Source organism: Dyadobacter sp. NIV53, assembly GCF_019711195.1.
In the GTDB taxonomy this organism is placed as follows: domain Bacteria; phylum Bacteroidota; class Bacteroidia; order Cytophagales; family Spirosomataceae; genus Dyadobacter.
Map to the genome: position 1 here is coordinate 2537547 of NZ_CP081299.1, position 115343 is coordinate 2652889.

The window sequence follows — 115343 nt, forward strand, 5'->3', positions numbered from 1 at the left end:
GGCCAGGTCCTGTGAAATACCAATAGTTTGGTTATCCCGAAACAGCGTTTTTGTATCACCTTTAATAACGGGGCAGGTGAAAACATTAAAGTAATCACTTCCGATAAACTGGCCATCTGCTTTTAAATGAGTTTCATCAAATGAAACAGTTCCTTTGTTACCAAACCAGGATGCGGGCACCACCGTTACGGCATGTTCAACTTCGGGCATTTCGGCAGCCAGGGCATTAGCCAAAAGTCCCGCAGTGTGGTTAATCGTTTTGATCCCGTTTTCACTTTTATGATTGGCCATCACCTGAAAAAGCTGATCGTCTTTTCTATTATATTTATCTACATGCAGTTCATCCTTCACCCAAAGATAAATGAGTAAAGTACAGGCCAGCCCCGTAGATAAACCAACCAGGTTGAGCAATGTAAATTGGCGCTCTTTAAGAAGATTCCGCCAGGCGATTTTGAAATAGTTACGAAACATAAGAAAAGGGTTAAGGGTGAACAGGTTAAATGGTCAGCGGGTTAATGGTTAAAAGATAACATTAAACCATCAGGCAGTTAAATGGTGTGCATTTCCCTTTAACCGTTAACCTTTTAACCCCATTCTTACTCACTGCGCAAGCTTTTCACCGGATTCATCAATGCTGCTTTGATGGCCTGGAAACTCACGGTCAGGATTGTGACGAATAAGGCACCAAGCCCCGACAGAATAAAGATCCACCACGAAATGTCAGTCCGGTAATCGTATTTCTGCAACCAGCCATTCATAAAATACCAGGAAACGGGTGCGGCAATGAAACATGAAACAATTACCAGCACTACAAATTCCTGCGAAAGCATTCCCCATAAACTGGCAATGGACGCGCCTAACACTTTGCGGATACCAATTTCTTTTGTCCTTTGCTCAGCCACAAATGAGGCCATTCCGAATAATCCCAAACAGCTGATAAAAATAGCCAGAACCGCAAAAAAGGAAGTCAGCTTACCAATCCGTTCTTCTTCACCAAATTTCCTTGCATACTGCTCATCGGTAAACTTGTACTCAAACGGTGCCGAAGGATTGAATTTTTTGAAGACCGATTCAATCCTGCCTAATGCTTCTGCTGAACCTGACTGCGGATTTATTTTAATGTTAAAAACATTCGCCCAGTTATAATCCAGGAAGAAAACAGTACGGAAAGTTGGTTTATAAGGCGATTCCATGATCATATCCTTAATGACCCCGATCACTTTGTAAGGTTTCCCGTCGGCTTTAATAGTTGCTCCAACCGGGTTTTTCAGGCCCATAAATTTCGCAGCCGTTTCATTCAGGACCACACCGGAAGAGTCCGTTGAAAAAGATCTTGAAAAATCACGGCCTTCCTTAAATTGCCAGCCTACCGTTTTACCAAAATCATGTGAAACAGCCATTGTTGCAAAGTTTCCCTGAATACCCGGATCTTTTCCGTCCCATTCATAACCGTTGTTAATGGCAGCTATATAAGTTGTAGGATTAGACGATTGTGACATTTCTGTTACAGCCCCGGTTTTCAATAATTCATTTCGGATGGCTTCGTAATGCCCGTGAATATCTGGCGTGTTCATGCTTACAACAAGCAAGTTATCCCGGTTGTATCCGATCGGGCGATTTTTGGCAAACTGTATCTGGCGAAAAACTATGATCGTACCAATAATCAGAATAATGGAAATCGTAAACTGGACTACCACCATGACCTTACGTGGAGCAGCTGCAAAAGCTCCCAGTTTAATTCGGGCCAGACCAGCACCTTTTAATACTTTAATGGGTTGAAAAGATGACAGATAAAGAGCAGGATAACTTCCCGCGATAATTCCGGTCAGCATGGTAAAACCAAGACCGGCAGCCCAGAATAAAGGCGATTGCCAGGGAAATGATATTTTTTTGTCAGCTACTTCATTAAAAACCGGAAGAGCCATAAAAACTAAAAATAAAGACAAAATAAAAGCAAGGCCTGTTACCAGCAAAGATTCACTGAAAAACTGCAAAACCAGCTGGCTGCGTAACGATCCGATGGCTTTGCGGACACCAACTTCTTTAGCACGTTTTTCACTTCGCGCCGTACTTAAATTCATAAAGTTGATACAGGCGAGCAATAATACGAAAACACCGATAATACCAAAAAGCCACACAAATTCAATATTTCCACCGGCAACCTTCCCGTTTTTAAATTCAGAATACAATTGCCATTTACTCATGGGCTGGAGAAAAATTTCCGGTTTGAATTCCGCATCCGCCCTGCTGACTTTATTTAATTTAACGTTTTTTATTTTAGCCGAAACCTTGTCCATATCCGCATGATCGGCTATCTGGGCAAAAGTCAGGAACATATTAGCGCGCCACGGATCGGTTTTTTTCTCCGGCCAGTTTTCATTATTAATATACAGATCCCAGGGGGCTATAAAAGATAAATTTTTAAAAGCCGAGTTAAAGGGCAGATCAGCATACACACCGGTTACCTTTAAATCAAACTTATTGTTGATTTTCATCAGTTTATCAATCGGGTCGGTATTTCCGAAAAGGTCTTTGGCAACTGATTCCGAAAGCATAATGGAATTCATTTCTTTCAGTCCGGAACGCGTACCTTTTATCATGTGCAAGGATAACATGTCGGTAACTCCCGGCTCAAAATAGCTGCCGTTTTTTGATATTTTCTTGTCCCCAAAGCTAAGAATATGACCATATGCCTCAGACGACATCAATACGTGTTTAAAGTCGCTTCCGAATTTATCACGAAGCTCCTGTCCCATCAGATAGGGTACGGAAGCCTGTGTTCCGATTACATTATTGAAAGTCTGATTTTGCCTGATAATGGCAATCCGGTCGTAATTCTCAAAAGATTTATTGAAGGAAAGTTCATCATATATCCAAAGCCCGATAAGCGTAGCAACACCCAAACCCGCAGCCAGCCCGGCAATATTGATAAAAGAATAAACCTTGTTTTTAACAAGATTTCTCCAGGCAATTTTAAAATAGTTACTAATCATATCATGGCTGAAAAAAATGTGTTTCCCGGTTTTGCTGTTCAAATAGCAAGCCACGAAAAATAAAACAATCAAGTATTTAATAATGAGTTAATTACAATAAAAATACCGAACAAACAGTGTTCGCTATCGGACACTGTTTGTTCGGTATAGAACGGAGAGAACAGGTTTTAAAACTTTCACCAAATGTTCCTGGGAAGGGTTTCGTATTTTTGAAAAAAATATTCCAATCTCAGTTTTAATATCAAAATAGACTATGCCTTTTATAAATTATAATACCAAGAAAATAGTACAGATCTGGGATGGCATTTCGGGTACCATTGCACATTCCGAACAGGGAACTTACTGCCGGTTCACGATAGAAAACGGCACTATTTTACCCGAACACAGCCATGTACACGAGCAATGGTGCCATGTACTGGAAGGGGAACTGGAATTTAATATCAATGGAGAAAAGCAATTACTCACGTCAGGTATGTCGGCCTTTATTCCATCCTGGGCACCACATTCTGCCAAAGCATTTACGGAATGCAAGGTTATGGATTGTTTTACGCCGGTTAGGGAAGACTTTGTTGAGTTGGAGAGGAAGCAGGTGGAATTGGAATGAGAATTCTTTTTATAGTCAATTTACCCAAGCACATACGAGTTTATGCTTAAATCCAAACTTACGAAGGAAGTTGTGTAAAAGATGAAAAATAATTAAACATGGACCTGAAATGAAAAAAATTATACTTTATAATTAAACAGACAAATTTAAAATTAAATTTTAAATTTGTCTGTTTAATTATAATAACGATGATAGAACGGTCAATTGAAAAAGAGATCATTGAAGCACTTTCGTATTTGCCATCTGTTGCAATTCTTGGGCCTCGTCAGGTTGGAAAAACAACGCTTGTGAAGCAGATTATGACAAAAATCAACAGACCAAGTATTTATCTTGATCTGGAATATTTTGCAGACAGAGATAAACTTCGAGAACCTGACTTATATTTCCAGGAACATGAAGATAAACTTGTGATTCTGGACGAAATACAAAGAGTTCCCGACCTCTTTCCATTATTGCGTTCTATGATTGATAAGAAAAGAACGCCTGGAAGATTTATTCTGTTAGGTTCAGCTTCACCTGAATTGATCAAAGCCAGTTCGGAAACGTTAGCTGGTAGAATATTGTATTTTGAGTTACAGCCTTTACATTATCGTGAAATTTCTCCAAATCATATAACCTATCAGCAGCATTGGATTCGGGGAGGGTTTCCAGATGCATTACTGGCTCCTACGGAGCGAATGTCAGAACTTTGGATGCGTGGTTTTTTGCAAACTTATATTGAAAGAGATTTGGTCAATCTCGGTATGACTGCTTCACCCGAAATGATGCGAAATCTGTTGAGGATGCTAACTAATGTACATGGCGGTTTATTAAATTATTCCGATTTGGCTAATTCGCTGGACATTACGATGCCCACATTAAAAAATCATATTAACTTTCTGGAACGGGCTTTTTTAGTTAGGAGACTTGAACCCTATTTTGTTAACATCAGTAAACGGCTGATTAAATCACCGAAAATATTTATCCGTGATTCAGGATTATTTCATTTTCTAATCGGAATTACTGATTTGGAAGGATTATCGGGGAACATTTCGTTGCGAAATTCGTGGGAAGGATATGTCATTCAACAGATAATTGCCAGTCTTGAACATAACGTTGAATCATACTTTTACCGTACCAAAGATCAGGCTGAAATGGATTTGGTATTGGTTAAAAATGGTGAAGTAAAAGTAGCCATTGAAATAAAATATTCAAATAGTCCCGGTTTCAACAGAGGAAATACCGTATCTGTTGAAGATCTGGGAGCCAAAATTAATCTCATAGTCACGCCGCAAGCAGAGGATTACTGGATAAAATCAAATGTCAGGGTTTGTAATATCAATTCTGTCTGGAAGTATTTGAACGACCAGGGAGTTATAAGAATAGATTAAAGTCAAATATCTTTAATCTTCTTATAACCCAATCCAATGTCTATTATATTAAATACTACAACTGTGGCCTCTATTCACTCCTCAAACTCTTCACCGGGTTCATCAATGCTGCACGTATACTTTGAAAACTCACTGTGGCAAAGGCTATAAAAGTCGATAGTACAGCAGCGGCAAGAAATATCCACCAATGAATTTCTGTCCGGTAAGCAAAGTTTTGCAGCCACTGATACATGCCGTAATAAGCGATTGGTGATGCAATGACAAATGATATTAAAACCAGTTTCAGAAAATCTTTGGATAAAAGTCTGACAATACTTCCAATGGAGGCGCCCATGACTTTCCGTACGCCTATTTCTTTTGTGCGTTGCATGGTACTGTAAGATGCCAGCCCCAGTAATCCCAGACAGGAAATGAAAATAGCCAGGATTGCGAAGTTGAAAAATAGCTTTTCAAACCGTTCTTCGCTGCGGTATTGGCGGTCAAAAAATTCATCCATAAAATAGTAACTGAAAGGACGGTCCGGCATGGCTGATTTCCATTTACTTTCAACGGCTGCGATGGTTTCTTTGATATTTCCGCCATCGATTTTAACTGAGACCAGATCACTTCCTCCCGGTTCAATGCGCATGGTAAGTGGTTTTATTTTTTCCTGCAAAGCACGGAAATGAAAATCTTTGATCACACCAACAATTTTTCCTTCACGTCCCCACTGTTTAAATCGCCGTCCAATCGCCTGTTCCGGAGAACTGTAACCAAAAAGCTTGACAGCCGCTTCATTAATAACCATAGCCTGGGTAGTATCGGTACCAAATTCCCGGGAAAACGCCCGACCGGCCACTATTTTAAGTTTGAACTGAGGAATATAATCAAAGTCAACGAAATACAGATCCAGATTGGCTATCTGCAAATCGCCACTTTTATTTTCTATTTCTGAATAAGCGCTTGGGTTGCCACTACCAGGAACACTGGATGATGCCGCCGTTGATTTTACTCCACTTAACCCTGCCAATGATTCTTTGAACGCATTACGCTTGGGATCACCTTCCGAATTAACGATCATCATCTGATCCTTGCTAAAACCCAGATTCCGGTTTCGCATAAAATTCATTTGTGTAAAAACAACAATGGTAGCAATGATTAACGCAATAGAAATACCAAACTGCAAGGTTACCAATCCTTTACGTAATAAAATTCCTTTTACACTCGTAGTAAACCGGCCTTTCAAAACCACCACGGGTTCAAATGAAGATAGTACCAGCGCCGGATAAAAACCAGCCAGAACGCCGATAATGATCGCTGCAACGAACATGCCTCCTACAAATGGCAGATTGCTAAAAATTCCGGTGCTGATGATTTTTCCCGACAAATTATTGAATAAGGGAATTAAAACAGCCGAAAGTACAATGGTAAAAACGAACGCAATAAGACACAACAAGATGGATTCACTGATAAATTGTCGGGCCAGGAGTGCTTTGGGTGCACCTACTACTTTGCGGATACCAACTTCCTTCGCTCTTTCAACGGAACGGGCGGTGGTCAGGTTGACAAAATTGATACAGGCGATAAGCAGGATAAAAATAGCAACAACGGAGAATACATATACGTTATTCATGCTTCCGCTATCATCCGAACCTCTTGTGGACAGCAAGTGAACGTCTCTTAACGGTTCAAGAAACAGCATGTAATGCATGTTCAATTCGCTCATTAACTTGCCAGCACGATTTTTCAAGAATGCAGGAAATTTCTTTTCGAGAGCACTTCCGGTGGTTCCGGGCTTTAAAAGAAGATAAGTTGTGGCACCGAAATTCCCCCATTGGTCATCAATTCCTTTGTTAAATCTTTGGGTAAGCGTTGACATGGAAATGAACATATCACCCTTAAACTGTGCATTTTCAGGTATATCTTTCATGACGCCCGTCACAATTGCAGGCAAACCTTCACCTGATAAAAGTAACGTCTGACCAATTGGATCTGTGTCACCAAAATATTTTTTTGCTGCCGTTTCTGTAAATACAAGGCTTAGCTGATCTTTTAACGCAGTTTTAGGATTACCCTTTATCAGCTTAAAATCAAAAACGCTGAACAAGGTTGAATCTGCAAATACTGATTTTTCTTCCTGAAATTTAAGATCGCCCTTTCTCACCAAAAAACTGCCTCCATTTATGCGGACGAATGCTTCTACTTCGGGAAAATCAGTTTTAATATTTGGAGCAAATGCCCAGGAAGTCGAGCCTGTATTCATAGTTTCAGATGGTGTTTTAATATCTGTTACCAATCTGTAAATCCGGTCTGCTTTGGTATTAAACGCGTCGTAGCTCAATTCGAAATTGACATATAAAAATATCAGGAAACAGGCCGACATTCCGACCGTCAGCCCCATGATGTTGATAAATGAAAAAACCTTGTGTTTCCAAAGGTTACGAAATGCAATTTTAAGATAGTTTTTTAACATGGCTGTTTTTAAGGCTGTCAGCAATTGGCTTTCGGCTTTCGTTATATTATGAATATGGCTTCGCCCCAAACAACAAAACTTATGCCTGCTGTTTATATGTTTGCTTTTCAAACAATTGACTATTAGTTACCTTGAAAAAGTGTTCATTTACGAACAGCAAAACACGTTGACGGACACTCAAAAATTCAGTTGATAAGTACATTAAATCCCCGCAATATTAAAACCAGGCTTTAATATTGCGGGGATTCTAATAAGCTGTTTGAGGTTACAGCTTCAATATATAATCCATCCTGGCAAAGTTCTTGTCGTTGATTACCTCTCGGTAAAATACAAAATCCTGCTTTGTAAGTACGTGGATAGAAGGATGATTTCCAGGATCTACTACGCCAATCAGTTCACTGATATTGCCCAGTTCTTTTGCGTATACAATCAATCGTTTTGTTATTTCTGAAGCATAACCTTTATTCCAGAATTCCGGAAGCAACGCATAACCGATTTCGGTCATACCATTTTCAAAAGGAACAATTTTCGCCAATCCAATGAATGCACCCGTTGCCTTTTCTGTCACCGCCAAAAAACCCATATCTTCCCGGTTTTGATCTGCATCCAGCGCTACCTGAAATCTAATTTGTGCTTCATTAACAGTTAGCCCTTTTCCGGTAATATGCTTCATCACCTCTTCCTGAGAAACCAGCCTCGTATAGTCAGGGAAGTGGCTGTTATCAAATTTGTTATAAATTAATCGGTCTGACTCGAGATACATGCTGCAAAGTTTAAAATGGTAATATAAATCATTTCGAAATAAAAAGGGAAAAATCCTGTCTGATCTTCCAACCATTTAAATTTTAGAAGTGTCTAATTTGGGAAACTAATCCCTATCGCCATGCTCAAAAAATTACGTTTTCTACTTTTTGCTCCCTTATGGCTGGCCTGCCAACCCGGCGATCCGGCTACCGAATTCAGTTCTGAGCCTGATCTTATTGCTTACAATGATGATGCTCCGCTTCTAAAAAAGACGTATTGCTATGATGGGAATTGCACCGAAATTTCTGGTGAAGAAAATTACATTTATAATGCCGCAGGTAAACTGACCAAAATGGAGCTTAAATCACGAACGGTTTCCGGAAAGCTGGAATTACAATCCTATACTGACCATTTATACAATAATAACGGAGTGCTGATAAGAAAAATAATGTACAGCAAAAATAGCCCTGCGTCTGATTGGCTTCCAGGCAATGAATCTGAATATGAGTATATAAATGGTGTTGTAAGTCTGGAAAAGACATACCTGTACGTGTACAATTCAGGGCAAAAAGTACTTACAGGACAAATAAAGTATGAGTTCAAAAATGGCAAAAAACTCGGACAAAGCTGGACTGACGGACAGAACAATCTATTATATCGTGTTGAATATGCCTATAAAAATGATGTGCTGAGTCTCGAAACCTGGTATGACGGCAAGGACAAGGTAAACCGCATTTTCGAACATAAATTTGCTGGTAACCGCCGGCAAATTGGTGAGTATCTGATCAATACAAAGGAGCAGCTTGCATTAATAGAAAAAACTTATGATGAGAAAGGCAGATTATCTACTCAAATAACCAAAGTGAGCAATCCTTTGCTTTGCTCGCTGGCTCCGGGACTAATACGATATAGTTATTGAAAAGGGTTAAAAGGTGAAAGGTTAATGGGTTAATGGGTTAAAAGGTTAATGGGTTAAATGGTTACTGGTCAACGGCGAGTTAACACCGTCAGGTCAGGAAGCAATCTTTCACCTTTTAACCTTTTAACCTTTCACCTTTTAATCTTTCACCTTTTAACCTTTCACCTTCCCGTGGCGGCCCGGCCTTTTCTCTCACTCATTCTTCAAACTCTTTACCGGATCCATCAACGCAGCCCTAACGCTCTGAAAGCTAATCGTTACCAAAGCAATGCCAACAGCAAGCAGCGCTGATATAGCATAAATCCAAATCGGAATCTCAATTCTGTATGGAAAATCCTGCAACCATTTGTCCATGAAATAATAGGCAACCGGAATAGCCAGCACGATTGATACCAAAACCAATTTGATAAAATCCCTGGAAAGCAATCCAACGATGCCCGCTATTGAAGCACCCAGAACTTTACGAATTCCGATTTCCCGTGTTCTGGTTTCGGCCGTGAACGTAACCAGTCCGAACAAACCCATGCAGGCAATGAAAATGGCAAATGCAGTAAATACCGAAAACATTTTTGACATTCTGATTTCAGTCTTGAAAGTTTCATTGAAAGCATCGTCCAGAAAATAATATTCAAAGGGCTTTTCCTGGTCATATTTCTTAAAAATCTGGCCGATCGCAGCAACCTTTTCTTTAATGTCCGTTCTCGGATCAAGCCTCACATATAGGATTGCGTTTGACGAGGATTTCAAAATATTGGTTGTATCGCCAACTACAAAAAGACCAACTCCCTTAATTTCACTCTGTAAAGATGAAAAATGGAAGTCTTTCAAAATTCCAGCCACCTCGCTATCAAGCACTTTTTGTCCAACAGGATTTCCAGTCATACCCAGCTCTTTAATCGCTGCCTGATTCAATAAAACATGATTTCTATTGCGCCAGGAATTTTCATTCGGTTTGGTTTGCCAGTTTAATCCAAGTGTCTTAATAAAATTATTATCCACAGAAAAGCCAGCAAGTGCAACATCTTTTTTAGTAGTAAAATTTTTAATAAAAAACATATTGTATCCCTTGAAAAACCCGGCATTGGTTATCGAAACGTTACTCACACCAACCTGATCCCGTATTTCATTACGAAGCGGAAAATAATTATTGGCCACGGATGATGTCAACGGAATACTTAAAACCTGTTCTTTGTAAAGCCCCAGGTTCTTGTTTTGCATATATTGAAGCTGATCCTTCACAACCAAGCTACACACAATGAGCGCAATAGAAACGGTAAATTGCAAAACCATGAAAAACTTCCGTACTCCGGCACTGCTTTGTCCGCCTGTTAATTTCCCCTTCAAAACTTCCAGCGGCGCAAACCCCGACAATACAAGTGCCGGATAACTTCCTGCTATGAATGCGCTCAAAAGAAGCAACCCCGCAACCAGACCAACAAATGATGGTGAAAATAAAAATGAAGAATCAATCCGAAGATTCAGCAGATCGTAGAATGGCTGTCGAAGCACTTGAACCAGCACAAATGACAATGCAAAGGCGACCGAACACAATAGGACCGATTCGACGTAAAACTGTTTTACCAATCCGCTTCTTCCTGCACCGACTACCTTTCGAACACCAACTTCTTTTGCACGCAAAGTTGCTCGCGCAGTAGTAAGGCTCATATAGTTGAATAGCGCAAGAAAAAGGATTACAATCGCGACAACAGCAAAAATGTAAATCAAGCCAGTATTACCAGAACTGGAAAAATTATTACCTAGATGTATCGTCGCAAAACTTTCCAGTTTGTAACTGGCCTGTGTATCAAATCCTTCACCGCGCCCACCCTCTCTTTTTATATTTTTTTCAACATTCGCTACCGATCTCTCAGAATCAAGCAAAAGGTACGTATTGAATGCACCTGCGCCTTCCCAGATATTTTTGTTTTCGGCACTTAACTGAGGGAAAGTGATTGCCGAAACTATAAAATCATAATTGAAAGTAGAATTCGAAGGCGGATTTTCAGCAACGCCGGTTATTTGCATCAGGTGTTTGCCATCTAACATCAATACCTTTCCAATTGGATCGGCGTCGCCAAAATATTTTTTAGACATCCGCTCCGAAATCACCATCGCAAACGGCTTTTCCAACATCGTTTTCGGATCTCCTTCTTTTACCTTGAAGGTGAAAATATTGAAAAACGAAGGATCGGCGAACATGAAATTTTGCTCGTAAAATATCTGTTCTGGTTTGTCAGGATTTTTCATCACTACTTTTTCAAAAGCAGTTTTTACTCTCACAAAATCTTTGACCTGTGGATTGTACCGTTTTAAAGCGGGCCCAAGCTTCGCGTTAAACGCGTTGAACTGCATGTCCTGGTCGCCAAATTTCATCTTACCTAAAATCCGATAAATCCGTTTATGATTTTCATGGAATTTGTCATAACTAAACTCATGCATGACAAACATCAGGATCAATACCGAAACTGACATTCCCATGGCTAAGCCGGTAATGTTAATAAAGGAATAGGTTTTGTTCTTTACCAGGTTCCTTAGCGCGATTTTTAGATAGTTTTTTAGCATGATGAAAAATATAAAGGGTTAAAAGGTTAAACGGGGAAAGGTTAAACGGTTAAATGATCAACGGGTCAGAACTACAAGTCAATCGGTGCTATTGAGGTAACCCGTCATAGCTGTTAACCTTTTGACCTTTTAACCTAATCTTCCTTCACTCACTTCGCAAGCTCTTCACCGGGTTCATTAGCGCCGTTTTTAAGCTTTGCAGGCAAATAGTAATCAATGTTATTGTTAGTAAAATCACAGGCGGAACGATGAAAATGGCCCACCCTAAGCTGATGTGAAACGCGTAGCTGTTAAGCCAGTCTTTTGCTGAAAAGTATATGATCGGAATTGCAATAATGGCAGCGAAACCAACCAGCTTTATAAAATCTTTTGAAACCAAAACCAAAAGGCCGCCGACGGATGCGCCAAGTACTTTTCGGACACCGATTTCTTTTGTTCTTAACTTGATTACGAAGCTGGATAACCCGAGAAGTCCCATTGATGCGACCAAAATTGCCAGTATTGCAAAAAGTCCGAAAACGTTTCCAAGACGGTTATCTGCCTGATATTGCTGATTAAAATATTCGTCAAGGAAGAAATATTCGAAAGGATTTCCCGGAAACGCTTTCTTGTAGGATTCTCCTATATCAGTTATACTTTTTGACGCATTTGAAACATTAATATTCACCGAAATATACTTCCAGTCGCTGTATGACGGGTAATAGCAAAGGATTGGATCGAATTTTTCTTTCAGGGAACGCTGATGAAAATTCTTCATGACGCCGATGATTTTACAGGGTAAATCTTCCTGACCAAGCCGGAACAGCACGTCCTGATTGATCGCTTCGTCGGCTGATTTGTAACCCAGCGATTCAATAACTTCCTCATTAACAATGATCTTGTTATTGCTTTTCAGGTTAAGGCTCGAAGAATCGGTGGCAGTAAAGTTCTTCCCGGCAATAAGCTCAATTTTATAAGCAGGAATAAAATTCTCGTCAATCTCCATCAGATAACTCGTGAAATTGTGCGACTGATCCTGATTGGCCCGCCTCACGCTATTGCGGTAGCGAATCATACTTCCCGGAATGTCAGACGTTGTTGTAGCACCGCTCACAGATGGAGTCTGCTTCAATTCAGATTTGAAGAAATTGTATTTACCACCGATCGTAGAATCCACAATAGCTGGCGATTTTACAATGAGTACCTGGTCCTTTTTGTATCCCAAATTCCCATTTCGCATGTAGTTGAACTGCCTGAAAACGATGAGCGTTGCGGAAATGAGAATGATCGAAAGTACAAATTGGAAAGAAACCAAAACGCGTCTTAGCGAAATGCCTTTGTTTGATTTGATCATCAAACCTTTGAGAACGGCGGCGGGCATAAATGACGACAGGACAAATGCCGGATAGGCGCCAACCAGCAAGGCCCCGAAAACAAAAATACCAAGGACACTCATCCAAAACACAGGCAAACTTCCCAAACCGGTGGAGAAAAATCCGGCACTTATATTCTTGCCAATGAAGTCATTGAAGAAAGGAATGAATGAAACGATAATGATCAGTGCCAGCAACAATGCAAGCACGTTGACGATAAAAGATTCAAGCAAAAACTGAACTACCAGTTGTTGTTTTTCAGCACCAACGACTTTCCTAAGACCAACTTCCTTGGCGCGTTCCATGGATTTGGCGGTTGATAAATTGATGTAATTAATCCAGGCGATGAACAGAATAAACGCGCCGATGATGGCCAGAAAGTAAATTTCCTTTTCACTTCCGTTTGCTTCTGCTTCTTTCAGAAGATTAGAATTAAGGTGAATGTCAGTAATAGGTTGTAATTCAAATGTGTTCCCAAAGCTCAACTCTTTCATTTTTGCACCCAGATATTTCTGAATAAAAGCAGGAAATTTTGCTTCGAGTTTCTTAACATCCGTTCCAGGCGCGAGCACGACGTAGTTGTAAAACTCCGGCCAGGTCCAGACATCCTTACCCCAGTTTGGCCCAACCGTTTCGAAAGAAATGAGCATGTCGAATTTGATATGCGAATTTTCCGGAACGTCCTGAAATACAGCAGTCACTTTCATCGGCATACGCCCGTTCATTTTAAGAACCTGTCCAACCGGATTTTTTGTGCCAAAATATTTTTTCGCTTCGGACGCTGAAATGGCAATCGTATTGGCTTCCGTCAGACATGTCTTTCTGTCGCCAAAAACGAGAGGATATGAAAACACATTGAAAAATGAGGCATCAGCAAGAAATATCTTACTCTCGTTGAACGTCTTTGGTTCTGCATTCAAAGCTTCATAAGACATCGTCGAAGCGTTCATAAAGAGCGAAACACTCACGACTCGAACGTAGTCGAGCACTTCCGGAAAGTCAGCCTTCATGGCCGGACCAACAGCCGGATGATTCGCAGCAGTAGTCGGAACATTGGCCATACTTCCCGAATAAGAAATAGGAATTCGGTAAATGTTGCCAGCATTTTTATTAAACCGGTCGTAACTCGATTCGAAATAAACATACTGAAAAATGAAGAAACAGGCAGCGATACCAATTGCCAGTCCAAAAATGTTAATCGCCGAGAAAGTCTTGTTTCTCCAAAGGTTCCGGCGGGCGATTTTTGCGTAATTGCGTAGCATAAAGGGTTAAAAGGTTAACGGTTAAAGGGTTAAGGGACAGCGTCGGTTTAAAGATTCGAAAGAGTAGTGGTGATAGTTATAGATTCGGTTAGTTCCGTGGTTTGGGACTACCCGTTAACCTTTCACCTTTTAACGGCACCGGCCGCCCGGCATTAACCCCATTCTTCGCCCTCCTTACTTTGATCAGATTCCCAATCATACTCGAAATTTTCCTTGCTTTTTCGATCATTTCTATTCCTGCTTTTCTTTCGATATATTTTAGTTCGATCGCCAAATAAAGTTGAGTGCGTAACTCACCATTTGATCCTTTAGCTATAAATAAATATTGAACAAACTCCTTGTCCGTCTGCCGCTCGAAACCTTCGGCGATATTTGACGGAAAAGACACCGATGCTCGCTGAATCTGATCTTTGAATCCATAATCCTTACTTTCTTTGAATAACTGATAAATCTCCACACTAAACCGCATCGCCTCTTTCCAAATCAATAAGTCCTCAAATGACTGATAACTTTTCTCTTCCATGATATACTGTTTGTTGATGATGATAGTACTTGTACAACTTCTAACCAATGGCCATCCCCTCTTTTTCATAAATCCGAATGGCTCGTTAACCTTTTAACCGTTAACCCTTTTATTCGCTTCTTAGCGATTTAACCGGGTTCATCAAAGCTGCTTTTATACTTTGAAAACTGATTGTGAACAATGCAGTCGCAACAGTCACAAAACCTGCAATAGCAAAATCAAGCCAGCTGATATCGATCCTGTATGCGAAAGTTTGCAGCCATTTATTCATGGCATAATACCCAGCCGGACTAGCTATCACGAAGGCAAGAACGACTAGCAACAGGTAATCCTTAGACAACAATGCAACAATTCCTGAAACTGATGACCCCAGAACTTTCCGAATCCCGATTTCTTTTGTCCGTAATCTGGTTGAAAATGTAATCAGACTTAGTAATCCCAAACACGAAACTAGAACTGTGAGGAACGCGAAACCATTAAATAGAACCATCATCACGTGGTCTTTGCGGTATTGTGCTTCAAATGCATTGTCCAGAAAACTGTAATCAAATGGATAATCCGGGTAATGTGCTTTCCAGGCACTTTCAATTATTGATAGATTTTCAGGCTTTGTTTTGATCATTATCCCGGCCGGAGGGAAATTGTTGTAAACCATTAACAGGGGTTCTACCTTGTTATGCAGCGACTTGTAATTGAAGTTCCTGGCCACACCAATAACTTTACCTTTATGCATAAATCCATCAACTTCCTGTCCGATAGGGTTCGCCCAACCTGACATTTTCACAAAAGCTTCATTGACAATAAATCCACCATTTTTATCAGAAATATTATCGGCAGACAAGTTACGGCCTTGTAATAACCTGATGTTTAAGGTCGGAATGAAGTTTTCGTCGATTAAAAAATAGCTGCACATCACTTCCTTTTTCTTTCCATTCACCTTAAAAATGGTAGTTCCCGTCGGAAATGCTGCATCGGCTTTGAAACTAACCAGCCCAACTGTAACATCCTCAATTTTACTTTCCTGACGGAGTATTGCTGCCAATCCATTTATCTTCGAACGTGCAACCGAATCGTCCGGAACTGAAACTGACAAAATCTGCTCTCTATCAAAACCTGGATTATGATTTTGTAAAAATGTCATTTGTTGTCTGATTACCAGAACCCCAAATATCATGGCAAAAGCGAGCGAAAATTGGAAAAGCGTAATTCCTTTTCTCAGCCAAACCGACTGACCGTTTGGCGAAAATGTCCCTTTCAAGGCTTGGATTGGTTTAAAAGAGGACAATACGAATGATGGATACAGTCCGCCTAACATGGTTATTACCAACAAACCCAGACCAGAAACCAATAAAATTCCAGTCCAATTAATCGGAATTCTGATCTGGAGTAAATTGTTTAGAGCAGGAGTTGCTATTTTGACAATCACCGCGCTTAACAATATTGATAAAAAACTAATGATGAAAGATTCAAATAAAAACTGCCATATCAGCTGCCTTCTTTTAGCTCCATTTGCTTTTCTGATACAAACTTCTTTGGAACGTTCCGTAGCACTTGCAGTTAGCAAGTTGATGTAATTAAGCACTGCAATGACCAGTACAAACAACGCCAAAAATGAAAACAAATATCCATATTGTTTGTTTCCCTTTGGCGAATCACCCATTTTACCGGCACTGTAATGAACGTCTTTTAAAGCTTCTGTTTCAAAAATGACTTTGTACTCGTTCGCACCCTGGGCTTTTAATTCAGGTTGAATATACCGCTGACTAAGAATTTGCAATTTCTTATCAAATGTGCTCAAATTTGGCTTGTTTTTGAAAAGAGCAAAGGTGTACACAGGAAAATCATCAGTCAGCCATTCCTTGGTATCGACAAATTCCCTTGACAATAATACGTTAATTTTCATGTCGGAATTCGACGGAAGATCGGCAATTACACCCGTTATTTCGTAGAGGATTTTATTGATTGAAATCGTTTCGCCTAATGCATCCTTTTTGCCAAAATATTTTTCTGAAAATGATTTTGTAACAACAGCCGAATTCGGTTTGCTGAGTGCCCCGGAGGCAGTACCATTCAGAAAAGTAAAAGAAAATACATCAAAAACAGATTGTTCTGCGAAATAAACATCACTTTCTCTTTGAAGTGTTCCTGCACTTTTTACCGTCGCATCTGTGATCTCAAATCGGGTTGTCTTTTCAATTTCAGGATAATCCTTGTTAAGATACGAGGCTAGTAAAACAGGGCTGCTTGCGATAGTCATCGGCTTGTCAGGTGTCTCAAATCTTGTCGTAATCCTCACAATCCGGTCGGCTTTTTCATGATAATCGTCATAAGTGAATTCATGTTTCACATAAAAAACAATCATCATACACACAGCCAGCCCAATTGCCAGACCACTGATGTTCAAAGCACTGTAAAACTTTCTGTTCCACAGGCTGCGAAAGGCGATTTTTAGATAATTTTTTAACATAATAAATATTTTGGGATGATGGACCGGGCCGCCGGGCGGGAGAAAGGAGGATGAAGAAAAGGGATGAAGTCAGTCAACCGGAGGCTTCCTCCTTCGCCCATTCTCCCTTCCTCCCTCTTCGGGCAACCTTCATTCCGTTTTTAATGATTTCACCGGATTCATCAGCGCTGCTTTCACACTTTGATAACTCACGGTAAGCAAGGCGATAAAAATGGCGATTGCTGCGGTTATAGCAAAAACCCACCATTCGATTTGTACCTGGTATTTGAAATTTTGCAGCCATTTCTGCATCAGGTACCAGGCTACTGGTGTGGCAATTACAATGGCGATAAGTACAAGTTTTAGAAAATCTTTTGATAGAATGGTTACCAGGACTGCTACCGAAGCTCCGAGTACTTTTCTGATGCCGATTTCTTTTGTGCGCTGTTCGGCTGTGAATGCGGCCAGAGCGAATAATCCGAGACAACCGACAAATAACGCAAGTCCGGTAAACGTGCCAAGAACCGAGACGGTTTTTGTTTCTGTTTTGTATAATCTCGTAAAAGAGGCATCCAGGAAATCGTTTTCAAACGGTACATTAGGAACCGCTTTTTTCCAAAGTGCAGAAACTTTTGCAATCACCGCCTTTTCCGTTCCCGGCCTCAGTCTCACAGCAAGTGCAGATCCCCATGTCTGGTATGTTTTGGATGATTCATGGAAAATGGCAGTGGGTTCAATAATAACTCTGATCGACGATTCATGAAAGTCCTGCATAACCCCAATGACCTGAAAGCGTTGATTTCTATTGCCTGGATAACGAAGCCATTTGCCAATAGGATTTTCCCAGCCAATTGCTTTCACGGCGGATTCATTGATAATAATACTCGTAGAATCTGCTTTGGAATCAGACGTAAAACCGCGTCCTGCAATGATTTTGATTCCTAATGTTGGTACAAAACTGGCGTCTGTCAGGAATGAACCTAGCGGTAAACTTTTAACAGTTGCACGGCTTTGATTGCCTTGTTCCGGTTCGTAAAAATCACCGAAACTTCCCTGCGAGGGCAAAAATGTACTGTAAGTTGCACTGACGACTTCGGGGAACTGCAGGAGTTTTTGCCTGAAAACTTCCTTTGCGGACGCTTCTCCCAAATGCCGGGCATTGTCAATAATCAGCACATTTTCGCGGTTTAAACCCGGCGAATGATTTTGTGCGAAATTTAATTGCTGGTATATGATAAACGAACCAAGCATGAGTGCGATGGAAACGGCAAACTGGAATACAACCAGTCCGCTTCGAATTCCGGCGTGACCACCCGAGGCAGGCGTATTTGCCATTTTGGAAATATCAACTGTCTTAAATCTGGACAGGTAAAAGGCTGGATAAAGTCCTCCCAGAAAGCCGGTAAATATGGGTAAGATAATAACGAAAGCGATTGTATCTTTCGAGAAAAGATCTGAAACAGATAAATCCAACGCGGTCAGCTTATTAAAAAAGGGCAAAATAAATATCGCCAAAACACCGGCAACGATCATCGCTGTAAAGCTGAATATCATCGATTCAGTAAGGAACTGGCTGATGAGAATACTTCGTTGTGAACCCATTGCACGACGAATCCCAACTTCCCGGCTACGTTTTACTGAACGAGCAGTGGACAAATTCATAAAATTAACGCACGCCAAAAACAGAATAAGTCCGCCAACAATGGCAAACATATTCACCTGACTTTTATCGCCAAGCGTTGTCAGCCTGGAATTGAGATTTCCCGATTGAAGGTGTATTGTTTCCAGCGGCAGTAATTTCACATCCAGCCGATCGCCATTCGCCAATTGCTTTTCCAGATCCTGTCCTATACGGGCATAAGCAGCTGGCGCGTAAGTTTTGATCATCTTAGGAAATTTGGATTCCAGACTGGCAATAATTTCCGGCGATTGTTTTTCCCGAAGACGAACCCAAGTATCCGTTTGCAGCCAAATCCAGCTCCATGCAAAATTTTCAACAACCCGATAATGCGCCATCGGCATCAAAAAATTAAACTGGACGGAACTCGTGGCTGGCAGATTTTTGACAACACCGGAAATCGTAAAGAGGTGATCATTCACAGAAAGCGACTGCCCGATTGGTGATTCATTTCCAAAATATTTTTCTGCCATTTTTTCCGTCAGAACCATTTTTTCAGGGTTATCAAGAGCAGAAGAGACATTTCCAGACGTCATAGGAAAGTCAAATAGTTCGAGGAACGAAGTATCTGCCGCCATGGCGTCTTTCTCGTTAAACTGGATTGGATCTTTACCTTGCCTATCTCGACGGACAACGACTGTTCCTAGATTGAATGTCCGGGCTGCCAGTTCTATTTCAGGATAATCAGCCATCAAACGAGACGCAACCGGTGGTGGTGTATTGGTTGTAACCACTTCCTGATCACCCGATTTTATATCAAATGCAACGGCACAAATCCTGTCAGCTAATGGTAAGAATCTGTCGTAACTATTTTCGTAATAGACATAAATACCAATCAGCCAGGAAGCCGCCAACCCCACAGCCAGCCCTATCACATTGACCAATGAAAAAAATGTCTGACGACGAAAATTCTGGACGGCGATTTTGATGTGGTTTAGGAGCATGGTTTTTTGGCTTTGATTGAATTTTTGGAGTTTTGGAGTTTTTTTGGTCTATTGAGTTTTATTGAAAAGGGTTAAAAGGTTAATGGTTAAAAGGTTAACGGGAAACAAACAAAACATCTTATGCCGCTGTTTGTGTCCTCACAAACAGCCTCTTTCTTCATCACGTAATTCGTTTGTGAGGACACACACGAAGGCGGAAAACTAGTCACGCCATTCTTCCTTTTCGTCATTTATTCTAAATTTTGCTATAAGTGGATTTCCCGAGAACAAGCCCGTTAACCTTTTAACCCTTAACCTTTAACCAAAAAATTATTCGCTTCGAAGCGATTTCACCGGATTCATCAACGCCGCTTTCACACTTTGAAAACTAACCGTTAGCAACGCGATTGAATGGGCTATTAAACCTGCAACTGCGAAAATCCACCAGCTTATTTCGATCCGGTATGCGAAATCCTGTAACCATTGATTCATAAAGTACCAGGCTATCGGCGAGGCAATTACGATCGCGATCAGGGTTAGTTTTACAAATTCTTTGGATAACAAAACAACGATGCTTGTTGCAGTTGCACCCAATACTTTACGGATTCCGATTTCTTTGGTTCTTTGTTGTGAAATGAATGCGATCAGTGCAAACAAGCCAAGACAAGATATCAGAATAGTAATCGTCGAAAATATCGTCAAAATAGAAGAAACGCGGCTTTCGGCTTTGTACATTTGGTCAAACTCCTGATCCAGGAAATGGTATTCGAACGGGCGCATTGGAAAGTTTGTTTTCCAATTGCTTTTTAAGGCATCGATCGCTTTGTCTGCATTGCCGGCAGTGGTTTTTACCATCACTTTTCCAAAATAATTGTATTCGGGAATCATCGCAATTGGCCCGATCTTTTCATGAAGAGACCGGAAATGGAAGTCTTTGGCTACTGCTTTTACTTCGCCCGTTCTGCCATTCATATTTACCTCTTTTCCAATGGCATTAGCCGGTGACCAGCCTAGTGCCTTCACGGCTGATTCATTCAAAATAAACGCAAATTTTCTTAATTCAGCTGAATCGACCGTCGCTTGCAAAATATCCGTTTCATTGAAGTTTTCGCCTGCAACAAGTTTCATTCCCAATGTTGGAACAAAATCTTTTTCAACCGGAATTGCGGTGATATTCATGTTAAATCCGGCCGGTTTGTCTTTGGCAGTAATGCTGTAACCGCCCTGCACGTCAATTGGCGAATCGTATGAAGCAGTTACTGATTCTACGACAGAATTGTTCAGCAATTCGTTTTTCATGGATGCCAGTTTATTAGCAGAAATTCCGGTACTAAGATCCAGAACGATGATTTGCGAAGGATTAAGGCCCAGGTTTTTGTTCTGGATATAGTTCAGTTGCTGCCTGGCGATGAGCGTACCGATAATGAAGAGAAGAGAAATGGAGAATTGGAAAACGACCAGAAAACTACGTAGTCCGCTGCCACCGTTCGACAATGAACTCCCTTTCAAAACTTTAATCGGCTCAAATCCCGAAAGAACGGCGGCAGGATAAGCACCGGATAAAAGTGTAACGATAATACCGAGTACCAGTAGCAGCAAACCAACTGAATATGAAGGCCAAACGCCCAGATTTAGAATTGTTCCTGTCAGATTACTTAGCCCGGAAAAACTCAATGATGCAATGATCAATCCGAGAAATACCGCTAAAACGGTGATAATTCCGCATTCAAATAAATACTGTCTGAACACCTGAAACCGCATCGCACCCATCACTTTGCGAACACCAACCTCCCTTGCGCGAACGGCCGAACGGGCAGTTACCAGATTGATAAAGTTGATGCAGGCAATGATCAAAATGAGCATCGCAACACCCGAAAGAATATAAATGTATTTGTAATTGCCGGATGCTTCCATTCCATTGGATGCTTTGGAATAGAGATGTATTTTGTTAAATGCTTCCAGTTCAAGTTTGACTTTGGAAGTTGGATCCTGCGGATTGTTCAGATTTTTGGTTACGAATCCGTCAACCTTTGCTTGTAGGGTTTTGACCTTTGCGTTTGGCTTCAACAATAGATAAGTGTAGTCATTTGCTGAATCAAAAGCTTCGGTTTTGGATCGTGGCAAAGTGCTGTAACTAGCCAGCCAGTTGAATTTGATCTGGGAATACGATGGAACGTCTGCAACTACACCGGTTACCTGTAATGTATATTTTTCTGCCATTTTCACGGACTTACCAATCGCGCTTTCGTTGCCGAAATATTTCCGGGCAGTCGTTTCATCTATAACAACGGAATTGGGTTGTGATAAGGCAGTTTTACGGTCTCCCTCAACAAATGGAAATGAGAAAATGTCAAAAAAGCTGGAATCAGCAAAAAGGACTTTTTTCTCGTTAAAAAGTTCGTCTTCATACTGAATCGGAACGGCAGCGGAACCACCCATCGCATATAATCTTATACCCTTTTCAACTTCTGCAAATTCACGAGAAAAGACTGGTGAAACAGCGGTTGGCGTAATGGCAATATAGACCGGCTCGCCATCGCCAGATTGATAAAACAGATTAACCCTGACAATCCTGTCACCTTTTTCCTGAAAACGATCGTACCGCAATTCGTGCAAAATGTACGTCGCCAGCAACAAAAAACAGCCAATGCCAATGGCAAGGCCGGTGATACTCACAAGCGAGTTAGTCTTATATTTCCAAAGACTGCGGAAGGCGATTTTTGCGTAGTTTTTTAACATGAAAGGAGAAAACGGGTTAAAGGTTAACGGTCAAAAGGTTAACGCACTTTGCTCTGGCGGTTCCGCCGCTGTTTGTGTCCTCACAAACAGCTTTTTGCGACCCCGGAAAGTTCGTTTGTGAAGACACAAACGAAGGCGATAATTCGTTTACGAGGACACAAACGAAGCGAAAGCTAACAGCTAACAGCCAATCGCTATTCGCTCCGTAAAGATTTCACCGGATTCATCAGCGCTGCCTTAATACTTTGAAAACTAACCGTAAATAGCGCAATTCCTATTGATATGACTCCGGCAAGGGCGAAAACCCACCAGTTAATTTCTGTGTGATAGGCGAAATCCTGTAACCAGTTGTGCATTCCGTACCAGGCGATTGGTGATGCGATGACGATTGCTATTAATACCAGTTTCAGGAAATCCTGCGAAAGTAGCGTGACGATACTGCCGACTGACGCCCCCAATACTTTTCTTACACCAATTTCCTTTGTGCGTAATTCTGCCATAAACATCGATAGTCCCAGCAATCCCAGACATGAAATGAAGATAGCGATTCCTGCGAAAATTCCGAAGAGCATTTGCTGGGTTTCTTCTCTTGCATAAAGTTTCCCGAAACGCTGGTCGAGAAATTCATATTGAAATGGTGTTTGTGGAAACTGGCTGTTCCAGACAGATTCGATGTGAGCAACCGCCTGTTTGATATTACCACCAGAAATATGAATCGAAACCCTTCCTAATCTTCCCGGCTGATTGAACATTGCAATTGGCGCCACTTTTTGGTGTAATGATTCGAAGTGATAATCTTTGGTAACACCGATAATTTGTCCACGAATTTCTCCATATCCGAACCTGTTTCCAATTGCATCAGCGGGATTTTTCCAGCCCAATTGTTTAACAGCAGTTTCATTCAGTACGAATCCCGAAGTTTTATCAGTCGAAAATTCTCTTGAAAAATTTCTTCCGGCAGCCATTTCAATTTGATAGGCAGGAATAAAATCTTCGTCAACAGCAAGTGACTTTATGTTAATATCGGTAGGAGCCATTGTGTCACCTTTCATCACATAAGCTTCCCATGAATCCAGTAAACGCCCCGATGGAATTCTGGATGAACGGCCTACATCTTTGATATTGCTATTCTCTTTAAACCGTTGTCTGATACTTTCAAAATTGGTAGCGGAATCATCAGGCACGCTCAGAATTACAACCTGATCTTTAGAATAACCTAATTTATAATTTTTGATATAACGCATTTGATTATAAACCACTGCGGTACTGATAATGAGCACGACTGCGATCGCAAATTGTGCCACTACAAGCGATTGCCGCAACTTTCCGTTCTTCAATGCGGAAGCAATCTTGCCTTTCAGTACACTAATCGGCTGGAAAGATGTCATAAAAAATGCCGGATAACTTCCTGCAATGACGCCGGTAAAAAGAGTAATTGAAACCAAAATGGCTATGAAAACCGGATCAAGTAATGCGTTGAATGAAAGTTGTTTTTGAGTAAAATTGTTTAGTGCCGGCAAACATAGCACGACTATTAAAATTGCCAAAAGAACCGAAACCAGAACCAGCAGGATAGATTCACTCAAAAATTGATTGATCAATTGGGAGCGAACAGCGCCAATCACTTTCCTCATCCCAACTTCTTTCGCACGCGTAGCAGATTTTGCAGTCGCAAGATTCATGTAGTTGATACAGGCAATGATCAGGATAAAAATAGCGATTGCCGAAAACAGATACACATATTGAATATCCCCATTTGCCTCAATTTCTGAATCCAGATGTGAATGCAAATGAATATCTGTCAATTTCATCAGATTAAGAACAGACCATGTGGAAGCTTTCGGATCTACATGTCGATTCTGAAAAGCAGGAAATGCTTTAACAAGTTTTTGCGGGTCGTAGTTTTTAGGTAAAAGCAAGAACGTTGAGAATGAATTATTCCCCCAATTGGTACGCAATCCTTCGGCTCCATAAACTCTCGGATCATTCAATGTTGAAAATGAAACCAGGAAACTTGGATGAAAATGTGACTGTGATGGAAGTGGCTCAAAAACGCCGGTTACGGTATAATCGAGCTGATTGTCAAGACGTACTGTCTTTCCAATTGGGTTTTCTTTTCCAAAATATTTCTCTGCCATTGGTTTGGAAAACATGATCGAGAACGGATTTTCAAGCGCCTTGTCAGGATTACCGCTTAACAGGTCAAAACTGAAAACCTTGAACAAATTCTGCTCTGCAGCAAACATATTTTCTTCATTGAAAACGCTTTCCCCGTATTTAACCAAAGCGCCCTTTTGAAGCAAACGAACCACTTGTTCCACCTCGGGGAAATCCTGTTTGATTAGCGGCCCGAACGGCGGAGCGGCATGTCCCAAACGCAACGAAGTTGTTCCATCTTTTGACAAAAAGTCTCTCGACAACCGATATATCCGATCCGCGTTTGCATTGTAGCGGTCATAACTCAATTCATCCTTAACATAAAGGGCCAACAACAAAAAACAAGCCAGCCCAATAGCCACGCCTGCAATGTTGATAAAACTGAAAGCCTTGTGTTTCAACAAGTTTCTGAATGCGATTTTTAGATAATTTCGTAGCATAAAAAAATTGGGTTAAAAGGACAACAGGTGAAAGGTTAACGGATTAGTCTGCGGCAGTTCTTAGCCCTTTTCTCTTCTCACTTTAATTAAATTTTGAATCATACTTGATATTTTCCTTGCTCTTTCAATCATTTCTATTCCAATCTTTTTATCAATGTATTTTAATTCGATGGCTAGATACAGTTGAGTTCTTAATTCTCCGTTTGACCCTTTTGCAATAAATAAAAACTGAACAAATTCTTTATCCGTCTGTCGCTCAAATCCCTCGGCAATATTTGAGGGTACAGAGACCGAAGCACGCTGAATCTGATCTATAAATCCAAAATCCCTGCTATCCTTGAATAACTGATAAATCTCTACACTAAACCGCATCGATTCTTTCCATATCATTAAATCCTCAAATGACTGGTAAACTCTATCCTCCATAAAAAATTATTTTGTTGATGATTTCTAACCTTACAACGATATGGCTAACCTTTAACATTTCAGCCACAAACCCTTGACCTTTAACCCTTAACCCGAAATTATTCGCTGCGTAACGATTTCACCGGGTTCATCAGTGCTGCTTTGATGCTTTCAAAACTTACTGTAACAAATGCGATGATTAATGCGATGATGCCGGCCAGAATAAAAGTTGTCCAGCTGATGTCGATCCTGTAAGCAAATTCCTGTAACCAGTTATGCATGGCAAACCAGGTAATTGGAGTTGCAATAAGCAAAGCAATGCCCACCATGATCAGAAATTCTTTGGATAAAAGAAACACAACCTGCTGAACACTCGCTCCTAATACTTTCCGAACACCGATCTCTTTTGTTCTTTGTTTGGTCGTGTAAGCTGATAATCCAAATAAACCGAGTGCGGCAATAATGATCGAAATGGAAGCAAATAAGGTAAATACCTGTCCGGTTCTTTTTTCACTGGCATATACACTACCAAACTTCTCATCTAAAAATGAATAACTGAACGGGCCATCAGCATTGTACGATTTCCATTGGTTTCTTGTATTGGCAAGAAAAGATTCAATTTCTGTCGTCTTTACTTTTACCATCATCCCACCCGAATTTTTGTCAAGCATCATAACCAACGGGGCAATTTTTTGCTTGATAGAAGCATAATGAAAATCTTTAACGACGCCAATAATCGTAAACTGGTGCTGACCGGATGTTACAATGGTTTTTCCGACAGGATCAGTAGTATGTAATCCAAAATCCCGGACAGCAGTTTCATTTAAAACAACGGCCGATGAATCTGTCGAAAAAGTTGTGGAAAAGTCCCTTCCTTTTACGATTTTCATTCCCAGCGTTTTTATATAATCATAATCCACGTGGTACCGTGTAACATGAATTTCTGCATTATTTTCCTTTGCAATTTTTTCTTTCAAATGTGCCTGTGTTCCATCCAAACCACCCGAAATCACGGGAACGTCCCTGGAAATTGTCACACTTACAACCTTATTGTCCTGTAATAATTGCTGTTTAAATGCTACCTCGCTTTTCCTCAATAAATGCGTGTCGTTTATAATCAAAGTTTGTGTTTTATCAAAACCCAATTCTTTATTCTGCATGTAATTCAGTTGATTATGAACAACGATGGTACAAATAATCAAAGCAATTGAAACTGCGAACTGAAAGACGATGAGGCTGCCTCGAAGATTCCGTGAATTGTGCGGCTGTGTGGGAGAGCTGCTTTTTAAAACACTGATAATATTAAATGAAGAAAGGAAAAACGCAGGATAAATTCCAGCCAGTACGCCTGCAATAAAAACAGCTGCCAGGGAAATAACTAAAGGCTGATATCCTGCAAAAAACTTATAACTAATTTGCTTTCCTGAAAGCTGGTTAAAGAAGGGAAGTAAAATATAAACCAGACCCAAGGCAAACAGAAAAGCCAAACATGCCAGCATGACTGATTCAGTCAAAAACTGTGCGACCAGCGGACTCTTATTTGAACCCATTACCTTACGGATTCCCACTTCCTTCGACCGCTTTACAAATCCCGCCGTAGATAAATTAGTGAAATTTACACAAGCCAGAAGTAAAATAAATATGGCCAGTGCAGCGAATGTGTACACATATTTGATACTTCCATTCACACCCAGCTCATCCTTATTATCAGAGTATAAATGAATAGTAGAAACTGGTTTCAAATAAAATTTGAACGTATTGACCGATTTTTGAGCTTCTGCCAGACTAACGCCCATATCGCGCTGAACTTCGGGCACCACGTGTTCAGCTACCAGTTGCGGTAATTTTGCTTCCAGCTTTTTTACATCAGCATTCGGGGACAATTGCAAATAAGTATAGGTTCCTACATTACTCCATGTACGCCCTTTGGCATATTCGGGCATGCTTAGGAAAATATTAAAATTAAAATGCAGGTTTCCAGGCATTTCACCCAAAATTCCAGTCACTTTGTATGGGACATTTCCACTGTTGTTTACCAGTAAAAACCTGCCCAGTGCATTTTCATTTCCAAAATATCTGATCGCTGCGGACTTTGAAAGCACTATACTGTTTGGTGATTTTAATGCTGTATGTATGTCACCCTGCGAAAGAGGGATTTCAAACATTGACAGGAAATTGGAATCGGCGAGTGCAAGCGATGGTTCTTTGAATTGCCTGTCATTATTCTTTACAAAAACATTCGCCCATTTCATAATCCGGGTTGAAGCCAGCACTTCCGGAAAAGCATTGTTAATTCCTTCTCCCACAGCCACATCTACGTTGGAATAAAAATCCCGGTTTTCTACATTTAACTCAACACGGTAAATATCCTTTGAGTATGTTGGATATTTATCGAAACTTAACTCGTCAACTAAAAATGCACTGATCAGCAAACAACAGGTAAACCCAACCGCCAGTCCAAAAATATTGATGGCAGAAAAAGCTTTATTGCGAACGATATTCCGCCAGGCGATCTTGAAATAGTTACGAAACATAAGAAAAGGGTTAAGGGTGAACAGGTTAAATGGTCAACGGGTTAATGGTTAAAAGATAACATTAAACCATCAGGCAGTTAAATGGTGCGCATTTCCCTTTAACCGTTAACCTTTTAACCCCATTGTTACTCACTGCGCAAGCTTTTCACCGGATTCATCAGTGCTGCGCTGATGCTTTGGAAACCAATTGTTAATATGGCGATGACAATTGCCAGTACACCTCCCACGGCAAAAATCCACCAGGAAATTGTTATTTTGTTTTCAAAATCTTTTAGCCAGTCTGTCATGAAATACCAGGCAAGCGGGCTTGCAATGACAATGGCTGCAAAAACAAGTTTCAGAAAATCAAGGGATAATAAACTTACAATGCTGCCAACAGAAGCACCTAATACTTTTCTGATCCCAATTTCTTTAGTCCGGGTTTCCACAGTAAATGTTGCCAGTCCGAACAGCCCCATGCAGGCTATAAAAATAGCCCAGACAGATGCAGTTGTAAATATTTCACTGTATTGTTTTTCAGAAGTATACTGCTTGTTAAAGTTTTCGTCAACGAAGAAATATTCGAATGGGTTACCCGCGAAGAAGTTTTTATACATTCCTTCAAGCTTCTCCATTTTATTTTGGATCTGGTCGGGAGTCAGTTTGATGGTAATGTATGAAGTGCTGTTTTGCGGATAAAATATCATAGGGTCAATGGCACTTTGCAGGCCCAAATGATGATAATCTTTCACAACGCCGATTACATCCAGGTACCGTTCATCCCACTTAATTTTGGTTTGAATAGCTTCATCGGCAGATTTGAAGCCTAACTTAGCTATTGCCTTTTCGTTGAGCAGAACTTTGCTGTTTGCATTCCACTCCACATTGGTTTCTTCCTGTGTAAAATTCCGGCCGGCTTTTAACTGAATTCCATAAGTCTTTAAATACTTATCTCCAATGATGGCAAACGCGTAGGTTTCTAATTCGGCTCCTTGTTTCGAAGAGGGTTGTGTAAACCCGGAAGTTTTGAAGTTGTAAAAACTTCCTGGCACTGTTCCCGACAAACTGTAATCTTTTACAAAACTCTGCTGCCCCAACTCATTCCAAAAGGCCGCTTTCCTGTTTTTGTAGGAACTGTCCTTTCCAACTTCAGGCCCGCGTACCACCAGCATCTGATCTGTATTGATACTCAGGTTCTGAGTTTGCATGAATTTTAACTGAGAGTAGATCACAATGGTGACCAGGATCAAAACCACCGAAATAGTAAATTGTGAAACGACAAGGGATTTTCTTAGGAATATACCGTTTGATGTTTTGGTAAAATTTCCTTTCAGGATTTTGACCGGATTGTATCTTGATAAAGCAAAAGCCGTGTAAATTCCGGATATGAGCGAGCCAAACAATAATACACTCAGCCCGACAATCCAGATCGAAGAATTTCCAAGTGATTTCAGCGAAAGTTCTTTCCCTATTAATTGATTAAAAAGAGGCTGAAGCAAATAAATCAACACAATGGCTAATGAAAAACTAAGCGCATTGGTCAGCATTGATTCACCTAAAAATTGCAGGATCAGGTTTCCCGGCGTTGCCCCGATCACCTTACGGACGCCTACTTCGTTAGCCCTTTTCAAAGCTTGTGCGGTAGAGAGGTTGATGTAATTAAACCAGGCAATAACCAGTATCATTACGGCAATGATCAGAAGCATGTATACATATTTCAGGTTGCCGGTTGTCTGATAATTGTCACCCAGTTTTTCAGACAAATGCATGTTTTCGAAAGCCTGTAACCTGAACTGGACACCATCTTTATCCGTTTTGAACTGGTTTCGTAATTTGTTTAGCTTTTTTTCCAGGGTTTTAACATCAGTACCTTTATTCAGCAGAAAAAAAGTGCTGAGATACTGTGAATCCAGGTTATTAAGGGCTGCCCAACTATTGCCGTTCAGATTTGCAGGGCTGGCCAGCGTTTCAAGCGAAAATACCATATCAAACCGGATGTCGGAATTGGAAGGAATCTCGTACGTTCCCTCGATGGCATACGAGGTTACGCCAAACTGATTTGAAAGCGTAAGTGTTTTACCCAGAGCATCTTCTGTTCCAAAATATTTTGCGGCAGTCTTTTTCGATATAAAAACTACATTAGACTTTTTAAGTGCCTGTGGATTTCCTGAAACAACGGGAAAGCTAAAAAAACCGAAAAAATTTCCTTCGACATAACCAATTTCACTTTCCCGGAACGATTCCATATTCGCACCTTCTCTTTTTACAATGCCTTTGGCAGTTCCCTCTGCATAACGACAGAATTCTTTTATTTCCGGAAAATTTTGTTTTGCTCCAAGCGCCCAACCCGGTTCCATTTCCGGCCATGTTTGTCCCTTCTTATCCAGATTTAACATCCGGTACATTTGTGGCAGATTGGCATGAAACTGGTTCACACTTTTTTCAAAACTCACATATTCAAGAATCAGTAAAAAAGCTGCAATGCCCATTGCCAGCCCGGCTATGTTGATAAAGCTGTAAACCTTATTACGGAACAAGTTTCGCCAGGCAATTTTGAGATAATTTTGGATCATAACGTTGCTGGTAATAAGGTGATTTAAAAATGTCAGGTTGGATAGCTGCTTTAATTACCAATTTTATGCCAGAAAATATAATGAACTGAAATACAAGTATGTAGATAAAATAATACGAAGATTTTTGTCCGAAATCGAACAGTGTATTCAGTGAGCGGACGGCCTGAAATAAATGAAAGAGAAGTACAATAATACCACTTTGTGCCATAGGCACTTACTGTTTGTAGATAATAAAATTTAAAATAAGCGCTTTCAGATGCCTCGTCGGAGGTTACCTGAACATTGTGTACCTACGGCTCGCGATAAATCAAAAACATTTTTTTGCAACAAACAGCTTCCTCCTGATGAACAATTTTATCTGTACGTTTTTATAAAAAAATCCTCCAACAAACCGTAAAACCAGGTTTATTGGAGGACTATATTATTTAAAATTCATGGCTAAACTTTTACTCTTTTCTTAACCTTTGCGGTTATTGTATCTGCTGTTGTTAGCAAATCTTCCGCGATCGTCAAATTTGTCGGTGCGTTGGTACGCAATTAGTTTCTGGCGTTGGTTTGGAGTCAGTACTTTCAGAATATCAGTCTGTTTTTGTTCCTCCAGACGTTTCAGGCTTTGCAATGTCTGAACGTTTCTGCTGCCGGATGCTACCCTGTCATAGTAGTTTTCGATTTTTTTAATCTCATTTTCCTGTTTGCGCGAAAGCTTCACAATATTGTCGAGCTTGCCGATATTATATTCCTCAACCGAATTGTCGGTTCGGGCATTGGATATGGCCGGTACATTGTGCCCTTTTGACTGATAACCTTTTTGTGCAAAGGTGTTTCCAACTGTTAATATTGCCAAAGCTGCGATTGCGAAAATTGCCTTTTTCATGATTGCTAATGTTTAAATTTGTTCGTTAATGATAGTTAGAGAGGCTTTTTACCCTATCGTTTAACGGTATAAAAAAGCAATCTGCGAGTTGGCACTTATACCAGATGAGATGCTGTAATTCACCGATGAAAGTTATTCCGGCGATCCTTCCGGAAGAATTACGAGAGCTCGAAAAAGTGTTCGTTAATAAAATACAAAAGTGTTCGCTGCTAATGAACACTTTCATGAACCAGTTTATTTTTCCCCTTTCCGAACCAGATAATAGTAAACCAAAAACCCCGCCGAAACAAAAATACATTCTACTCCAAAAGGCAACGGTGATTCATCAGACGTAAAAGGCAGAAACTCAATGACCACAAGTCCTAACCCGCCGAAGAAAAACAACAGCCCCCATTTAAGCACACTGTCGCCGGTAGAAGAAACACTTTTGAGAAAATCCAGAGCATTCGAATCAATTGGACCAGATTCAACAACACGTTTTTTTAACAAATAATTGAAGAAAGCAACCAGCACCACGGCTGTTGAAATGAAAATAATACCAGGTACCATCACACTAACGATTACACGATCATCCATCATGACTAATTTTTAAAGTTTGAATTTGCTCAGTAGATAGTATGTGTTTTCAAAATGTTGCAGTTTCTGATAAAAAATGCAACATTTATTTCTTACCCGTTGTCTACTGGGCATGTTCGACGAAAAGGAATTGGTTGCCAAAATTATTAACGGAGATTTACGGGCTTTTGAGTTGTTGGTAAAACAATATCAAAAACTTGTCTTTCATGTTGTTAACAGGATTATCGACAACCAGGAAGACGCAGAGGATATTTGTCAGGAGGTATTTATCCTGGTGCATAAAACGATTGGAAAATTTCGTTTTGAATCAAAATTATCGACCTGGATTGCACGAATAGCCTATGTTACTGCAATTAATTACCTAAGGAAATACAGAAAAAATAAAACGACCGATTCTCGCATTGACCAATTCCATTTCACGGAAGAGAATCCTCAAAATTTGTTATCAAAAAAGGAAGAGTCGAATTATGTAAATATGCTGATTAACCAGATGCCGGAGCAGTACAAAACGGTTTTGACGCTTTATCACCTGAATGAATTTTCGTACCAGGAAATTGAAGAAATAACCCAAATGCCGGAAGGAACAATAAAAAGTTACCTTTTCCGTGCACGCAAACTGTTAAAAGAAAAACTTAGCGTTTATCTAAAAAAAGAATTGTTATGAAAGAATCAGATGACGACGAAATACAAAAAATGCTAGAAAAAGATCTGAATCCGGAAAGTCAATTCGAATCTGATCCGGAAGACCTGAAAATATATAGCCGCTTGTTCAAGGAGTTGAACAAAGAACCGGAAGTAAAATTGTCTTACAGTTTCTCAGCGAATGTAATTCGAAAAATAAAATACAAACAGCAGCGTAGAAGCGATATCAGACTGGCAATATTGGTTGCGGGTCTAATTATAACGGGACTTGTAGTTTTTACAAATTCCAGTTATTTTAAAGACGCTCTTCCAGCTATATCCGGTGGTAAGTGGCTTGTCTTCGCTGGTTTGCTATTTTTGACAGTTATTCAATTCCTGGATCAAAAGCTTATTATTGAACGCAGGCTTCCCAAATGATCCGTATTCCCAGAAAAAAGGTCGTCCAAAGAGCACTGGCACTCTGGACGACCTTTTCATTAAAAATCATAACAAAATTGCTTCTTTTATTAACCTCTACGGTTAAATCTGCCACGGATATCAAACTTGCCGGCATGTTCGTAAGCCATCAGTTTCTGACGTTGGTTTGGAGTAAGAACGGAAAAAATTTCACGTTGTTTTTGTTCTTCCAAACGTTTCTGTCCCTGCCACGACTGGGTTCCTCTTCCTCTATCCGCCATTTTATCGTATGCGTTTTCTATTTTCCTGATCTTGTTTTCCTGCTTACGAGTCAGGCCAACCATTTTATCTAGTTTGTTGATATTATATTCTTCAATTCTGTTGTCATACCGTGCAGAAACGGCCGGGCCATTATGTTCTTTTGGCGGGAATCCTTTTTGTGCGAAGCTGTTTCCAACTGTTAATATTGCCAAAGTTGCGATTGCGAAGATTGCCTTTTTCATGATTGCTAATGTTTAAATTTGTTCGTTAATGATAGTTAGAGGAGCTTTTATCACTATCGTTTAATTGCATGAAAAGGCAATCTGCGAGTTGCTCTCCACAATAGACAGGATGGTGTTATTGATCGACAGAAGTCGTGCAATTAAGTTAAAAAAGAATTACATCTTATGGGCAATTATTTCGAAACCGAAAGGCGTTACTTGCTGGTTTGCCCGGCTTTACCTGCTCCTAATGACGACAGCATATTAATAATTGTTGGCACAACCGCTGCCAAAGCACTTAACGTGGTGATAAGTTTAGTACTGGTTTCGTGCTGCGACGAAAGAAGAAAAGCTAAAATCGTTAATAAAATCAGGGCCATTGGTGCCTTTATTTTATTCCAGTTGCTGTTATCATTGATTTTTTGTTTAATAATTTCTTCTTCGGCCCTGCCTATTCCTTTTAAGATGAAATTACGAAAACCCTGGTTAAACAATTTGAGTGTACCATTAATCCGAATGATCACCCCTTTATTGATTAGTAAACTAACTGTATACTGATCATATGCATTGACCATACCGTCTTCTGCCATATCATAGAGCACAAATTTTTCTTCCTTGGTCAACGACTGCCAGATATAAAAATAGTAATAATGGGAAGCAGCCTGCAGTTTAAAGACGAGTCCTTCTTCGTACTTATTCTGTTTGTCCATTGAAACCGGAGGAGCGGCTTTCAGTGTGGGTTCGCTCATATCATTTAAAAATCGGGTATACTCAGTTTCCTTCCGTATCAATGGATAAGTTGATGCAGTCATTATTTTTCTGCCTGCTAATCTGGACAGCTGACGTATAATAATGCGAAAACGACCTAATAAAACTTCCCAACGTTCTATACTTTGCTTATACAATTCATTTCCTATAGTTTTGTTTAAACATTCAAGCATGGTCTCAGGATGTATTGTAGAGAGAATAATTACTTTGTCGCTTTTCCCATTAAATACCACTTTTTCAAGGAATTGCAGTTTGGTATAACTTGTACCAGGATTTTGGAAGTCATATTCAAAATGCTTGATGATGATCAGCTTGTACGAATATTCACCTGCTTTATTTACCAATCTGTTCCATTTCAGTAGTGCACTTGCCGAACTTCCTTTGCCCGGAATTTCAAGCATATCTACGATCAGCACATCATTTTCAATGAAATTATTATTTTTATCCAGTAATTCTTTACTGCAATAAGTATCATTTTTAATCATTGCTTTTAAAAATTCCAATTTTCCCGAACCGGGTAAACCTATCATAAACAGCAGCTTATTGGTGCTGTCACTTTTCAATATCTCTTTATCCAGCTCACTCCAGTATTTGGTATCAGGAAGGTTAATTGCAAAAAGCTTTTTAACAACATAGTATATAAGCAGGAAAAGAAATACGAGAATGGCAGCTAAAAAAGACCAGAATAAGCTGCCCGGCCATTCAAAAAATGATGGAAGTACATAGTTCAGATTGGCAGAACCCAATGCTATAAATCCGGCACCTTCTCTCTTGCGTAAATAAGTATAAGTTTTGCCAGTACCTGAGGAAGTTTCTTTCACCAGATTATTAAAGAGAAAAGAGGTGTCCCTGGCATGTGAAATATAAAAATTGCGCCTTCTGACCGTATTATCATTTTGATAAACGCGAAACTGATTAAGAATTTTTATGGACGCATTGTTTTCCCTTGTACTGTTTTCCACAATAAATTTGGTAGACGAATCAGGAGAATTCTTTAATTCCCGGATCCAGCAGGAATCACGATAAAAAAGCCTGTTCAGCGATTTGTAGGTAGGATCATTGTTTTGATAAGCCTTTTGAAGCAATTTATTCCCAAGTTCGTATTGTTTCAGCCGGGCAATGAGATGCTGGTCATAATTGTAGGAGGCCATGTAAAAAATCAGAACAGACAATCCGTTGGCCACCAACAGCCAGCTGAACAAAAAGAATGTAAAGCTTTGATAATAAGTGAATTTATTAAAGACAGAAACTGCTCTTTGGTGAAAATTAGCCTGCCGTTTTGACAAAAACAAAATTAACAATGCCGGTAACAAGCAAATAAACTCAAAGAGCAAAAAGTGAAATATGGATTGATCAAGTGTTTTATAAGCAAAAAAATTAACCGCCACAGGAATCAGCATTCCCCATACAACAGCCTTTAATTTATATCTGCTGTGGGATTTTTTTCCTTTAAACCAATAACTCTGAAAAAACAGTAGATGGAGAAAAACAGGAATGACGGAAACAGCAAATACGAGATAAAAAAACCTGGTAATGAAGGATTCGTAGGAGAAAAACCATAGAATAAGTATGATCCAGAGGTTAAACAGGGAAGCCAGAGTATATTGGCGGTGCGATGATTCCCGCGGACCAATCCAACTGGTATCAAACAATTGAATACGGAATACGGATCGTCTGGCGGAGGCAAAAAATATGATCAGCACCTGAATGAGCAGCATAAAAAAAAGTAAAAGCTGCATGGATATAGTAAATGTGTAAACCTCTATATCCCGGGTTTCTTTAAAATCCATGTCGTCAAGAATAACCAAATGATACGGCAAGCCGCTTAATGACTGGATCAGGACTTCGTATTCATGGCCTCCATATTTGGAATGAAAAGAATTGGAAGTCCCGGACTGAAGGCAGGTCGCAAGATCGTCGCGTTCAGAGAACTCTTCCAGCAGATTTTCATTTAAATTTTTTGTTTTATTGGAATGATACAAAACCTTCCCGGCCCTGTCAATGACCGCAAAACTATATCCCGGGGGCATCAGTACCTGGTCGAAACATTTGAGATTGACAGACATAGCAGCCACATTTCCCTCATTATTTATTTTATTATACTGCGAAGGAATGGCAATGGCTGTTAGAAAAAGCCCGCTTGTCCATGACATCACCTGTTCGATGTAAAATGCCGGTAATGTGTCCTTTTTTAAATAATAAGCCTGCCTGTCCTGTATCTTTTTAAAATATTCCCTTTCAGCAAAATTCCCACGCGAAATTGCACGCTGGGGTTTTACATTCCATGTTTTGATGTCCGTCCCTTTGGAATCGAGCCAGAATATGCGGCTGATGTCGATACCGGTAATCAATGAATTGATCCGGAATTCAGGAGAAATACTATTCTGTGTTGTATCGTTTCTGGTGTTTCGGGGTATATTTTTTATCGTATAAAAATCCTTTTGAAATGCCGGGTCGCCTGCCATTAAGCTGTCAAGTCTGGCTAGTGCCTTTGCAGTTCTGACAATTTCTGTGATGAAAGCCGATGAAAGGGAATTAACCAGAACTTGTTTGGGATTTCTGGCTCCATTTCTGAAAGGAACATTATACTTGAAAAATAAAAAAAACAGCAGGGAAATAAGCAGCATAAATACCATAATGGACGATATTCCATCCGAAATAGTAAGCCTGTCCTCTTTCCCCATCTGGTGCAGTTTAATGATAGGAAGGGTAACGAAAATGACAAGAAATACTGTTACGAGCAACAGAATAATACGTGGCGGAAGTTTGTTTCTCTCTTTCTGAAAATGATCACTGGAAAGCAGGCCTACAACGATCCATTTCGTATCGCTGCTATAAACCACCGGTTGCAAAAATAATTTGTAATTAACCCCACTGATTTGCTTTTCCTTGATTGCCGAACCTTCACCCTTTGAAACAAATAAAGTATCAGCATGGCTGGAATAGTTCAGTCCCGAAGCGAAGGTTTCATAAACGATTTGATTGTTACCAAAAACGATGTATTCGTCAAAAACATCATCTTGTGGCAATAGCGGCTTAATAAATTTATCGAAATCGTAAGTCAGCGATATTTGATAATCTCCGTTCTGACTTCTTTTTGCCCGGCTTAAAATTAACTGCTGGCTGATGCTGGCGATCGTTGCCGGCCTGAAAACCGAATCCTTATCCAGCGGACGAATCAGGCTGATCGTGAACTGACTTTTCACAAGATTTCTTTGAACATCCTGCTTCCTGATCATATCATTCTGATCACGGATCGAGTCAGGTGCAGTAACAAGTAAATTATTGAGTAGAGAAAAACTGTTTTTTATTTTTTCCTGTATGTTTCTGTCGATATTCTGCAAGGTCCGGAATCTCCATTCCTTGATACCACTTTCGTTATTGGGCAAATAAATGTAGTAGTAACCTGCGCCAAGCAAAATTATAATGGCAAGCGTTGCAAGAACAGGTATTTGTTCCCGGGAAGGAAGAAAAGATTTCATTAGTGACAACCATTAAAAGCAATAAAACTGACAAATAAATCATATCGTTTTTAGGGTTATTACAGGTTCCGGACGGTCAATAATATGGAATTGGCAATGTTATTCCAATTCCTTAAAACACCGGCCAATCATATTTAATCGAGAAATAATATGCTGATTAACAGATATTTGAAATTATAAAATTTACCAGCAATATTAGCTAAGGTGCAGGCAGTATTGATTAAACGGTTTTTTGGAAGCAATTAGCTTTCAGTTATTAAGCTATTGGCTTTCATTTGACAGATGGCGCTTAGTTCTTTCAAAACGTATACTATTAAATTGAAAAATCAGTTCTAATTGCAAAGTCTCCTAATTAATCGTGATTTATGCAAAAAAAGCTACCTTTTGTCATTATTAAATTCAAAATCCGGATTGTTATTTTTATCCTTTTGGCATTTCAATCCTGTCATTCCCCCGACACAGAACCAGTAAACCCATACGATTATTTCCCATTAGAAGTTGGCAGTTTTCAAGTTTACAGTGTAACGGAAGAAGTTTATTCTGCGGGTCAGAAAGCTCCAACAGTCAAAATGTGGTATGAGAAGAATGAAATTATTCGAATGAACAAAGATTCTGACGTGGGATCAACATTTACAGTTTCGCATTCAGTAAGAAATAACCCGTCAGATTATTGGCAAAAGATTAAGGAATACAGCGTCCAGTCTTCTCCTGACAAAATCATCCAGAATCAAGACAATGAGATTTTCACTTCTTTGGTTTTTCCGTATAGCCCGACGGTTCAATGGGATGGTTATCAATATTTTAATATGGATAAAAATGATCCACGCAAGGGTTATTTATTTCATTACGAAGATCTGAACCAGCCTGTAACAATCGATTCAATCAAATTTGACAGGACACTAAAAGTTTCTGAACGGAGCGACACTACATTTAAAAGTGACTCTTCATCCAGAGAGTTTTATAGATTAGGATTCAAACAGTATGCGATTGGCGTTGGTATGATTGCCGACGTACAGGCAGATTTTGAGTACCTGCAGGAAAATGGAGAATTTATCGGATACCGGATTATCGGCTCCGGAACCAGAAGAATCAAGAAAATAATTGCATTTGGGAGGTAGGAGCTCGGAATAAAATTCGGTTAAAAGGCGAAAAGGTTAACGCCGAGCAACAGATATTCGTAAGAAGTTTACGGATTTACTCCCGTTTACCTTTTATCCTTTTCGCCTTTAACCCTCTTTTCACTCACTCCTCAACGCTTTCACCGGATTCATCAAAGCTGCTCTGATGCTTTGGAAACTGATCGTGATTAACGCAATAGCGATTACCGCAAAACCAGTCAAAGCGAATACCCACCAGTTGATGTCGACCTTGTAAGTAAAATCTTTAAGCCATTCCTGCATTCCGTACCAGGCAACAGGTGAAGCGATTACAAGTGCTATTACAACCAACTTTACGAAATCGACTGAAAATAGCCCGAATATGTTGAACGCTGTTGCACCAATGGCTTTGCGGATTCCCATTTCTTTGGTGCGAGATTCTACCATGAAAGCCACCACGCCGTACAAACCCAGACAACCAATGAAAATGGCAATTCCCGCCAGGATCCTGAACAGTGAAAACAGCTTTTCTTCTTTGGCGTAAAAGTTATTCAATGTCTCGTCGTAAAATGTGTATTTGAATAGATAATCAGGATAAGTGGACGACCATGCTTTCTCAATTCTTTCAAGTTGTTTGCTGTCCGCATTTTTTGAAAGTTTGATTCCCAGATTATAATAATTACTTTTTTCAGTGGTCAGTACGCAGGGAATGATCTCGCGGTGAAGACTGTATGTATTAAAATTCCTGATAACACCCACAATCGGCAGCTTGTAGTCGGAGCCACCAATTGCCATTCGTTTGCCAATAATCTCTTCCGGGTTTTTCATTCCCATGGCTTTTACAAATGCTTCATTAACAACATATTCCCGCATCGTATCAGCCGGAAGATACATTCTGCCGGCAACCATTTCCATACCGTAAGTTTTCACATAAGCTGTATCTGCCGGTCGCATTACTACTTCAAATTTCAGGAATTCAGTATCATTTTCAAACTTAAAGCCCGTTTGCCAGTTGCTTTGAGACATCGGTGTAAAAGAACTTAATGTCATTGATTTTATACCCGATTCCGACGCAAGTTTTGCTTTAAGCGCTTCCATTTTGTCAAAGCCTGGCTCAGGAATTGCGACGTTTACGATCTCATCTTTTTCAAAACCTACATCCATGGTTTTGAAATATTTCATCTGATTGTAAGCAATCACAGTGCCGATCAGCACTACCTGCGAGATTGTAAACTGAAGTACAATAAGTCCGCGACGCAGATTAGCCTGATTATTTCCACCTGACTTCATTTTACCTTTTAAAGCCAGTATTGGCTGGAAACCTGAAACTACCATCGCCGGATAAAAACCCGCTAAAATTGTGGTAAGAACGGTGAGGAAAGCAAGAAATGTCAAAACGATAGGATCCGTAAAAAACATTACACCTTTCGAATTGATATTCAGCACGTTTGATACATAGGGCAATACGAGTTGGGATACAACTAACGCCAGAACGACCGACAAAAATGTAATGATCCCGGTTTCCGAAAAATACTGACGGAGCAATTGTCCACGAGTGCTTCCAAGCACCTTACGGACACCAACTTCCCGCGAACGTCTGAGCGCTTGTGCGGTGGCCAGATTTACAAAGTTGACGCATGCCGTTATCAATATAAAAATTCCAACGAGGATCATCGTCCAGATCATTCCTTTACTGATAGAACGCCCGGCATAATTGTTCATTTTTGTATCAAAATGAATGTCATTTACCGGCTGCAGTAGAAAATCCATTTCTGCAACATCCTTGGGTTCTTTGTATTTTTTATTAAATGCCTAGTAGTTGCTTTTCAAACTTCTGCTGAGTTATGGATTGAGGTAATTTCAAATACACTTGTCCGCCCCCATAAGTAGAAGCCCAGTCGTCCCAGTTGGTAAATGCGCCATATTCTTTCAATGACGAAAAAGACAACATCGTTTGGAACGGGAAATTTGTAGTGAGCGGTGGATCAGCTAACAAGCCGGTTACAACGAAATTCATATGATTGTTTACCCGGATGGTTTTCCCCATTGGCTCGTCGTTTCCAAAGTATTTTTTTGCCTGTGTTTCAGTCAAAACCACAGAGCCCGGGCTTGTCAGTGAAGTGGAAGGGGAACCTTTTAACCACTTGTAATCAAGCATATTGAAAAATTCAGGAGCAATGAATGAAATAGCATAAAAAGGATCAGAGATCTTCTTTTTATTGCCTTTTTTATCAATTGTGATCAGCGTTTCCTTTATTGCATACGTGCACGCAACCTGATTTTTAATCTCCGGAAAATCATTTTTAAGTGCAGCCAGGACCGGAAGCGGCATTCCCGGATTAAAACCTTTTTCACCCCGTTTCTTGAAGTGCTGAACCAGGCGATATAACTGGTCAACATTTTTTTGATGTGCATCAAAACTTAACTCGTATCGCACGGTAAAAAAGATCAGCAGACAGCATGCTAATCCAAGTGTAAGTCCTGTGACATTGATCACCGTAAAATTCCAGTTACGGCGGAGATTGCGAAAAGAAGTAATCAGATAGTTTTTAATCATGGCTGGTAGATGCAAACGGAGTAAATCGTTATTCAATCCGTAACATCTTTAAAACTATACCACCTTTATATACACCTGATTGTCAGAATTTTAACAAAATAAAATTTAAACTTTATGTCCGGTTCCGAACACTCAAGTTCAGGTTTGGACAGGAAAATTCATGAATTATACATCTATTGAGGCAGCTCCGCTTTCTCGTGCAGATCAATTTTATCAAGCATCAGGTGGGTATAGGTTTCGTCGTCAGATCTTGCATACATAGGAAGAAAACGGGCTCCATAAATCATCTCATCCTGGATGTACGAAGTTCGTTGCTGAACAGTGTTTGAGAAATGATCGTCAAATGCTTTAATGGTAATCATTAGTTCAATTCGGGAGTCGATAAAATCCTGTTCGGAATAGTCGCTTAGCGGACTTTTCTCATCAATTGGATGCACAAGTGTCCAGCTCAAAGCAAGTGAATTAATACGACTGATATCAAGCGTTAAAGGAAAGAATTTAGTCACCGTTTTGTCATTTTCCTGAACGTGAACCGCCATGGTTACAAGCGCTTCTGCATCCGTCAAATGATTATTCTTATATGTTGCTACGCGAAACATCAAGGCTCTTCCGCCTTTGAACGGAGCGATCAGGAAATGCGAACTGAATAGAATATATGCCTTTGGCCGCGAGAATCTGGCATAAAACATTCCCGTAACCAATGCAAAAGACATAATTCCCATGAACGATTCAAGAGAAGCGACAACGTTTGTAATAAATCCAACCGGACTGATATGCCCGTAGCCGACTGTTGTTAAGGTTTGGGAACTGAAAAAGAATGCCTGCAGAAAATCTTCAATAAAGCTTCCGACAGGTGTAGTTCCTGCAAGCTTGTCGACGCCTATCGTATAATATAATGCAGCGAAAAATAAGTTGATAGTCGTATAAATAGCAAAAACAGTCGCCGTAAACGTCAACTGACTCATGCGTAGTAAGGAGTGATAAACGCTGATCCTTTCGTAAAAAGGAATACCAGTTTTCCGCAGATTGATCCGGCCATCCTTGTTAGTCAGCCTGCCACCTTCAGCGCTGCTGTTCGGGCTGAAACCGGTATTGTCAATGGAATTGTGCTTTGTTTGTGATGATTGTTTGGCCATGTAAGTTGTTCTTACCTTTTGAAATCTCGTAAAGGTAATGCCTGCTCATTGAAGCCGTTCAATCCGGCCGTCAAAATATTCTGCAACCGGCGTACCATCTTGCAGATAATAAACCAATGGCTGGCCAATCGAAAAAAGATAATCCTTCGCGCGTTGATAAGATTTATGTTTCCAATCTTTAAGTTCCAAAGCAGTCATTTTGCCTGGACTCTTTACCATTATGCCTTTCCTGATGATTATCTCCTCCATGAATCTGGAAATGGATTAACCTGATTTTTAATACATTTTTTAAATAAAGTGCCCACCGAGATCTTCCGTATCTCTATAAACATCCCGAACAGGCAATGTCAGGTTCACACTGCGTATTTCTATATGTTTATCCATAGAATAAGCCTCTGATGAAAGCACCCAGGAGCCCTCGTCATTTTTCAAAAAAACCTCCATACCAAGTTTACGGGAATTAATCAGTACGTATTCTTTTAATGAAGGAATATCTCTGTAGAGTTGAAACTTCTCTCCTCTGTCATATGCCTCAGTACTTTCAGACAACACTTCTATGATTACGTGGGGATTTAGCAGCGTGTCCTTTTGACTACTCAAAAATTCATTCTTTCCACAAACAATAATGAAATCAGGATAGGTATAGAGGCTATTTGAGGGTATGTGTGTTCGCATGTCACTGGAAAAAGTATTGCATGACTTACCCATAAAAAAATTATACGCTATGCCTGAAAGGTTTTGTGTAATTCTGTTATGATTATATTTTGCACCTGCCATTGCAAATACCTCACCCTTATAATATTCGCTTTTGAATTCGGCAAGGCGTTCTCTTTCCAAATATTCAGTTTCACTAAGATATTTTTGCGCTACTACAGCCATAAGCGATGTTGTTTTAACAAAAATAGCGATTTTTAAAGATTGAGAAAAGAAGAGTATTTCGTTACAAGCATTAATTCCTTTCTTTCGTCAATCTCAAAAATTTCATCGCTCCTTTTTCACTCGCTCTTCAAACTCTTCACCGGATTCATCAAAGCAGCCTTAATACTCTGAAAGCTCACCGTAGCAACAGCCACAAAAATCGCCGCCAAACCTACTCCGACAAATATCAAAGGATTTATTTCAATGCGATACGGATAATTATCAAGCCATTTTTGCATAAAAAACCAGGCCAGCGGCGTGGCAATTACAATGGCCACTAATACCATTTTTACAAAATCCTGCGACAGTACGAACACCAGATTTGAAATACTTGCGCCCAGTACTTTTCGAACCCCTATTTCTTTGGTTCTCTGTTCAATAACTATAAGCGCCACCGCAAATAAACCAAGGCATGAAAGTAAAATTGCTATCCCCGAAGCCAGACTAAATACCTGTGAAAGCCTTTCCTCTTCCTTATACCAGTTGTCGGTATTCTCGTCCATAAACGAACCCTTAAACTCCGATTCTGGCGCTACTTCTTTCCAGACAGCTTTGAGTTTATCCATTGACACTTTCAGACTTTGCGGTGTAACACGGATAAATATATAGCTTGGTGAATGTGACAGGTGAATTGTAATAGGCATCTTGTCACTTTTAGTAGAGTACAAATTAAAATCAGGAATGACACCAATGATCTGTATTTTCGCGCCTGCCGTATCAGTTTGAAAATATTTGCCAACGGGTTCCGGCTCTCCTATCATTTTAGCCATACTTTCCGTAACAACAACCCTATCCAGCGAGTCGGCAGGATAAGCCGGATCAAATTCACGGCCGCCAAGCAATTTGATATTCAGCGTTTTTAGATATTCATAATCTACTCCAAGCCAGTCCGTTAATACTTCTTTTTCTTTGTATGTAAATCCGATAACACTCCTGGACGTACTGCCATCGGTTCCTACACCAAGGTTAACTGCTGAGCCGGTTATACCCAGAATTGAAGGATCAGAAGCAAGTTTGTTTCTTACTCTTTGCATAGCTTGCTTTCCATCTATTTTGTTTCCGACTGGTATACTGATTACCTGCTCCTTTTGAAAGCCAAGTGGTTGATTACGCAAGTGATTCACCTGCTGAACAGCAATGATGGTGCAGCAAATCAATAAGCTTGACAACGTGAATTGTGTGATGATCAGAGAATTACGTAAGATACCCGGTTTTTTCAAAGTCACTTTTCCCTTCAACACTTCCACGGCATTGAACTTTGACATTTGCCAAGCAGGATAACCACCCGCCAAGGTTGTAACCAATACAAATATTCCCAGAATCAGCGCAATCTTGTCGGGCTTCAACATGTAATCAAGCGTCAGTTTCGATTTGAACGTAGCGTTGAAAGTAGGTAACAATAGCGTCGCCAAAATAACACCTACGAGAAATCCAACAAAACAAATAACCGCAGCTTCGCCCCATATCTGGACAAATAGTTGATTCTTTAATGCTCCCAGAGATTTTCTGACCCCTACTTCTCTTGCTCTGATAAAGGACCGGGCAACATTGAGATTGATAAAATTGATACACGCGATCAGTAGTATAAAGAATGCGATACCCATTAATGCATAAACCAATGCAACTGGCGTGCTTCCACCAGTTACTAATTCAGTACCAAAATGCACATTGGCCATTTTTTGTAATCTTATGGCGAATATGTCTCCGCGTTCGTCAGGTTTGGCGCCTTTCTTTTTGAGACTGGTAAAATTTTCAGCCAGGTACTTTTGTGCAAAAGGTTTAAGTTTCTTTTCAAAACTGTCCCGGTCCGTGTTCGGTGACAGTTTCAGATATACTACATGCGAACGTGAATCCCAGGCGTCCTTCTGGGACTGATAACCATTTGCGTTTTCTGATCTTACAAATGCATCAAATTGTATAGAAGAATTTTCAGGGAAATCACCTAAAACGCCGGTAACTACGTACTGTTTTTTATTCATTCCCAAGCCAAGCTGTACAGTCTTTCCCATAGGATCTTCTGTACCGAAAATAGCTTTCGCCATATTCTCGCTCATGATAATGCTGCTCAAATCCCTTAGCGCCATATCCTTATTGCCCTTAACAAGTGGAAATGAGAAAATTTTCAAAAAATCAGGATCTATAAATTTGACCTGCTTGTCAAAATATTTGCCCTTGTATTCCACCACATCACTTCCATTTACAATACGCGTTATTCCCTCAATCTCCGGAAATTCTGCTTTGAGTGCCGTAGTGAGTGGAAAGGGCATGGTGGTAGTTTTATCGGCTTTTTCAGGATCATTCGAAAAGAAATAAGGCTGATAAATACGGTCACCATCCGCGTGGAAATTATCAAAAGTGAGCTGAAAATAAGCCGTCAAAAAGAGGAAAACGCTGACGCAAAATGCAACAGAAAGTCCAACAATATTGATAAAAGCATAACCCTTACTTTTCCAGATATTACGGAACGCGATTTTGAGATAGTTTTTGAACATGGCGGATAGCAGTTAGCTATTGAATGGTAGCTTTTTATATATCCGCTTTCAGTTGAATTATCATACCAGATGATAAAAACTCTTATAATATTTTGAAAATAAGACAGTTAACAAATTAGTATAAATGACAAAATGTTCAAAACTGAACAGTTTTGTTCGTTAGCGTACTGCCGCAACTAAATGCTTATAAATAATAAAGCTTTTACTATATTTGTTTAGTGCTTAAAGTAAGAAGAACATGAGCGATTTAACCATTCATACCAAACTAGAAACATTACCTCAGGAATTAAAAAACGAGGTTAATGATTTTATTGATTTTTTAATTCAAAAATCCACTAAATCAGAAGAAAAAATTATCCCTAAGTTTGGAAGTGCAAAAGGCAAAATCAAAATGTCTGCTGATTTTGATGCGCCTCTGGATGACTTTAAGGATTACATGTAATGAATTTTTTGTTAGACACACACACTTTGCTTTGGTTTATAAATGGTGATCTGGAACTTTCGAAAGAAGCAAGAGACATTATCGAGAATCCTAATCATACCAAATTTATTAGTATTGCTACATTCTGGGAAATCGCGATCAAAATAAGCATAGGAAAATTACAACTTGATATGCCATTTCAGGAACTTGAAATTCACGCCTCCAAAAATGGTTTCCAATTATTGCCAATTACGTTTCAACATACACAACAAATAATAACGCTTCCATTACATCACAAGGATCCTTTTGACAGAATCATAATTGCTCAGGCAAGTTGCGATGGTCTTTCAATAATTGGCAAAGATCCACACTTTGTCAATTATGATGTTACCGTGAACTGGTAACCGTCGGCCTTTTCGTGATATTAAAATGATCATGAATTATTTATCCTCAATATCGCTAGTGCCAAGTATGTCTAAAACGGATCTCACGGGGCCACCTACTTTGGAGTATACTAGCCCAATGATTACCGAAATTACTGGCTCGGTATACTCCGAAACGGCCGGCCAGTTATCTCCGAAATTGACACACATTGTCCATTTTTTGTAATCTTATGCGAATATGTCTCCGCGTTCGTCAGGTTTGGCACCTTTCTTTTTTAGGCTCGCAAAACTTTCGGCAAGGTATTTCTGTGCAAAAGGTTTAAGTTTCTTTTCAAAACTGTCCCGATCTGTATTCGGTGGTAATTTCAGATACAATACGTGGGAAAGACATACCGATACAATTAACTACCTAAAAATTAGCAACTTAAATCACAATTACAAATGAAAAATGTTCAAAATCGAACAGTATTGTCCGATGACGAACAGGTTTCCCTATCGCTAAAAAAGCAGAAAAATTCAAATGAATTCTTTGAAAATATGTGGATTATGCACCTCTAAATGAATGATTCTTTCAAAATCACTGAGGTTTCTGTAAAGAAGGGTTAAATCGTATTCAAGAACCGTTGCGGCGATTATCGCATCAGGAAGTTTAATTTTATAAGTTTTACGAATTAAAATAGTCCGATTTACAATCTGTTCGTCTAAATTAATTACAATTGCATTTTCTACCAACCAGATAATTTCAACCGGAACAGAAGAAAATGATAACAATTCAATTTTGTTGACAACAGAAATAACAGGCTCATTGTCAATAATTTGAGCAATTTGTTTGTGTGATTCAGGTGGAAGCAAAAAAGCACAAAAATCAATGATGGTGTTTGTATCTAAAAGATATCTCTTTCCCATTCATTTCTCATGTTTTCCAACTCTTGATTCATTTTAGCTGCTTTTTCCTTATCAAAACTACCTGCAATTAATGACGATAGTCCTTCTCCCGGTGAATTTTTTGCTTTGAAAGATAGTATCCTTTTTTTAGCTCTTCTCTTTTTGCAAGATCAACAACAGGCTTTTCAATCGTTTCGACTGATATATTAAGTTTTTTAGCAAAAGCAATCACCTTGGCGGCTTTGTCTGCACTGTCTGTTTTGAGAATGAGATCCATAATAAAAATGTAAAATCAGAACATTAATTTAAATAAAATATTTCAGCAACCTGAGTATTCCAGTAACTACACAATCTGAATGGGAAACAAATGCTCCGTTGTGAGCTTTATTCTCGTTTTGACTAATATCCTACTTTTTGCAAAAGCTACTCCGATTTCAAAGACTTCACTGGATTTGTAACCGCCGCCTTAATTGCTTGCGAACTTACCGTAATCATCGCAATCACAACTGCAAGTGCTCCCGCCAAAACAAACATCCACCACTGAATGCTGATTTTATAAGCAAAATCCTGCAACCATTTGTTCATTACATACCAGGTAAGAGGCGTTGCGATGATGATGGAAACGATAACAAGTTTGATAAAATCACCTGAAAGTAATCCAACGATACTTCCGATTGAAGCACCCAAAACTTTTCGAACGCCTATCTCTTTAATTCTCTGCTGCGCTGCAAATGTGGCCAGTCCAAACAATCCCAAACAAGAAATCAGAATGGAAATGATTGTGAATGAATTTACTATACGTGCCGTTCTTGCATCGGCGGTATAATTTCTTTGAAAATCTTCATTCAAAAAGCTGTAAGAAAATGGCTCATCAGGCACCATTGATTTCCATTTGGTTTCCAGAAACGGCAGCACTTTCCCAACTTCTGCGGTATTCACATGGGCAATGATGTAATTAAAATCGTTGTTAAACTGTGGGAATAACGCATAGGGTTCAATGGCCTGATGCAAATCTGCAAAGTGGAAATCTTTTACAACACCCACAATCTCAATTCCCTGCGATTTACCCTCATCCTGATTAAAATTAAGTTTTGAACCAACAGCTTTGTCAAGCGGAATGCCAAATTTTCGGATCGTGGCTTCATTAACCACCATTTTAAAATTTGTATCACCCGGAAACTCTGCTGAAAGCATTCTGCCCGCAGCCATTTCGAATCCCATCGTTTTCATAAAGTCCGGCGCAACCCAGTTTGTTTTAACAATCGAGCCTTCGTTCATACTCTGATCCGAACGATATACTGACATATCACTTGGATTTTTGATTCCAGGATAATACGAAGTGCCCGACGCGGACGCAATCTGGTTGTTCTGCAGAATTTCATTTTGGAGAGACGAATAAGCTTTTTTTGCCTGCTCGCTACGCAATGGAATTACAATTTGCTGGTCTTTTGTAAAACCCAATGGTTGATCTCGCATGAAACTGATTTGTCCCTGGATCACCATTGTCGCAACCACAAGTCCGATTGAAATTACGAACTGAAATACAACAAGTCCGCGTCTTAACGCCGTTGCAGAAACCGAGTTGACAAACTTTCCTTTTATAACATCAAGCGGATTAAAAACCGATAAATAAAAAGCCGGATAACTTCCTGATAACAGTCCGGTCAATATGGCCAATACGATGAATGCAACAACTATTTCGGGTTTGAAAAGATCCGAAACAAGCAAAGTTTTATCCGAAAGCTGATTGAATAACGGTAAAAACAAAACCACTGATACTACAGCAAAAATCAAAGCCAGAAACGTAAGCACCATGGATTCGCCCAAAAACTGGCCGATTAACCCTCCTTTTCCAGCTCCCATCACTTTTCGGATACCAACTTCCGCCGCCCGTTTCGCCGACCGCGCCGTGGCAAGATTCATGAAATTAATACAAGCGATCAGCAACGTAAAAATGGCAATTGAAGCCAATACATACAGATATGTTGAGCTGGTAGTCGGAGTAATGATGTCTGTGATCTTGTTAAACAAGTGAATATCCGTCACCGCAAGTAAACTCATATGCTTTGTGTAACCCGCAGCTTTTGTATCTTTTCCGGCATATTTATCCACAAATGCAGGAAGCTTTTTATTGAATTTATCAGGATCAGTTCCTGGTTTTACCCTGATGTAGGTGTAAAACATGTTGTTGTTAGAAAAGTCGTGGTTTCCTTCCCGCATATAATTTCCCACCCAGCCCGACATCATTGGCATAAAGTAGCGCGCATCGAAATGTGATCGTGCACTTTCATCTTTGTACACACCTGTCACTTTGAAGTTTTCCGCATTACCGTCTGTTCCACCGACATTAATCGTTTTGTTCAAAGCTGATTCATTGCCAAAAAGTTTGCTGGCAACATCTTCTGACAATACCACCGAATGAGGATCATTCAAAGCTGTTTTAGGATCGCCTTCCACAAACTGATAAGAAAACATATCGAAAAACGTGGAGTCAACATGGGCTCCCTTTGTTTCAAAAACAGATTTCACCGTTTTTCCCGAATCCATAACTTTTAGCAAAGTCTTGTTTTCCAGGAAGTTCATCCATGCCCGGGTTACCTGTACAACTTCGGGAAACTCTTGTTTTAATGCACCTGCATAAGGCGCCGGAGCACGGGGATTATCCATTTTTTCTCCGCTAAACCGTACGTTTTCGCTGCGAACCAGATACAATTCACCAGCATGTTCCTGATGTTTGTCAAAGGAAACTTCACTCAAAATATAGAGCAGTAACAACATACAGCAGGTCATCCCAACGGACAAACCGAAGACATTGATAAAGGAAAACAGCTTACTCTTCAGCAAGTTTCTCCAGGCGATTTTAAGATAGTTTTTTATCATTTTTAGCTGTGAGCTTTTAGCTATTGGCTATTAGCTCCTTTTAACCTAGAATTTGTTTTAACCAACACATATGCATATATGAACCCCATGCACGGAAACATCTTTCGAAGGCGTTCCCTAGCTAAAAGCTCATAGCCAGCAGCTAATTGCTACTAAATTTTGCAAAATCTCCTTCCGAACCATTTCCTACCCAGAAACCGACTTTGTTTCCCTTTTGACTGCTTAATGCTTTCACAGTCAGACTTGGATTGGAATTGTTATTAACGAACACACTTACTTCTTCATTTTTCACAACCAGACGACAATGAATCCATTCTTCTGGTTCAGGAGCTGGATTTATCGGTTGTTCGTATTTGTTCGGGAATTCAGCTCTTAATTTTGGCCAGTCGTATTTGGGAAGAGAAATGTATTGAACCGAATGATTTCTTCTTTCTTCCTCTGGCGATTTGAAGTTGAACGGCCGGAAATAAACGGCATCGTAAGTGCTGTCATTCGAGCCGCGAAAGGCAATTCCTACAAAGCTTTTCTGCAAAATATTTTTTCCCTTTACATCAAATTCGATAGTACCATCCGTAAACTGAATGCCTTCAAGCCAGGCAATACCCGCTCCTTCTTTTTCATTCAAATGTATATACGATCCTTTCGATCCCGAAGAAATGATACTTACCTCACGGTTATAAGCCTTGACCGTTTTATCAATCACCAGCTTGGACAAATCAACCTCCACCTTTTGCGCAAAACCGGTAATAGACCATATACTGGCTATTACCGGCAGAATTAATTTCCTCAAAAGAAATGCGAGATTCATCATTAATAATTGTATTTTATGTTTTCATTCTTAGCGGACCGAAGCTAATAGTAATATGTAGTAGTAGATAATTGTACCAGCAAACACACGGTCATTTTAACTAATTGATTATAAATAAATTACATCTTATTATAAACAACAAAAGTGTCCGGTTCTGGACACTTTTGTTCGGTATTGGACTGAAAATATTTTGATTAATACAGGTAATCAGGTGTTTGATAATAATCTTTCTTTGATTCTAAAGCACCATCCAGATTTATGCCATTGAGTAAGAATTCCCAGCGTTTGTATAGCCTGATCGTAGTAAATGCTTTGACAAGAATCGAAACTAAAAATACCAATCCGTCTGTTTTTCAGGAATTTTTCATTCACAGACCAACCCATTTGTTTTCAGTAAATACTATATACACTTCAATAATATATTTCATTTCGGTGGGAATTGTTTATAAACATCGCCACGGGTCATTAATCTTAGCAAAATGATATCCGGATGGATATATTCGCAACCAACCCGCCAGTCCCCGATCCTGATTCGATAATAACTTTCACCTTTTTTTGACCTTCCATTGGTTTTACATCAAGTCCGGACTTTTCCAGTTTTTCAGACTTTTCCAATGCATTGATCATTTCCAATACTCGCCTTTGAATATCTCCAGGAGCCGATTTGAAATCTTTTTTGAACCTCTTGACGATTTCAACTACCATTATTTGGTTAACTCGGATACTGGATATCTTTTCTCATCTTTCTGCTCCCTCATAAGTTCAAGTAAAAAATAATCTTCCAACTTTTCGTTCTCTATGATGGCCAGTATTTTGCTCATTTCAACCTCGTTCCAGTTACCTCTTTGCTTTTTCATACTGAATGTAGGAGCAGGTATGCCAATTTGCTCAGCCAGGTAAGCATTTTTATATCCTGACTTGTTAATCAACATCCCCAAATTTTTCTTTAACTCAATATAGCTTTCGATTATATTCAGCATAACAAATTAAATTAATTCACAAAATAATTAACTTTTCAACCCAAATAATGTAATAATAATTCAATTTTCATAATACAAAAATATTTTTTTTTGAGAGCCCACATTGTAAGAGTAAACCTAAATCCGACAGCCAAGCTGAAAGTCTACTCATTCCTCAAACTCTTTACCGGATCCATCAAAGCCGTTCTGATACTCTGAATACTCACCGTCAAAACAGTAAGAATCAGTGCTGCGAATCCGACAAGTGCGAAAATATGCCATTCAACGGTAATATGATATTCGAAACTTGACAGGTAATTAATCATAAAACTGTACCCAACCGGAACACCGATCACAATCGAAATCAATACCAATACAATAAAATCTCTCGACAATAAAATGGCGATTCCCGAAACACTGGCACCCAATACTTTACGAATACCAACCTCTTTCGTACGCTGATTTCCTGTCAGGGTAATAAGCCCAAAAATCCCGGCCAATGCGATAATTACCGAAAGCGTCGTTACGAAATTGAGCATTTTCCAGATGCCATCCAGATGATTGTACTGGCGGCTGATTTCATCGGACAGGTAAAAATATTTGAATGGCTTTTTGGAAGGAATCTTTTTCATTTTCGCTTCCAGATCAGCCAATACACTTTGTGCCTGATTGATATTATTAAACTTCATTGTGAGATAACTGTTCAGTCCGGCCGTTCCTTCGTACCAATGCAGAAGCGGTTCAATTTTCTCTTTAAGATCCTGGTAATGAAAGTCCTTCATTACACCTACAATGGTATAAACTTCGGGGTTATTTTTCTGCCTGAGACGTTTTCCAACAGCCGTTTTCCATCCTAACGCCTTCATGGCAGACTCGTTAATCACCACATGTTTGTATGTATGATTTTTATCCAATTCATCTGAAAAATCACGTCCTTCCAGCATTTTGATTCCAAATGTTTCTGCATATTTCGAACCTGTACCCACATGTTTGAACCTGACTTCTTTATCCGTTTCGCCTTCGGCCATGTAGGCATTGTAATTACTCCAGTATTTGGTTGGAACAACACCCGAAGTAGCAATGCTTTTGATTTTGGAATTCTGATTCAACTCATCCAGAATCGGCTTAAACTGGCTCATTGCTGACTCTTCATCTTTGTATTGCCTATCAGCCTGAACCACAACGACACCCGTTTTATCAAAACCAAGATTTGCTTCCCGCATAAAACTGATCTGTTTTCGAACGGTAATGGCACCAATTACAAGACCAAAGGAAATGACAAACTGTATCACAATCAACGTTCCCCGCCTCCATCCGCCGGATTGTGGTTTGTTGGTTAATTTCCCTTTTATCGTGTCCCTAATATCAAGCTTGTTCAGATAAAGAGCCGGGTAAGTTCCTGCAATAATGGCTATTAAAGTGATGACTCCAACGAGCGTCAGAATCGTGACATAATCCTGTTCCCAACTGATTACCAGCTGCATTCTTTCTTTACGAAATTCATTGAAACGTGGAACCAGATAGGAAGCGCCAAACACAACCGAAACGAAAAGTGATGCAACCAAAACGATCCCCGATTCAGTCCAGAATTGTATCAGAATTTGTTTTAGAGTTGATCCTGTAACCTTGCGAACTGCCACTTCTTTTGCCCTCGTGAAGGAAATAGCCGTATTCAAATTGATCAAATTAATACTGATAATCAATATTATAAAACTGGCGATAGCAATTGATCCGTAAATCAGCCATTTGAAACCCGGATTTTCGTAATGGATATATTCTGTTAATGGCGCTATCCGGATTTGCCTGTCTTTCACCTCATCGCTGAAATGTGTTTTTGCAAAAGCGGGAAATTTCGCTTCCAGTTTTGGAACATCCGCGTCCTTTTTCAATTTGAGATAAACCCGTGCAAATGTGTTATACCAATCCGCATTTTCAGCAAAATTCTTGTTTGCCTCCAGATTGGCAATTGGCACCAAGACTTCAAACTGAATAGAGGAATTCTGTGGAACCGCATCCAAAACGCCCGTAACTGTGAAACTGATCGTATCATTAATGGTAACCGTTTCACCGACCGGGTTTTCAGTCCCAAAAAGTGCTTTCGCAATATCCTGATTCAACAGTATTGATTCCCGCTTCTTTAAAGCAGTTTTGGCATCACCATATTTTAATTTGAAAGAAAAAACATCAAAAAAAGTAGTGTCCACATACTTCGTATCTCCCTGAATATCTTTGCCTTTATAATTAATCCAGACGTTATTCCAACCCTGCACATGGGTTCCTGTTTCAATTTCAGGAAAAGTTTTTACAAGCTGGTCTAAAATCGGATACACCGTCTGGTTATAACGTCCGTCTTTCCCTTCCGTCTGGACAAAATATATCTGATCATTGTCCTTATGAAAGGAATCAAACGTAATTCCGCGCTGTGTAAAAAGGATCAAAACGCCTGCACTCGCCAATCCCAGCGAAAGTCCAAGCAAATTGATAGCCGTAAACATCCGGTTTTTCCAGAGGCTACGAAAGGCGATTTTTAGGTAGTTCCGAAACATAAAGGTTAAAAGGTTAAAGGGTTAAAGGTCAACGCTGGGCAGCCGGTGCCGTTAAAAGGTTAACGTCGGAAATTACCGTCAGTTCTACATGATTAACTGTCTCGAAGCTAACGCTCGTTAACCTTTTAACCTTTAACCTTTTAACTCCATTTTTTTTCACTCGCTTCGCAACGTTTTCACCGGATTCATCAGCGCGGCTTTTATGCTTTGGTAACTGATTGTAAATAAGGCAACAAAGACGGCACAAATTCCGGCGATGGCGAAAATGATCCAGTTTAATTCGATTTTATATTCAAAACCTTTCAGCCATTCGCTCATAAAATAATAGCCGATTGGTGAGGCTACGACAATTGAAATTACCACCAAAGTGATGAAATCAGTGGAAAGTAGGGTCACAATTGCTCCCACCGACGCGCCTAATACTTTGCGGATCCCGATTTCTTTGATCCGTCTTTCAGCTGTGAAAGTTGCCAGTCCGAATAATCCAAGACAGGAAATCAGGACAGCAATGATTGTGAAAGTGTTAAATAAGGAAGCTGTGCGTTCTTCACTTTTATAAAGTCTGTTGTAGGTGTCGTCCAGGAATTTATAATCCAGCGCATAATTCGGGATCATTTCGTTCCAAACTTTTTCTACCGCCTTTATTGCCTCTGCTTCTTTTCCAGGCTGCGCTTTCACGTACAATCCCCCGCTCCACGACAAATCATTGAATAACACTAGCGGCTGGATTTTTTCTCTAAGACTTTTGAAATGAAAATCTTTAACGATACCAATTACAACACCTTTATGACCTTGAAAATCAAATCTTTGTCCAACAACTGGTTTAGGCAAATTAAGTTTTTTGACAGCCGCTTCATTTAATATCACATTACTCCGGTCCGCGATACTGTTGGCTTTAAACCACCTGCCCTCTTTTATTTTCAGATTAAACATTTTCTGAAAATTATCTTCAACTGCAATTTGGGAAACCGTCGGATTAAAATCTTTTGGACGACCATTCCAATCGTAAGAGCCTGTGGTACTACTGTTAACCTGAACAATGCTTTGGCTCGCAATAGTTACATCAGCAATACTTGACTCATTCAATAACCTACCTTTCAATGTAGCTGCTTCGACTTTCGGTTTCAATGTCCATGGAACATGGAAAGTAAACGTATGCGCACGATCATAACCCAGCTCTTTTTCCCTAATAAATTTCATCTGCCGATACACAACCAAAGTAGATATCAGAAAAACCACTGTAACTGTAAACTGAACCACAACCAGTCCTTTGCGGAAACCTCCATTCGTAGATCCGAGAATATTGTTTCCTCTCAAAATATCAAACGGTTTGAAGGAAGAAAGTAGCAGCGACGGATAAACACCGGTCAGCAAAATGGCCGTAACAGTGGTTCCAATTAAAACATACCACAAGGACAGGTTTGCCAGTGAAAATGTGAAAGCCTTGCCAGTAAGGGAGTTAAAGGCCGGAATTAACAGGTAGATCGAACACAATGCGAGAACAAAAGCCGTAAGACAAGTCAACACGGATTCAGTCATGAACTGTCCGAAAAGATGAGAACTTTTCGCGCCTAACAGCTTTTTCACACCCACTTCTTTTGATCTGACACTTGCCCGTGCTGTTGTCAGATTTACATAATTGATACAGGCTACCAACAATATAACCAAAGCCAGTCCGAAGAATACATAGACTGTACGCTTGTCTCCCTTATCCTGACTTGCTCCCTGAATTGCATTATTAAAATGAATATTGGTCAATGGTTCTGCCTCCAAAACGGTGTCCGTCGAAGGTTTGTCATCATCACCTTTTTTGAAGTTCGAGATGATGGACGTCAGCTTTTTACCTACTTTTTTTCGATCGGCATCTTGTCTTAAAACAACAAACGTTTCGTAATTGAACTGATTCCAGCTATTGTCATTTTCAAACGTTTTAGGATTTGCCCAAAAAGCTGCCAACGGAATAATGAAGTCGTATTGAAAACTGGAATTCGGAGGATTGTTTTTGTAAACGGCCGAAACTGTATAGTCCAAAGTATCGATTCTGATAATTTGTCCTACAACATTTGACTTATTAAAGAGCTGCATTGCCTTCGATTCCGTCATGGCAATATTCCGCACACCGGACGCAAATTCGGCAGCAGATCCATCTACAAATTGATAATCAAATATCTGAAACCAATTTGAATCGGCATAAATCGCATTCTCTCCGTTTATTTTACGGTCACCAATTTTTAAAGACAAACTGCCCACATTGTTCTCACGCGTCACCGCCTCCACTTCGGGAAGTTTTTTCAACTCCGCCGCCAGCAATAACGGCGTACTTGCCCAATGCCATGTTTCTTCCTTGCTTACCTGCAAATGCGTAATAATGCGGCTAATGCGCTCTGATTTAGAATGATAAGCATCGAAACTAATCTCATTTTGAACCCACAACAAAATAAACACAGCCGCCACCATGCCACCGGTAAGGCCAACGATATTCAATGCCGTGAATAATCTGGAACTCAAAAGATTCCGAAAGGCGATTTTGATGTGGTTTTTTAGCATGAAGAAAATTGGGTTAACGGTTAAAAGGTCAAAAGGTTAACGGCTAATTCACTTACAATTAACTGGTTCGAGCAAGAACATCGACTCATAAGCTCGTTAACCTTTTGACCGTTAACCGTTAACCCAAAAATTATTCGCTTCGCAAGCTCTTCACCGGATCCAACATTGCTGTTTTAACACTTTGATAGCCAACGGTTATTAAAGCTACTGAAATCGCGAGGATTGCGGAAACGGCGAAGTACCACCAGGATATTTCTATCCGGTACGGGAAATCCTGTAACCAGATATTTACAGCATAATAAGATATCGGTAAGGCGATTATAATGGCGATTAGTACCAATTTTACAAAATCTGTTGACAACAAAGCCGCGATACTTGCTACCGAAGCACCCAATACTTTTCGAATGCCAATTTCCTTCACCCGCGTTTCTGCGTTGAAAGTTGCCAGTCCGAACAGGCCAATACAGGAAACAAAAATGGAAAGCATAGCGGCAAGCGTGATCATCTGCTTCCATTTGGCTTCGGATTCGTATCGTTTTAAATTCGATTCATCTTCAAATTTGTATTCAAAGGGAAGGAACGGTATATGTTTGCGAAAGACACTTTCCACCGTTTTTACCGTTTGCGGAATGTTGGCTACATTTAGTTTTAGATAAATGGCGCCTAATCCGTATTTGGGATCTTCGGTAAGAAGAAGTGGCTTGATCTCTTCTTTTAGCGAGGCATAATGATAATCTCTGATGACACCGATCACCGTCATTTTCTTTTGTTTCCAGAAAAAATCGATCTCTTTCCCAATCGGATCTTTCCAGCCCGCTTCCTTTACAAATGCTTCGTTTACAACAACAGAATTCTCGGGGTCAGATGGAAAATCCTTCGAAAAATTTCTGCCTTTAACGACCGGAATTTCCATCGTATTCAGGAAATTATCGTCAACTCCGATGTATCCGAAACTGATTTCTTTTTCCCCAATTTTGGCACCCGTTCCATTGTAATTCCCATTAAAAGAAGCTACTTTTTCAATTCCTGCAATACCTTTCAAGTCCTGAATAATGCTTTCCCTGGCCTTTTCGCCAGATCCGCCGCGCCCCATAGAAAACATCATTAGCCGCTTATCATTGTAACCTAAGTCCTTGTTTGTCAAATATTTGAATTGCGAGTAAATCACAATGGTACCAATTACAAGACAAACTGACAATGCAAATTGAAATACTACAAGACCTTTGGTAAGGTAATTTTTCTGGGTGAGTTTAGTCCGGTTGTAAAGCGTTTGTGCCGGACTGAATCCTGATAAAACCATTGCAGGGTAAAAACCTGCTATCAGACCTGTAAGAAAAAACAAAACAATATAGCCGGCCACCAGATTGAAATCCAGAAGATAGGAAAGAGCTAATTGTTTATTCGCCAGATCATTGAAAGTGGGTAAAACAAATAGCGTTAATACAATAGCAAATGTGAAGGCAATGAATGAAAGCAAAAACGATTCTCCCAGGAATTGGATAGTAAGCTGTTTCCGCTGACTTCCAACCACTTTACGGATACCAATTTCTTTGGCACGTTTCAAAGACCGCGCAACGGTCAGATTTACGAAATTAATGCATGCAATGAGCAGGATAAAAATAGCGATTCCAGAAAGAATGTAAGAATAAATCGGGCTGCTGGCGTGTGCTAAGCCATTTCTCAAATCGCCATTCTCATCATCAAGATGTATGTCCAGAAACGGTTTGAGATGAAAGGTGATTTTTTGGTTAAAGTCTTTGATTTTACTGATTTCCTCTGCTGATTGAGCCGCAAAAACCTTATTCATTTTTGGTACAACCGCCTGATAATTCGCCTTATCATGGAGTAAAACGAAAGTATTCATGTAAAATCCAAGCCATTCCTTGTCGGTCCATCCTCTGGCTTCCTGGAACGCAAAGGGTACAACGGCTTCAAATTGAACGGACGAATTCTGCGGACAGTTTTTCGCTACGCCTGACACCACAAACGGCTCAAAGTTATCGCCGATTTTGAGCTCTAACATTTTCCCAACTGCTTCCTTAGTACCAAAATACTTCTCAGCCATTTTTTCAGAAAGCACAATGGATTGCACATCGGACAATACCGTTTCAGGATTACCGGATAGCAAAGGCATTGAAAAAACAGTGAAGAAATTGTTGTCCGCAAAAAGTACATTCTCATTGATCAAATCGTTGCCTTTTTTTACCACGAACGAGTTACTCTGCGCACGAACAACTTCCTTGATTTCCGGAATTCCCTGCTTAAAAGAAGGTCCGTGAATGGCATTGGTACTACCGATAGTCCGGCTGCCTTCGTGATCCTTCATCGTCACATCGATCCGGTAAAGATCATGTTTATGCTCCTGAAACTGGTCAAAACTGACTTCGTCTTTGGTATATAACACAATGAGCATGCAGCAAGTAAGACCTAGCGACAACCCGGCAATATTAATAACCGAGAAAACCTTGTTTCTGGTCAGGTTACGGACGGCGATTTTTAGGTAGTTTTTTAACATGGCGATTTAAGGGAAAAGGGTTAAAAGGTGAAGGGTCAAAAGGTTAACGGACTAATACTAAAGCTCAGCTCTAATTATTATGCATTTTGCGGTTTCAAAGTTTCCCACCGCTGTTTGTATCCTCACAATCAGCTATATTCTTCGCCGAAAAATCGCTTGAAGAACCATATCTTACTACATCACTCATAAATCCCCGCCGCTGTTAGTGCCCTCACAAATAGCTTTTGCCTCATCCAAAATTCGTTTATGACGAATCAAGACGAAGGCGTTATTCTCACGTTACACCCCTTAACCTTTTCGCCGTTAACCTTTAACCCTCTTCACTCACTCCGCAACGACCTAACAGGATTCATCAAAGCTGCTTTTATAGATTGAAAACTGACAGTAAAAAGTGCAATTCCCACAGCCAGAATACCAGACAAACCAAAAACCCATAAAGAAATATCAATCCTGTAAGCATAATCCTGTAACCACTTATCCATCACAAACCAGGCTATTGGTGCTGCTATTAAAAAAGCCACCAGTACCAGTTTAATAAAATCTTTGGACAACAAATGTACTATTTCCGATATGCTGGCACCCAACACTTTGCGAACACCAATTTCTTTAACACGCTGTTCTACAGAGAATGACGCAAGGCCAAATAAACCCAGACAGGAAATAAAAATGGCAAGGCCAGCTAAAGCACCCACAATTTCGCTTACTGTATTATCAGCACGATATAATTCTGCAAAATGATCATCCAGGAATTCATATTCAAAATCTTCATTAGGAGCAATACTTTTCCACGTCGACTGAATATTTGCAATCGCTTGTTTTGCCTTTGAACTATTAATCCTGACAGACATTTCATTATAACTCCAATCCTTTTGATTAAGAATACACAGAGTTTCAATTTTATGGTGAAGGGAATTAAAATTGAAGTCCTTGGAAATACCCACAATTACACCCGCGGAATCCATTCCTCCGAAACCGAAGTTCTTTCCAATTAAAAAATCAAATGATTTTCCCGGCGTTTCTTTCAGCAATTCTTTGGCCAGGGTTTCATTAACAATATAAGCCTTTCCGTTATCAGCATCTCCCTCTTTTACAAAATCCCTTCCTGCTACAAGAGGTATTTTGTAAAGGCTGAGATAATCAGGATCAACGACAATCTGAGATGAGGTCATTTCCCTTACCGGCCCATCGCCATGAAATCTTACACCAGTCTGATGTAAATTATTTCCCAGCTTTTGCCGTGAGCCAGTTACTGCTTTAACAGGTGATTTACTTAATAATTCAGCTTTAATAGCCTGGTAATTTTTTTGTGATTCCACACTCAAAGGAATTGTAATGACTTGTTCCTTATCAAATCCAATATTTGCCTTCTGCATATATTTAAGCTGTCGCACAGTTAATACCGTTGCGATTATCAGAAAAATGGCTGCTGAAAACTGGCCAACAACCAGTATATTCCGGAATGACAATTTTCTCTTTCCATTTTTCATTGCCCCTTTTAATACCACCGATGCATTAAATGAAGAAAGATATGCAGCAGGATAAAGGCCTGAAATAATACCAACCAGAAGCGTTCCGGCAAGTAGCGACAGCAGTAATACAGGATTTGTGAAAACTGAAAATTCCAGTTCGCGCTGGCTCAGTTCATTCACATAGGATAGTAACAATTTCACGAACAGAATAGCCAGGACCAGTGAAAAGAAACAGAGCATAACTGATTCACCCAAAAACTGCATTCCCAACTGAAACCGGCCGGAACCGCTTGCTTTTCTTATACCGATCTCTTTTGCCCTGCCTGCCGAACGCGCGGTAGATAGATTCATAAAATTGACACAGGCAATAAGCAATACAATCAGCGCAACGATTGAAAAAGTATAAGTGTAACTTTTGTCAAACTTTTGAAAATTCTGGTAGTCATGCGTAATATTCATAGAATTAGCATGCACCTCTTTTAAAGGCTGAAGGAATAATTCATAGAATTTCCAGTTACCGTTTTTCATATTTCGTTTAAGAAACGCAGGAAACTGTTTCTCAAGTGAGACTAAATTGGCATTTTTAGATAATTCCAGATAAGTTATCAACCAGTTCCCTCCCCAGTTATTCATCAGATCAGGCTTAGCGAAAGTATTTAAGGAGAATAAACCATCAAATTGCAAATGTGAGGTTTTGGGAGTGTTTGCCAGGATGCCGGTCACCGTAAAATGGGTAGTATCCCCACCATAAATCGTAATAATTCTTCCCAGCGCTTCCGCACTTCCAAATATTTTTTGAGCATTTTCCTCCGTAAGAACTACGCTGTTAGGCTTTTGCAAAACGAGATTCCGGTCGCCTTTCAATAACTCGTAATCAAAGAGCTGTAAGAAGGTAGAGTCCACATAGAAAGCATTCTGCAGGGTTAATTTCTTTTCATTATGCCAGACTTTAACCTTACCCATTGTACTGATCCGGGTAAAGTTTAAAATTTCAGGATAATCTTTTTTCAAAGTAGGACCCATTGGATACATGGATAAAGCTACGTTTTGCGGCTTAACCATACCTTCATACTTTTGAACTTCATTGAGCCGGAAAATATTCCTGCTATGAATATTATCAAAGCTTTTTTCATAATAAACAAAAAGCATAATAACAATACAGGCTGCCATCCCGGTAGCTAAACCCAGTATATTCAGAAGAGAATATCCCTTGTGCTTCCACAAGTTCCGCCAGGCGATTTTTAGATAGTTTCGTAGCATGATTTTTGGATTTGGGTCAAAAGGTCAAGGCCGGGCGGCCGGTGCCGTCAAAAGGTTAATTGACAATCACCCGGGATTACTACTGAACCTGCTTTTCATTTTCAATACCTTTGCAAGTTTGAAATGCCTTAACCTTTTAACCTTTTAACCTTTTAACCTTTTAACCTTTTAACCTTTTAACCTTTTAACCTTTTAACCCCCTTACTCCGTTTTTAAACTCGTCACCGGATTCATCAGCGCAGCTTTCACCGCTTTAAAACTGATAGTAAACAATGCAATACCGATTGTGATGCTTGCGGAAAGGGCGAAGATCCACCAGTGCATGGGCGTTCGGTATGAAAAGTTTTGCAGCCAGTTATTCATCGTAAAATAACCTAATGGCATGGCAATGCAGGTCGCGAGCAGAACCGGTTTTAGGAGTTCTTTTGAAAGCAAAACCACAATATTTTGCGTAGAAGAACCAAGAACTTTTCTCACGCCAATTTCCTTTGTCCGCTTTGTGGCTGTAAAAGACGCAAGGCCGAATAAACCTAAGCACGCGATGAAAATGGCTAATCCCGCAAATATGCTCAATGTGGTTTGCTGGCGAATGTCTGTTTTGTAGAGTTCGTCAAACTTTTGATCTAAAAAGCTGTATTCAAATGGATAGGAAGGAGCAACTTTGCTATACACGCCTTTTATTGCTTCCACGGCAGACTGAATATTGCCCGACTTTAATTTCACAACAACCACGCGGTTATCTTCTCCCGGCGAAATCACCAGCGCATCCATTTTTTCTTTTAAAGACAAAAAGTTAAAATCTTCTACAACACCGACAATCTTTCTCTTTTTGGAATCCTGAACCGTATTTTGAACCCACTTTCCTATGGCCTGTTCGGGAGTAAATCCAAGTGATTTGGCGGCTGTGCGGTTCACAATGGCCGCCTCGGTTGTGTCTGTCGAAAATTGGGATGAAAAATCCCGTCCGGCAATGAATTTTAGTCCAAGCGTTTTGGCATATTCAAAATCTGAAAACGCAACCCTGGTTTTCCAGACTCTATCGTTCTGGCCTTCTGCTTTTAATGTATGCATATCAAAAAAGCCACCCGGCTCACCAGACATCAATGAAACAGAAGCCACGCTATTCAATCTCTCCAATTCTTTTTTGAAGGTGTTTTTAGCATTGTAAATATCATTATTGATCGGTATCACAAGTGTATGTTCCTGATCATAGCCGAGTTCCATGTTTTTCACAAAATTCATCTGGCTCATGATAATGATCGTACCAATGATCAAAAAAACTGAAATACTAAACTGAACGACCACTAAGGATTGCCTGAAAAATGATCCTCCTTTTCCCAGTTTCAGTTTACCTTTTAATGCTTGAATGGGTGTAAAACCAGAAAGAAAAAGCGCCGGATAACTACCTGCCAGAAACCCTACGAGAATAACAACGCCCAGGAGAAAACCATATAATGCTGGTGAATTCCATGAAACGGTCAGGCTGTATCCAAGCAACTGGTTGTATAGAGGCATCAAAAATTGAAGTAGTGCCAAAGAAAGTGCACAAGCGATGAGTGTCAGCAACAGAGATTCACCGATGAATTGCCAAACCAGGTGATTCCGCAACGCCCCCATTACTTTGCGCAATCCCACTTCTTTTGATCGTTCAACTGCACGTATTGTACTCAGATTCATGAAGTTGATACAGGCAATGAGCAGAATAAGCGCTGCGATAGAAAGGAAAATATAAACCACTTTCTTATCGCCGTGTTTGACATTATCGAACGCCGAATGCTCTTCGAAATATACGTTGGACAAAGGAGTCAGCGAAAGGCCGACTTTCATCCCAAAACGAGCCATATCCTTACCCATGTATTTATCCATGAATTGCGGAAAACTCTTTTCCAGCTTCGCCTCGTTTGCATGTCCATCGAGCAAAACATACGTAAAAAAGTTATTGTTGATCCAAACTTTTATCCAGTCTTCCTGTTCGTAATGGGTGATCGGGATTAGCAGATCAAAGTCAAGGTGTGAATTGGAAGGAATGTCTTTTGAAATTCCGGTAACGGTGAGTTTTCTGTTTTTATCAAGCTCAATAATTTTCCCGATCGGATCCTGATCTCCAAAATACTTTTTAGCCGTCGTTTCTGAAAGTACCACACTTTCAGGGTCTTTCAATACCGTGGCGGCATTACCACGAATGAGCGGGAATGAAAACAAAGTAAAAAAATCTGTATCCGTTACGTACAATTTCTTTTCATTGAATGAATTATTCCCCAAAGTAACCAGTCCATTTGTCGCCATTACACGAACAGCCTGCTTCACCGTACCGGCATAGTCGTTCAACAAAGCCGGAGCATAAGGTCCTGAAAGATACGGCACAGACAATTTTGTCCCATTCATATCAAAATCGCGCATGACACGATAGATATCTTTTCTCTTTCCATGAAAATTGTCCACACTGAACTCATTCATGATAAATAGAAAAATCATCATACAACAGGTAATCCCGATCGTAAGACCAAGAATGTTTATGGATGAAAAAACCTTGTCCTTAACAAGATTCCGCCAGGCGATTTTAAAGTAATTTTTTAGCATTTTTTAGTTGTTGACTATTGGCTTTTAGCAATCAGCCGACACGGCAGACCAGTTCCAGCCTGATGAGAAGAAGCACAAATAATTTACGGATTGTCAATATCTATTGAATAGAATTTGCGGGAAGAGCTATTTCCCTTTCAAAATCCTTTATGATATTGTCACGTTGTTTTGCTGATTTTTGACTGACATCAACAGTTTTCTCGAAGATAAACTCTTCACCATTTTTTGTAAACTGATAACGCATAAACAGTTCACCGGTCTCCGAATTATACAGGATCTCTTTGGCTAATGGTTTGTTATGATCAGCAGTATTAATATGTTCGCTTTCATCTTCCCAAACCATATTCGGTGCATTATTCTCAGTTCTACCGGCAGAAAAATGAACCGGAGGTTTCGGAGCCTGAGGCGCCTGCGGAGGACGTGGCGGGGATGGCGTATTAATTTTTTCCAGGCCAAGAGAATCAAGGACACGATCGGTAAGATCGTTCCGTTCTTCTTTGTTCAGATCAGCGACTGAAAATGTATGATCGTAGTCGATTCTTTTGCCATCCACAGTTCCATGAACGCTGATCGAAAGTGTCTTTCCATCATCGTCAATACTTCTGCTTAGGTCCATTTTTTTCTGAGCAAAAGCCAGTGCAGATACACCGGCTAATAAAACGGTTAATACTTTTTTCATGGCTGGTATATTTAGCTTCTGGCTAATAGCTGATAGCCAGGGTAGAATTTGACTATAACTTTGCTTTTTAATTTCACTTTTTTTAAGTCATTAAATAAAATGAAATCTACGCAACAGTTTAGCTAACAGCTAACAGCCATTAGCTAAAAGTTACTACACGTGTATTTTTTCAGTTACGATTTTGCCATCAAACAAATTCACAATTCGGTGAGCAAAACCAGCATCGTATGGTGAGTGGGTTACCATTAAAATCGTAGTTCCAGCATTATTTAGCTGGCTCAGCAAACTCATTACTTCTTCTCCATTTTTAGAGTCAAGATTACCAGTAGGCTCATCCGCCAGTATTGTTTTCGGATTGGCAACAACGGCTCTTGCAATGGCGGTACGCTGCTGCTGTCCACCCGATAACTGCTGGGGAAAGTGATTGCGGCGGTGCATCATATTCATGCGGTCAAGGGCTGCTTCTACTTTTTGCTTACGTTCGGCAGGTGGGGTTTTAAGATAAAGCAAAGGAAGTTCCACGTTTTCATAAACCGTAAGTTCATCGATCAGGTTGAAGCTTTGGAATACAAATCCAATGTTTCCTTTCCGAATCTGAGCACGCTGGCGTTCCGACATTTTAGCCACTTCTGTACCATAGAATTCGTAAGAACCTTCACTTGGATTATCCAGTAATCCCAGGATATTCAGGAGTGTGGATTTACCACAACCGGAAGGCCCCATGATGGCTACAAATTCACCGTCCTTGATATCCATATCAATTCCGTTCAGGGCAGTAGTCTCAACTTCCTCCGTAGAGAAAACCTTATGCATGTTACTAATTTTGATCATTTGGGTAGTATATTATTTCTTTTGGCTGTTTAAAATATCTTAACCGCAATGGGCGCTATGAGTTTCGCAATGGACATAAGGGCAATCTGCTTAATAAGTTCTTGCGCCTATTGCGTTAAACTTTGCGTCTATTGCGGTTAATGTTAAAACTCTAAAACTTCATTATCCCCAAAGTTCTCATAAGAACTTGTAATCACCTTTTCGCCTGGTTTCAATCCTTCCAACACTTCGAAATATTCAGGATTTTTGCGGCCCAGGGTGATGTTGCGTTTTGATGCGCGTTTTCCGTCTTCTCCTAGTACATATACCCAGTTTCCACCAGTTTCAGAGAAGAATCCTCCCACAGGAAGTAATGTCGCTTGCGATGGTTGTCCAAGTTGCAGACGTATCGGAGCAGACTGTCCTCTTTTGATCAATTCTGGTGCACCTTTGTCGAACGACATATCTACTTCAAATCTACCGCTCAATACTTCCGGATAGATTTTGATAATTTTCAAAGCATATTCTTTCCCGTTGAAATCCATTGAACCAACCAGTCCTGCGAAGATTCTTGATATATAATGTTCATCCACGCTTACCCGCATTTTGAAACCGTTCAAATCATCAATCTGGCCAATATTTTGGCCCTGGTTAATGTTTGATCCAACTTCTACATTCATGGATGAAAGAAGACCAGATACAGGCGCTTTAACCGAAAGGTTTTCAAGTGTTTGTCTCCATAGATTTACGTTCTTCTGAGTACTTGCCAGCGTTCCTTCCAGTTGTGCAATCTGCATTTTGGAGTTTTCCTCCTGGTATTTTTGCGATTCTACCTCAATATCACGTTGCTTGGAAAGGCGCTCGAATTCGCGTTTAGTTTTAAGATAATCTGCATCCGGAATTACTTTATCCTTATACAATTTCGTATTCCGATCATGCGCATCTTTCGCCTGATCTATCTGGAAATCCAGTTCACTTAATGTCTTTTGAAGATTAAATCGTGCAATACGTAAACTCTGGCGTGTATTTTGAAGATCGTTAACCAATCGGCTCGCTTCCGTTTCAGATTGGAGAAAGCTTAATTTCAGGTTCTGGTTTTCAAGTTTCAAAAGCACATCGCCTTGTTTCACCATATTACCGCCTTCAATCAGTTTTTCAGTTACATAACCTCCTACTATCGCATCCAGCTGGATCGTTTTCAATGGCTGAACAACGCCAGTAACAACTATAAATTCGTCGAATTTTCCTTGTGAAACAGTTGAAACAGTTAATTTATCCTGCTCAACATTTAGCTTACTTCTTTTGTCAGCGAAGAAAAATTGATATACTAAAAAACCAACCAACAACAAACTTCCGGCGATGATACCGATGCGTTGGGTAGTCCAGAATTTCTTGGGTTTAATTTTATCCATAGTTGATGACCCACCGGTAAATCCGTTACTGTTGCTGGTCGGGTTAGGTGTTTTAACTTCCATTATATTGATGTAGTAATTGATATCTGTTTCAAATTCTACTACTTGTATCAAATCACTATGCCACAATTTTCAGACAGACATAATCAATTGTAAATCAATGCATTTATAAATTATGGATTTTGTCAATTTGTTCATTATCGAACATTTCTGTACGTGTACGGACATTGTACAAAATGGGTTATTTTAGGCGTGCCTGCCAGTTAAAATAAATCATAACCCTCTACTTAAAACAAAAAAACAGAACAGGCTATTCAAGCCGGTCAGAGTTGGAATAGCGTTATACAAGTTATCTTTTCCTTATGAAATCCGGTAAAACAAATAAAATCAGCAAATCACTATGACCCTGAAATGACTTAATAGAATTCTTCAATAATAACTTAATTAAACCAAATCCCCCTGGGTACGCACACAAATTCTTTATCAGGTTGTTTTTATCAAAAAAGAAGGTCAACCTGTTTTATACATTGAAAACCTTCCTCAATTATTCAAATACATTTTATGGAACATTAAAAATAAAAATTGCCATCTTTATCGCATCAACTCAGAAGGGCTTTTAGCGGTCATGTATTCGGTTGAAGCGCTGGATAATTTGATAGAATATGTTAAAAATCAGGTAGAGCACCGCAAAAAGATTACTTTTAGGGATGATTTCATAGCCATGTTAAAAGAACATAAAATTATGTTCGATAAAAATATTTAATTTAAAAAAATGCAACTTTCAGAAGCCAAAATCCTCATTATCGACGACGACGTTGATGTGCTCAGCGCAGCAAAATTATTACTGAAACGCCATGCCAAATTGGTTGACATTGAGAAAAATCCACAGAAACTGCCCTTTCTGGTAACCAATGGCGATTATAATCTGATACTACTGGATATGAACTTTACCCGCGACGTAAATAGCGGCCGGGAAGGTTTTCACTGGCTTGATCGCATTCTGGATATTAACCCGAAGACAAAGGTGATCATGATCACCGCTTATGGCGATATTGAAATGGCGATCAGAGCGATAAAATCGGGTGCGACCGACTTTGTACTGAAACCCTGGGAAAACGATAAGTTATTAGCTACAATTCAGGCTGCACTTGAGAGCAACGGCGCTTCTGCAAGTGCACTTGCAAATGCAGCCGAAGAAAAAAGTAAGGATGATGGTAAAAAAGGTAAATCAGCGTCTGACACCATTGTTGCTTCGAGCGAGTCGATGCAGCAGGTTTTGCATACGGCTGAACGCGTGGCAGCTACGGATGCAAATGTGTTGGTATTGGGAGAAAATGGTACGGGAAAAACACAATTAGCAAAACATATCCATCATCATTCCAAGCGCGCAGACAAACCATTTGTAACCGTGGATTTAGGCGCATTAAGCGAAAGTTTGTTTGAAAGTGAGCTTTTTGGGCACGTAAAAGGTGCTTTTACTGATGCAAAGGAAGACCGTGCCGGGCGTTTTGAAGAAGCAAAGGGAGGAACTATTTTTCTGGATGAAATCGGGAACATGACCTTAGGGCTGCAAGCGAAATTACTAACCGTCATTCAGGAAAGAAAGGTAACTAGAGTTGGATCAAACAAGTCAATTCCTTTGGATGTCCGTTTAATTTGTGCCACAAATATGAATATCGAAAAGATGGTCGCAGAAAAAGTTTTTCGCCAGGACCTGCTTTACAGGATCAATACGATTGAACTGGATTTGCCACCGCTGCGTGAACGTCACGAAGATATTGCTGCTTTGGCCGATTTTTACCTGAAACAATTCAGCAAAAAATATAACCGTCCGGTTAACGAGATCAGCAGTGCTTTGATTAAAAAAATGCAACAATATAACTGGCCGGGAAATATTCGTGAACTGCAGCACGCTATCGAACGTGCCGTGATTTTATCCCAGGAAAAAACTTTACAGCCTGACGATCTTTTTCTGAAAAGCTCGGGTGGACAACCAACCACAGCAACAGGTTTTGATCTGGAAGACATGGAAAAAACGTTGATTGTAAAAGCTATGAAACGCTTTAATGGAAATATTACAGACGCGGCGAGAGAATTGGGTTTGAGCCGTGCGGCGCTTTACAGAAGGATGGAGAAATATGGGTTGTAAGATATTTGAGGAAGGGTTTAGTCGTCTGACTTTATGGTCTTGTTTGCACTTGGCGTTCAGCTCAACTTCATTGTTCAGACCGGGTTTATAATCTGGTAATAACTGAAAACATGAAACCTTGGTTTGCCCTGATTGGATACACCGGAACCAATACAAAGGTATTACCGGGATCGAAAGTTGAATATTGAATTGGTTTGTTGAATTGGTAAATTAATTCAACTGAAAATCTTTTCGCTAGTGGTATTCCAAAACCTGCGAAATAAATCAAACCACGCTCGATTCCTTTGTTTGCCGGAATATCAAAATCTGCATTTAATTTTCCGGAATCAGTTATACCGGTACTCCTTGTATTACTTGTTTTAAATACTATTTTTCCATTGATAATCAAGGATGGCATGATACCATTAATGATATAAACATTGCTTTTTTCAGGAAACGGGCAAAAATGCAATGCTAACGGTATTTGAAGACGTTGAAAAGAATTCCTAAAATTTGTAGTAAAAATAAATGGGCCCAAACCATCAACGAGACCAGTAACCTCAGAAACACGCGTTCTTCTATCCCGAATGCGCTGCCATTCACCGTCCAGGTTAACTGACAAATATTTAGAAATACGATAGTTTACCCGTATTCCTGCGCTAAGGTTTACACTATGTCTATATTTGTTTGATGTTTCGTTGTCTTCTTGTATTGTACTGTTTATTCCACCCAATCCAATTCCCGGTTTGACACCAATCGTCCACGTTGAAGACTGCCCGTTTGAACTCGTAATTGAGAACAAAATAAGTGCGAAGGCTAAATATTTTACCATTTTTTTTATCAGGTTTATATTTAATAGATTAAGGACACGTTTTGATTCTTAATGGTTGTAAACTCTTTGAATAAATTTATAGAGTTTACCGTTCAGCCTAACTTCGTTGTTCAGACCGGATTTATGGCATAATTCTTTGGCATTCAAATAAGGTTATGTAAACCTTATTTCCACAATAATTTTTTAAAATGATAAAATCCCTTTCGTTTATATTTCTTCTGATAAGTTCTCAAATACTCTTTGCACAAGACAACCGGATTATCCCTGTCCCTCTCAAAAACGTAAAAACACATCAGGGTTTTTGGCATTCCAGATTGGCAACCGCCCGTACAGTTACAATACCACATGTTTTAAATGAAACAGAGAAATCCGGCCGTATAGATAATTTTGCGGTGGCGGGCGGGTTAAAAAAGGGTGTATTTCAAGGTGCACGCTTTGACGATTCGGATGTATTCAAAATTTTTGAAGGCGCCGCCTATTCTCTCCAAAATCATTACGATGTAAAACTGGATCATTATCTGGATAGTCTGATCACACTTTTTGCGGCTGCTCAGGAACCCGACGGATATTTGTATACACTCAGGACAATTAATAAGGATACAACCGGATCTTATGACTGGATTGCAGGACCTTATCGCTATTCATTTGAAAATGGCAGCCATGAGCTCTACAATGTGGGGCATCTTTATGAAGCAGCTGTTGCTCATTACGAAGCAACGGGAAAGAAAACATTATTGAATGTTGCGATCAAAAATGCAGATCACCTTGTTAAAACTTTTGGACCTAATCCGGGTCAGCTTGTGGTTGTACCCGGGCATGAAGAAACGGAGATTGCTTTAGTAAAACTTTATCGTACTACCGGCAAAAAAGAATATCTGGACCTTGCCAAATTCTTTGTAGATATGCGCGGCCGGTCTGACAAACGGCCATTATTCCTTGACGGACATAAACTAGGGCCATCCTATTTCCAGGATCAGGTACCTTTCGTTCGCCAGACGGAAGCAGTCGGACATGCAGTTCGTGCGCAATATTTGTATACGGCCGTTGCCGATCTGCTGACAATCCAGGATGATCCGAAAAACAGTGCCGCCGTTCATAAGATTTGGGATGATGCCACAGAACACAAGCAATATATTACCGGTGGAGTTGGTGCGCGGGAAGACGGAGAAGCATTTGATGCTCCGTACATTTTGCCCAACGACAATGCCTATGCAGAGACTTGTGCGGCAATTGCAAATATGCTATGGAATCATAAAATGTTTCTTTACACGGGAGAAGCAAAATATATGGACGTTTTTGAGCGCGTTCTTTACAATGGTTTTCTTGGCGGAATGTCGGTTAAAGGGAATGAGTTTTTCTATGTGAATCCGATGGCTTCCAATGGAGTTAATGATTTTGGCAGGGGAAGCGGAGCAACGAGGCACGAATGGTTTGGCACTGCTTGCTGCCCAACCAATGTAGCACGGTTTTTACCTGCTATGCCTGGTTACATTTATGCCACAAAAAACAATGAACTATTTGTTAACTTATTTGCCGATAATGAAGCGAAAATGCTGATCAATAATACTTCTGTTACGGTAAATCAACAAACGAATTATCCGTGGGAAGGTAATGTAAAAATTACTGTCTCTCCCGAAAAACCGCTCAATTTCCCGATTTCAGTGCGGATTCCGGGCTGGGCAAATGGCGAGGCAATTCCAGGGAATTTATATACATACCAGGATAAACAATCCAAACCAGTTGAAATAAAGGTTAATGGAAAAATAATTCCTGCAACCGTCGGGAAAGGTTATCTGACACTTACCAGAACATGGAAAAAAGGTGATGTCGTTTTAATTTCACTTGATATGCCGGTCAGAAAAGTTATTTCAAATACCAAAGTGGTAACAAACAAAGGCAAGGTTGCTATTGAACGCGGCCCCGTTTTGTATTGTGCAGAAGGCCATGATAATAATGGTAAAGCACTTTCAATTCCTGTTTCTTCTGCTCAGACATTTTCACCAAATTACCAGCCGGATCTATTGGGAGGAGTTAATGTTTTAAAATCCACAGAAGGAAATGTAACGCTGATCCCCTATTACGCATGGGCCAATCGCGGAGCCAACGAAATGACAATTTGGTTTAATTTGAAGTAGGGTTTCTGGAGTGTAGCTATCACTCTTTCCAAAAAATCACAGCAAATAATAATTAAACACAAAAAAAGTGCTGATCATCATCAAAGCTGGTCAGCACTTTCTATATTTAATATCAAAATTTAAATTCAGGCAAGATTCAATTTCCCATGTTCACCTTCATCTGGTGTTGTACCTGTAACTACGGCTTTTAACATTGAGAAAAACACGACCATTCGGGATGAATTACTATCCCAGTATGCTGCCTCGTCGGTTGTCACTTTCAGTATAACCAGATTTGGATCATCTTTCCCTTCCGGAAACCAGGCTTTGGACATTGGATTCCACAACTCTTCCTTTTTTTGCTGATCTTCAATGATAGATGCGTTTCCTGACACACTTACGTATGTATGATTTTTCGGATCAGCATATATTAATGTAACAGATTCATTCCAATCCGTTTCCGATCCGATTTCTGTTTGTTTGCTTGTAAAAAACCAAACATTACCATCCTCGTCAATATCCAGTGTAGTCATTGGCCTTGATTCAATTTTACCGTCCTTATAAGTCGTGTACATACAAAAACGAATATCTTCCGCCAGTGAATTTAGTTTTTTTATTGCTTCAACATTCTGAAAGTCCTTTTCCATGATTATTTTAATTTCATCTTTTAGAATAATTTCTTAAAGATCCAATTACAATAATTGTTCCAAACAGGGAAAAGAATATATTTTGAACAAAAGTTATCTTCCTTCTCTTATCAGTTTTTCATATTCCTGCTCCACCAATTTCTTTTCCCCTGCATTATCATAAGCAGACAAATAATGTGATGCAAGACCAATTCCCCAACCTAACATTGGCCAGATTGGCCAGGGGAATAAGTGTCGCCCTCCGCTTTGCCCGATAGTGATGAAATATATGATCCACAAAACTCCGTTTACCATAAAATATGTACGCAGATGAATTTTGAATCCAGCCCGTTTTTTAGCTTTTCTCCAAAGAAGTTCGTTGCGAGGCGTTTCCATTTTTTTAGCGTTTAGGTTTTATCAATTTACAAACAACTTAAAATTTACAGATTCTTATTTGTTTCAAATTTATATTTGAAAAATATTATAAACCAGGCAATTACGACAGACCTCAGCAGAAGCCGGATGAAATTCAGAAAGAAAGGGATGAGGCCTATTATTGGTAATCTGATGTGAACAGTTGTAATAATATTTAATTCATCTTAGAATTTTTACTTCCGTATTTTCCATTTTTAATTCTAATCTCTTCACTCTAAACACCCCATTCTTCCAACGAGTAAGCGCTGTCCCAAAATATATATTCAAGCCTGGTAGCCATTACATAAGCCTCAGACATTTTTTTTCGTGTACTTTCCGATGCGTTTTCAGCCAGATCATCGCAAATTCGCAATGCTTTTTCAACAGACAACCCGAATTCTTCACCAGCATAAGCATCAATCCAGTTTTGGTACAGGTTGGGTCTTACCTGATTTTTATAAATATAATCTCCAACTTTTTTGTAAATCCAAAAGCAAGGAAGTAATGCAGCCACTGCTACTTCGTACGACTCAAAAGTGCTTATTGCCAAGAGGTAATTGGTGTAGGCAAAACAGCCAGGTGCTTTTCCCGAATTAGAATTGATGTCGTATTCCTTAAAATACCCAATGTGTAAAGCCCGCTCAACCAGGATCGCATTTTGTGCAAATTGCAGAAAGTCAAGCAATTCCTGACTAGTTCCTGAGCGTGTTCCGGCAGTAGCAAGTGCCCTTGCAAATTCGGCCAGATAAAGGGAATCCTGGTAGATGTAAAACTTAAATTTTTCAACAGGCAGCGTGCCGTTTTTCATTTCCTGATTGAAAGGGTGATCCTGAATTTTAGTATAAATTGGCAAAGCTTCGTTCCAAAGCTGATCAGTAAATCTCATGATTGGATGTGCATTTTTAGAGGAGAAAATGAATGGTTGAGCGGCCCTGGTCCTTTTCCTGTTTTAACATTTTTTCCGGCCTCAATCGCTTCTGTAATGTAACTTTTAGATAATAATATGGCCTCTGGCAATGCATTACCTCTTGCAATAAATGTGGCTATGGCAGAAGATAAAGTACATCCGGTACCGTGGATATTGTTGCTATCAATGTGAGCTGTTTCATAAATTAGCGTTTTTTCTCCTGCCCTGGCAAAAACATCGTATAAAACCGGTCCTGTCAAATGTCCACCTTTTAATAATACTCCTTTACAGCCCCGTCGAACCATATCTTCAGCAGCTTGCTTCATGGTTTCCAAAGAACTGATGGTTCTTCCAATCAGAATCTGAGCTTCATCCAGATTTGGTGTGATTAAGTCCGCTCTTGAAAATAAATCTGTCCACAAAATATCAATTGTTTCATCCCGAATCAGTTTTGCTCCGCTTGTTGAAACCATGACAGGATCAAAAACCACAAATCCGGGTTGAAACCTATCCAGAATTTCTGCAATAATTTGTGCGGTTTTAATCTCATTTACCATTCCGATTTTAACAGCATCAATAACAATATCTTCAAAAACCGCTTCCAGTTGCTCCCTTAGAAAGTCAGGAGGAACGGTATGAATCGCTCTGACGCCTTGTGTATTTTGTGCTGTGAGTGCAGTAATTGCCGAAGTGCCGTAAGCGCCTAATGCCCCAATGGTTTTCAGATCAGCCTGAATCCCGGCTCCCCCTCCACTATCAGATCCGGCTATGGTCAGTACGGTTGGATATCGTTGCATTTTTCTTTGTAATTAAAATAAAAAATCAGGAGAAGCTTGTGGTATTTTTAAATTAGAGAATGAGTCGTTAAAGATGCTAAAAGTGATTGAGCCGCTTCTCTTGGAGATTTGGCACTGCAAATAGCTGAAATAACGGCAATTCCGTTTGCTCCGTTTTGCATAGCTTCAAAAGAATTGGTGATATTCAAACCTCCGATCACTACCAAAGGATGACGGCTATTACTTTTGACCCATTTTAATCCTTCTGTTTGCCATGGTTTTTCTGTATTTGTTTTAGTAGGTGTAGCGTACAAAGGGCTTACTGCCAAATAGGAAATATCCCAGGATTCTGCCTCAAAAACGTCATCCTGTTTTTCTGCTGAAATGCCAATAATCTTTCCTTTGGGCAACAGATTATTTAATGTGTCATAATACATATCACTTTGCCCGACATGTACTCCATCCGCATCTACGGCCAGTGCAATATCCACACGGTCATTAATAATTAAGGGAACATTGTATGGCTGTAGTAAATCTTTCAGACGTTTGGCACGGTCAATGAAAGCGCGTGTCCCCAACGATTTTTCACGCAACTGAACCATGGTTACACCTCCTTTTACTGCTTCCTCAACCACCCAGAAAAAATCCCTTCCGATACAGGCCGCTTCATCCGTTACAAGATATAATTGTATCTGATCCATTATTTTGTTTTGGAATTAAGAAGTGTAACTGATCTTGGCCAATTCAGAAAGCTTTTCAGGTGTGATTTCCGACAATGTATCCAGAAAAGCAATCTGAAAAGATCCGGGTAATTGGGCTTTTTGAAAAGCTATTTCCCCGCAAATACCCATGGTAACCGCAGCAGAAATGGCAGCTTTAAAAGCATCCGATTCTATAGATGCAAATGCTCCGGCAATGGCAGAAGCTGAGCAGCCCATCCCGGTTACCCTTGTCATTAATGCTACTCCATTCTCTGCATAGGCTATTTTCTCACCGTCAACAATCACATCTATCGCTCCGCTGACACTGACTACACAGCCATAACGATTACTTAACGCTTTGGCAGCTTCCAGGCTATCGGTTGAATTGGCAGTGCTATCCACACCTTTTGTTTGAATCCGGATTCCTGCCAATGCCAGTATTTCAGAAGCATTTCCCCTGATTATAGTTGGCGGAGTAATATCCAGAAGTTCGCTTAAAACCTGATTACGGTAAGGCGTAGCACCAGCTCCGACGGGATCTAAAATAATGGGTTTCCCTAATTCTGATGCTTTTTTCATTGCCAGTTTCATACCTTCAACCCAAACCGGCGACAGCGTACCGATGTTGACAACTAGTGCTCCGGCAATAGAAACCATATCCGCTACTTCTTCTACCGCATGGGCCATGACAGGCGACGCACCAATGGCAAGCAACGCATTGGCAGTAAAATTCATAACTACAAAATTGGTAATATTATGAACCAATGGTGACTTTTGGCGTAATGTGGCCAGATTTTGTTCAGGGTTAAATTTCATATTCATTTCATTTTTGTACAAAAACAAATGAATGGACATTTAAGGAAGTGGTGCGCCAAATTATCATTTGGAAACCAAAAGAGAGAAAAGACAGCAAATCTGTCTACTAAACGCTTTTTCCTACGACAGTATAAACTGTGTCAGGTTCAAAGGGTATAAATCTCAGTCCGTATTTTGGACACCCCTAAAGCCATTCTTAATTGCGAATGTAGTAGTTTTGGACAGAAATAAAAAAGCAAACCTATATAATGATTAAAGCTGCCATATTTGACATGGACGGGTTACTGATTGACTCAGAACCTATTTGGGTAGAAGCTGCCCAACAGGTCATGCAGAAAGTTAATTTCAAGCTGACACACGCACTTAAGCTTCAGACTACCGGATTATCTATCAAATTGTTTCTTGAATACTGTTATAAAATACAACCCTGGCATACACCTACGTCTGAAGAACTGGAACGGGACATTCTGAAACAGGCTCATAAGAATATTCTTGCCAATGCCGTTGCAATGCCGGGTGCAATTGAGCTTGTTAAAAAATTAAAAAAACAGGGGCTTAAACTTGCAGTAGCTTCCGCCTCACACATGGAGCTGATCGAAGGTGTGCTTAAACGGCTTGATATCATTGAGTATTTTGATGCCTGGCATTCCGGGGAACTGGAAGAATTTACCAAACCTCATCCGGCTGTATACTTATCCGCAGCAGCCAAACTCGGTGTAACACCGGAAGAATGTGTTGCTTTCGAAGACTCTTTTACCGGATTACGTTCGGCACATGCAGCCGGGATGACTACTATCTGTGTACCTACAATGGAAGTATACGATGATCTGAAATTTGATCTGGCACATTATAAAATCACTTCCCTTGAAAAATATATTCTGGAAGAAATGAGCGGGAAGCAAATTAGTACAGAGCTTAAAGTTTAGAGTTCACAAACAGTCGGATTGGTAACGGCTATATAGTTATTGTAAATACTTCCCTTATTCATCAATGATTGGATTACGCCATTTTAGTATTGTGATTGCCATCAGGATAACGATTATTATTCTGAGTGTTTTTTTGATAATATGGCTGGCTTCCATGCAAATTAATGTAAACCTGATTTATATTTTAGGCGGTATTTTCATTACTGTACAGGGATCATTACTGTATAATTATGTGACCAACGTCAACCGGAAACTCACTTATTTTCTCGAATCTGTACGTTATTCAGATTTTACGATCAATTTCCGCCATGACAACAAAATGGGCAAAACCTTTCAGGAGCTGAACCAGCAATTCAATGAAGTGCTGCATGCTTTCAGACAGGCCAGGGCTGAAAAAGAAGCCAATCTGCAATATCTGAATACCATTGTGCAGCATATCGGAACAGGCCTGATCACATTCGACAGCACCGGCCAGGTTAACCTGATCAACAATGCGGCTCTTCGTATGCTGGGTATTTACCGCTTGCATCAGCTTAGTGAATTAAAAGATAAACATCCAAGGTTATACGAATTACTTTCTAATCTGGATTCAGGTGTCCGCGAACTGTACCGTACACCTTCCGACCAGCCGCTGGCACTTCAGGGTGCGGCTATCCAGATGCGGGGAATGTGGGTCAGGATTGTTGTTTTACAAAATATCCAAACGGAACTTCAGCAGCAGGAAGTAGAATCGTGGCAGAACCTTACCCGTGTTTTAAGGCATGAAATCATGAATTCCATGACACCGATCGTGTCTTTGGTCGGAACAATGCGGCTAATTGTAAATGAGGATATTGAGAAATCAACCACGGATCAGGAAGCAGTAAATGACTTGAAAGAAGCACTGCAAACACTGGAAAAAAGGAGTAAAGGAATGATGCAGTTTGTGAACGCCTACCGGGATTTTACAACATTACCCAAACCGGTTTTTTCCAATGTAAACATCAGCGAATTGTTGCACGAAGTTCTTCAGTTGCTGCAAACAGACCTCATGAGTTTAGGTGTATTGTGGGAGCTTTCAGTAAAACCGGAAACACTGACAGCCAAAGTAGATTCGGGCCAGCTTCAGCAGGTACTGATCAATCTGATTAAAAATGCTTCCAGAATCTTTTTCCACACAAACCAGCCGTACTATTTCTTTATCGGCTTATCAGAATGACAATCTGACGATGATAGAGGTGGCTGATAACGGCGATGGCATTGAACCGGAAGCCATTGATAATATATTCATACCTTTTTATACAACAAAAAAAACAGGGTCCGGAATTGGGTTAAGTCTTTCACGCCAGATTTTGCAACAACATGGCGGACAGCTCAATGTATCATCCGAAGCAGGAAAAGGAACCGTTTTTACGTTAGTGATTTAGATTTTTTTTCGACTTTATATTTTTGGCCTGAATTTTGCTAATTTGAGTAATCTGATAGTAAAATATGATTGACTTACAACCTTTATACAATTTTAAGGGTCATTGATAAAAAACAGATACATCATGAAAAGGATCATAATATTATGCATGGTCAGCGTTTTTTCGCTGGCTTGCCAAACAACATCAGTTGACAAAAAAAATGATGTTATAAAATATAAACAAACCGTTACATTGAATGATGTACCAAAAGCAATGCTTACTTTTTTGAAGTTTCTGACAGCAGATGCCCAAAAGGGGTACAATGTATATGGGCAGGAAATGCTACTGTGGATCTGGCCTTAGAAGGAGTTGGCACTGAGGGGAAAATTTCCCAGCATGTCAACATGTGCATCGGAGATTGCCGGACACTGTATAAATCTAATTCTTTTCGTGAAGCAGATACGTTGGACCGGGAATTTGCAGGACAAAAATACCGCCTGATACTTGATGCTGTAAACCGTCCTGATTCTGACAGCACAAAAAAGAAGGAAGACTATTCTATTTCGCTAAGAATTGAGAAGAAATAAACTTTGAACATACAAGATCTGTAAACTAAAAAGCCTGGTTAGTACGAAAATGTACTAATCAGGCTTTTTCAAATTAAACTATATGTCTTTCACAGTTAAAAATACAAAAACAGCAATTGAATGCTTAACTCCAAAACTCATAATTCTCAGCTCTCCTCCCCTGCCAGTTTACTTTTTCTGTATCCGTAGCTAAAATAAATGATCAGGCCAATAGCAAGCCAAACAACAAAAATAAGCCAGTTAGAGGCGCCCAGTTCAGTCATCAGATAAAGATTCGTAAGAATACCCATCACCGGTAAAAGTGAAAAGTTATATTTAAAACTCATTACCGACAATACTGCCCATGTAATCCAGAAAACTATTGTTAGAAATTTATGTTCAAAAATTTCACCCGCAGTTAATAAATGCCATTCGGCAAGTACATTCTGGCCATAAAATGCAATTCCTGCAACGGCTGATAATAACCCGAATCCCACCAGAAATTTCCCGTTTATATATGGAACCCTGAACTTGGATCTCTCAGAAATCCCCGTATGATCCAGGTATAATACACCTCCGCAAACCAGGATAAAGGCGAAAAAAGTACCAACACTTGTAAGGTCCACGAAGAAATCCATCCTAAAAAATAAGGCCGGAATACCTACTACCAGACCTGTTATAATGGTTGCAAAAGAAGGTGTCTGGTACTTGGGATGAATTTTCGAAAACCGTTTCCATAAAAGTCCGTCACGGCTCATTGTCATCCAGATACGTGGCTGGCCCAACTGGTATACCAGTAACGCACTTGTAATGGCAATTACAGAACTTACTGAAATAACACCAGCCATAAAATCAAGCCCGTTTTTTTGGAAAACAAAAGCCAGAGGGTCACTCACTTTCAACTCTTTATAATTGACCATTCCTGTCAGTACAAGAGTAATCAATACATATAAAACCGTACAGATTATAAGACAGTAAATCATAGCTTTGGGCATATCACGCTGCGGATCTTTACATTCCTCTGCCGTTGTAGAGATGGAATCGAAACCGATAAACGCAAAAAATACAGCCGCAACGCCACTCAAAACTCCTTTCATTCCATTTGGTGCAAAAGGACTCCAGTTCTCAGGTTTGACGTAAAATGCACCAGCAAAAATGACCAGTAACACAACCCCAACTTTAAGAACAACCATAATATTACTGGCCGTTCGCGACTCCCTGATACCTATATAAACCAATGCGGTAACCAGCAAAGTGATTAGTCCCGCAGGTAGATTTAAAATTATCGGAATATCTCCCAGCTTTGGTGCCGACTCAAAAGCAGCAGCGGCTATACGTTCATACGTAGTCAGCGAATCTATCCCGCTGGTTTGCAGTTTCTGAAAAGCTTCTGTCGCTGCCACAGGATTCATGGTGAGCCAGCCCGGCAATGTAATACCAAAGCCTTTAAGCATGCTCACAAAATATTCTGACCACGAAATGGCCACTACCATATTGGAAACGGCATATTCTAATATAAGTGCCCAACCAATGATCCAGGCGAATAACTCACCAAACGCTACGTATGCATAAGTATAAGCACTACCAGAAACCGGAACTGTACTTGCAAACTGGGCGTAAGATAAAGCGGTGAAAACGCAGGCAACAGCTGTAAATATAAATAAAAGTGATACGGCAGGCCCTCCATTGTAACTGGCCAGGCCGATGGTACTGAATATCCCTGCGCCAACAATTGCTGCAATCCCAAGTGAAACCAAATCACGGACTCCTAAAATTTTGGCCAGGCCGCCATCGCGTGAATGTGCATCTTTAAGAATCTGGTCAACTGATTTTTTACGGAAGAGAGAAGTATTTTTTTCCATGCAGGGATTGTATTGTTAGTAAATATGGGAGCGAAAATAAGGATATTCTTCAATCATCACCGCATGAGATTGCAAATTGTTTGATTTTACAGCTAGTTTCCATATATAATTTCATGAATTGAAATTATATAAATATTTAATTTTGAATAGTTGCCATTATGCCAATGTCTTCATTATTACTGGCCTATACTGGTTTTCTTAATCATATTAAAACGATATATTTACAACATCCTTACCCTTAATTTCAATAAGTGCCTTCATGAAATATATAATTTTTACGATAGCAGTATTTTTCTTTTGGAACAATGCCCTGTTGGCTCAAACCATTTCTGCCTATACAACTGCACAAGCACACTCCCATAACGATTACGAACAAAAAAGAGCATTTCAGGAAGCATACGAACAGCAATTCGGATCTATTGAAGCGGATCTGTTCCTGGTAAATGATACACTCTACACTGCGCATACGATTGATGATATTACAAAGGACCGGACTTTTGAAAAACTTTATTTAAGGCCAATTCTGGCAGCCGTAGAAAAAAACGGAGGTGGCGTATATCCGCAACAGGATGTAATACTTCAGCTTTTGATCGATTTAAAAACACCTGCTGAAGAAACACTCGGTGCATTGGTAAAACTACTGGAACCACACAAGCAACTATTTTCATCAAAAAGCTCTGTAAAAATAGTTGTAAGCGGAAATACACCCCAACCCGAAAAATTCGCACAATATCCTTCCTATATTTATTTTGACGGGCGCCCCGAAATTGCTTACACCGCTCCGCAGCTGGAAAGGATTGGTTTGATAAGCCAGTCTTTCGAAAAGTATTCTAAATGGAATGGGGAAGGCCCAATTCCTGAAAAAGATAAAAAGTCCCTCACAAAGGTTATTACGAAAACGCATGATCTTGGCAAGAAAATCCGTTTCTGGGCAACTCCTGATAATATCAATTCGTGGAAAACCATGATGGCATTAAAAGTAGATTTTTTAAACACCGACAAAGTAGTGCAAATGGGTGATTATCTGAGAACTGCGCCACATTAAAATTGTAAAATCCGTCCATTCTTTTTGACATTTTATATACAACTACAAAAGGCTCCATTGAATACCCTAAATTGAGCTTAATAGTAGTCTGTGTATATTGTGTTGTCTTTTTTATTCATTCCTAAACTCTCATTAGTATGTCTTCCGATCAAACTGCTGCGCTTAAAAAAGTTTTAAAACCCATTCATCTCTGGGCAATAGCCGTTGGTCTGGTTATCTCGGGTGAGTATTTTGGCTGGAATTATGGCTGGGGTGTTTCCGGCACTATCGGGTTTTTAGTTGCAACAGTGGTCGTAACGATTATGTATGTTACTTTCATTTTTAGTTTTACCGAATTAACAACTTCTATCCCACAGGCAGGCGGGCCGTTTGCTTACTCGCACCGCGCATTCGGCTGGTGGGGCGGCCTGATTGCAGGTTATGCAACCCTGGTTGAGTTTTTGATTACACCTCCTGCCATTGCTTTTGCCCTCGGAAGTTATACCCATTTCCTGTACCCATCCATCCCGATCCTTTACACAGCTTTTGCATGTTATGTTATTTTTATTGGAATTAACTTATTGGGAATCAAGGAATCGGCTACCTTTTCATTGGTAGTCACATTGCTTGCCGTGGTGGAACTACTGGTTTATATCGGCATCGTCGCCCCTCATTTTTCCTACGAAACCTTTGTTAAAGAACCTATGCCATTTGGCTGGCAGGGAGTATTTGCAGCACTACCATTTGCAATTTGGTTTTACCTGGCAATTGAAGGTGTCGCGATGGTCGCAGAAGAAGTGGAAAATCCAAAAAAAACCATTTCACTGGGTTACATTTATGGCATACTCACCCTGGTTATACTGGCTATGGCGGTGATGATTTTTACGGGAGGAGTGGCACACTGGAGCGTATTAAGCAGTATCGACTACCCGCTTCCTGCCGCACTGGGCATTGTGCTCGGAAGGGATTCCGGCCTTACTCACCTGTTTGCCAGCCTGGGATTGTTTGGATTAATTGCTTCCTTTCACGGAACCATTATCGGGTATTCCCGTCAAATTTTTGCGCTGGCAAGAAGCGGGTTTCTGCCTTCATTTCTGGGAAAAGTAAATCCACGCTTTCAAACACCGCACTGGGCTTTATTTGCCGGTGGCCTTATCGGGTGCATTGCATTATGCCTCGGTACTACCGACCAGGTAATTATTTTGGCTGCGCTGGGTGCAGTAGTTATGTACATTATCAGTATGGCTGCATTATTTGTGTTGCGAAAAAAAGAGCCTGAACTAGAGAGGCCGTTTACTGTTCCGCTGTTTCCTTATTTCCCGGCTATTGCATTAGTTATTTCCATTATCTGCCTGATTTCTATAGTGTATTATAATCCGGTACTCAGCCTTTGGTTTTTTGGTATTCTTCTTTTTATGTTTATCGCATTTATTGTATCGGGAAAATACAAAAATTTATAATTTTAAAATCGAATTATTTGTGTTAATTTTAAGAATAAATAATTCGATTTTACTGTAATCTAAAAAGTACATAGTTCTATTTAAATAAATGATTTAGTACGACATCCGGATAACCACTATTTTCGTATGTATCTTATGATGCAAAGGAGTATAAAGTCACAAATGTTTAATCGATATAATTATTTAACGACAAAACCCTTTTCATAAAAGACAGATTACCCATCCAAACCTAAAATGAATATATTAATAGTTGAGGACGAGCACATTATCGCTAAACATTTACAATATACTCTCAATGGCTTTGGTTACAAAGCAAACGATATAGCTACTGATTATCCTACCGCTGTTGAAATCCTGCAAAAAAAGTTTTTCACCTCGTAATTCTGGATATTAACCTGAATGGCTATCAGACAGGAATTGATGTAGCGGAATACATTAAAGACAATGTGCACATTCCATTTCTTTTTCTCACTAGCCATGAAGATATCGCAATCGTAAATGCAGCTTTAAAAACTTCACCACATGCTTTTTTGACAAAACCATTTCAAAAGATTACTGTGTATACAGCAGTTAAACTGGCATTTAAAAGTTTCCGTCAGGAGGTTATTTATGAACATCCGGAACAGACCGAGCTTCCGGTACCCGATAGCACTGTGATTAAAGACGCGTTGTTTATCAAGGAAAAGCACATGTTCATTAAAATAATGCTGGCCGACCTTCTTTATATACGTAGTGACGATAATTATCTTGAGCTGCATACTTCCAAAAAAAATATACAATACGCGAAACGCTGAAAAATATTATTAGCGAACTACCTGTCAACTCATTTTTCAGGGTACATAAATCTTTCATAATTAATTTGAATGCCATTACAGCTATCAATTATATTCATGTAATGATCGACGATATTGAGATTCCGATTACCGCAGATAATCGTAATGAGCTTTTGAAGAGAATTAAAACTTTCTCCTGATTTTACTAAGCACTAATTCTATATACCCCAAAAAGTAGCTGGCTTAACCCCTTAAAATCCTACTGACACCCCTTTCATTTTACCGGAATAATTTCCTCCATTACCTTGGATGCAAATTAAACTCATCCGTTATAAATGAAAAGATTTTATACCTCGTCTATCAGTGTTTTGTGCTTACTTATTTCATTCATTGGAATTTCTAATTCAAACGCACAGTGCTCTCTTCCGCCTCTGGCTGAAACAACTACCTGTTCGGGTATTGCTACCGATAATGCCAATTTAAACCCTGGTGACGTTAAATGTGTTTCCGGAAGCCAGATTTCCAATGTAAATCTCAATGGTGGAACCCTTATTATTTCCGGAACTGTACAGGTCAACAACATCAATATCAACTCTGGAAATATTTTGATTACAAGTACCGGTGTTGCTTCGTTGCCCGGAAGTAATTACAACGGGAATGTAAATATTATTAATTATGGCTCACTAACTTACCGGGGCGATGTAATCCTACAAAATAGTAATAATCATATTTTCAATGCGTCAACAACTTCAACAATTGACATGGGGTCATCAAGCCTGAATTTCAGCAGCAGCTCTTCTGATCTGGTGAATTTAGGATCGGTATCATTAGGACAACTTACATTGAACTCTAATAATGGAGGGATTTGCATGGGAAATGGATCTAAATTGAAAATTGTCAGCCTTATCAACAACCGCGATAATATGATTTCTGTACCCGAAGGCACTGCCTGCCTGAGCCATTCGGGTTTTGCTCAAATGAACAATAAATTAAGCAACACAGCAAGCCTTATCATATGTCCTGGTTCCGGTTCCTCATTCAGCAATCCTGGTGGTAATGGTGGTTATAACATGGCTACTGTTAATGAAGTTGGATGTACCGAATGTGCTTCTCCGGTTCCTGACAAAACAACTTCACCATTACCTGTTAACCTTGGTGCTTTCTGGGCAACTTCGGTCAATGAAGGAATAAAATTAAACTGGCGTACTTCGAGCGAAACCAATAACGATTATTTTGTTATTGAAAGGAGCATTAATGCAATAAGTTTTGAGGCCATCAGTCAGGAAATCAGCGGCCAACACAGCTCAAATGTTTCTCTGGATTATAATTTTACAGATTCCAAACCTTACAGTAAAGTAAATTACTATCGCCTTAAACAGGTTGATACAGATGGAACTGTTAATTATTCAAGAATTATTGCAGCTTCATTCAGCGATCAGCTGGCATTTATCAGTGTTTATCCGAATCCTGTAACCGACTTTGTCCAGGTCAACCTTAAAAATGCTGATCCGGAAACAACTCTGCAAATTAATATCTTAGATCAATCCGGGGCAACCATGTCTTCGCGTTCTGTAAGCGGCGATCATATTACAGATCCTATTTCATTGAAAAATCTCAATACAGGTATCTACTTCGTAAAAGTTACAAGTAATGGCCAGGGAACTGTTTTCAGGATCGTGAAAAAATAATTAAGCCAGGAATTCAATATTTTAAAGCTTGTAAACGAATTACCAATTAACCTATCCTAAAAATCGACATTTTTTGTCAATGCTAATGCAGTAAAAATCCCCGGTATTGCCGGGGATTTTTCTATTGTATGTCCTATTTTTTCGCGCCTGAAAACCAATCAAAAATATCCATCTATTATCCACACTTACTTATATAGTAAATATTTCATTCTCATTGTTTTATATTCTGACAATCCCGGCTCCCAGCTTTTGCGGATTTCATTTTCGGAAACACCGGCAATAATCTGTTTTTTTAAATTTTCAGTTCCTGACAGTTTATTGATATCTCCCATTTGTTTACTCTGGCTCATATCGAAAAACCTCTCTTTTTCAGGATATGCATTGTACAATTCAATCAGCCATTTCAGGTTGAGTTGCTTGTTCTTACGAAGACTTGAAATATCATATTTTCTCAGATCCAGTCCATAACATTCTACATTCTGGTGTAATGGCGTCTCGCTCATTCCTTTTATACTTTGGGGTGTAAATGAAAACTTATATTTGCCTTTCAATAAAGGCGCACCCAAAACTGTAAAAGGCATATAAGTCCCTCTTCCCAAACTAATAATTGTACCTTCAAATAGACAGATATCAGGATACAGCATGATTGCCTGTTGCGTATTAAGGTTTGGAGATGGCATTACTGGCAAGACATAAGTCGCATTATGATCGTAATTAGCTACCTTGATTATCTTCAATTTACACTGCATTTTATTCGGCAGCCAGCCTTCGCCATTGATCATTTGTGCAAACTCTGCAATGGTCAAACCATGAGAAATCGGGATTTTGTACATACCTATTCCTGAATGAAGATGGTCTTCCAGAATAGGACCGTCAATAAGAAAACCGTTTGGGTTCGGGCGGTCAAGAATTAACATTTCCTTATTATTTTCTGCACAAGCTTCCATTACATGCCCCAGCGTATTGATATAAGTATAAAACCGGGTGCCAACATCCTGAAGATCAAAGATCATCAGATCCAGATCAGCCATTTGTTCTTTCGTCGGTTTTTTTTGTTTGCCATATAATGAAATCGCAGAGATCCCGGTTTTCGGATCTACGCTGTCCCCTACTTTATCACCATTACTTGCTGTACCTCTGAAACCATGCTCCGGTCCGAAAATCCTGACAATATTTACACCAAGCGCTACCAGGCTGTCTACAATGGGTGTATTACCAATAATGGACGTCTGATTGATCAGGATTCCTACTTTTTTTCCTTTCAGATAGCCGAGATATTCTGTAACCTGATCGGCGCCAGTGATTAATTTTTTGTCTGCGTAGTTAGTTTTTGTTCCAATGTTCAAAGAATCAGCATAACCAACTGACGGATTTTTCCCGGAAGACGAGCTGGCACAATTGCTGTTGAGCAGGCTGAACGAAGCCAGAAGACATGATACTATGAGATATTTTTTCATTAATGCTAATAAAATGTTTTGCCACCAATACACTAATGGACACGAATGTAAAAAAATATTCGTGTTGGTTAGCGTTTTCCTGGCAACTAAAATCCTGGAATTCATGACCATTAGAACAAACTCATCTGCCCGCCTCTCATAAAAAGCGAAGTATCCAGTTCTGTTATCACTCTATCTTTAAAATATTTGCGGCATGCAAGACTATGAAGCTGTCTGATATGTTCGGCATATTTTCCCTCGCCACTCATTCGTAATCCAAAACGTGAATCATTGACCTTACCACCATGGCATTCCTTGATCTGGTTTAAAACTTTAGCAGCTTTATCAGGAAAATGATGTTCTATCCATTCTTCAAAAAGATTTGAAATTGAACCATTTAACCTTACAACGGTATAGGCAGCCCACGCTGCACCATTTTCCGAAGCTGCCTGAATAATAGCCGGTATTTCATGGTCATTCAGTCCCGGAATAATCGGTGCCGTCATTACACCCATAGGAATTCCTGCTTCATGCAAAGTTTTTAATACTTGTAAACGGCGTTTTCCCGTAACGGTCCGCGGTTCGAGTGCTCCCCGTAATTCTTCATTTAAAGATGTGATGGACACGGCTGCATGTACCAAATTCAGCTTTGCCATCTTGTCCAGGATATCAATATCTCTTAAAATCAGGGAGTTTTTAGTCAGAATACTAACAGGGTTTCTATATTTCAAACAAATTTCCAGCATCTGCCGGGTAAGCCTGTACTTTTTTTCACCGGGTTGATAACAATCTGTATTACCTGAAAAGAAAATTGTTGCCGGCTTCCAGTTTTTAGAATTAAAAAGTTTTTCCAGAAGCTGAGGTGCATTTTTCTTAACCATGATTTTAGTCTCGAAATCCAGCCCGGCCGAGAAACCCCAGTATTCATGTGAATTGCGCGCATAGCAATATACACAGCCATGCTCACAACCGCGGTAGGGATTAATGGAATTGTAATTTGGCAGGTCAGGACTATTGGAAACGCTAAGTATCGTCTTCGACTGCTCTTCAATAAATTGTGTTTTGGGATTTGTTTCAGGATCTTCCCACTGCTGCCAGTCTTCCGAGGTATATTCTATTTCCTGCTTATGGAATTTATTATGGGTGTTGATTCCCGCTCCACGTCCTCTTGCCCTTTCCATAAATTTATAAGTAAAATTTGCTATTTAATGATACCAAAAATAACAAATTTTACACATAAATTGATACTTAAAATTACATTTAAAGTTCATTAAAATACAACAAACTTTAAATCAATATTTTATAAAAAAATACTCTACTTCAAATACCTGAAATCTTCATCACCGTTTAGCGAAAGAAGCACATCATACATCAATTGAATTACATTTTTCACATCCTCTTTATGCACCATTTCAACGGTTGTATGCATGTATTTTAAAGGAAGAGAGATTAGTGCAGATGCAATTCCTTCTGTTGAATAAGCAAACGAATCCGTATCTGTACCAGTAGAACGGCTCACAGCCTGACGTTGAAAAGGAATCTTTTTCTCGTCTGCAACTCTGATCAGCAAGTCACGCAGATTATTCTGCACAGCAGGGCCATAACAGATAACCGGTCCGTTCCCGCTTTTCAGATCACCCTGTTCTTTTTTGTTGTACATCGGCGACTGCGTATCGTGTGTTACATCTGTAACAATAGCCAGATCCGGTTTTAACCTCCGGGAAATCATTTCAGCTCCGCGCAATCCGATTTCTTCCTGAACCGCATTTACTACATATAATGTAAAAGGAAGCTGAATATTATTTTCAAACAACATACGTGCTACCTCTGCAATCATAAATCCGCCCATCCGGTTATCGAGTGCCCGGCCAACATAGTAACGTTCGTTCAATTCATCAAAACCATCAGCAAATGTTGCCACGGTTCCAACATGAATTCCCATTTCCAGCACTTCATCCTTTTTGGCAGCACCTACGTCTATAAATAATTCATGGACTTTTGGGACCTGATCCTTTGCAGTATCCCGAACATGGATTGCAGGCCAGCCGAAAACACCTTTAACTACACCTTTGGAAGTATGCAAATTTACACGCATGGAAGGTGCAATAGCCGCATCAGACCCTCCATTTCGGCGAACGTGGATATATCCATCGTCTGATATGTAATTTACAAACCATGAAATTTCGTCTGAATGTGCTTCAATCACTACTTTATAATCCTGGCCCGGGCCAATAACGCCTACTGCCGTTCCATAAACATCAATGATCTGTTCTTCAATATACGGCTTAATATAGTCCAGCCATATTTGCTGTCCCGTCGACTCAAAGCCAGTAGGAGATGCATTATTTAAATATTTATAAAGAAATTCTGTGCTTTGATCTGCCATACTGTTTATTTAAAATTATTCGAAAATTACTATTACCCGGCCTTTGTGGCCTCATATGAAAACTACTTATTATTTCAACTTCTTTTCAAATCCCATATTATAAATACCTTAAAAAGGACCAAAATTTCCTCTCCCGTAAATAATCCAAATTTCCCTCATTCCGATAAGCTTCCTGTTCAAACGAAATATGAAGGTACGCCAAATAATGATTTCTGTATTGGACAAAACGAATTAAATATTCAGCAAAATACCAGATATAAAAAGGAATGACTCCCATTTCAAGCTGCTGTCTTAAATGTATACATTCATGGTTTACAAAGATAACGCCAGGCGCTTTTCTTCGTGTTAAAATAAAAGGAAATAAAGCCATTCCATCCACCCAAAGAAAAGATACATTCACTAAAAATCCTTTGAATTTCATGGCTGGGGATTAAATTCAGTAGTTAGCAACCGGCACATTTAAAATAAATTATCCCTTATTCAGAAAAGAAAAATGTTGGATTGCAGAATGATCTGATCATTCTGCAATCCAACATTGAAATGGCTTAGATAATTGAGTTATCAACCAAAACGGCTTATATCAAGTACTTCAAATTCCATCAAACCGGCAGGAACCTTAATTTCAGCAGTTTCCCCTACTTTTTTACCCAATAAGCCTTTTCCAATCGGAGATCCAATTGAAATTTTCCCCGTTTTTAAATCCGCCTCTTCTTCGGAAACCAGTGTATAAGCGACTTCCATTCCGGTTTTACGGTTTTTAATCTTTACAACAGAAAGAATGGCAACCTGGGAATTATCTATCGAAGATTCATCAATGACACGCGCCGTAGACATAATTTCTTCCAGCTTCGCTATTTTCATTTCGTGCATTCCCTGTGCATCCTTAGCCGCATCATATTCTGCATTTTCGCTCAAATCACCTTTATCACGTGCTTCTGCAATTTGTGCAGCGATAGCGGTGCGGCCCTTTGTTTTCATATCATTCAGCTCATTCTTCAGCTTATTTAATCCTTCTTCCGTATAGTATGAAATTTTAGCCATGACCTTAATTAGTTTTTAGAATCCTTAAATTTTTGAAAGTTTGAGTAAAAAAAAAGAACGGTTCTAAGACCGCTCTACAAGAGTGTGGGACAACTCGTAGTAGAAGGTTAGAAGACCATATCTTTTCGGCTCGTATGCATTTTAATCTTTATCATAATTTCTGTAAGAACGACAAAAATAACAATATTTGTAAATGGTAACAACCATTTTTATTAAAAGGAGCAACAATCCATGTCAAAAAGACTAAGAATCATTTTTATGGGAACGCCCGAATTTGCAGTCCCAAGTTTAAGAAGTCTGGTTGAAAGCAATTCTAATGTAGTTGCCGTAATTACTGTTCCGGACAAGCCATCAGGAAGAGGCCAGAAGTACACCATGTCACCCGTAAAAGCTTATGCCCAAGAGCATGGTATTCCCGTTTTGCAACCTGAAAAGCTGAAAAATCCTAAATTTCTTGAAGAGTTAAGATCCTATAAGGCCGATATTCAGGTAGTTGTTGCATTTCGGATGCTGCCCGAAGTAGTATGGAGTATGCCGACGCATGGAACATTCAACTTGCATGGTTCATTATTGCCCCAATATCGTGGTGCCGCGCCAATAAACTGGGCTGTAATCAATGGCGAAACAGAAACCGGTGTAACTACCTTTTTTATTGAAAAAGAAATAGATACAGGTAAAATAATATATAAGGAAAAAGAACCTATACATCCGGACGATGATGCCGGAAGTGTTTATGAACGGCTTATGTATAAAGGTGCAAAACTGGTAGTAAAAACTGTGGAAGCTATCGAAAACGGAGAATATCCGCAGGAAGATCAGGATGAGCCTGTTGTTGTAAGATCAGCACCAAAAATATTTCGTGAAACGTGTGAGATCGACTGGAACAAAACGGCAGAAGAAATACATAATTTCGTAAGAGGCTTGTCACCTTATCCCGCAGCCTGGACAACTTTAAACGGCCTTTCCTGCAAAATTTTCAAGACTTCGGTGATAAGTGAAGACGAAACGCTGGCCGATAACGTTTCATCAGGCGAACCGTTACAACCAGGAGAATTTAAAACCGACAACAAATCTTATTTGTATTTCCGTACATCCGATACATGGATTTCAATAGAGATTTTACAATTGGAAGGTAAAAAACGAATGGAAATCGGGGATTTTTTAAGAGGAACGAAGTTGTTACATGCCTGACGGCATTAAGTATTTCTTAAAACTGCTTAATCGTGTAGCGATGTAATATTGACGGTCCGCCGCCCGATAGTAAAAAATATTCAAATGTATTTCAATCAAAATCCCATAGGGGATGCAACGACAATACAAATTCAATAACAAAAACCCCAGTTAATTTACATCATTCTCAACTCTTCATTCTTCATTCCGATTCCCCAATGTTAGTCTCAATAATAGTAGCAGTAGCCGAAAACGGCGTAATTGGCAAAGACAACCAGTTGATCTGGCGTTTACCTGATGACCTGAAACGGTTTAAAAAATTAACAACCAGCCATCCGATCATTATGGGACGGAAAACTTTTGATTCTATTGGAAAGCCTTTACCTGGTCGTACCTCGATTGTTGTAACACGGAATCAGGACTTTAAAATGGATGGAATTGTCATTGTACATTCTTTTGAAGAGGCATTGAAAGAAGCAGGCAAACTGGATACAAATGAAGTTTTTGTTATTGGCGGAGGTGAATTATACAAAATGGCATTATCCGTTGCTGACCGGCTTTACATAACTGAAGTAAAAACAACTATAGAAGGTGATACTTTTTTTAGAATAACAGAACCTGGCCAATGGACAGAATCAGAACGTACTGCTCATGAGGCAGATGAACGTCATCCATTTACATTTAACTTCGTTGATTACGTTAGAAAACTGGATTAAAAGCGTAAATTTGCCCGCCTTAAAACCCACTCTGAATATTATAGCATGCAAGTAGAAGTCGATACATTGAAAATCGAATTAAAAACTCCTTCATCAGACAAACGTCCGATATATATTACAGGAAATTTTTGCAAATGGCTTCCTGATCTTGAAGAATTCAGGATGGAAAAAATTTCATCTGATCTTTATAGTTTTCAATTCCCGGCAAACCTGGAGTTGCCCTATCCCCTTGAATACAAATACACCCGTGGTGGCTGGGATCAGGTTGAACTGGATCGCTACGGACAACCACATGCAAACCGGGTTTCTGTGCAGACAGAAGGCGTTATTCAGGATTTTGTTACAAGGTGGCAGTCGGATAAATCTGAAAAATCTGATTTGCTTCCAATCATTGAGGTTCTTTCTGAAACTTTTGAAATTCCTCAACTGAACAAACATAGAAGGGTTCACGTACTTTTACCACACGATTATTACGAACATCCCGACCGCCAGTATCCTGTCTTATATATGACGGATGCCCAGAATCTTTTTGGTGATGGTTCGCCTTATGGAAACTGGGAAATTGATAAAAGTCTGGCAAAACTGGCTGTTGAGGATAAGGCCAATGTTATTATTGTGGCAATCGACCATGGTGGCGAGGAACGCATACAGGAATTTTCTCCTTACGATAACCCACGGCTTGGTAAAGGGATGGGTATGTTATTCTTACGATTTTTGACAGATACACTAAAACCCCATATCGACCGGCAATATCGTACCAAACCAGACAGGCTGAACACGGGCATGGGCGGAAGTTCTGTTGGTGGTTTGCTTGGTATTTATGCGGCACTTATGTTCCCGAATGTGTTTGGCCGGCTTATGATTTTTTCTCCTTCACTCTGGATTTCCAGGCGTATATATTTTGACGCCATTCACTTTTTTGAACCATTTGAAACGCGTATCTATCTTTATGCAGGTGGAAAAGAAGGTGCCAATATGATTCCTAATGTAAGTGCCTTACAGGAAACCCTTCAAAATCAGGGATTTGGATATACCCGGGTGAAAATTAAAACTTCTATTGATCCGAAAGGGCAGCACAATGAGAAACGCTGGAGTAAGGAATTTCCGGTGGCTTTGAAATGGTTGTTCTTCGAGTGAGGGAGTTAGGTTACACAGAGAACGAAAGAGAGCCTCAGAGTTTTACTTATTCTCCGTGGCTCTCTTCTTAATTTCCGTGTTTCTCTGTGTCCCTAACTAAACACTATATGATATTTCCAACACAGTATTCCATGCTTTCTACGGAAGCATTAAAAAGTTATTTGGAGGAAGCTTACGGTTTAAATAACCTGGGTTGTAAGCTGCTGATCCATAATGTGAGCGATACTTATTTGCTTGCTGGCGTTGATGATAAATACATTTTTAAGCTGTACAGGGATTCACACCGGAAGTTGGATGAAATCAAAGCAGAGGTTGAATTACTCAATATATTAAAAGAAAATGGTGCAAAAATTTCTTATCCAGTTACCGATCTGAAAGGCGGGCAAATCCAGTCTTTCAATGCAGCGGAAGGAATAAGGAACGGTGTTTTATTTAGTTTTGCTGAAGGGAAACCGACTCACGATTATTACGACAGCCGGCTGCAAACCATTGGCAGAGAAATGGCCCATATCCATAATATTACCGCAGATATTGAACTGCAAAATCCAAGAAAGGTTTATGACGTCCGGACAACTTTAATCCAGCCACTGGAATATATAAAATCAGAATTCACTGAACTACCCGAGGAATATGCCTGGCTGCAAAGTACAACAGAAAAGGTTGTTGAAAAGATTAGGCATTTCGATCTTTCAAAATTCAGTTACGGCTATTGCCATTATGATTTCCTGCCTCACAACTTCCATTTCGATGAACATGATAACATTACTTTCTTCGATTTTGACTTCGCAGGTAAAGGATTGTTGGCCAACGATATGATGACCTTTTATGTGCATTTCTTTTTTCAGGTTATGTTAAAAAAACAATCACAGGAAGAAGCAGATAAAAATTTTCAGACATTTATCAGCGCATACCGGCAAGTTCGTGCCGTATCAGAAGAGGAACTTGCAGCTATACCCTATCTGGGTTTTGCATTCTGGGTATTCTTTCTGGAATTTTACCAGCTGCACTTTGAAGACTGGTCGAATACTTTTTATAACCTTAGATTTAAGAAAGAACGAATGGGCTGGATTCGTAACTGGGTGGAGTGGTATTGTAGGTTTTAAATAAGATTTAACCGCCCGGCCGCCGGGCGGTTAAACTTTTTACAGAATGTATTGACTTAGATCCCTGTTTTTGATCAGATGCGATAGTTTTTCACTTACCAGATCAGCAGTGACAATAATATGGGAATCGGCCCCGATTTTGTCAGGAATGTCAAACATAAAATCGTTAAGTAACAAGCTCATCACTGTTTGCAAACGACGGGCACCAATATTTTCAACTTCACTATTTACTTCAAAAGCAATTCTTGCAATTTCGCGAAGGGCACCATCTTCAAATTCAAGCTCTACACCTTCCGACTGCATCATCGCTTCATACTGCTTGGTTAATGCATTTTTCGGTGTTTTCAAAATCTGATAAAAATCGGATTCCGTAAGGCTGTTCAGTTCAACACGAATCGGGAAACGTCCCTGTAATTCAGGAATAAGATCTGAGGGTTTTGCAACATGGAAAGCTCCTGCCGCAACGAAAAGAATATGATCGGTATTGATCACACCATGTTTGGTATTTACTGCGCTGCCTTCTACAATAGGAAGCAGATCGCGCTGAACACCTTCACGGCTTACATCCGGCCCGCTACCTCCACCAGAACGGCTTGAAGCTACCTTATCAATTTCATCAATAAAAATAATTCCCAGATTTTCAGCTCTTTGAATGGCCTCAGACTTCACCTCGTCCATATCAATCAGTTTGGATGCTTCTTCGTCCAGCAACATTTTTTTTGCCTCCCCTACTGTTACTTTACGTTTTTTACCACGCCTCGGCATCATGTTACCAATCATTTCCTGGATATTCATCATGGAAACATCATCCACAGCACCACCGATCATTCCTACATTTGGAGCCTGGTTCTGCTGTACTTCAATTTCTATTTTACGGCTATCCAATTCACCGCTCCTGATTTTTTCACGAAAACGCTCCCGGGTACGCTGATTCAGTTCGCCATCATCTTCCGGAACCGTGTTATCATTTACGGATACATTTTCAGAGCGTACTTTGCCGGAGCCATGTATCGGTGGAATCAGAGCATCCAGTATAATATCTTCAACAGCCTGTTCAGCTTTAATTTTTACTTCTTCTTTCTTTTGCGTCCTTACCATTCCTACTGCCTGTTCCACCAGATCACGCACCATACTCTCCACATCACGGCCTACATAACCAACTTCGGTAAATTTAGAAGCTTCCACTTTTACAAAAGGAGCATCTGCAATTTTAGCAAGACGACGGGCAATTTCGGTTTTACCCACACCCGTTGCCCCAATCATTAATATATTATTAGGAATAATTTCTTTTTGTATATCCTCAGGACTATTCATTCTCCTCCACCTGTTTCTTAATGCAATAGCGACATTGCGTTTTGCGTCATTTTGTCCGATGATGTATTGATCCAGTTCAAAAACGATTTGGCGTGGAGTTAGGCGGTTTAAGTGTTCAGTCATTGTAATTTAAGAAAATACTTGGCTATTAATTTGTTATAAATGTACCCCTTGAAAGAATATATCCTGATTTTTTTTAAACAAAGCATAAAAACCCTGCCCGGATCTTTTCCTTTTTACCAGGTACAGCTGTAAAATGAAAAAGAACTATGCCTGTACAAAATGTCAGGTTTCAACTTACCGAGTAAATCTTTCACTAACTTGCATTTTTGTTCTGTTAACTGTTCACATCAATTTTATCAATCCTGATTTTTCCTTAACTCAATTTCAAGAATACGATCAAAAACATGAAAAAAATTCTCTGTTGTCTTTTTGTCCTTATTAACGTTTCCCCGCTTTTTGCTCAATTGTCGTCCAGTGCTAATCTGGTGGATATGGTAAATCCACTCATGGGAACACAATCCAAATTCAGCCTTTCGTCGGGGAATACTTACCCTGCCATTGCTATGCCATGGGGAATGAATTTCTGGATGCCGCAAACCGGTAAAATGGGTGACGGATGGAGTTATATGTATGATGCTGAAAAAATACGCGGTTTCAAACAAACACATCAGCCAAGTCCGTGGATTAATGATTATGGCCAGTTTTCTGTTTTGCCTATCACAGGAAAACTAAAAATTGATGAGGAAAGCCGTGCAAGCTGGTTTTCACATAAAGCAGAAGTAGCCAAGCCACATTATTACAAAGTATACCTTGCCGATTACGACGTAACAACTGAAATTGCTCCCACAGAAAGAGCAGCCCAGTTTCGTTTCACTTTTCCTAAATCCGACAGTTCCTATGTTCTTCTGGATGCTTTTGATAAAGGCTCATATGTGAAAATAATCCCTTCGGAACGAAAAATCATTGGCTATACAACTAAAAACAGTGGTGGCGTTCCATCCAATTTTAAAAATTATTTCGTCCTGATTTTTGATAAAGAATTTACTTTTTCGTCTGCCTTTCATGCCAAAACACTTGCAAAAGATACATTGGAATTAAAAGCAAACCATGTAGGTGCAGTTGTTGGTTTCAAAACAAAAAAAGGTGAGCAGGTTGGTCTAAAAGTTGCGTCTTCCTTTATCAGTCCTGAACAGGCGGAACTGAACCTGACCCGTGAGTTAGGCAATGATAAGTTTGATGTTACGATGGAAAAAGGCCGTAAAATCTGGAATGACGAATTATCAAAAATACAGGTCGAAGGCGACAATATGGACCAGATCCGCACCTTTTATTCCTGCCTTTACCGGGTTCTTCTGTTTCCGCGTAAGTTTTATGAATTCGATGCAAAAAATCAGATCGTACATTACAGCCCTTATAATGGTGAAGTCCGTCCGGGATATATGTTTACAGACAACGGGTTCTGGGATACATTCCGCGCTGTTTTTCCATTCTTTACATTGATGTATCCAACCATGAATTCGCATATTATGCAGGGGTTGGCCAATGCGTATGACGAAAGCGGGTATTTACCGGAATGGGCAAGTCCGGGCCACCGCGATTGTATGATCGGTTCTAATTCTGCATCTCTGATTACCGATTCTTACATGAAGGGAATTCGCGGATACGATATTAATAAATTGTATGATGCTATTATTAAAAACACCGAAAATGCAGGCCCTGTAAGTTCAGTTGGCCGTTTTGGACATGAGTATTACAATGAACTGGGTTACGTTCCCTATGATGTAAAAGTGAATGAAAATGCAGCCAGAACACTTGAATATGCCTATGCCGATTTTTGTATTTCGCAATTGGCCAAAGAATTAAAAAAGCCGCAGACTGAGGTTGACCTATATCTGAAACGCAGCCAGAATTACAAAAATATCTTCGATCCTGAAACTAAATGGATGCGTGGTAAAAACAAGGACGGACAATTTATGAAACCTTTTAACCCGTTCAAATGGGGTGATGCATTTACCGAAGGAAACAGCATTCACTACACCTGGTCGGTTTTTCAGGATGTGAAAGGTTTGGTAGGTTTAATGGGCGGAAGAGAGGCTTTTGTTCAGAAACTTGATACTGTATTTACATTACCTCCGATTTTTGACGACAGTTATTACGGTTTTCCAATCCACGAAATCCGTGAAATGCAGATTATGAATATGGGAAATTATGCCCACGGTAACCAGCCGATACAGCATATGATATACCTGTACAATTATGCGGGTGCCCCCTCCAAAGCTCAATACTGGTCGCGTGAAGTAATGAAAAAACTATATCAGGCCACACCTGATGGCTATTGCGGAGATGAAGATAACGGACAGACTTCTGCATGGTATGTGTTTTCATCACTTGGTTTTTATCCGGTTACACCCGGCACAACGCAATATGTGATCGGTTCGCCACTTTTCAAAAAGGCCACTATTACATTGGAAAATGGCAAAAAATTCGTTGTGGAAGCACCGGCAACAAGCGACAAAAATATGTATATCCAGGGAGCAACCATGAATGGTAAAGCTTATGCCAATACTTTTCTGGAACATGGTGATATTCTTAAAGGTGGAAATATCCAGTTTAACCTGACTAGCCAGCCTTCCAAAACATGGGGAACAAAACCGGAGAATGCACCTTTTTCGCTTAGTAAATAGCCGCGCGACGAACCGTTTTTAGATACTAGCAATTGCTTTCAGTGACAAAAGAAAGCTAACATATAATCTGCTGTTATTATCATTTTCAAATTATGGGCCTGACACTCGCTTCTGAGTTTCAGGCCCATTTTAATTTAATGATGAAACTTTATAGACGCAACAATTGCCTGCTTAAATTTCCTTACATTTGTAACTATTATTCAGTCACAAATGTTATTCTGTTGGGTAAAATAGATAAATTAATTATTCGCTTCTTAAAAAAACCTAAAGACTTTACCTGGGATGAGTTAACCCTTGTTTTAGGATATTATGGCTTTACGGAAATTGCGACAGGCAAAACCGGAGGTTCAAGAAGAAAGTTTATGGATGCAAATCAGTTGATAATAAGTTTACACAAACCGCATCCCAAACCAATTGTCAAGCATTATGTATTGGAACAAGTTATAGAAACTTTAAACGAAAAAGGTAAACTTAAATGATTAATTCGCTGACATACAATGGTTATACAGCATCGATTACTTATAGTTCCGTCGATGAAGTATTTTTCGGTAAAATACTGGGTATAAATGATCTGGTTACTTTTGAGGGAACATCTGTAAACGAACTAAAAGAGTCGTTTCAGGAAGCAGTTGATGACTATCTCGATACTTGTAAATCTTTGGGAAAAGCTCCTGATAAAACTTATAAAGGTGTTTTTAATGTACGTGTTCCCTCAACTCTGCATAAGAAGGCAGCCACTCTTGCATCCCAACATGATGTTACATTAAATGATTTTGTTAAGTCTGTTTTAGAATATGCGGTAACTCATGAAGACATTACAGCAGAGGCAATAATTAAAAAACCTGTGGAATATAATTATGCAATGACGCGTAAAACCTCATAACCATATTCTATTTATTTATTTGAGCCGACTTATGGCATAATTATTGACAACCAGCTTACAAGTAACTATCTATTTAACAAAGCTAACAGCCAATATAGCTTTTAGCCGAAAGCAACAAACAAATGATTTACAGAAAAATAGGAGATTCCGATCACCCAGAACATACCGACCTTGAACTATCTGTTGTAACTTTTGGTGCCTGGGCAGCCGGAGGATGGATGTGGGGAGGAACAGAAAGAAGTGAATCGGTAAAAGCAATACAGGAATCGTACCACGCAGGTGTGACTTCTATTGATACTGCACCAGTTTACGGACAAGGATTAAGTGAAGAAATTGTTGGGGAAGCGATCAAAGATTTCCCCCGGGACAAAGTCCAGATCCTGACCAAATATGGTATGCGCTGGGATCTTGCAAAAGGCGATCTGGCTATGCATAGTAAAGATAACAATGGTAAGGACATTGACATTTATAAATACGCTGCCAAAGACAGCATTATTAAAGAATGTGAAGACAGCCTGAAACGCCTTGGTACAGATTACATTGATTTGTACCAAATTCACTGGCACGATAAAACCACACCGATTGAGGAAACCATGGAAGCAGTTTCCCAACTGATCAAACAAGGTAAAGTACGTTATGCCGGTGTTTGTAATTATGATGTGGATTTATTGCGGGAAGCGTCAAAATACATTAATCTGGTTTCAGATCAGGTTCCTTATAGCATGGTAAAACGCGATATTGAAAAGGACACAGTTCCTTATTGTCTGGAACATAACAAAGCGATCCTGGCATACAGTCCGATGGAACGCGGATTACTAACCGGCAAAATGAAGCCAGGGTACAAATTTGAAGCGGATGATCATCGTGCTTCTCTTTACTTTTATAAGGACGAAAACCTGAAAAAAGTAAATGAATTTCTGGACAAAATCAAACCGTTGGCGGACGATAAAAATGCTTCAATCGGCCAGCTTGTTTTGCGCTGGACTGTGGAACAGCCGGGAATCACCATCGCTTTAGTTGGCGCGCGTGATGCCAGACAGGCCTTACAGAATGCCGCAGCAATGGATATTAATTTAACCCAGGAGGAAATAAAAATGATCACCGGCCACTTAGATGAACTGGAATTGGTTAAATAGAATGAGGTAGCTTAGCTGCCTTTTCTTTTTTAGTACCTTTGAGTATCAGTTTAAAAATTTCAAACCAGCTTTTCCACTCACCTTAATTTCATGAAGAAAAACATTTCCTTTTTAAAAAAGAGCCTTCCTATTGCCTTGGGAGGATTAATGCTGACAGCTTCCATGGTGCTCATGAGCAATAGCGGAATAACGGACGATAAGAATTCTCCAAAAAAGTTAACCGAAGCGAACCTGAAAGTAGATACTGTTGCAACCGGTTTGAAAATGCCATGGGCTACTGCATTTTTGCCAAATGGAGATTTGCTGGTTACAGAACGCGGTGGAAAACTCCGGTTGGTAAAAAACGGGATTCTTGACCCAAAAGAAATATCAGGTATACCGGAAGTATATTACAAAGGGCAAGGCGGCTTGCTTGATGTACAATTACACCCCGATTACAAAACCAACGGCTGGATTTATATCAGTTATAGCTCCCCCAAAAAAGATGGTGAGGCAGGTGACGACAATGGTGCAAATACTGCATTAATGCGTGCCAAATTGAAAGATCATGAGCTGACAGATATTGAGCAATTATTTAAGGCAATACCAAATGTAAAAGCCAATGTTCACTTTGGAGGACGTATTGTTTTTGATAAAAAAGGATACGTTTTTCTTTCTCTTGGAGAACGTGGACAGAAGGAAAATTCCCAGAACTTAGGAAAAGATCAGGGAAAAGTAGTTCGGCTGCATGAAGACGGAAAAATTCCTACAGATAATCCTTTTGTAAAAACAGAAGGTGCAAGGCCTGAGATCTGGACGTATGGACACCGTAATCCACAAGGAATGACGATTCATCCGACGACGGGAGTAATCTGGGAACATGAGCACGGCCCACAAGGTGGTGATGAGTTGAATATTGTTGAAAAAGGTAAAAATTACGGTTGGCCGCTGATCACTTTTGGTATTGATTATGACAACAGTATCATTTCAAAAGATACAGCCCGTGCAGGACTGGAACAGCCTGTTATTTACTGGCGCCCGTCTATTGCACCGTGCGGAATGACTTTCGTAACAAGTTCTCAGTTTAAAGAGTGGAGTGGTGACCTGATCGTTGGTTCGCTTAAATTCGCTTATTTACAGCACCTGACTGTAAAAGGAAATAAAGTTACCAAGCGGGAAATTATCTTCCAGGGTATTGGCCGTGTTAGAGACGTTCGCCAGGGACCGGATGGAAATATTTATGTTGTGCTGGAAGATTCCGGTAAGATTGTAAAGATCAGTCCGAAATCGTAAGACAAGGATAGCACGAACCTCCCGGTTCGTGATTACTATTGTAAAGCCTCCGGCTTTGTTAAAAAACGGCCGGTGGCCTTACAATAGTGAACACGAACCGGGAGGTTCGCGCTATCATACTATCGATAAAAAATTCACCATGAAACTTGTACTAACATTACTCGCAGGATTTGTTTTCTGCTCAGCTATCTTACCAAACCAGGATGATGAACTGGCTAAAAGCATAGAACGCGGAAAAGGAATTTATGCTGAAAACTGTATTACCTGCCATATGGGTGCCGGTGAAGGTGTTTCCGGAACATTCCCACCTTTGGCAAAAGCAGATTATTTAATCAAAACTCCTGAAAAAGCAATTCACGCAATTAAGTTCGGACTGAAAGGGAAAATCCAGGTGAATGGCATTGAATTCAATAATGCAATGCCGAATCCCAATTTAGGAAACGATGAAATAGCAGATGTGATGAACTACATCCAAAATTCATGGGGCAATTCTTCTGGTAAAAAAATCGTGTCGGAGAAAATGGTTGAAGAAGTGAAGGAGAAGTAAGTTAATTGGACATTGAAAGCAGGATTTCGTACAGGAAGTCCTGCTTTTTCATTTTATAGAAATCAGCAAAATTTTAAAAAAATCACTCGAATAAATACTATTTATTAAATAGTAATATAACTTCAACTTACTATATATCAATATTATATAATATTATTCAAGAAACCACATATTCATTCTGTCCTAAAAAACAAGTTATTTAAAATAAATCCAAACAAACTTGTAAAGTTCATAATCAGCCCTGATATTTGCATTTAGTTTATTATTTAGTCTAGTTTTAAATAAAATGCAGAGATTTTACACTTTATTCGTTTTTTGCTTTCTTTTTGTTACTTCGGTTTTTGCACAAACCGGAAGTCTTAAAGGTATTATTACAACGTCCGATGGACAGCCAGCTGTTCACGTTTCTGTTTCCTTCAAAGGCACTCATCATGGAGCTGTAAGTAATTCAGAAGGAAATTATATTATAGAAAAAATCCTTCCCGGAAAATACAACGTTAAAGTTTCGTTAGTGGGACTTCAGACAGTTGAAAAAGAGGTAGACATCACAGACGGACAGGCAACTCTGGCCGATTTTGTACTGGATGAATCTTCAAAGCAATTACAGGAAGTTGTTGTTACAGGTGGAAACAGTTTCAAAACCGATCAGACTTCCCCAAGCCTGCGGTTAGCGACTCCTATACTGGAAACACCACAGAATATTCAGGTAATTGGTAGAAGAGTGATTGCTGATCAGCAAATATTTGACATGCTGGAAGGTGTTACGCGTAATGTAAGCGGAGCAACCAAAGTAGAACACTGGGATAATTACGCTCGTATTAATATGCGTGGAAGCCAGGTTGGTGCTTTTCGTAACGGGATGAATGTTCAGATGCCATGGGGACCACTTGCAGAGGATATGAGCATGGTTGACCGCATTGAATTTGTGAAAGGCCCTGCTGGTTTTATGCTTGCCAACGGTAATCCGAGTGGATTCTATAACGTGGTAACCAAGAAACCTACCGGACAGAACAGAGGTGAATTCGGTATGACATTAGGAAGTTATGATACTTACCGTACAACTTTGGATCTCGATGGCAAGTTGTCGAAAGACGGAAAACTGCTTTACCGGTTGAATTTAATGGGCCAGCTGAAAGGATCTCATCGCCAATATGATTATAATAACCGCTATTCAGTTGTTCCTGTTTTAAAGTACTTGATTGACGACAAAAGCTCTGTTACTTTAGAATACACGCATCAGTTTTCCCAGATGAATGCAATTGGTTCAAATTATGCATTTTCTAAAAGAGGGTATGCCGATTTGCCAAGAGATTTTACAACCTCTGAACCAAATCTTGCTCCAACAAACAATCATGACCAAAGCATTCTCGCTATTTTTGAGCATAAACTGAATGATCAATGGAAACTGACAGCTCAGGCTTCTTTCTTTAATTATACACAGGAAGGGACGTCGTTATGGCCATCAGGTTTTGACACAAAAAATGACAGCTTGCTTCAACGCGCAATTAATAACTGGGACATTCTGGGTTTAAGCAAAACCGGACAAATTTTTGTTAATGGTAACGTAAAAACGGGTGCCGTGGCACACCGGATACTTGGCGGGCTTGATATGAGCAGTAAAGAATTTTACCATGACTGGAGCCAGTGGTTCCTGTACGGCACTCCACTCAATATTTACAATCCTAAGCACGGTATTACAGCCGCTCCTGTATTCGACCGAAGCAAAAATATCAAGGAAAGAACTGTAAGATATAACAATGGTTATACTGCATTGTATGCTCAGGACGAATTAGGTTTTTGGGAAAATAAACTGCGTGTTACATTAGCGGCCAGATATACTTCTCTTACGGTTTCTAATCCTTATGACGGGAATTACTCAAGAAAGAAATTTACGCCGCGCGCTGGTGTAAGTTATACCATTAACCAAAGTACTGCGGCTTATTTTCTTTATGATCAGTCGTTTAATGAAAATTTTGGAACTGACTGGCAGGGCAAAAGTTTCGATCCGCAAACAGGCAATAACGTTGAGTTTGGTTTGAAAAGAGGCTGGCTTAATGACACCTGGAGCTCGGCTTTAAGTGTTTACAAAATCACAAAAAACAATGTTTTGACTGCTGATCCTGAACATACTGCCGGGTCGGTTTTCTTTAACAGACAGAGTGGCCAGCAAAAAGTACAGGGAATTGAATGGGACATTCGCGGCCAGATCGTAAAAAACCTGGACGTTATGATCAACTACGCTTATACCGATGCAACCATAACCAAAGATTCGGATGAATCTCTCATTGGAAATCAGGTGGCGGGTTCAAGTAAACATGTACAAAATACCTGGCTAAGTTATACGATCGGGAATGGACCAGTTAAAGGCCTTGGTTTTTCTCTTGGTTATCAATTCCAATCAGGCCGTTCACCATGGTTTGTATCGGACAATGCCCAGGATAACCTTCCTGACTATTTCAGAATGGATGGTGGTGTAACATTCAAAAAAGACAAGTTTGCAGTTAACCTGCTGATCAATAATATTTTTAATAAATATCTTTATTCAGGAGGAGTTTACGCTTATTCGGGTGGATTCAATTACTGGCAAACTGAGCCAGGAACGAATTTCCGTATGTCAGTAGCCTACAAATTCTGATTTTTATTGTTTCCTTACCAAAGCCATCCCGCTATTTATTTAGCCGGATGGCTTTTTCTATATTTATAGATTATTGCCTTAAATCAACCTTCGTTATGAAATGAAACTTCAATTTATAGCCTTTCTTTTTGTTTTACTTATTGGTAGAACACAACCTGCTTATGCGCAATATCTTGTGGAAATTAGAGAGGTTGCTTTGATGAAAACGAGCAATTTGTCAAAGGGAGTAACATGTGGAGAAACAACAAATAAAATTCTGCAAACACTTGGTAAACCTTCTAAAATTGAAGATTACTTTTTTGAAACAGAAGATAGAAACGGTAAAATTTACCACTATGGCAGTAATAAGCTTTATATAATCGGTGATACGCTTGTTTCATTTGAAATTACTGATCCTACTATTACTGTTGGTGCGGGAAAGGGCAAAACGTTTAGAATAAACGACAAAATAAAAACGGGGCCAAGAAAGATTCTTACTAAAAACAGTAACTCTTCAAAAACCGAAACAATTCAGTCGTTCATTGGTTTTCCTGTTTCCCCTGACCCCGGACATTCTTTTAATGTGGATTATAAATCATCAATATTGCTCTGGCTTAAACATAATTCTCAGCCATTAGATAGTTCGTTATCTTTATTATTCAATGATCAGGATGAATTAATTCACATTCATTTGCAGGAGTAAGGAATCCCATTTATTTTCTGTATTCGTTAAACTACTTAAATACATATAATTACAACACTATTTAAAATAAATCTAATTAATACTTGCATCATATTTAATCCTGTCGGATATTCGTGCGATAATAGTAATTAGACCAATTTTAAATAGTATGAATAGAATTTATTTACTCATCGTTATCTGTTCGTTGTCTTTGCCATCATTTGCCCAAACCGGTAAAATAGAAGGGCAAATACTCACTTCTGATGGCAAACCCGCTGAATATGTATCTGTTGGACTGAAAGGGCTGAAAATCGGTACTTCCTCAGATGACGACGGAAACTTTCGCCTGAACAGAGTGAAACCCGGAGTCTACACGATTATGGCCAGTTTCGTTGGCCTTACTACACAGGAAAAGGAAATTGAAGTATTGGACGGGCAAACAGCTAAGATTACATTCAGCCTTATCGAAAATGCCAATCAGTTGCAGGAAGTAGTTGTTTTGGATGGTAACCGTTACAAAAACAATGAAGTTTCTTCCAGTCTACGCCTCGCCACTCCTATTCTGGAAACACCACAAAACATTCAGATTGTTACTTCCAAAGTCCTGGCCGACCAGCAGGTCATCAGTATGAGTGATGGTCTGATCCGGAATGTGAGCGGTGCCGCGCGGGTAGAACATTGGGGTGATCTGTATGCCAACATTACCATGCGTGGGTCTCAGATCCAAGCATTTAGAAACGGTTTTAATGTAGTCAGTTCTTTTTGGGGGCCATTGACGGAAGATATGAGTTTCGTTGATCACGTTGAGTTTGTAAAAGGGCCGGCAGGTTTTATGCTTGCCAATGGCGATCCGAGCGGGCTTTACAATGTGGTAACCAAAAAACCAACCGGACAAAACAAAGGTGAAGCAACCATGACGATAGGAAATTATGGTTTATATCGCACAGCACTGGATCTGGACGGAAAATTGAGCAAAGACGGAAAATTTCTTTACCGGCTGAACGTAGCAGGCCAAAATAAAAAATCGCACCGTGCCAATGAGTTTAATAACCGTTACAGCATTGCTCCTGTCATTTCTTATCAGGTAGATGAAAAGACGAAATTAACAGCAGAATACACTTTGCAATACGCAAAAATGTCTGATGTAGGTTCCTATTATGTGTTTTCACCTGATGGTTATGGTTCTTTGCCACGCGATTTCACAACATTGCCTGCCGGATTAGAACCTACCAAAATTAAAGATCACAGCTTATTCCTGAACCTTCAGCACGAGTTCAACAGTGATTGGAAATTAACAGCACAGGCAGCTTATTTCAATTATCAGCAAAAAGGAACGAGCCTTTGGCCCAGCATAGTTAATGCCGATGGAACGATGATCCGAAATGTCGGCCTTTGGGATGCCAAAAGTGAAATGACTTTGGCACAGGTTTTCCTGAATGGTAATGTCTCAACCGGCGGCGTTACACACCGGATTTTAGGTGGAGTGGATGTAGGTTCAAAGGATTATTATGCGGATTGGAGCCAGTATCATGATCTGGATACTCTGGGAGCTGAATTTAATATTCATGCACCTTCTTACGGATCGCCGTTAAACGGATATCCGGTTTGGGACAGAACTCTGAATCTGGAAGCCAGGGCGGTAAATGGCGGTGGATTGATCAATCAAAAATATACAGGACTGTATTTGCAGGACGAACTTGGATTTCTGAATAACAGGATCAGGCTTACCTTGGCTGGCAGATACACCTATGTGAGCCAATCATCATGGGGAGATCCTGCCATATCAGCCAAACATTTTACGCCACGTATCGGATTAAGTATATCAGTTGATAAGCAAACTTCATTTTATGCATTGTATGACCAGGCTTTTTTACCACAAGCCGGAAAACTGGCCAATGGAGGAGGTGTTAAGCCCTTAACAGGTAATAACAAAGAGTTGGGTATCAAAAGAGATTGGGCAGATGGCAGATGGAACACGACTATTTCTGTGTACAATATCACAAAAAGAAACGAATTAATCTCTGATCCGAACAGTCCGCCAAATTCCGGTTTAAGTATTGTTTTGGGAGAAAAAAGGGCACAAGGTGTTGAATTTGACTTACGCGGCAGCATAATAAATGGCCTTAACCTGATTGCAAATTATGCCTATACGGATTCCAAAGTTACAAAAGTAGCAGAAGGCGTAACTGATATTAAAGTAAATGACGTCGTTCCCGGTTTTGCAAAACATACCATGAATGCCTGGTTAAGCTATAAACTACAAAGCGGAGCATTAAAAGGTACTGGAATTTCGGCCGGTTTCACGTATCTGGCAGACAGGGCAACCCAAAACTGGAGCAACAGCAATGCCAAAGAAAACCTGCCTAACTACTTCAAACTGGATGGTGGACTTTTCTACGAAAAAGAAAATATCAAACTCACTTTCAATGTCTTTAACGTCCTGGATAAATACCTGTACAGCGGTGCATTTTACGGATGGATGGGTAATATATATTCCTGGCAAACAGAGCTTCCGAGAAATTCACGGTTAAGCATTTCTTACAAATTTTAATTTTAAACCGTCTGTCAGGCTGGTTCGAAAGCAGGTAATCACCTGACAAAAATCTTTTACAAACAACCCCACAAATTATGAAAATCACGAAAAAATCTCTGGCTATTGCTGTAATGATTTCATTATCAGCTATCAGCAACCTATTCGCCCACGCCCTTTGGATTGAAACCAGCACAGTTGGAAAAGCCGGACAAAAACAATCTGTTAAAATCGTTTATTCAGAACCGGACGATAAGCCGGAAAAACTGGCTGACTGGTTTTCTGATGTGAAGGAATTTGAACTTTGGCTTACAACGCCTGATAAGCAAAAAGTAAAATTGGTGACTGTTGCAGGCGAAGATCATTTTACCTCTGAATTTACACCTGAAAAAGACGGCGTATATACCTTATCGATCAGCAAGGCTGCCAGGGAATTGGGTGGATCTACGATTTACGAATTCAATGCTAGCGCTATTGTAAAAGTCGGGAAATCTTTGGCGGGAAACGACGCTGCTTTCAATGGCAATATTATCAATGTTTTTGCAGATGCTTCCAAAAACTACAAAGCCAATCAACCATTGAACCTTACTACGATCCTGAAAGGCAAACCAACTGAGAAACTGCATGTTGGCGTTTCGTCTCCGAGTGGCTGGAATAAAAATATCAGCTCAAATGCAACTGGTGTAGCAGAGTTTACTCCTATCTGGCCCGGAACTTATAAAATCGAAGCCTCAACAAGTGAGGACGTAAAAGGCGATCATTTTGGAAAGCCTTATGATTCTATATGGAGATGCGCTACGTTGCTTGTTGATGTAGCAAAATAGGCTTTCTTCTTTTATCTGAATGTTTGACGGTTTTGTCAATACCTTAACCGTCAAACATTTAACCCTTTTATTATCATAATTCCCCCCACCCCAACGTATGAAATACTTTTTTACATTGCTCCTGATTATGTCTGTCATAGCCGGCTCCTTTGCTCAGCAGGCGGGAAAATCAAATATCAAAGGCCAGATCCTGACCAGTGACGGAAAGCCTGGTTCATTTGTCACAGTACAGATAAAAGATTCCAAATCGGGAACAGTAACCGATGAAAATGGCCATTACCAACTTCGTAATGTGCCCGTCGGAAAACACACGCTGGTGATCCGCATCGTTGGATTTGAGTCGACCGAATATGCACTGGAAACAACTTTGGACGCTACACTTACTGCCGGAACTATCAGTCTGAAAGAAGATGCAAAGACGCTTAACGAGGTAACTGTGAAAGGAAACGTCAACAAATTTGCACAAAAAGAAAGCCAGTATGTTTCAAGATTACCTATCAAAAATCTTGAAAATCCGCAAGTTTACAGCGTGATTTCCAAGGAACTGATGGAAGAACAGGTTGTTACGGATTACAAACAATCGCTTCGCAATGTGCCTGGTGCGGCCATCGCGTTTGGAAATTACAGCAATGGATTTACCTACACCATTATCCGTGGGTTCTGGACAGGCGCACGCATGCGTAATGGGCTTGCTTCCCAGCAGTTTAACGGCATTGATCCCGTAACGGTTGAAAGAACGGAGGCGATCAAAGGCCCATCGGGTACGTTGTTTGGTTCCAGCCTGATTTCGTTTGGCGGACTTACGAATCTGGTGACGAAAAAACCAATGGAAACCTTTCAGGGCAACGTTACTTTCACAACGGGCAGCTGGAACATGGCGCGGCTTTCGGCAGATATCAACACGCCTCTTAATGTCAATAAAACGCTGTTGTTCAGGCTAAATACTGCCATGCATACGGAAGGTAGTTTCATGGACTGGGGTTTTCAGAAACGTTTTGTTCTTGCTCCTTCCCTAACCTATAAGGTGGATGAAAGACTGACATTGAATTTTGAAGCCGAAATTCTTCGCTCAAAAATGACACTGCTGCCTCTTCAGAACTTTTCTGGTGTTTCGGTAAAAAACATTTCAAAAGTACCGATCCGTTTCAACCAGTCGTTAAATTCCGATGATCCGGTGAATGCTGGCGGAAGTGATCTGTTTTATGCACGTGCCACGTATAAACTACCCGGAAACTGGACTTCAAATACGCTGTTCTCCTATGCCGCCGGTCATGATGATGAATTCGTGGCAGTTTGGGCTGGTTGGCAAAACGACTCCACCGTAACCAGAAATGTGGAAACATCCGCAGGAGGAACTACGGACATTCAATTCCAGCAAAATTTTAACGGTGATTTCAAGATCGGCCCATTCCGGAACAGGCTTGTAGCAGGTGTGGATATGTATTATTCCAAAGGTGTTTCGACTGGCTATGTGAACAATTCTTTTGCTTCGGTGACGCCCTATGACGTGATTAATGTCAATAAACTGTATAGCCCCGTATCATTGGATCGCGTAAAGTTTTTGCGTTCCAGCCTGATCCACGCAAGGCAGTCTTCCAAAACTTATACATATAGTGCTTATGCATCGGATGTGATCAATATTACCGACAAATTACTGGCCATGCTGAGCCTTCGTGTTGATCGTTACGATTATAAAGGAGCCGCAACCATGTTTTCGGACTATACCGATGGCTATGGACAAACGGCTTTGTCTCCGAAACTGGGACTCGTTTACCAGCCCGTAAAAGATCAGGTAAGTGTTTTTGCCAACTACATGAATGGCTTCCAGAACAACGGATCGACCAAACAACCTGATGGTACAATTAAAGTAATGAAACCAGCGAACGGATATCAATGGGAAACGGGGGTAAAACTGGATGCATTTAATCACAAACTGAGTGCTACTTTAAGTTATTACAATATTGATCTTACCAATGCGATCCGTCAGGACGCCCAGGGTTTTTCGATACAGGACGGCAAGCAGCGTAGTAAAGGTTTTGAAGCTGATATTATCGCCAATCCATTTCCAGGTTTGTCCATTATTGCCGGTTTCGGTACCAACGACTATCAATATCTCAGGGCAAATGAAGGCCAGGAAGGAACCACAACCGGCTTGCCAAAAGATTTCGTTAATTTCTGGATCAGTTATAAAGCATCTGCTGGTGTATTGAGAGGATTTGGTGCAGGCTTTGGCGGCAATTATGTGAGTGAGGCTAATTCCGATAATCAGTATGGCGCATTAACCATTCCATCGTATACCCTTCTGGACGCAACGGTGTTTTATGACAAACCAAAATGGCGTCTGGCGTTGAAAGTAAATAATCTTGCAAACGATAAAATGTGGGGATTGAATAACAATCCACTCAATCCGCGTAATGTGGCGTCATCGCTTTCATTCAAGTTTTAACATTAAAGTGACCGGCAGTTCCTGTCGGTCACTATTTTTTTAATTCACTATTATAAACCTGACGGATATGAAACTACTTTATACCCTCGTACTCCTGATACCATTTCAAATCGCTCAGTCTTTATGATTGCCTTCTATCTCATTCTGATCTCGGCATATTTGTTCTATTCCAGATCCAAATATTTCCCGCAAAATCTCCCTAAAACTTCGGAAACGGTGGCTACCTGGATAGCGACCGTTTTACTGGTCACCGGAACTGCCTTATTTGTCAGGTCCGACGACTGGGCCGGAGGGCTTATTATTGCTTTGGCTGCATGTTCACTGGCAATGACATTAGTCCAGCTATTTGCTGTTGTGGGACGAATTTATTTTTATGGATTCACCGCTATTATTCACGGCTTACTATTTATTGAACTCCTGTCTTATGCCAGCTAAAAAAGAATATTTATCGACAAAAGGACAACGCGCCCTGAAAATCACGGCAGGAATTATCGGTGGCTATTTCCTGTCTGTCGCTTTCCATATGATGTTGGGCGTTTTATTGCCTGATCGTACGGCCGTAATATTGACCGGAGCGTTTTCTGTATTTATACTTTGGGTTGGCTTCATGATCCTCGCTTTTTTCGCCCGTAATGGCTGGAAAATATGGGGTATCTATTTTTTCAGTACAGCTTTCTGCGGACTCTTCGTCTACTTTATCAAATAGTTATGAAACTAAAAGGTTTATCTAACAGACTTTACAACATTACTTTTCATACGCACACTGTCTCTGGTATCGTGATTAGTTTTGCGTTGTATGTCATTTTCTTCGCAGGAGCTTTTACACTTTTTAAGGAAGAATTTTATCAGTGGGAAAATCCAACGGCAAGAAAAACCATCACAACGCCAGTTGATTATGATGAGGTTTTGAAAAAATTAAAGAAACAAACACCCTTGTTCGACCTTTCCGAAGATATCACGATTACGGCTGAAACACAAGGCAGGCCGTTGGTGTATATTTATGGACATCTGCTTGTAAAAAAGGGACAGCCTGAAGAACATTATTATACCAGTTATTTACCGGCAACGGAAGAATTTTCCAAAGACGAGAAAACCACAATTGGTGAGACGTTATACCGCCTGCATTTTTTCGATCAAATCCCTATTGTTGGAAGGTACATTTCTGGTTTTGTGGCGTTATTTTTTGCATTTGCGGTAGCAACAGGTGTGATGATCCACTGGCAAAATATCTTCACAAAGTTTCATGGTTTTTCCTTAAAAGGCTCATTAAAAAATCTTTGGACCAACGCACATACTGTCTTTGGTTTACTTGGTATGCCTTTCCAATTTATGTATGCCATAACCGGAGCTTATTACATGTTATCCTTTTTGGTTTTACTACCGGTTGTCGTTGTTTTTTTTGATGGAGACCAGGAAAAAGCTTTTAAAGTAATTATTCCTGAAAGAATGATGGAAGTAAGCGAAAAATCCCCTTTAACAACAAGAAATCTAAAAATAACCAGTATTCTGGATAGCCTCAAAAAAGAGCATAATGTACTTGAATTAAAATATTTACAAGTAAAACACTACGACCGCGAAGACGGAGTTCTCTCGGCATCCGTTGATAATAAGAAAGTTTTCACCGGAGAAGGTTCTGTCGCCATTAGTCTCCGCGACGGTAAAATTTTGCTGGATCGTTTACCCGGTAACAAAGGGTATGCTCAGTCTATTTTGCCTGGGATTGCCCGACTTCATTTCGCAACTTTTGGAGGTTTGGCACTTAAAATTGTTTACTTTCTTATGGCGCTTTTAACGTGTTTTGTCATCATAAGCGGCGTGCTTTTATGGAAAGAAGCAAGAAACAAAAAGAATTATACAGACAAGCAAAAACGCTTTCATCACAGCGTTACCATGTCCTATCTGGCTATTTGCTTTGGTTTATTTCCCGCCATTGCAATTCTTTTTAGTGCTGAACTCCTGGTACCGAATACAGCTGACCATGTATTTAATGTTCGTGCAATATTCTTCGTATCCTGGCTGCTGCTTACGATTGCTGGTTTGTTTGTTAAAACGGAAACGAATGCAACGAAACTTTACCTCTTTTTGGGAGGTTTGTTTTCACTTGCTGTTCCTTTGGTAAATGGGATTGTAACGGGTGACTGGATTTGGGGGACTTTGGAAAAAGGGAATTACTTCGTGGTTGGGACTGATTT

General features: G+C 39.9%; 91 protein-coding genes and 1 riboswitch (2 of these 92 cut by a window edge). Of the genes, 39 read left to right on the forward strand and 52 right to left on the reverse strand.

The window, feature by feature from the left end; translation table 11 throughout:
- Positions 1–471, reverse strand: the 5' portion of a protein-coding gene (locus KZC02_RS10195) for an ABC transporter permease (protein WP_221394009.1). Its footprint begins 1908 nt before the window's first position; the window shows 471 of its 2379 coding nt (coding positions 1–471); the start codon lies at positions 469–471; its stop codon lies beyond the left edge, outside the window.
- Positions 472–596: 125 nt separating this feature from the next.
- Entirely contained in the window at positions 597–2993 is a 2397-nt protein-coding gene (locus KZC02_RS10200; RefSeq protein WP_221394010.1) for an ABC transporter permease, read from the reverse strand.
- 253 nt (positions 2994–3246) lie between these two features.
- Between KZC02_RS10200 and KZC02_RS10205 the strand changes: the two genes are divergently transcribed.
- Both KZC02_RS10205 and KZC02_RS10210 read left to right on the forward strand, forming a co-directional pair.
- Positions 3247–3597, forward strand: a complete 351-nt coding sequence (locus tag KZC02_RS10205) for a cupin domain-containing protein (protein WP_221394011.1) — start codon at positions 3247–3249, stop codon at positions 3595–3597.
- A 188-nt stretch (positions 3598–3785) separates the two neighbouring features.
- Entirely contained in the window at positions 3786–4967 is a 1182-nt protein-coding gene (locus tag KZC02_RS10210; protein ID WP_221394012.1) for an ATP-binding protein, read from the forward strand.
- Positions 4968–5037: 70 nt separating this feature from the next.
- Here the strand turns inward: KZC02_RS10210 and KZC02_RS10215 are convergent, their stop codons facing one another.
- Together KZC02_RS10215 and KZC02_RS10220 are read right to left on the reverse strand one after the other, a co-directional pair.
- Positions 5038–7419, reverse strand: coding sequence for an ABC transporter permease (locus KZC02_RS10215; RefSeq protein ID WP_221394013.1), 2382 nt, complete (start codon positions 7417–7419; stop codon positions 5038–5040).
- Positions 7420–7684: 265 nt separating this feature from the next.
- Positions 7685–8182 (reverse strand): GNAT family N-acetyltransferase, encoded by a 498-nt coding sequence (locus KZC02_RS10220; protein WP_221394014.1) that lies wholly within the window; start codon positions 8180–8182, stop codon positions 7685–7687.
- 120 nt (positions 8183–8302) lie between these two features.
- On the opposite strand from KZC02_RS10220, the gene KZC02_RS10225 reads away from it, so the two are divergent.
- Complete coding sequence (locus tag KZC02_RS10225; RefSeq protein ID WP_221394015.1) at positions 8303–9082, forward strand: hypothetical protein; 780 nt, start codon at positions 8303–8305, stop codon at positions 9080–9082.
- A gap of 192 nt (positions 9083–9274) precedes the next feature.
- On the opposite strand, the gene KZC02_RS10230 is transcribed toward KZC02_RS10225, so the two are convergent.
- The 12 genes from KZC02_RS10230 to KZC02_RS10285 form a co-directional block, all read right to left on the reverse strand.
- Positions 9275–11644 carry an ABC transporter permease gene (locus KZC02_RS10230; protein WP_221394016.1) on the reverse strand — a complete coding sequence of 790 codons (2370 nt, stop codon included), beginning with the start codon at positions 11642–11644 and terminating at the stop codon, positions 9275–9277.
- A gap of 145 nt (positions 11645–11789) precedes the next feature.
- Positions 11790–14258, reverse strand: coding sequence for an ABC transporter permease (locus KZC02_RS10235; protein ID WP_221394017.1), 2469 nt, complete (start codon positions 14256–14258; stop codon positions 11790–11792).
- A gap of 88 nt (positions 14259–14346) precedes the next feature.
- Positions 14347–14781, reverse strand: a complete 435-nt coding sequence (locus tag KZC02_RS10240; RefSeq protein WP_221394018.1) for a four helix bundle protein — start codon at positions 14779–14781, stop codon at positions 14347–14349.
- Between the two features lie 109 nt (positions 14782–14890).
- A complete protein-coding gene (locus tag KZC02_RS10245; protein ID WP_221394019.1) occupies positions 14891–17248 on the reverse strand; it encodes an ABC transporter permease in 2358 nt (785 codons plus the stop codon).
- Between the two features lie 129 nt (positions 17249–17377).
- A complete protein-coding gene (locus KZC02_RS10250; protein WP_221394020.1) occupies positions 17378–19849 on the reverse strand; it encodes an ABC transporter permease in 2472 nt (823 codons plus the stop codon).
- 309 nt (positions 19850–20158) lie between these two features.
- Complete coding sequence (locus KZC02_RS10255) at positions 20159–22567, reverse strand: ABC transporter permease (RefSeq protein WP_221394021.1); 2409 nt, start codon at positions 22565–22567, stop codon at positions 20159–20161.
- Positions 22568–22761: 194 nt separating this feature from the next.
- Positions 22762–25164: an ABC transporter permease gene (locus KZC02_RS10260; RefSeq protein WP_221394022.1), complete on the reverse strand. Its 2403-nt coding sequence runs from the start codon at positions 25162–25164 to the stop codon at positions 22762–22764.
- A 60-nt stretch (positions 25165–25224) separates the two neighbouring features.
- Positions 25225–25590 (reverse strand): four helix bundle protein, encoded by a 366-nt coding sequence (locus KZC02_RS10265; RefSeq protein ID WP_221394023.1) that lies wholly within the window; start codon positions 25588–25590, stop codon positions 25225–25227.
- Positions 25591–25688: 98 nt separating this feature from the next.
- A complete protein-coding gene (locus KZC02_RS10270) occupies positions 25689–28103 on the reverse strand; it encodes an ABC transporter permease (protein WP_221394024.1) in 2415 nt (804 codons plus the stop codon).
- 125 nt (positions 28104–28228) lie between these two features.
- Positions 28229–30655: an ABC transporter permease gene (locus KZC02_RS10275; RefSeq protein ID WP_221394025.1), complete on the reverse strand. Its 2427-nt coding sequence runs from the start codon at positions 30653–30655 to the stop codon at positions 28229–28231.
- A gap of 457 nt (positions 30656–31112) precedes the next feature.
- Entirely contained in the window at positions 31113–31529 is a 417-nt protein-coding gene (locus tag KZC02_RS10280; RefSeq protein WP_221394026.1) for a hypothetical protein, read from the reverse strand.
- Positions 31530–31763: 234 nt separating this feature from the next.
- On the reverse strand, positions 31764–32108 hold the full coding sequence (locus tag KZC02_RS10285; RefSeq protein ID WP_221394027.1) for a hypothetical protein: 345 nt from the start codon (positions 32106–32108) through the stop codon (positions 31764–31766).
- Positions 32109–32181: 73 nt separating this feature from the next.
- Here KZC02_RS10285 and KZC02_RS10290 point away from each other — a divergent pair, with 73 nt between their 5' ends.
- Entirely contained in the window at positions 32182–32769 is a 588-nt protein-coding gene (locus tag KZC02_RS10290; RefSeq protein WP_221394028.1) for an RNA polymerase sigma factor, read from the forward strand.
- Positions 32766–33164: a hypothetical protein gene (locus tag KZC02_RS10295; protein WP_221394029.1), complete on the forward strand. Its 399-nt coding sequence runs from the start codon at positions 32766–32768 to the stop codon at positions 33162–33164. The genes KZC02_RS10290 and KZC02_RS10295 overlap by 4 nt, the downstream gene beginning before the upstream one ends.
- 89 nt (positions 33165–33253) lie before the next feature.
- Here KZC02_RS10295 and KZC02_RS10300 read toward each other — a convergent pair whose 3' ends face one another.
- Together KZC02_RS10300 and KZC02_RS10305 are read right to left on the reverse strand one after the other, a co-directional pair.
- A complete protein-coding gene (locus KZC02_RS10300; protein ID WP_221394030.1) occupies positions 33254–33646 on the reverse strand; it encodes a hypothetical protein in 393 nt (130 codons plus the stop codon).
- 194 nt (positions 33647–33840) lie between these two features.
- The gene (locus KZC02_RS10305) at positions 33841–37875 is read right to left on the reverse strand and encodes a cache domain-containing protein (RefSeq protein WP_221394031.1); all 4035 of its coding nucleotides are present in this window, start codon (positions 37873–37875) and stop codon (positions 33841–33843) included.
- Between the two features lie 365 nt (positions 37876–38240).
- Here KZC02_RS10305 and KZC02_RS10310 point away from each other — a divergent pair, with 365 nt between their 5' ends.
- On the forward strand, positions 38241–38993 hold the full coding sequence (locus KZC02_RS10310) for a hypothetical protein (protein ID WP_221394032.1): 753 nt from the start codon (positions 38241–38243) through the stop codon (positions 38991–38993).
- Between the two features lie 120 nt (positions 38994–39113).
- Here the strand turns inward: KZC02_RS10310 and KZC02_RS10315 are convergent, their stop codons facing one another.
- From KZC02_RS10315 to KZC02_RS10335, 6 genes are all read right to left on the reverse strand, one after another.
- A complete protein-coding gene (locus KZC02_RS10315; RefSeq protein WP_310590426.1) occupies positions 39114–40742 on the reverse strand; it encodes an FtsX-like permease family protein in 1629 nt (542 codons plus the stop codon).
- 34 nt (positions 40743–40776) lie between these two features.
- A complete protein-coding gene (locus tag KZC02_RS32880) occupies positions 40777–41529 on the reverse strand; it encodes an ABC transporter permease (RefSeq protein WP_310590427.1) in 753 nt (250 codons plus the stop codon).
- A 173-nt stretch (positions 41530–41702) separates the two neighbouring features.
- A complete protein-coding gene (locus tag KZC02_RS10320; protein ID WP_221394033.1) occupies positions 41703–42665 on the reverse strand; it encodes an ion channel in 963 nt (320 codons plus the stop codon).
- A gap of 45 nt (positions 42666–42710) precedes the next feature.
- Positions 42711–42914: a hypothetical protein gene (locus KZC02_RS10325; RefSeq protein ID WP_221394034.1), complete on the reverse strand. Its 204-nt coding sequence runs from the start codon at positions 42912–42914 to the stop codon at positions 42711–42713.
- A 39-nt stretch (positions 42915–42953) separates the two neighbouring features.
- The gene (locus tag KZC02_RS10330) at positions 42954–43544 is read right to left on the reverse strand and encodes a Uma2 family endonuclease (protein ID WP_221394035.1); all 591 of its coding nucleotides are present in this window, start codon (positions 43542–43544) and stop codon (positions 42954–42956) included.
- A gap of 116 nt (positions 43545–43660) precedes the next feature.
- Positions 43661–46075 carry an ABC transporter permease gene (locus KZC02_RS10335; RefSeq protein ID WP_221394036.1) on the reverse strand — a complete coding sequence of 805 codons (2415 nt, stop codon included), beginning with the start codon at positions 46073–46075 and terminating at the stop codon, positions 43661–43663.
- Between the two features lie 238 nt (positions 46076–46313).
- Between KZC02_RS10335 and KZC02_RS10340 the strand changes: the two genes are divergently transcribed.
- The gene (locus KZC02_RS10340) at positions 46314–46517 is read left to right on the forward strand and encodes a DUF2281 domain-containing protein (protein ID WP_221394037.1); all 204 of its coding nucleotides are present in this window, start codon (positions 46314–46316) and stop codon (positions 46515–46517) included.
- Positions 46517–46900, forward strand: coding sequence for a type II toxin-antitoxin system VapC family toxin (locus KZC02_RS10345; RefSeq protein WP_221394038.1), 384 nt, complete (start codon positions 46517–46519; stop codon positions 46898–46900). Before KZC02_RS10340 ends, KZC02_RS10345 begins: the two co-directional genes overlap by 1 nt.
- 495 nt (positions 46901–47395) lie before the next feature.
- On the opposite strand, the gene KZC02_RS10350 is transcribed toward KZC02_RS10345, so the two are convergent.
- The 14 genes from KZC02_RS10350 to KZC02_RS10415 form a co-directional block, all read right to left on the reverse strand.
- Complete coding sequence (locus KZC02_RS10350; protein WP_221394039.1) at positions 47396–47785, reverse strand: type II toxin-antitoxin system VapC family toxin; 390 nt, start codon at positions 47783–47785, stop codon at positions 47396–47398.
- 67 nt (positions 47786–47852) lie between these two features.
- Positions 47853–48041 (reverse strand): hypothetical protein, encoded by a 189-nt coding sequence (locus KZC02_RS10355; RefSeq protein ID WP_221394040.1) that lies wholly within the window; start codon positions 48039–48041, stop codon positions 47853–47855.
- Positions 48042–48187: 146 nt separating this feature from the next.
- On the reverse strand, positions 48188–50644 hold the full coding sequence (locus tag KZC02_RS10360; protein WP_221394041.1) for an ABC transporter permease: 2457 nt from the start codon (positions 50642–50644) through the stop codon (positions 48188–48190).
- Between the two features lie 142 nt (positions 50645–50786).
- A complete protein-coding gene (locus tag KZC02_RS10365) occupies positions 50787–51455 on the reverse strand; it encodes a hypothetical protein (RefSeq protein ID WP_221394042.1) in 669 nt (222 codons plus the stop codon).
- 468 nt (positions 51456–51923) lie between these two features.
- Positions 51924–52157, reverse strand: a complete 234-nt coding sequence (locus tag KZC02_RS10370; RefSeq protein ID WP_221394043.1) for a hypothetical protein — start codon at positions 52155–52157, stop codon at positions 51924–51926.
- Positions 52157–52432, reverse strand: a complete 276-nt coding sequence (locus tag KZC02_RS10375; protein ID WP_221394044.1) for a hypothetical protein — start codon at positions 52430–52432, stop codon at positions 52157–52159. Before KZC02_RS10375 ends, KZC02_RS10370 begins: the two co-directional genes overlap by 1 nt.
- A gap of 143 nt (positions 52433–52575) precedes the next feature.
- Complete coding sequence (locus tag KZC02_RS10380) at positions 52576–54957, reverse strand: ABC transporter permease (protein ID WP_221394045.1); 2382 nt, start codon at positions 54955–54957, stop codon at positions 52576–52578.
- 156 nt (positions 54958–55113) lie between these two features.
- Positions 55114–57504, reverse strand: a complete 2391-nt coding sequence (locus tag KZC02_RS10385; RefSeq protein ID WP_221394046.1) for an ABC transporter permease — start codon at positions 57502–57504, stop codon at positions 55114–55116.
- Positions 57505–57634: 130 nt separating this feature from the next.
- Complete coding sequence (locus KZC02_RS10390; protein WP_221394047.1) at positions 57635–60019, reverse strand: ABC transporter permease; 2385 nt, start codon at positions 60017–60019, stop codon at positions 57635–57637.
- A gap of 320 nt (positions 60020–60339) precedes the next feature.
- Positions 60340–62748 carry an ABC transporter permease gene (locus tag KZC02_RS10395; protein WP_221394048.1) on the reverse strand — a complete coding sequence of 803 codons (2409 nt, stop codon included), beginning with the start codon at positions 62746–62748 and terminating at the stop codon, positions 60340–60342.
- A gap of 201 nt (positions 62749–62949) precedes the next feature.
- On the reverse strand, positions 62950–65328 hold the full coding sequence (locus KZC02_RS10400) for an ABC transporter permease (protein ID WP_221394049.1): 2379 nt from the start codon (positions 65326–65328) through the stop codon (positions 62950–62952).
- A gap of 100 nt (positions 65329–65428) precedes the next feature.
- Positions 65429–66007, reverse strand: coding sequence for a hypothetical protein (locus KZC02_RS10405; RefSeq protein WP_221394050.1), 579 nt, complete (start codon positions 66005–66007; stop codon positions 65429–65431).
- 153 nt (positions 66008–66160) lie between these two features.
- On the reverse strand, positions 66161–66838 hold the full coding sequence (locus KZC02_RS10410) for an ABC transporter ATP-binding protein (protein ID WP_221394051.1): 678 nt from the start codon (positions 66836–66838) through the stop codon (positions 66161–66163).
- Positions 66839–66981: 143 nt separating this feature from the next.
- Positions 66982–68229 carry an efflux RND transporter periplasmic adaptor subunit gene (locus tag KZC02_RS10415; RefSeq protein WP_221395003.1) on the reverse strand — a complete coding sequence of 416 codons (1248 nt, stop codon included), beginning with the start codon at positions 68227–68229 and terminating at the stop codon, positions 66982–66984.
- Between the two features lie 772 nt (positions 68230–69001).
- Between KZC02_RS10415 and KZC02_RS10420 the strand changes: the two genes are divergently transcribed.
- Complete coding sequence (locus tag KZC02_RS10420) at positions 69002–70378, forward strand: sigma-54 dependent transcriptional regulator (protein ID WP_221394052.1); 1377 nt, start codon at positions 69002–69004, stop codon at positions 70376–70378.
- A gap of 85 nt (positions 70379–70463) precedes the next feature.
- Here the strand turns inward: KZC02_RS10420 and KZC02_RS10425 are convergent, their stop codons facing one another.
- Positions 70464–71189, reverse strand: coding sequence for an outer membrane beta-barrel protein (locus tag KZC02_RS10425; protein WP_221394053.1), 726 nt, complete (start codon positions 71187–71189; stop codon positions 70464–70466).
- A gap of 188 nt (positions 71190–71377) precedes the next feature.
- On the opposite strand from KZC02_RS10425, the gene KZC02_RS10430 reads away from it, so the two are divergent.
- Positions 71378–73324 (forward strand): glycoside hydrolase family 127 protein, encoded by a 1947-nt coding sequence (locus KZC02_RS10430; protein WP_221394054.1) that lies wholly within the window; start codon positions 71378–71380, stop codon positions 73322–73324.
- 125 nt (positions 73325–73449) lie between these two features.
- Here KZC02_RS10430 and KZC02_RS10435 read toward each other — a convergent pair whose 3' ends face one another.
- From KZC02_RS10435 to thiM, 6 genes are all read right to left on the reverse strand, one after another.
- Complete coding sequence (locus tag KZC02_RS10435; protein ID WP_221394055.1) at positions 73450–73950, reverse strand: pyridoxamine 5'-phosphate oxidase family protein; 501 nt, start codon at positions 73948–73950, stop codon at positions 73450–73452.
- A 93-nt stretch (positions 73951–74043) separates the two neighbouring features.
- A complete protein-coding gene (locus KZC02_RS10440; RefSeq protein ID WP_221394056.1) occupies positions 74044–74325 on the reverse strand; it encodes a 2TM domain-containing protein in 282 nt (93 codons plus the stop codon).
- Between the two features lie 253 nt (positions 74326–74578).
- A complete protein-coding gene (tenA, locus tag KZC02_RS10445) occupies positions 74579–75229 on the reverse strand; it encodes a thiaminase II (protein WP_221394057.1) in 651 nt (216 codons plus the stop codon).
- Positions 75226–76047 (reverse strand): bifunctional hydroxymethylpyrimidine kinase/phosphomethylpyrimidine kinase, encoded by an 822-nt coding sequence (gene thiD / locus KZC02_RS10450; RefSeq protein WP_221394058.1) that lies wholly within the window; start codon positions 76045–76047, stop codon positions 75226–75228. The genes tenA and thiD overlap by 4 nt, the downstream gene beginning before the upstream one ends.
- A 47-nt stretch (positions 76048–76094) precedes the next feature.
- Positions 76095–76727, reverse strand: coding sequence for a thiamine phosphate synthase (gene thiE, locus KZC02_RS10455; RefSeq protein WP_221394059.1), 633 nt, complete (start codon positions 76725–76727; stop codon positions 76095–76097).
- 15 nt (positions 76728–76742) lie between these two features.
- Positions 76743–77543 (reverse strand): hydroxyethylthiazole kinase, encoded by an 801-nt coding sequence (gene thiM, locus KZC02_RS10460; protein WP_221394060.1) that lies wholly within the window; start codon positions 77541–77543, stop codon positions 76743–76745.
- A gap of 100 nt (positions 77544–77643) precedes the next feature.
- A riboswitch (TPP riboswitch) is annotated at positions 77644–77739 on the reverse strand.
- A 52-nt stretch (positions 77740–77791) separates the two neighbouring features.
- On the opposite strand from thiM, the gene hxpB reads away from it, so the two are divergent.
- The 5 genes from hxpB (at position 77792) to KZC02_RS10480 (ending at position 80441) form a co-directional block, all read left to right on the forward strand.
- Complete coding sequence (gene hxpB / locus KZC02_RS10465; RefSeq protein ID WP_221394061.1) at positions 77792–78469, forward strand: hexitol phosphatase HxpB; 678 nt, start codon at positions 77792–77794, stop codon at positions 78467–78469.
- Between the two features lie 64 nt (positions 78470–78533).
- Complete coding sequence (locus KZC02_RS10470; protein WP_310590428.1) at positions 78534–79667, forward strand: PAS domain-containing protein; 1134 nt, start codon at positions 78534–78536, stop codon at positions 79665–79667.
- Positions 79603–79875 carry an ATP-binding protein gene (locus KZC02_RS32885; RefSeq protein ID WP_310590429.1) on the forward strand — a complete coding sequence of 91 codons (273 nt, stop codon included), beginning with the start codon at positions 79603–79605 and terminating at the stop codon, positions 79873–79875. Before KZC02_RS10470 ends, KZC02_RS32885 begins: the two co-directional genes overlap by 65 nt.
- Before the next feature lie 123 nt (positions 79876–79998).
- Entirely contained in the window at positions 79999–80217 is a 219-nt protein-coding gene (locus tag KZC02_RS10475) for a hypothetical protein (protein ID WP_221394062.1), read from the forward strand.
- Positions 80202–80441, forward strand: coding sequence for a hypothetical protein (locus KZC02_RS10480; protein WP_221394063.1), 240 nt, complete (start codon positions 80202–80204; stop codon positions 80439–80441). The genes KZC02_RS10475 and KZC02_RS10480 overlap by 16 nt, the downstream gene beginning before the upstream one ends.
- Before the next feature lie 146 nt (positions 80442–80587).
- Here KZC02_RS10480 and KZC02_RS10485 read toward each other — a convergent pair whose 3' ends face one another.
- Complete coding sequence (locus tag KZC02_RS10485) at positions 80588–82282, reverse strand: amino acid permease (protein WP_221394064.1); 1695 nt, start codon at positions 82280–82282, stop codon at positions 80588–80590.
- Between the two features lie 259 nt (positions 82283–82541).
- Between KZC02_RS10485 and KZC02_RS10490 the strand changes: the two genes are divergently transcribed.
- The 6 genes from KZC02_RS10490 (at position 82542) to KZC02_RS10505 (ending at position 87227) form a co-directional block, all read left to right on the forward strand.
- Positions 82542–83327, forward strand: a complete 786-nt coding sequence (locus KZC02_RS10490) for a phosphatidylinositol-specific phospholipase C/glycerophosphodiester phosphodiesterase family protein (RefSeq protein ID WP_221394065.1) — start codon at positions 82542–82544, stop codon at positions 83325–83327.
- 137 nt (positions 83328–83464) lie between these two features.
- Positions 83465–84766 carry an ethanolamine permease gene (eat, locus tag KZC02_RS10495; protein ID WP_221394066.1) on the forward strand — a complete coding sequence of 434 codons (1302 nt, stop codon included), beginning with the start codon at positions 83465–83467 and terminating at the stop codon, positions 84764–84766.
- 234 nt (positions 84767–85000) lie between these two features.
- Positions 85001–85147, forward strand: coding sequence for a hypothetical protein (locus KZC02_RS31680; RefSeq protein ID WP_229254141.1), 147 nt, complete (start codon positions 85001–85003; stop codon positions 85145–85147).
- 35 nt (positions 85148–85182) lie between these two features.
- Complete coding sequence (locus KZC02_RS31685) at positions 85183–85560, forward strand: hypothetical protein (RefSeq protein WP_229254370.1); 378 nt, start codon at positions 85183–85185, stop codon at positions 85558–85560.
- A gap of 8 nt (positions 85561–85568) precedes the next feature.
- Complete coding sequence (locus tag KZC02_RS31690; protein WP_229254371.1) at positions 85569–85739, forward strand: LytTR family DNA-binding domain-containing protein; 171 nt, start codon at positions 85569–85571, stop codon at positions 85737–85739.
- A 135-nt stretch (positions 85740–85874) separates the two neighbouring features.
- Entirely contained in the window at positions 85875–87227 is a 1353-nt protein-coding gene (locus KZC02_RS10505) for a T9SS type A sorting domain-containing protein (RefSeq protein WP_221394067.1), read from the forward strand.
- Between the two features lie 185 nt (positions 87228–87412).
- Here the strand turns inward: KZC02_RS10505 and KZC02_RS10510 are convergent, their stop codons facing one another.
- From KZC02_RS10510 to greA, 5 genes are all read right to left on the reverse strand, one after another.
- Positions 87413–88684: an exo-beta-N-acetylmuramidase NamZ domain-containing protein gene (locus KZC02_RS10510; RefSeq protein ID WP_221394068.1), complete on the reverse strand. Its 1272-nt coding sequence runs from the start codon at positions 88682–88684 to the stop codon at positions 87413–87415.
- A 110-nt stretch (positions 88685–88794) separates the two neighbouring features.
- Complete coding sequence (locus tag KZC02_RS10515) at positions 88795–89844, reverse strand: PA0069 family radical SAM protein (protein ID WP_221394069.1); 1050 nt, start codon at positions 89842–89844, stop codon at positions 88795–88797.
- 134 nt (positions 89845–89978) lie between these two features.
- Positions 89979–91049 carry a M42 family metallopeptidase gene (locus tag KZC02_RS10520; protein ID WP_221394070.1) on the reverse strand — a complete coding sequence of 357 codons (1071 nt, stop codon included), beginning with the start codon at positions 91047–91049 and terminating at the stop codon, positions 89979–89981.
- A gap of 97 nt (positions 91050–91146) precedes the next feature.
- Complete coding sequence (locus tag KZC02_RS10525; protein WP_221394071.1) at positions 91147–91470, reverse strand: hypothetical protein; 324 nt, start codon at positions 91468–91470, stop codon at positions 91147–91149.
- A gap of 140 nt (positions 91471–91610) precedes the next feature.
- Entirely contained in the window at positions 91611–92090 is a 480-nt protein-coding gene (greA, locus tag KZC02_RS10530) for a transcription elongation factor GreA (RefSeq protein WP_221394072.1), read from the reverse strand.
- A 231-nt stretch (positions 92091–92321) separates the two neighbouring features.
- Here greA and fmt point away from each other — a divergent pair, with 231 nt between their 5' ends.
- The 4 genes from fmt (at position 92322) to KZC02_RS10550 (ending at position 96216) form a co-directional block, all read left to right on the forward strand.
- A complete protein-coding gene (fmt, locus tag KZC02_RS10535; protein ID WP_229254143.1) occupies positions 92322–93281 on the forward strand; it encodes a methionyl-tRNA formyltransferase in 960 nt (319 codons plus the stop codon).
- A 197-nt stretch (positions 93282–93478) separates the two neighbouring features.
- Positions 93479–93976, forward strand: a complete 498-nt coding sequence (locus KZC02_RS10540; protein WP_221394073.1) for a dihydrofolate reductase — start codon at positions 93479–93481, stop codon at positions 93974–93976.
- A 45-nt stretch (positions 93977–94021) separates the two neighbouring features.
- Positions 94022–95113 carry an alpha/beta hydrolase gene (locus tag KZC02_RS10545; protein WP_221394074.1) on the forward strand — a complete coding sequence of 364 codons (1092 nt, stop codon included), beginning with the start codon at positions 94022–94024 and terminating at the stop codon, positions 95111–95113.
- Between the two features lie 107 nt (positions 95114–95220).
- Positions 95221–96216 carry a phosphotransferase enzyme family protein gene (locus KZC02_RS10550; protein ID WP_221394075.1) on the forward strand — a complete coding sequence of 332 codons (996 nt, stop codon included), beginning with the start codon at positions 95221–95223 and terminating at the stop codon, positions 96214–96216.
- A 39-nt stretch (positions 96217–96255) separates the two neighbouring features.
- Here KZC02_RS10550 and hslU read toward each other — a convergent pair whose 3' ends face one another.
- Complete coding sequence (gene hslU / locus KZC02_RS10555) at positions 96256–97653, reverse strand: ATP-dependent protease ATPase subunit HslU (RefSeq protein WP_221394076.1); 1398 nt, start codon at positions 97651–97653, stop codon at positions 96256–96258.
- Between the two features lie 284 nt (positions 97654–97937).
- Here hslU and KZC02_RS10560 point away from each other — a divergent pair, with 284 nt between their 5' ends.
- The 14 genes from KZC02_RS10560 to KZC02_RS10625 form a co-directional block, all read left to right on the forward strand.
- The gene (locus tag KZC02_RS10560) at positions 97938–100217 is read left to right on the forward strand and encodes a GH92 family glycosyl hydrolase (RefSeq protein WP_221394077.1); all 2280 of its coding nucleotides are present in this window, start codon (positions 97938–97940) and stop codon (positions 100215–100217) included.
- 92 nt (positions 100218–100309) lie between these two features.
- Positions 100310–100696 carry a type II toxin-antitoxin system HicA family toxin gene (locus tag KZC02_RS10565; protein ID WP_229254145.1) on the forward strand — a complete coding sequence of 129 codons (387 nt, stop codon included), beginning with the start codon at positions 100310–100312 and terminating at the stop codon, positions 100694–100696.
- A complete protein-coding gene (locus KZC02_RS10570) occupies positions 100693–101100 on the forward strand; it encodes a type II toxin-antitoxin system HicB family antitoxin (protein WP_221394078.1) in 408 nt (135 codons plus the stop codon). The genes KZC02_RS10565 and KZC02_RS10570 overlap by 4 nt, the downstream gene beginning before the upstream one ends.
- A 122-nt stretch (positions 101101–101222) precedes the next feature.
- A complete protein-coding gene (locus KZC02_RS10575) occupies positions 101223–102236 on the forward strand; it encodes an aldo/keto reductase (RefSeq protein ID WP_221394079.1) in 1014 nt (337 codons plus the stop codon).
- A 90-nt stretch (positions 102237–102326) separates the two neighbouring features.
- Entirely contained in the window at positions 102327–103508 is a 1182-nt protein-coding gene (locus KZC02_RS10580) for a PQQ-dependent sugar dehydrogenase (RefSeq protein WP_221394080.1), read from the forward strand.
- Between the two features lie 139 nt (positions 103509–103647).
- Positions 103648–104055, forward strand: coding sequence for a cytochrome c (locus KZC02_RS10585; protein ID WP_221394081.1), 408 nt, complete (start codon positions 103648–103650; stop codon positions 104053–104055).
- 286 nt (positions 104056–104341) lie between these two features.
- Entirely contained in the window at positions 104342–106690 is a 2349-nt protein-coding gene (locus KZC02_RS10590; protein ID WP_221394082.1) for a TonB-dependent receptor, read from the forward strand.
- A gap of 100 nt (positions 106691–106790) precedes the next feature.
- On the forward strand, positions 106791–107372 hold the full coding sequence (locus KZC02_RS10595) for a hypothetical protein (RefSeq protein ID WP_221394083.1): 582 nt from the start codon (positions 106791–106793) through the stop codon (positions 107370–107372).
- A gap of 148 nt (positions 107373–107520) precedes the next feature.
- Positions 107521–109902: a TonB-dependent receptor gene (locus tag KZC02_RS10600; RefSeq protein ID WP_221394084.1), complete on the forward strand. Its 2382-nt coding sequence runs from the start codon at positions 107521–107523 to the stop codon at positions 109900–109902.
- A gap of 77 nt (positions 109903–109979) precedes the next feature.
- Entirely contained in the window at positions 109980–110705 is a 726-nt protein-coding gene (locus KZC02_RS10605; RefSeq protein WP_221394085.1) for a DUF4198 domain-containing protein, read from the forward strand.
- A 97-nt stretch (positions 110706–110802) separates the two neighbouring features.
- The gene (locus tag KZC02_RS10610) at positions 110803–113151 is read left to right on the forward strand and encodes a TonB-dependent receptor (protein WP_221394086.1); all 2349 of its coding nucleotides are present in this window, start codon (positions 110803–110805) and stop codon (positions 113149–113151) included.
- 123 nt (positions 113152–113274) lie between these two features.
- Positions 113275–113586 (forward strand): hypothetical protein, encoded by a 312-nt coding sequence (locus KZC02_RS10615; RefSeq protein ID WP_221394087.1) that lies wholly within the window; start codon positions 113275–113277, stop codon positions 113584–113586.
- Positions 113576–113857 (forward strand): hypothetical protein, encoded by a 282-nt coding sequence (locus KZC02_RS10620; RefSeq protein WP_221394088.1) that lies wholly within the window; start codon positions 113576–113578, stop codon positions 113855–113857. The genes KZC02_RS10615 and KZC02_RS10620 overlap by 11 nt, the downstream gene beginning before the upstream one ends.
- Before the next feature lie 2 nt (positions 113858–113859).
- Positions 113860–115343: the 5' portion of a PepSY domain-containing protein gene (locus KZC02_RS10625; protein WP_221394089.1), read on the forward strand. The gene runs 67 nt beyond the window's last position; 1484 of the gene's 1551 nt are visible here — the first part of the coding sequence; the start codon lies at positions 113860–113862; its stop codon lies off the right edge, out of view.

What these genes read in the sequence shown, in the direction of transcription:
- KZC02_RS10200 (WP_221394010.1), bottom strand. Translation starts at nt 2,993, where the DNA reads ATGATTAGTAACTATTTTAAAATTGCCTGGAGAAATCTTGTTAAAAAC.
- KZC02_RS10205 (WP_221394011.1), top strand. Translation starts at nt 3,247, where the DNA reads ATGCCTTTTATAAATTATAATACCAAGAAAATAGTACAGATCTGGGAT.
- KZC02_RS10210 (WP_221394012.1), top strand. Translation starts at nt 3,786, where the DNA reads ATGATAGAACGGTCAATTGAAAAAGAGATCATTGAAGCACTTTCGTAT.
- KZC02_RS10215 (WP_221394013.1), bottom strand. Translation starts at nt 7,419, where the DNA reads ATGTTAAAAAACTATCTTAAAATTGCATTTCGTAACCTTTGGAAACAC.
- KZC02_RS10220 (WP_221394014.1), bottom strand. Translation starts at nt 8,182, where the DNA reads ATGTATCTCGAGTCAGACCGATTAATTTATAACAAATTTGATAACAGC.
- KZC02_RS10225 (WP_221394015.1), top strand. Translation starts at nt 8,303, where the DNA reads ATGCTCAAAAAATTACGTTTTCTACTTTTTGCTCCCTTATGGCTGGCC.
- KZC02_RS10230 (WP_221394016.1), bottom strand. Translation starts at nt 11,644, where the DNA reads ATGCTAAAAAACTATCTAAAAATCGCGCTAAGGAACCTGGTAAAGAAC.
- KZC02_RS10235 (WP_221394017.1), bottom strand. Translation starts at nt 14,258, where the DNA reads ATGCTACGCAATTACGCAAAAATCGCCCGCCGGAACCTTTGGAGAAAC.
- KZC02_RS10240 (WP_221394018.1), bottom strand. Translation starts at nt 14,781, where the DNA reads ATGGAAGAGAAAAGTTATCAGTCATTTGAGGACTTATTGATTTGGAAA.
- KZC02_RS10245 (WP_221394019.1), bottom strand. Translation starts at nt 17,248, where the DNA reads ATGTTAAAAAATTATCTAAAAATCGCCTTTCGCAGCCTGTGGAACAGA.
- KZC02_RS10250 (WP_221394020.1), bottom strand. Translation starts at nt 19,849, where the DNA reads ATGCTCCTAAACCACATCAAAATCGCCGTCCAGAATTTTCGTCGTCAG.
- KZC02_RS10255 (WP_221394021.1), bottom strand. Translation starts at nt 22,567, where the DNA reads ATGTTAAAAAACTACGCAAAAATCGCCTTCCGCAGTCTTTGGAAATAT.
- KZC02_RS10260 (WP_221394022.1), bottom strand. Translation starts at nt 25,164, where the DNA reads ATGCTACGAAATTATCTAAAAATCGCATTCAGAAACTTGTTGAAACAC.
- KZC02_RS10265 (WP_221394023.1), bottom strand. Translation starts at nt 25,590, where the DNA reads ATGGAGGATAGAGTTTACCAGTCATTTGAGGATTTAATGATATGGAAA.
- KZC02_RS10270 (WP_221394024.1), bottom strand. Translation starts at nt 28,103, where the DNA reads ATGTTTCGTAACTATTTCAAGATCGCCTGGCGGAATATCGTTCGCAAT.
- KZC02_RS10275 (WP_221394025.1), bottom strand. Translation starts at nt 30,655, where the DNA reads ATGATCCAAAATTATCTCAAAATTGCCTGGCGAAACTTGTTCCGTAAT.
- KZC02_RS10280 (WP_221394026.1), bottom strand. Translation starts at nt 31,529, where the DNA reads ATGAAAAAGGCAATTTTCGCAATCGCAGCTTTGGCAATATTAACAGTT.
- KZC02_RS10285 (WP_221394027.1), bottom strand. Translation starts at nt 32,108, where the DNA reads ATGATGGATGATCGTGTAATCGTTAGTGTGATGGTACCTGGTATTATT.
- KZC02_RS10290 (WP_221394028.1), top strand. Translation starts at nt 32,182, where the DNA reads ATGCAACATTTATTTCTTACCCGTTGTCTACTGGGCATGTTCGACGAA.
- KZC02_RS10295 (WP_221394029.1), top strand. Translation starts at nt 32,766, where the DNA reads ATGAAAGAATCAGATGACGACGAAATACAAAAAATGCTAGAAAAAGAT.
- KZC02_RS10300 (WP_221394030.1), bottom strand. Translation starts at nt 33,646, where the DNA reads ATGAAAAAGGCAATCTTCGCAATCGCAACTTTGGCAATATTAACAGTT.
- KZC02_RS10305 (WP_221394031.1), bottom strand. Translation starts at nt 37,875, where the DNA reads ATGAAATCTTTTCTTCCTTCCCGGGAACAAATACCTGTTCTTGCAACG.
- KZC02_RS10310 (WP_221394032.1), top strand. Translation starts at nt 38,241, where the DNA reads ATGCAAAAAAAGCTACCTTTTGTCATTATTAAATTCAAAATCCGGATT.
- KZC02_RS10315 (WP_310590426.1), bottom strand. Translation starts at nt 40,742, where the DNA reads ATGGATTTTCTACTGCAGCCGGTAAATGACATTCATTTTGATACAAAA.
- KZC02_RS32880 (WP_310590427.1), bottom strand. Translation starts at nt 41,529, where the DNA reads ATGATTAAAAACTATCTGATTACTTCTTTTCGCAATCTCCGCCGTAAC.
- KZC02_RS10320 (WP_221394033.1), bottom strand. Translation starts at nt 42,665, where the DNA reads ATGGCCAAACAATCATCACAAACAAAGCACAATTCCATTGACAATACC.
- KZC02_RS10325 (WP_221394034.1), bottom strand. Translation starts at nt 42,914, where the DNA reads ATGGAGGAGATAATCATCAGGAAAGGCATAATGGTAAAGAGTCCAGGC.
- KZC02_RS10330 (WP_221394035.1), bottom strand. Translation starts at nt 43,544, where the DNA reads ATGGCTGTAGTAGCGCAAAAATATCTTAGTGAAACTGAATATTTGGAA.
- KZC02_RS10335 (WP_221394036.1), bottom strand. Translation starts at nt 46,075, where the DNA reads ATGTTCAAAAACTATCTCAAAATCGCGTTCCGTAATATCTGGAAAAGT.
- KZC02_RS10340 (WP_221394037.1), top strand. Translation starts at nt 46,314, where the DNA reads ATGAGCGATTTAACCATTCATACCAAACTAGAAACATTACCTCAGGAA.
- KZC02_RS10345 (WP_221394038.1), top strand. Translation starts at nt 46,517, where the DNA reads ATGAATTTTTTGTTAGACACACACACTTTGCTTTGGTTTATAAATGGT.
- KZC02_RS10350 (WP_221394039.1), bottom strand. Translation starts at nt 47,785, where the DNA reads ATGGGAAAGAGATATCTTTTAGATACAAACACCATCATTGATTTTTGT.
- KZC02_RS10355 (WP_221394040.1), bottom strand. Translation starts at nt 48,041, where the DNA reads ATGGATCTCATTCTCAAAACAGACAGTGCAGACAAAGCCGCCAAGGTG.
- KZC02_RS10360 (WP_221394041.1), bottom strand. Translation starts at nt 50,644, where the DNA reads ATGATAAAAAACTATCTTAAAATCGCCTGGAGAAACTTGCTGAAGAGT.
- KZC02_RS10365 (WP_221394042.1), bottom strand. Translation starts at nt 51,455, where the DNA reads ATGATGAATCTCGCATTTCTTTTGAGGAAATTAATTCTGCCGGTAATA.
- KZC02_RS10370 (WP_221394043.1), bottom strand. Translation starts at nt 52,157, where the DNA reads ATGGTAGTTGAAATCGTCAAGAGGTTCAAAAAAGATTTCAAATCGGCT.
- KZC02_RS10375 (WP_221394044.1), bottom strand. Translation starts at nt 52,432, where the DNA reads ATGCTGAATATAATCGAAAGCTATATTGAGTTAAAGAAAAATTTGGGG.
- KZC02_RS10380 (WP_221394045.1), bottom strand. Translation starts at nt 54,957, where the DNA reads ATGTTTCGGAACTACCTAAAAATCGCCTTTCGTAGCCTCTGGAAAAAC.
- KZC02_RS10385 (WP_221394046.1), bottom strand. Translation starts at nt 57,504, where the DNA reads ATGCTAAAAAACCACATCAAAATCGCCTTTCGGAATCTTTTGAGTTCC.
- KZC02_RS10390 (WP_221394047.1), bottom strand. Translation starts at nt 60,019, where the DNA reads ATGTTAAAAAACTACCTAAAAATCGCCGTCCGTAACCTGACCAGAAAC.
- KZC02_RS10395 (WP_221394048.1), bottom strand. Translation starts at nt 62,748, where the DNA reads ATGCTACGAAACTATCTAAAAATCGCCTGGCGGAACTTGTGGAAGCAC.
- KZC02_RS10400 (WP_221394049.1), bottom strand. Translation starts at nt 65,328, where the DNA reads ATGCTAAAAAATTACTTTAAAATCGCCTGGCGGAATCTTGTTAAGGAC.
- KZC02_RS10405 (WP_221394050.1), bottom strand. Translation starts at nt 66,007, where the DNA reads ATGAAAAAAGTATTAACCGTTTTATTAGCCGGTGTATCTGCACTGGCT.
- KZC02_RS10410 (WP_221394051.1), bottom strand. Translation starts at nt 66,838, where the DNA reads ATGATCAAAATTAGTAACATGCATAAGGTTTTCTCTACGGAGGAAGTT.
- KZC02_RS10415 (WP_221395003.1), bottom strand. Translation starts at nt 68,229, where the DNA reads ATGGATAAAATTAAACCCAAGAAATTCTGGACTACCCAACGCATCGGT.
- KZC02_RS10420 (WP_221394052.1), top strand. Translation starts at nt 69,002, where the DNA reads ATGCAACTTTCAGAAGCCAAAATCCTCATTATCGACGACGACGTTGAT.
- KZC02_RS10425 (WP_221394053.1), bottom strand. Translation starts at nt 71,189, where the DNA reads ATGGTAAAATATTTAGCCTTCGCACTTATTTTGTTCTCAATTACGAGT.
- KZC02_RS10430 (WP_221394054.1), top strand. Translation starts at nt 71,378, where the DNA reads ATGATAAAATCCCTTTCGTTTATATTTCTTCTGATAAGTTCTCAAATA.
- KZC02_RS10435 (WP_221394055.1), bottom strand. Translation starts at nt 73,950, where the DNA reads ATGGAAAAGGACTTTCAGAATGTTGAAGCAATAAAAAAACTAAATTCA.
- KZC02_RS10440 (WP_221394056.1), bottom strand. Translation starts at nt 74,325, where the DNA reads ATGGAAACGCCTCGCAACGAACTTCTTTGGAGAAAAGCTAAAAAACGG.
- tenA (WP_221394057.1), bottom strand. Translation starts at nt 75,229, where the DNA reads ATGAGATTTACTGATCAGCTTTGGAACGAAGCTTTGCCAATTTATACT.
- thiD (WP_221394058.1), bottom strand. Translation starts at nt 76,047, where the DNA reads ATGCAACGATATCCAACCGTACTGACCATAGCCGGATCTGATAGTGGA.
- thiE (WP_221394059.1), bottom strand. Translation starts at nt 76,727, where the DNA reads ATGGATCAGATACAATTATATCTTGTAACGGATGAAGCGGCCTGTATC.
- thiM (WP_221394060.1), bottom strand. Translation starts at nt 77,543, where the DNA reads ATGAAATTTAACCCTGAACAAAATCTGGCCACATTACGCCAAAAGTCA.
- hxpB (WP_221394061.1), top strand. Translation starts at nt 77,792, where the DNA reads ATGATTAAAGCTGCCATATTTGACATGGACGGGTTACTGATTGACTCA.
- KZC02_RS10470 (WP_310590428.1), top strand. Translation starts at nt 78,534, where the DNA reads ATGATTGGATTACGCCATTTTAGTATTGTGATTGCCATCAGGATAACG.
- KZC02_RS32885 (WP_310590429.1), top strand. Translation starts at nt 79,603, where the DNA reads ATGCTTCCAGAATCTTTTTCCACACAAACCAGCCGTACTATTTCTTTA.
- KZC02_RS10475 (WP_221394062.1), top strand. Translation starts at nt 79,999, where the DNA reads ATGAAAAGGATCATAATATTATGCATGGTCAGCGTTTTTTCGCTGGCT.
- KZC02_RS10485 (WP_221394064.1), bottom strand. Translation starts at nt 82,282, where the DNA reads ATGGAAAAAAATACTTCTCTCTTCCGTAAAAAATCAGTTGACCAGATT.
- KZC02_RS10490 (WP_221394065.1), top strand. Translation starts at nt 82,542, where the DNA reads ATGAAATATATAATTTTTACGATAGCAGTATTTTTCTTTTGGAACAAT.
- eat (WP_221394066.1), top strand. Translation starts at nt 83,465, where the DNA reads ATGTCTTCCGATCAAACTGCTGCGCTTAAAAAAGTTTTAAAACCCATT.
- KZC02_RS31680 (WP_229254141.1), top strand. Translation starts at nt 85,001, where the DNA reads ATGAATATATTAATAGTTGAGGACGAGCACATTATCGCTAAACATTTA.
- KZC02_RS10505 (WP_221394067.1), top strand. Translation starts at nt 85,875, where the DNA reads ATGAAAAGATTTTATACCTCGTCTATCAGTGTTTTGTGCTTACTTATT.
- KZC02_RS10510 (WP_221394068.1), bottom strand. Translation starts at nt 88,684, where the DNA reads ATGAAAAAATATCTCATAGTATCATGTCTTCTGGCTTCGTTCAGCCTG.
- KZC02_RS10515 (WP_221394069.1), bottom strand. Translation starts at nt 89,844, where the DNA reads ATGGAAAGGGCAAGAGGACGTGGAGCGGGAATCAACACCCATAATAAA.
- KZC02_RS10520 (WP_221394070.1), bottom strand. Translation starts at nt 91,049, where the DNA reads ATGGCAGATCAAAGCACAGAATTTCTTTATAAATATTTAAATAATGCA.
- KZC02_RS10525 (WP_221394071.1), bottom strand. Translation starts at nt 91,470, where the DNA reads ATGAAATTCAAAGGATTTTTAGTGAATGTATCTTTTCTTTGGGTGGAT.
- greA (WP_221394072.1), bottom strand. Translation starts at nt 92,090, where the DNA reads ATGGCTAAAATTTCATACTATACGGAAGAAGGATTAAATAAGCTGAAG.
- fmt (WP_229254143.1), top strand. Translation starts at nt 92,322, where the DNA reads ATGTCAAAAAGACTAAGAATCATTTTTATGGGAACGCCCGAATTTGCA.
- KZC02_RS10540 (WP_221394073.1), top strand. Translation starts at nt 93,479, where the DNA reads ATGTTAGTCTCAATAATAGTAGCAGTAGCCGAAAACGGCGTAATTGGC.
- KZC02_RS10545 (WP_221394074.1), top strand. Translation starts at nt 94,022, where the DNA reads ATGCAAGTAGAAGTCGATACATTGAAAATCGAATTAAAAACTCCTTCA.
- KZC02_RS10550 (WP_221394075.1), top strand. Translation starts at nt 95,221, where the DNA reads ATGATATTTCCAACACAGTATTCCATGCTTTCTACGGAAGCATTAAAA.
- hslU (WP_221394076.1), bottom strand. Translation starts at nt 97,653, where the DNA reads ATGACTGAACACTTAAACCGCCTAACTCCACGCCAAATCGTTTTTGAA.
- KZC02_RS10560 (WP_221394077.1), top strand. Translation starts at nt 97,938, where the DNA reads ATGAAAAAAATTCTCTGTTGTCTTTTTGTCCTTATTAACGTTTCCCCG.
- KZC02_RS10565 (WP_229254145.1), top strand. Translation starts at nt 100,310, where the DNA reads ATGGGCCTGACACTCGCTTCTGAGTTTCAGGCCCATTTTAATTTAATG.
- KZC02_RS10570 (WP_221394078.1), top strand. Translation starts at nt 100,693, where the DNA reads ATGATTAATTCGCTGACATACAATGGTTATACAGCATCGATTACTTAT.
- KZC02_RS10575 (WP_221394079.1), top strand. Translation starts at nt 101,223, where the DNA reads ATGATTTACAGAAAAATAGGAGATTCCGATCACCCAGAACATACCGAC.
- KZC02_RS10580 (WP_221394080.1), top strand. Translation starts at nt 102,327, where the DNA reads ATGAAGAAAAACATTTCCTTTTTAAAAAAGAGCCTTCCTATTGCCTTG.
- KZC02_RS10585 (WP_221394081.1), top strand. Translation starts at nt 103,648, where the DNA reads ATGAAACTTGTACTAACATTACTCGCAGGATTTGTTTTCTGCTCAGCT.
- KZC02_RS10590 (WP_221394082.1), top strand. Translation starts at nt 104,342, where the DNA reads ATGCAGAGATTTTACACTTTATTCGTTTTTTGCTTTCTTTTTGTTACT.
- KZC02_RS10595 (WP_221394083.1), top strand. Translation starts at nt 106,791, where the DNA reads ATGAAACTTCAATTTATAGCCTTTCTTTTTGTTTTACTTATTGGTAGA.
- KZC02_RS10600 (WP_221394084.1), top strand. Translation starts at nt 107,521, where the DNA reads ATGAATAGAATTTATTTACTCATCGTTATCTGTTCGTTGTCTTTGCCA.
- KZC02_RS10605 (WP_221394085.1), top strand. Translation starts at nt 109,980, where the DNA reads ATGAAAATCACGAAAAAATCTCTGGCTATTGCTGTAATGATTTCATTA.
- KZC02_RS10610 (WP_221394086.1), top strand. Translation starts at nt 110,803, where the DNA reads ATGAAATACTTTTTTACATTGCTCCTGATTATGTCTGTCATAGCCGGC.
- KZC02_RS10615 (WP_221394087.1), top strand. Translation starts at nt 113,275, where the DNA reads ATGATTGCCTTCTATCTCATTCTGATCTCGGCATATTTGTTCTATTCC.
- KZC02_RS10620 (WP_221394088.1), top strand. Translation starts at nt 113,576, where the DNA reads ATGCCAGCTAAAAAAGAATATTTATCGACAAAAGGACAACGCGCCCTG.